Annotated in this window: 85 protein-coding genes and 1 tRNA gene (1 of these 86 running past the window's edge); 49 read left to right on the top strand and 37 right to left on the bottom strand. The window is 41.2% G+C overall.

Features of this window, described 5'->3' with window-relative positions:
* The 4 genes from P2W73_RS21130 to P2W73_RS21115 all read left to right on the top strand — a co-directional run.
* Positions 1 to 199 carry the final stretch of a head GIN domain-containing protein gene (locus P2W73_RS21130; protein ID WP_276504094.1) on the top strand. Its footprint begins 518 nt before the window's first position, so the window shows 199 of its 717 coding nt (coding positions 519–717); its start codon lies beyond the left edge, outside the window; it ends in the stop codon at positions 197 to 199.
* A 56-nt stretch (positions 200 to 255) separates the two neighbouring features.
* Positions 256 to 885, top strand: a complete 630-nt coding sequence (locus P2W73_RS21125) for a porin family protein (protein ID WP_276504093.1) — start codon at positions 256 to 258, stop codon at positions 883 to 885.
* A gap of 101 nt (positions 886 to 986) precedes the next feature.
* Positions 987 to 1,232: a hypothetical protein gene (locus P2W73_RS21120; RefSeq protein WP_276504092.1), complete on the top strand. Its 246-nt coding sequence runs from the start codon at positions 987 to 989 to the stop codon at positions 1,230 to 1,232.
* Positions 1,233 to 1,295: 63 nt separating this feature from the next.
* On the top strand, positions 1,296 to 1,487 hold the full coding sequence (locus P2W73_RS21115) for a hypothetical protein (protein ID WP_276504091.1): 192 nt from the start codon (positions 1,296 to 1,298) through the stop codon (positions 1,485 to 1,487).
* Between the two features lie 19 nt (positions 1,488 to 1,506).
* On the opposite strand, the gene P2W73_RS21110 is transcribed toward P2W73_RS21115, so the two are convergent.
* Positions 1,507 to 2,664: an acyl-CoA dehydrogenase family protein gene (locus tag P2W73_RS21110; RefSeq protein ID WP_276504090.1), complete on the bottom strand. Its 1,158-nt coding sequence runs from the start codon at positions 2,662 to 2,664 to the stop codon at positions 1,507 to 1,509.
* Positions 2,665 to 2,919: 255 nt separating this feature from the next.
* On the opposite strand from P2W73_RS21110, the gene P2W73_RS21105 reads away from it, so the two are divergent.
* The 11 genes from P2W73_RS21105 to P2W73_RS21055 all read left to right on the top strand — a co-directional run bounded on the left by P2W73_RS21105 (position 2,920) and on the right by P2W73_RS21055 (position 15,700).
* Positions 2,920 to 3,342: a cytochrome c maturation protein CcmE domain-containing protein gene (locus tag P2W73_RS21105; protein WP_276504089.1), complete on the top strand. Its 423-nt coding sequence runs from the start codon at positions 2,920 to 2,922 to the stop codon at positions 3,340 to 3,342.
* A 134-nt stretch (positions 3,343 to 3,476) separates the two neighbouring features.
* Positions 3,477 to 6,074 (top strand): cytochrome c biogenesis protein CcsA, encoded by a 2,598-nt coding sequence (ccsA, locus tag P2W73_RS21100; RefSeq protein WP_276504088.1) that lies wholly within the window; start codon positions 3,477 to 3,479, stop codon positions 6,072 to 6,074.
* Between the two features lie 88 nt (positions 6,075 to 6,162).
* Positions 6,163 to 6,867, top strand: a complete 705-nt coding sequence (locus tag P2W73_RS21095) for a DUF4294 domain-containing protein (protein ID WP_276504087.1) — start codon at positions 6,163 to 6,165, stop codon at positions 6,865 to 6,867.
* Between the two features lie 130 nt (positions 6,868 to 6,997).
* A complete protein-coding gene (bshB1, locus tag P2W73_RS21090) occupies positions 6,998 to 7,786 on the top strand; it encodes a bacillithiol biosynthesis deacetylase BshB1 (protein ID WP_276504086.1) in 789 nt (262 codons plus the stop codon).
* A gap of 147 nt (positions 7,787 to 7,933) precedes the next feature.
* Positions 7,934 to 9,028, top strand: a complete 1,095-nt coding sequence (locus tag P2W73_RS21085) for a fatty acid desaturase family protein (RefSeq protein ID WP_276504085.1) — start codon at positions 7,934 to 7,936, stop codon at positions 9,026 to 9,028.
* A gap of 145 nt (positions 9,029 to 9,173) precedes the next feature.
* Positions 9,174 to 10,055 carry a carbon-nitrogen hydrolase gene (locus P2W73_RS21080; RefSeq protein WP_276504084.1) on the top strand — a complete coding sequence of 294 codons (882 nt, stop codon included), beginning with the start codon at positions 9,174 to 9,176 and terminating at the stop codon, positions 10,053 to 10,055.
* 55 nt (positions 10,056 to 10,110) lie between these two features.
* Entirely contained in the window at positions 10,111 to 11,163 is a 1,053-nt protein-coding gene (locus tag P2W73_RS21075) for an agmatine deiminase family protein (protein WP_276504083.1), read from the top strand.
* A 97-nt stretch (positions 11,164 to 11,260) separates the two neighbouring features.
* Entirely contained in the window at positions 11,261 to 12,313 is a 1,053-nt protein-coding gene (locus P2W73_RS21070) for an agmatinase family protein (RefSeq protein ID WP_276504082.1), read from the top strand.
* Positions 12,314 to 12,328: 15 nt separating this feature from the next.
* Positions 12,329 to 12,892, top strand: a complete 564-nt coding sequence (locus tag P2W73_RS21065) for a hypothetical protein (protein WP_276504081.1) — start codon at positions 12,329 to 12,331, stop codon at positions 12,890 to 12,892.
* Positions 12,893 to 12,934: 42 nt separating this feature from the next.
* Positions 12,935 to 14,236, top strand: a complete 1,302-nt coding sequence (locus P2W73_RS21060) for a radical SAM family protein (RefSeq protein WP_276504080.1) — start codon at positions 12,935 to 12,937, stop codon at positions 14,234 to 14,236.
* 117 nt (positions 14,237 to 14,353) lie between these two features.
* Positions 14,354 to 15,700 (top strand): MATE family efflux transporter, encoded by a 1,347-nt coding sequence (locus tag P2W73_RS21055; protein ID WP_276504079.1) that lies wholly within the window; start codon positions 14,354 to 14,356, stop codon positions 15,698 to 15,700.
* Between the two features lie 241 nt (positions 15,701 to 15,941).
* Here the strand turns inward: P2W73_RS21055 and P2W73_RS21050 are convergent, their stop codons facing one another.
* The gene (locus P2W73_RS21050; protein WP_276504078.1) at positions 15,942 to 16,439 is read right to left on the bottom strand and encodes a CHRD domain-containing protein; all 498 of its coding nucleotides are present in this window, start codon (positions 16,437 to 16,439) and stop codon (positions 15,942 to 15,944) included.
* Positions 16,440 to 16,859: 420 nt separating this feature from the next.
* Here P2W73_RS21050 and P2W73_RS21045 point away from each other — a divergent pair, with 420 nt between their 5' ends.
* The 3 genes from P2W73_RS21045 to P2W73_RS21035 all read left to right on the top strand — a co-directional run bounded on the left by P2W73_RS21045 (position 16,860) and on the right by P2W73_RS21035 (position 19,873).
* The gene (locus P2W73_RS21045; RefSeq protein ID WP_276504077.1) at positions 16,860 to 17,753 is read left to right on the top strand and encodes a hypothetical protein; all 894 of its coding nucleotides are present in this window, start codon (positions 16,860 to 16,862) and stop codon (positions 17,751 to 17,753) included.
* Between the two features lie 90 nt (positions 17,754 to 17,843).
* The gene (locus tag P2W73_RS21040; protein WP_276504076.1) at positions 17,844 to 18,365 is read left to right on the top strand and encodes an O-acetyl-ADP-ribose deacetylase; all 522 of its coding nucleotides are present in this window, start codon (positions 17,844 to 17,846) and stop codon (positions 18,363 to 18,365) included.
* A gap of 218 nt (positions 18,366 to 18,583) precedes the next feature.
* A complete protein-coding gene (locus tag P2W73_RS21035) occupies positions 18,584 to 19,873 on the top strand; it encodes a bifunctional folylpolyglutamate synthase/dihydrofolate synthase (RefSeq protein WP_276504075.1) in 1,290 nt (429 codons plus the stop codon).
* A 15-nt stretch (positions 19,874 to 19,888) separates the two neighbouring features.
* Here P2W73_RS21035 and P2W73_RS21030 read toward each other — a convergent pair whose 3' ends face one another.
* The 9 genes from P2W73_RS21030 to fbp all read right to left on the bottom strand — a co-directional run bounded on the left by P2W73_RS21030 (position 19,889) and on the right by fbp (position 25,933).
* Positions 19,889 to 20,377, bottom strand: a complete 489-nt coding sequence (locus tag P2W73_RS21030; protein WP_276504074.1) for a GyrI-like domain-containing protein — start codon at positions 20,375 to 20,377, stop codon at positions 19,889 to 19,891.
* Between the two features lie 60 nt (positions 20,378 to 20,437).
* Positions 20,438 to 21,046, bottom strand: a complete 609-nt coding sequence (locus P2W73_RS21025) for an HAD family hydrolase (protein WP_276504073.1) — start codon at positions 21,044 to 21,046, stop codon at positions 20,438 to 20,440.
* 36 nt (positions 21,047 to 21,082) lie between these two features.
* Positions 21,083 to 21,631 carry an NUDIX hydrolase gene (locus P2W73_RS21020; RefSeq protein WP_276504072.1) on the bottom strand — a complete coding sequence of 183 codons (549 nt, stop codon included), beginning with the start codon at positions 21,629 to 21,631 and terminating at the stop codon, positions 21,083 to 21,085.
* Positions 21,632 to 21,730: 99 nt separating this feature from the next.
* Positions 21,731 to 22,267, bottom strand: a complete 537-nt coding sequence (locus P2W73_RS21015) for a YfiT family bacillithiol transferase (RefSeq protein ID WP_276504071.1) — start codon at positions 22,265 to 22,267, stop codon at positions 21,731 to 21,733.
* Between the two features lie 9 nt (positions 22,268 to 22,276).
* Positions 22,277 to 22,714 (bottom strand): BamJ family beta-barrel-assembly machinery protein, encoded by a 438-nt coding sequence (gene bamJ, locus P2W73_RS21010; protein ID WP_276504070.1) that lies wholly within the window; start codon positions 22,712 to 22,714, stop codon positions 22,277 to 22,279.
* 167 nt (positions 22,715 to 22,881) lie between these two features.
* Positions 22,882 to 23,646: an ABC transporter ATP-binding protein gene (locus tag P2W73_RS21005; RefSeq protein ID WP_276504069.1), complete on the bottom strand. Its 765-nt coding sequence runs from the start codon at positions 23,644 to 23,646 to the stop codon at positions 22,882 to 22,884.
* A 163-nt stretch (positions 23,647 to 23,809) separates the two neighbouring features.
* The gene (locus P2W73_RS21000; protein ID WP_276504068.1) at positions 23,810 to 24,265 is read right to left on the bottom strand and encodes a CAP domain-containing protein; all 456 of its coding nucleotides are present in this window, start codon (positions 24,263 to 24,265) and stop codon (positions 23,810 to 23,812) included.
* 90 nt (positions 24,266 to 24,355) lie between these two features.
* Positions 24,356 to 24,883: a GNAT family N-acetyltransferase gene (locus P2W73_RS20995; protein WP_276504067.1), complete on the bottom strand. Its 528-nt coding sequence runs from the start codon at positions 24,881 to 24,883 to the stop codon at positions 24,356 to 24,358.
* Positions 24,884 to 24,919: 36 nt separating this feature from the next.
* The gene (gene fbp / locus P2W73_RS20990; protein ID WP_276504066.1) at positions 24,920 to 25,933 is read right to left on the bottom strand and encodes a class 1 fructose-bisphosphatase; all 1,014 of its coding nucleotides are present in this window, start codon (positions 25,931 to 25,933) and stop codon (positions 24,920 to 24,922) included.
* Between the two features lie 137 nt (positions 25,934 to 26,070).
* Here fbp and P2W73_RS20985 point away from each other — a divergent pair, with 137 nt between their 5' ends.
* Positions 26,071 to 27,333: an aspartate kinase gene (locus P2W73_RS20985; RefSeq protein ID WP_276504065.1), complete on the top strand. Its 1,263-nt coding sequence runs from the start codon at positions 26,071 to 26,073 to the stop codon at positions 27,331 to 27,333.
* Positions 27,334 to 27,421: 88 nt separating this feature from the next.
* On the opposite strand, the gene P2W73_RS20980 is transcribed toward P2W73_RS20985, so the two are convergent.
* Positions 27,422 to 28,597 (bottom strand): L,D-transpeptidase family protein, encoded by a 1,176-nt coding sequence (locus P2W73_RS20980; protein ID WP_276504064.1) that lies wholly within the window; start codon positions 28,595 to 28,597, stop codon positions 27,422 to 27,424.
* 228 nt (positions 28,598 to 28,825) lie between these two features.
* A complete protein-coding gene (gene hppD / locus P2W73_RS20975) occupies positions 28,826 to 29,956 on the bottom strand; it encodes a 4-hydroxyphenylpyruvate dioxygenase (RefSeq protein ID WP_276504063.1) in 1,131 nt (376 codons plus the stop codon).
* Positions 29,957 to 30,201: 245 nt separating this feature from the next.
* Here hppD and P2W73_RS20970 point away from each other — a divergent pair, with 245 nt between their 5' ends.
* The 16 genes from P2W73_RS20970 (at position 30,202) to P2W73_RS20905 (ending at position 48,969) form a co-directional block, all read left to right on the top strand.
* On the top strand, positions 30,202 to 31,323 hold the full coding sequence (locus P2W73_RS20970) for a 5-(carboxyamino)imidazole ribonucleotide synthase (protein ID WP_276504062.1): 1,122 nt from the start codon (positions 30,202 to 30,204) through the stop codon (positions 31,321 to 31,323).
* 159 nt (positions 31,324 to 31,482) lie between these two features.
* Positions 31,483 to 32,559 (top strand): efflux RND transporter periplasmic adaptor subunit, encoded by a 1,077-nt coding sequence (locus P2W73_RS20965; RefSeq protein ID WP_276504061.1) that lies wholly within the window; start codon positions 31,483 to 31,485, stop codon positions 32,557 to 32,559.
* Between the two features lie 115 nt (positions 32,560 to 32,674).
* The gene (locus tag P2W73_RS20960) at positions 32,675 to 35,803 is read left to right on the top strand and encodes an efflux RND transporter permease subunit (RefSeq protein ID WP_276504060.1); all 3,129 of its coding nucleotides are present in this window, start codon (positions 32,675 to 32,677) and stop codon (positions 35,801 to 35,803) included.
* A gap of 68 nt (positions 35,804 to 35,871) precedes the next feature.
* Positions 35,872 to 37,188, top strand: a complete 1,317-nt coding sequence (locus tag P2W73_RS20955) for a TolC family protein (RefSeq protein WP_276504059.1) — start codon at positions 35,872 to 35,874, stop codon at positions 37,186 to 37,188.
* 104 nt (positions 37,189 to 37,292) lie between these two features.
* Positions 37,293 to 37,805, top strand: a complete 513-nt coding sequence (gene purE / locus P2W73_RS20950; RefSeq protein WP_276504058.1) for a 5-(carboxyamino)imidazole ribonucleotide mutase — start codon at positions 37,293 to 37,295, stop codon at positions 37,803 to 37,805.
* 209 nt (positions 37,806 to 38,014) lie between these two features.
* Positions 38,015 to 38,087: transfer RNA gene (locus tag P2W73_RS20945), tRNA-Lys, on the top strand.
* 437 nt (positions 38,088 to 38,524) lie between these two features.
* Positions 38,525 to 39,028, top strand: a complete 504-nt coding sequence (locus tag P2W73_RS26550; protein WP_369127533.1) for a phage integrase SAM-like domain-containing protein — start codon at positions 38,525 to 38,527, stop codon at positions 39,026 to 39,028.
* Positions 39,009 to 39,545 (top strand): site-specific integrase, encoded by a 537-nt coding sequence (locus P2W73_RS20940; RefSeq protein ID WP_338116888.1) that lies wholly within the window; start codon positions 39,009 to 39,011, stop codon positions 39,543 to 39,545. Before P2W73_RS26550 ends, P2W73_RS20940 begins: the two co-directional genes overlap by 20 nt.
* Before the next feature lie 819 nt (positions 39,546 to 40,364).
* Complete coding sequence (locus tag P2W73_RS26545) at positions 40,365 to 40,559, top strand: winged helix-turn-helix transcriptional regulator (protein ID WP_369127534.1); 195 nt, start codon at positions 40,365 to 40,367, stop codon at positions 40,557 to 40,559.
* Between the two features lie 185 nt (positions 40,560 to 40,744).
* The gene (locus P2W73_RS20935) at positions 40,745 to 41,362 is read left to right on the top strand and encodes a TetR/AcrR family transcriptional regulator (protein ID WP_276504057.1); all 618 of its coding nucleotides are present in this window, start codon (positions 40,745 to 40,747) and stop codon (positions 41,360 to 41,362) included.
* Positions 41,363 to 41,424: 62 nt separating this feature from the next.
* Positions 41,425 to 42,762, top strand: coding sequence for a TolC family protein (locus P2W73_RS20930; protein WP_276504056.1), 1,338 nt, complete (start codon positions 41,425 to 41,427; stop codon positions 42,760 to 42,762).
* Between the two features lie 18 nt (positions 42,763 to 42,780).
* Positions 42,781 to 43,830 (top strand): efflux RND transporter periplasmic adaptor subunit, encoded by a 1,050-nt coding sequence (locus tag P2W73_RS20925; protein ID WP_276504055.1) that lies wholly within the window; start codon positions 42,781 to 42,783, stop codon positions 43,828 to 43,830.
* 11 nt (positions 43,831 to 43,841) lie between these two features.
* A complete protein-coding gene (locus tag P2W73_RS20920; protein WP_276504054.1) occupies positions 43,842 to 46,892 on the top strand; it encodes an efflux RND transporter permease subunit in 3,051 nt (1,016 codons plus the stop codon).
* Positions 46,893 to 46,985: 93 nt separating this feature from the next.
* Positions 46,986 to 47,765, top strand: coding sequence for an SDR family NAD(P)-dependent oxidoreductase (locus P2W73_RS20915; RefSeq protein WP_276504053.1), 780 nt, complete (start codon positions 46,986 to 46,988; stop codon positions 47,763 to 47,765).
* 27 nt (positions 47,766 to 47,792) lie between these two features.
* Positions 47,793 to 48,398, top strand: coding sequence for an SRPBCC domain-containing protein (locus tag P2W73_RS20910; protein ID WP_276504052.1), 606 nt, complete (start codon positions 47,793 to 47,795; stop codon positions 48,396 to 48,398).
* 130 nt (positions 48,399 to 48,528) lie between these two features.
* On the top strand, positions 48,529 to 48,969 hold the full coding sequence (locus tag P2W73_RS20905) for a PaaI family thioesterase (RefSeq protein ID WP_276504051.1): 441 nt from the start codon (positions 48,529 to 48,531) through the stop codon (positions 48,967 to 48,969).
* 609 nt (positions 48,970 to 49,578) lie between these two features.
* Here the strand turns inward: P2W73_RS20905 and P2W73_RS20900 are convergent.
* The 7 genes from P2W73_RS20900 to P2W73_RS20870 form a co-directional block, all read right to left on the bottom strand.
* A complete protein-coding gene (locus P2W73_RS20900; protein WP_276504050.1) occupies positions 49,579 to 49,794 on the bottom strand; it encodes a glycoside hydrolase N-terminal domain-containing protein in 216 nt (71 codons plus the stop codon).
* A gap of 223 nt (positions 49,795 to 50,017) precedes the next feature.
* Positions 50,018 to 52,492, bottom strand: a complete 2,475-nt coding sequence (locus tag P2W73_RS20895; protein WP_276504049.1) for a hypothetical protein — start codon at positions 52,490 to 52,492, stop codon at positions 50,018 to 50,020.
* A gap of 199 nt (positions 52,493 to 52,691) precedes the next feature.
* Positions 52,692 to 54,530: a right-handed parallel beta-helix repeat-containing protein gene (locus tag P2W73_RS20890; protein WP_276504048.1), complete on the bottom strand. Its 1,839-nt coding sequence runs from the start codon at positions 54,528 to 54,530 to the stop codon at positions 52,692 to 52,694.
* A 63-nt stretch (positions 54,531 to 54,593) separates the two neighbouring features.
* Positions 54,594 to 55,406 carry a ThuA domain-containing protein gene (locus P2W73_RS20885; RefSeq protein ID WP_276504047.1) on the bottom strand — a complete coding sequence of 271 codons (813 nt, stop codon included), beginning with the start codon at positions 55,404 to 55,406 and terminating at the stop codon, positions 54,594 to 54,596.
* 38 nt (positions 55,407 to 55,444) lie between these two features.
* Complete coding sequence (locus P2W73_RS20880; RefSeq protein WP_276504046.1) at positions 55,445 to 57,799, bottom strand: hypothetical protein; 2,355 nt, start codon at positions 57,797 to 57,799, stop codon at positions 55,445 to 55,447.
* A gap of 153 nt (positions 57,800 to 57,952) precedes the next feature.
* Positions 57,953 to 59,695, bottom strand: coding sequence for a RagB/SusD family nutrient uptake outer membrane protein (locus P2W73_RS20875; protein WP_276504045.1), 1,743 nt, complete (start codon positions 59,693 to 59,695; stop codon positions 57,953 to 57,955).
* A gap of 34 nt (positions 59,696 to 59,729) precedes the next feature.
* Positions 59,730 to 62,852, bottom strand: a complete 3,123-nt coding sequence (locus tag P2W73_RS20870) for a SusC/RagA family TonB-linked outer membrane protein (protein WP_276504044.1) — start codon at positions 62,850 to 62,852, stop codon at positions 59,730 to 59,732.
* Between the two features lie 346 nt (positions 62,853 to 63,198).
* Between P2W73_RS20870 and P2W73_RS20865 the strand changes: the two genes are divergently transcribed.
* Entirely contained in the window at positions 63,199 to 64,065 is an 867-nt protein-coding gene (locus P2W73_RS20865; RefSeq protein WP_276504043.1) for an AraC family transcriptional regulator, read from the top strand.
* A gap of 3 nt (positions 64,066 to 64,068) precedes the next feature.
* Here P2W73_RS20865 and P2W73_RS20860 read toward each other — a convergent pair whose 3' ends face one another.
* The 6 genes from P2W73_RS20860 to P2W73_RS20835 form a co-directional block, all read right to left on the bottom strand.
* A complete protein-coding gene (locus P2W73_RS20860) occupies positions 64,069 to 64,509 on the bottom strand; it encodes an L-rhamnose mutarotase (protein WP_276504042.1) in 441 nt (146 codons plus the stop codon).
* An 11-nt stretch (positions 64,510 to 64,520) separates the two neighbouring features.
* On the bottom strand, positions 64,521 to 66,083 hold the full coding sequence (locus tag P2W73_RS20855; protein WP_276504041.1) for a sodium:solute symporter family transporter: 1,563 nt from the start codon (positions 66,081 to 66,083) through the stop codon (positions 64,521 to 64,523).
* Positions 66,084 to 66,102: 19 nt separating this feature from the next.
* Positions 66,103 to 67,275, bottom strand: a complete 1,173-nt coding sequence (locus P2W73_RS20850) for an enolase C-terminal domain-like protein (RefSeq protein WP_276504040.1) — start codon at positions 67,273 to 67,275, stop codon at positions 66,103 to 66,105.
* A complete protein-coding gene (locus P2W73_RS20845) occupies positions 67,256 to 68,179 on the bottom strand; it encodes an aldo/keto reductase (protein WP_276504039.1) in 924 nt (307 codons plus the stop codon). The genes P2W73_RS20850 and P2W73_RS20845 overlap by 20 nt, the downstream gene beginning before the upstream one ends.
* A gap of 327 nt (positions 68,180 to 68,506) precedes the next feature.
* Complete coding sequence (locus P2W73_RS20840) at positions 68,507 to 70,354, bottom strand: RagB/SusD family nutrient uptake outer membrane protein (RefSeq protein WP_276504038.1); 1,848 nt, start codon at positions 70,352 to 70,354, stop codon at positions 68,507 to 68,509.
* 12 nt (positions 70,355 to 70,366) lie between these two features.
* Complete coding sequence (locus P2W73_RS20835; RefSeq protein ID WP_276504037.1) at positions 70,367 to 73,492, bottom strand: SusC/RagA family TonB-linked outer membrane protein; 3,126 nt, start codon at positions 73,490 to 73,492, stop codon at positions 70,367 to 70,369.
* Positions 73,493 to 73,843: 351 nt separating this feature from the next.
* On the opposite strand from P2W73_RS20835, the gene P2W73_RS20830 reads away from it, so the two are divergent.
* Together P2W73_RS20830 and P2W73_RS20825 are read left to right on the top strand one after the other, a co-directional pair.
* Entirely contained in the window at positions 73,844 to 77,425 is a 3,582-nt protein-coding gene (locus P2W73_RS20830; RefSeq protein ID WP_276504036.1) for a CRTAC1 family protein, read from the top strand.
* A gap of 63 nt (positions 77,426 to 77,488) precedes the next feature.
* Entirely contained in the window at positions 77,489 to 78,814 is a 1,326-nt protein-coding gene (locus P2W73_RS20825) for a vanadium-dependent haloperoxidase (RefSeq protein WP_276504035.1), read from the top strand.
* A gap of 51 nt (positions 78,815 to 78,865) precedes the next feature.
* Here the strand turns inward: P2W73_RS20825 and P2W73_RS20820 are convergent, their stop codons facing one another.
* The 5 genes from P2W73_RS20820 to P2W73_RS20800 all read right to left on the bottom strand — a co-directional run bounded on the left by P2W73_RS20820 (position 78,866) and on the right by P2W73_RS20800 (position 89,371).
* Positions 78,866 to 82,036, bottom strand: coding sequence for a GH92 family glycosyl hydrolase (locus P2W73_RS20820; RefSeq protein WP_276504034.1), 3,171 nt, complete (start codon positions 82,034 to 82,036; stop codon positions 78,866 to 78,868).
* Between the two features lie 91 nt (positions 82,037 to 82,127).
* Positions 82,128 to 83,423, bottom strand: coding sequence for a glucosidase family protein (locus P2W73_RS20815; protein ID WP_276504033.1), 1,296 nt, complete (start codon positions 83,421 to 83,423; stop codon positions 82,128 to 82,130).
* A 59-nt stretch (positions 83,424 to 83,482) separates the two neighbouring features.
* The gene (locus P2W73_RS20810) at positions 83,483 to 86,263 is read right to left on the bottom strand and encodes a GH92 family glycosyl hydrolase (RefSeq protein ID WP_276504032.1); all 2,781 of its coding nucleotides are present in this window, start codon (positions 86,261 to 86,263) and stop codon (positions 83,483 to 83,485) included.
* 38 nt (positions 86,264 to 86,301) lie between these two features.
* A complete protein-coding gene (locus tag P2W73_RS20805) occupies positions 86,302 to 88,980 on the bottom strand; it encodes a glycoside hydrolase family 38 N-terminal domain-containing protein (protein ID WP_276504031.1) in 2,679 nt (892 codons plus the stop codon).
* A gap of 124 nt (positions 88,981 to 89,104) precedes the next feature.
* The gene (locus tag P2W73_RS20800; protein ID WP_276504030.1) at positions 89,105 to 89,371 is read right to left on the bottom strand and encodes a glycoside hydrolase domain-containing protein; all 267 of its coding nucleotides are present in this window, start codon (positions 89,369 to 89,371) and stop codon (positions 89,105 to 89,107) included.
* Positions 89,372 to 89,492: 121 nt separating this feature from the next.
* Here P2W73_RS20800 and P2W73_RS20795 point away from each other — a divergent pair, with 121 nt between their 5' ends.
* The 4 genes from P2W73_RS20795 to P2W73_RS20780 all read left to right on the top strand — a co-directional run bounded on the left by P2W73_RS20795 (position 89,493) and on the right by P2W73_RS20780 (position 97,155).
* The gene (locus P2W73_RS20795; protein WP_276504029.1) at positions 89,493 to 90,224 is read left to right on the top strand and encodes a GntR family transcriptional regulator; all 732 of its coding nucleotides are present in this window, start codon (positions 89,493 to 89,495) and stop codon (positions 90,222 to 90,224) included.
* Positions 90,225 to 90,656: 432 nt separating this feature from the next.
* Positions 90,657 to 93,326 (top strand): ROK family protein, encoded by a 2,670-nt coding sequence (locus P2W73_RS20790; protein ID WP_276504028.1) that lies wholly within the window; start codon positions 90,657 to 90,659, stop codon positions 93,324 to 93,326.
* 53 nt (positions 93,327 to 93,379) lie between these two features.
* Entirely contained in the window at positions 93,380 to 94,816 is a 1,437-nt protein-coding gene (locus P2W73_RS20785) for a sugar porter family MFS transporter (protein WP_276504027.1), read from the top strand.
* Positions 94,817 to 95,007: 191 nt separating this feature from the next.
* Complete coding sequence (locus tag P2W73_RS20780) at positions 95,008 to 97,155, top strand: hypothetical protein (protein ID WP_276504026.1); 2,148 nt, start codon at positions 95,008 to 95,010, stop codon at positions 97,153 to 97,155.
* A 24-nt stretch (positions 97,156 to 97,179) separates the two neighbouring features.
* Here the strand turns inward: P2W73_RS20780 and P2W73_RS20775 are convergent, their stop codons facing one another.
* From P2W73_RS20775 to P2W73_RS20765, 3 genes are all read right to left on the bottom strand, one after another.
* The gene (locus P2W73_RS20775) at positions 97,180 to 99,462 is read right to left on the bottom strand and encodes a hypothetical protein (RefSeq protein ID WP_276504025.1); all 2,283 of its coding nucleotides are present in this window, start codon (positions 99,460 to 99,462) and stop codon (positions 97,180 to 97,182) included.
* Positions 99,463 to 100,005: 543 nt separating this feature from the next.
* Positions 100,006 to 100,419, bottom strand: coding sequence for a c-type cytochrome (locus P2W73_RS20770; protein WP_276504024.1), 414 nt, complete (start codon positions 100,417 to 100,419; stop codon positions 100,006 to 100,008).
* Positions 100,420 to 100,436: 17 nt separating this feature from the next.
* Positions 100,437 to 101,720 carry a PQQ-dependent sugar dehydrogenase gene (locus P2W73_RS20765; protein ID WP_276504023.1) on the bottom strand — a complete coding sequence of 428 codons (1,284 nt, stop codon included), beginning with the start codon at positions 101,718 to 101,720 and terminating at the stop codon, positions 100,437 to 100,439.
* A 357-nt stretch (positions 101,721 to 102,077) separates the two neighbouring features.
* On the opposite strand from P2W73_RS20765, the gene P2W73_RS20760 reads away from it, so the two are divergent.
* The 4 genes from P2W73_RS20760 to P2W73_RS20745 all read left to right on the top strand — a co-directional run bounded on the left by P2W73_RS20760 (position 102,078) and on the right by P2W73_RS20745 (position 108,507).
* Entirely contained in the window at positions 102,078 to 103,085 is a 1,008-nt protein-coding gene (locus tag P2W73_RS20760) for a LacI family DNA-binding transcriptional regulator (RefSeq protein ID WP_276504022.1), read from the top strand.
* 499 nt (positions 103,086 to 103,584) lie between these two features.
* Positions 103,585 to 104,466 (top strand): AraC family transcriptional regulator, encoded by an 882-nt coding sequence (locus P2W73_RS20755; RefSeq protein ID WP_276504021.1) that lies wholly within the window; start codon positions 103,585 to 103,587, stop codon positions 104,464 to 104,466.
* 179 nt (positions 104,467 to 104,645) lie between these two features.
* Positions 104,646 to 105,461, top strand: coding sequence for an NHL repeat-containing protein (locus P2W73_RS20750; protein ID WP_276504020.1), 816 nt, complete (start codon positions 104,646 to 104,648; stop codon positions 105,459 to 105,461).
* Positions 105,462 to 105,561: 100 nt separating this feature from the next.
* Entirely contained in the window at positions 105,562 to 108,507 is a 2,946-nt protein-coding gene (locus P2W73_RS20745) for an endopygalactorunase (protein WP_276504019.1), read from the top strand.
* A 93-nt stretch (positions 108,508 to 108,600) separates the two neighbouring features.
* On the opposite strand, the gene P2W73_RS20740 is transcribed toward P2W73_RS20745, so the two are convergent.
* Entirely contained in the window at positions 108,601 to 111,066 is a 2,466-nt protein-coding gene (locus P2W73_RS20740; protein WP_276504018.1) for a TonB-dependent receptor, read from the bottom strand.
* Positions 111,067 to 111,123: 57 nt separating this feature from the next.
* On the opposite strand from P2W73_RS20740, the gene P2W73_RS20735 reads away from it, so the two are divergent.
* The 3 genes from P2W73_RS20735 to P2W73_RS20725 all read left to right on the top strand — a co-directional run bounded on the left by P2W73_RS20735 (position 111,124) and on the right by P2W73_RS20725 (position 113,313).
* Positions 111,124 to 111,279, top strand: a complete 156-nt coding sequence (locus tag P2W73_RS20735; RefSeq protein ID WP_276504017.1) for a hypothetical protein — start codon at positions 111,124 to 111,126, stop codon at positions 111,277 to 111,279.
* A gap of 118 nt (positions 111,280 to 111,397) precedes the next feature.
* Positions 111,398 to 112,555, top strand: coding sequence for a sensor histidine kinase (locus tag P2W73_RS20730; protein ID WP_276504016.1), 1,158 nt, complete (start codon positions 111,398 to 111,400; stop codon positions 112,553 to 112,555).
* Positions 112,556 to 112,581: 26 nt separating this feature from the next.
* Complete coding sequence (locus P2W73_RS20725) at positions 112,582 to 113,313, top strand: LytR/AlgR family response regulator transcription factor (protein WP_276504015.1); 732 nt, start codon at positions 112,582 to 112,584, stop codon at positions 113,311 to 113,313.
* A 6-nt stretch (positions 113,314 to 113,319) separates the two neighbouring features.
* Here the strand turns inward: P2W73_RS20725 and P2W73_RS20720 are convergent, their stop codons facing one another.
* Together P2W73_RS20720 and P2W73_RS20715 are read right to left on the bottom strand one after the other, a co-directional pair.
* Positions 113,320 to 114,291, bottom strand: coding sequence for an NAD(P)H-quinone oxidoreductase (locus P2W73_RS20720; RefSeq protein WP_276504014.1), 972 nt, complete (start codon positions 114,289 to 114,291; stop codon positions 113,320 to 113,322).
* Between the two features lie 362 nt (positions 114,292 to 114,653).
* On the bottom strand, positions 114,654 to 115,040 hold the full coding sequence (locus tag P2W73_RS20715) for a hypothetical protein (RefSeq protein ID WP_276504013.1): 387 nt from the start codon (positions 115,038 to 115,040) through the stop codon (positions 114,654 to 114,656).
* Between the last annotated feature and the right edge of the window lie 303 nt (positions 115,041 to 115,343).

The following is a 115,343-nucleotide window of genomic DNA, read 5'->3' as shown; positions in this document are numbered from 1 at the left end:
AGATGGCAGCGCTAAAATTGATCTTTCCGCTATCAGCTCAAAAAATGTTACCGCCCGCATTATCGGGTCAGGTGATATCAAAGTAAAAGTATCAGACAGGCTGGATGTTACTATCGACGGAAGTGGCTCTGTTTTCTTCAATGGCTCACCGCTTATTTCAACACATATCAACGGCACAGGAAGACTTATACGGTTTTAATTCTTTATAAATTTTTTATCAATCAAATACAATCATTAATCATTAAACAGTTTTTTATGAAAAAGTTTTTTTTATCAGTAGTTACGATTCTCTCGATTTCTTTAGTATCAAATGCGCAATTTAAAGTAGGTATCAAAGCGGGCATTAACGATAATGACCAACGGATAAAAGTTACAGAAGGTAGCATTTATGGCGGCGATAAGTTCAAAGGATACCATGCAGGGCTTGTTGGTGATCTGAACCTCGGCAAAAACTTTTACCTGCAACCTCAACTTTTGTTTACACGTAAAGGAGCGATACATCTAAGTTCAACAGGTGCGGAGGATATGAAAATAAAGATGAACTACGTGGAGATGCCCCTGAATGTTTTATATAAGATCGATCTGCCCTTTGGAAAGGTGTTCGGTGGTACGGGTGTGACGCTAAGCTATGCCGTGGGCGGTAAACAGGAGCAGGATGGTGTAACGAAAAAACTGTACTCCAATACGGGTAATAACTGGAGACGGGAGGATATCAGCCTGAACTTTACTGCAGGACTTGAATTTAACAACGGTTTGTTTGTCAGCGCAAATTCGCAGAAGGGGTTGCGAAATGTATACAAAGCGGGAGCCGATATTAAAAACAGGTCGATGTCTGTTTCAGTTGGCTACCTGATTGACTGGAATAAATTTAAACGAAAAGCGTAGTTGGTTTTGATCATGGTTTAATGTGGCGGTGCCCACACGGGCCCGCCGCATTTTAATCACTCTCTCAATGAAATCACGTTTTATCATTAAAAAAATTAGTTATGAAATTATTATACGCCATTCAGCTACTGATCATTCATTTCCTGGTATCGCTGACGATTGGAATAATGACCGATAATTTGAATTACCGCTTCTGGACCTGGGTGGCTATAAGTGTCCCGGTCAATCTTATAATCAGTGGATTTTTTTTATCAGGAAACAAAACAAAAGAAATATACCCGGTCGAAAATGAAGAAATATTTGACCATCTTTTTATCAAAAAAAAAATAAAAGGTCCTGGTAAATAAAACAAAAAACAAGTTTACAGGACTGTATAGAAACAAAATCAATAAAAGTTAAAAACACAATTTATGAAAGGAAAATACATCACATTAAATATCATGATGGCTTGTACAAAAAAACGTACCAGCGTAAAGAAAAACATCCACGAGCAACTGGATGAGACAATCTCCGAGCGAAAAAGGATCATGGAGCATTTGGATAGGCATATTCAAACCGCCCGCATGGTGGAAATGATCTTAACCAATAAAAAAGCTGCTTAACGCAGCTTTTTTATTGTTGTTATTTCTTTAAAATGCTCCTGCTGATCACAATCCGTTGCACCTCACTTGTCCCTTCATAAATCTGCGTAATCTTCGCATCTCTCATCAGCCTTTCTACGTGGTATTCTTTTACAAAGCCATAGCCACCGTGTATTTGTACGGCTTCTACAGCAGTCCACATGGCTGTTTCTGATGAATAAACTTTGGCCATTGAACTGCTAACTGTATAGTCTTTGTCATTATCTTTTTCCCAGGCTGCTTTCAGGCAAAGCAGTCGTGCAGCTTCGATCTTTGTAGCCATATCTGCCAATTTGAAGGCAATGGCCTGGTGGTTCATGATCTCCGTGCCAAAAGCTTTTCTTGTTTTGGAATATTCTTTGGCCAGTTCAAAAGCACCGCTTGCTATGCCCAAGGCTTGTGAAGCAATGCCAATTCTTCCGCCGGCTAATGTTTTCATGGCAAAAGTAAACCCAAAACCGTCGGCACCGATACGGTTCTCTTTCGGCACTTTTACGTCTGTAAACATTACCGTATGTGTATCGCTGCCGCGGATACCCAACTTATTTTCTTTGGCAGCAACGGTTACACCCGGCCAATTTTTTTCTACGATCAACGTATTTATCCCTTTTGACCCCTTTGCCGGATCGGTTTGCGCCATCACCAGGTAAACACTGGCTGTACCTCCATTGGTGATCCAGTTTTTGGTTCCATTTAGCAAATAATAGTCGCCCTTATCCTCCGCTGTTGTCCGTTGTGAAGTAGCGTCGCTTCCTGCCTCGGGTTCACTAAGCATAAAAGCACCAATATACAGATCATCATCCTTTTTCCCCTGGGCCAGCGGCGTCAAATATTTTTGTTTTTGTTCTTCGGTGCCAAACTGCTGCAGGCCATAACATACAAGGCTATTGTTTACACTCATCACCACGCTTACGCTGGCATCTATTTTACTGATTTCTTCCATGGCGAGCACATAGCTGACCGTATCCATGCCGGCTCCGCCGTATTTTGGATCGACCATCATTCCTAAAAAACCGAGATCAGCCAGCTTCAGTACCTGTTCACGGGGAAACTGTTGTTTTTCGTCCCGTTCAATAACTCCCGGAAGGCAATCGTTTTTTGCAAAATCCCTGGCAGCTTTTTGAATCATTAATTGTTCTTCTGAAAATTCAAATATCATATAGCATTAAAAATTTATACCCGGCAAAGATAAGGTCTTAGCCTGTTGACAATGAACAATTGTTAGTTGATCTGTAACAACATTCCCGGTTGTATTTGTCGGACCAGGTTTTACATCTTGTTGCTTGTTTTTAAGATTTTTTTTTGATTTTAATGAACAAAGCATCTCTGCCTTCGTTAATACAACGGCTGCAAGCAGCATTTTTTAACGTAATTTCGCAGCGCATTTAAAACCCGGATTGCCGGACACTAAGCCATGAAAAAAATCCACATTGTTTTGCTTGTCCTGGTGGCTGCCGCCATCGCTGTGTTAATTAGTTTTTTACAAACTGCCACTACTTATGATACCGTGGATACCGCCGTATCCAAACCCGGCAAGTTTGTTCACCTGATGGCCCGCCTCGATAAAACACAGCCGGTGGAATACGATCCCCTGAAAGATCCCAATCATCTTGTTTTTACTGCTGTTGATACTTTAGGTAAATCTGTAAAAGTTGTCTACAATAATCCCAAACCGGAGAACTTTGAGATCAGCGAACGCCTTGTATTAAAGGGAAAATACCGCGAAGGTGACGGATACTTCGATTGCAAAAGCATACAAACCAAATGTCCGTCCAAGTATAAAGATGACATGAAAGCAGCACAAAAAAGTGTAGAAGCCACCGAGGCAAAATATTAATGTGCCTGTCTGCCAGTTAAGACATCTGCATTCAACAGTGGACTTCCTTCATTGAAACCTGAGAATTGAATATTGGTAGTGAATATATACGGGGTAGTGTAAAGTACCCACTAATAATAAATTAAACCCACGCAATGGATTACTTTGGCGAACATCTTTTACCAGGTCAATTAGGACATTTTTTCATTGTGCTCTCATTGGTAGCTTCGCTGGTAGCGACATTTGCCTATTTCAAAACATTTAATTCCAAACTTCCTGCTGATTCTCAATACTGGAAAAAACTGGCCCGCTATGCTTTTATCACAGAAGCCATTTCTGTAGTATCTGTTGTAGCCATACTTTTTTACATTAACTCCAGTCACCTGTTTGAATACAAATACGCCTGGCAGCATAGTAGCCGTTCATTGGAACCCAAATACCTGTTGGCGTCTATGTGGGAAGGACAAGAGGGTAGTTTTTTATTGTGGAGTTTTTGGCACTGCATGCTGGGGCTTGTATTAATTAAAACCAGTAAACAATGGGAAGCCCCGGTGATGACGGTGGTGAGTTTTGCGCAGTTTTGTTTGGCCACCATGGTTGCCGGCCTTTATTTATTTGGTGAGAAACTGGGTTCCAATCCATTTATTTTATTGAGAGATTCTGGCGTGCTGGATAATGCTCCTGCGCTTCACATGAATTTTGACATTAATCAACCTTTGCGGCAGGATTATATGTCAACCATAAAGGATGGCAATGATCTGAATCCATTATTGCAGAACTATTGGATGGTCATCCATCCGCCGGTTCTGTTTTTAGGCTTTGCTTCTACCCTTATTCCCTTTGCCTTTATAATAGCGGGTTTATGGACAAAAAAATTTGGCGATGTGTTAAGACCGGCCCTTCCCTGGTCACTTTTCTCATTGGCGGCCCTGGGAATTGGTATTATGATGGGTGCGAAATGGGCTTATGAATCATTAACCTTTGGGGGGTATTGGGCCTGGGACCCTGTTGAAAATGCATCCCTGGTTCCATGGTTGATTTTGGTAGCAGGCATCCACACCTTAATGATCTATAAACATAGTGGGCACTCATTACCCTCCACTTATTTGTTCCTGTTTTTGACATTCATCTTTATTCTATACTCTACTTTTCTTACCCGCAGCGGTATATTAGGTGAGGCATCGGTGCATGCCTTTACCGACCTGGGCATGAATGGTCAGCTCTATTTGTTATTGTTTGCGTTCACCTGGTTGCCGGCATTTTTTATTGCTACTACTGCCAATCAAAAAACCATTACCGCAGCCAGTGGAATAGTGTTACTTACAGCTTCTTATTTTATTGATGCACCTGCCATCGCATTCTTAACCATCCTGATCGGGGTTGGATTTTTTATTTACCAGATTCAAAAACAAATACCGGGCGTAGTAAAAGAGGAAAGCGGCAACTCGAGGGAGTTCTGGATGTTTATCGGCGCACTGGTATTTTTTCTTTCGGCAATCGTCATCATCAGTAAAACCTCTTTGCCGGTAATTAATAAAGTATTCAACCTGCAACTGGCTGCTCCGGAAGACGAAGAAATGGCCTATAACCAGATTCAGATTTTTGTGGCAATCATACTTGGGATACTGACTGCAATTACTCAATACCTCAGGTATAAGAATACCAACGGCAAACTCTTTTGGAAAAAGATTGCCGTTCCAACAATTATTTCCGTCGTACTGGCATCGTTGATCCTTGCTTTTGGCAATATTAATTATGATAAGCATGGCCCCGGTTATCTCGGCGCTATATGGCTGGCCATTACAGGTAGTGTGTATGCAATTGTTGCTAATGCAGCTTATATCTGGCTAGGGATGAAGGGCAGCTTGAAACTATCCGGCGGTTCTATTTCACACTTTGGCTTCGGGCTCGTATTGTTAGGTATTTTAATTTCTTCTTCTAAAAAAGAAATTCTTTCCCACAATACCAGCGGCATCGCCATAGATTTCGGTAAAGAAAGTAAAGAAAAAACCGGTGAGAACCTGACGTTGATCAAAGGCCTCCCGATGAAAATGGGAAAATATGATGTCGCTTATTTAGGCGACTCAGCGCATCCCAAAAAACAACAGTGGTATTATAAAATACATTTCAAAAGTCGCACAGACGATGAAGAGTTTACACTTAGTCCCAATGCTTTTGTTAATTATAAAGGCAACGAAGGCCTGATGGCTAACCCTGACGCTCGTCACTACTGGGATCATGATGTGTTCACCTATATCTCTGCTCTACCCAATCCGGAAAAGAACAAAGACACAGCCAGTTTTACCAATAAAGAAGTAAAAATCGGTGATAGCATTTTTTATTCGAAAGGCTATCTGATACTGGAAAAGCTTACTACCAAAGACAATATGCCTTTCGAAGGATTCCAGGCTGGTGACAAGGCAACCGTGGCTAGCCTGAAAGTTCATTCGTTTAACAAAACCAGTTACACCAGCGAGCCACTACTCATCAATCAAAAAGGCCAGTCGTTTGCCATGCCCGATACCGTCATGTCGGAAAGCCTGATTGTTCGGATCAATAGTGTAAAAGAAGACGGCAGTGGCGCTGACATTGGTATCAAAGAGTCAAATGCCATTTTGGAATATGTCACCCTGAAAGCTTACAAATTTCCCTTTATCAATGTACTTTGGTTAGGTATAATTGTTACGGCCATCGGCATCATTATCAGCATGGTTCGCCGTATCGAGGTAAACCGACTGAAGGCAGAACGTTAAATTTTTGTAGCCGTTTGCAGATGGGCAGCTCAGAAACTGGTTTTGCTGTCTTGTATGAGATTGGTAGATTTAATAAATTTACGAGCGGATGACTGGTGTTTTCTCATATAAAATAATTTTTAGAGCTGCCCTGTGGATATGTTTTATTTTCACCGGACTGCAATTATCTGCTCAAATAGGCCCACCATCAGGTACGGAAGATACCATCCCTCCCATGCCTTCCTATGAAGAACGGTCAAAAAAATGGGGACCCAATGATACCATTATTGTTGATGCCATTTGGTACAACCGGGAAATGCAATCTTACAAGGAAGAACCGATGGTATGGATTTCTAAACTACCGCCTAAAAAATTAGAAAAATACATAGCCGAATGGAACCGGCTGCGCAACGCTGTCTATGTTACCTACCCCTATGCAAGAGTAGCCGGTCATACTATTAATGATATTAATGCGAAGCTGGCCAATGTCAGTTCAAAAAAAGCAAGAAAAGAATATATCAAGTCGAGAGAAAAAGAATTGCGCAAGAGTTTTGCCGACCCGCTCTCCAATCTTTCAGTTTACCAGGGAAAAGTGTTGATGAAACTCATCAACCGGCAAACAGGTAATAACTGTTATGAGATCATCAAAGAATACAAAGGCGGTATGAATGCAAGACTGTATCAAACGGTCGCCTTTTTCTTCGGCAGCAGCCTGAAACAACAATGGGATCTCGCTGATAAAACAGACAGGCAGATCGAAAATTTCGCCAATGAAATTGATGGTGCCTGGTATGGTAATCCGTATCGGAAATAAAGATACTCATCTCGCCCCCATCCCCTAAAGGGGTGTATGGAAGCCTTACTTCCGTTTAAGAAATGTTTTGGTCCTGATACATTTCAAAATAATAAGTTTGTAAAATTTTTTATTTAATCTTTTTTGATTTATGACAGATATTTCCTTGCAGCGTTTTGAAAACACCCCTTTAGGGGCTGGAGGCAAACTAGATATTCTCGCTATTGGCGTTCACCCCGACGATGTAGAGTTGGGTTGTTCGGGTACATTAATCAATGAAATAAAGCTTGGAAAGAAAGTGGGTATTGTGGACCTCACGCAAGGTGAACTTGGTACCCGTGGCACTGTCGAATCCCGGTACCAGGAAGCGGCAGATGCCGCAATGCATATAGGTGCCACCGTTCGTGAAAATCTGAAAATGCGGGATGGCTTTTTTAAAAATGATGAAGAGCATCAGCTAAAGTTGATTCAGGTTATTCGTAAATATCAACCTGAGATCGTTATTGGAAATATCTTAAATGATCGCCATCCTGATCATGGGCGGGCAGGACATTTAATCAGCGATGCCTGTTTTCTATCCGGACTTGCCAAAATAGAAACCACCAACGAGAAAGGTGAAGCACAAGAAAAATGGCGTCCAAGATATTTTTTACAGTATATGCAGGACTGGTATCATGAGCCTGATTTACTCATCGACATCAGTGATGTGTTTGAGCAAAGAATGAAATCCATACAGGCTTATACAACACAATTTCATACAAGCAATACAACTGCTGAGGGACCACAGACCTACATTTCTACTCCCGATTTTCTCGATAGTGTGATTGCACGGGCAAGAATGCTTGGAAAAAGAATTGGCGTGAAATATGCGGAAGGGTTTATCACCGAAAAAAAGATCGGTATCAAAAACCTTGATTCACTAATCCAAAATGAAACATAAATTATACGCAATAAGTAATAAATAGAACTTAGGATTGATTGTAAGCTAGTTGTCATTATTATCCCCACATGTGCACTACTTCAATCTTTGTGAACGTTTTATGAACATCTTGAACTACTTTTGCAATCTTATTTCAAATTTCTCAACATGTCTAACCCAAAATTTCCAAAAATACCGGTCTCCTTTCATGGCGAGCTGAAAAAGCGGATCGCTGATTACTTTAAACAAGCCGGAAAACCAACTACTGGAAATTTCAAGCTATACTTTAAGGCGATACTCTTAGTGGTGAGCTTTATTTCAGTATATATACATCTTATTTTTTTTACACCTATCACCATATTGGCTATTACTGAATGCATCTTGTTAGGCTGCCTGACTGCAGCCATTGGCTTTAACGTGATGCATGACGGAGCTCATGGCAGTTTCAGTCCCTATAAATGGCTAAACAGTATGGCCTCTAATGCCGCCAACTTCCTGGGAGCGAGCCAGCATATGTGGAAAACAAAACATAATGTTATTCACCACACCTACACCAATATCCATGGTGTAGATGATGATATTGAAGCCCGTCCTTTATTACGCCTTTGTGATGAACAGGAACATTATAAGATTCACAAGTTTCAACATTTTTATTTCTGGGCCGCTTATTCGCTGCTTTATATCTATTGGGTTTTCGTTACGGACTATATAAAATATTTTAGCGGAAAAATCGGCTCAACTCCAATTAAAAAATTAACCCCGTCAGAACATTTTTACTTCTGGTTTTATAAAGCGGCACATGCATTCATCTTTGTCGCATTACCTATTTATGTATTAGGTTTCCTTCCATGGTTAATTGGATTTTTAACCATGGGCCTGGTGGCAGGTTTTATTTTAAGTATCGTTTTCCAGTTGGCACATACCGTTGAGCATACTCATTTCCCATTGCCCAACGAAGCTACTGGCAAAATGGAAGACGAATGGGCGCTGCATCAATTGAAAACAACCGCCAATTTTGCTACTAAAAATAAATTGGTAAGCTGGTTGGTTGGCGGTTTGAACTTCCAGGTAGAGCATCACCTGTTTCCAAAAATTTCACACGTTCACTACCCAGCCATCAGCAAGATCATCAAAAAGGCTTGCCAGGAACATGGCATCCAATACATCGAGTACAAGAGAGTTCGCACCGCAGTGGCATCTCACATCGCTTTCTTAAAAGCGATGGGTCAGCGTCCACAGCATGCACATGCACACATTCATTAAAATACATTTTCTATAGCGCCGCAGGATATTGTTTTTGTAAGCAATATCCTGTTTTCTTTTTATAAAGCTGGTTGCGATAAAGCTTAGCAATTTCTTAGTTACTGCTAACTCACTAAAACTTATTTTTGCACCTCAAATAATCACCATGTCAAAAGTAAAAGTTGGAATAGTTCAGATGAGCTGTAAGGCAGATAAGCAGGCCAACCTGGATAAAGCGATTGAAAAAGTGAAGGAAGCTGCTGCTAAAGGCGCACAGATCGTTTGCTTGCAGGAGTTGTTTACGTCACTTTATTTCTGTGACGTGGAGGATTATGAAAATTTCAAACTAGCCGAACCTATTCCCGGCCCTTCGACTGAGGCTTTAGCTAAAGTGGCCAAAGAAGCCGGCGTGGTGATCATCGCTTCTTTATTTGAAAAAAGAACACAGGGGCTTTACCACAACACCACGGCTGTACTGGATGCTGACGGTACCTATTTGGGTAAATATCGCAAAATGCACATCCCGGATGATCCGGCTTATTACGAAAAATTTTACTTTACTCCCGGCGACCTCGGGTATAAAGTTTTCAATACCAAATTTGCAAAAATCGGTGTGCTGATTTGCTGGGATCAATGGTACCCTGAAGCGTCACGCATAACCGCCCTGATGGGCGCCGAAATATTGTTTTATCCAACTGCTATTGGCTGGGCCACTTTACAGGACGAGGATACCAATACCGAACAATACAATGCCTGGCAAACCATTCAACGGAGCCATTCAGTCGCTAACGGTGTACATGTAGTAAGCGTAAACCGTGTAGGTTTTGAGCAGGACGGCGCCATGAAATTTTGGGGTGGCTCGTTTATATCGAACCCATTTGGTAGCATTATTTACAAAGCCTCCCACGAGGCAGAGGAGGTGCATGTTGAAGAATTGGATTTATCTAAAACCGACCGGTACAGAACGCATTGGCCTTTTTTAAGGGACCGCCGGATCGACAGCTACCAACAAATAACCAAACGATACATCGACGAAGAAACTATTTAATTTTTTTATAAAATTCGTTTATAGCTATTTATAAAGAATACTGAATCTTTTGCTTATGGTAGAGAATGGCATTGTACCTAAAGACCTGGGTTATTATTTTCCTGCTGAGTTTGCACCGCATATTGCTACCTGGTTGAGCTGGCCCCATAAAGAAGCCTCCTGGCCGGGAAAGATTGACAGCATCTACCCCTACTATGCACAGTTTATAAAAGAGCTTACAAAAGGAGAAATCGTTCGGATCAACGTGGCCGACGAGGCTATGAAAAAGTTCGCCTTGGGTTTCCTGGAAACAGCTGCCGTTGATTTAGCCAGGGTGGAGTTTTATTTTCATCCTACCAACGATGCATGGTGCCGTGATCATGGCCCCGCCTTTTTGATCAATCCTAAGGCCGCACAAAAGAAAGTGGTCGTTGACTGGGGTTATAATGCCTGGGGGGATAAATACCCTCCTTATGATCTCGACGACGTTATTCCTACCTTAATTGCAAAACATTTCAACTTACCCGTTTACCATCCCGGCATTGTCATGGAAGGCGGATCAGTGGAGTTTAACGGAGCCGGTACCATCCTGACTTCAACAGCCTGCTTGCTAAACCCTAACCGCAACCCACAACTTAACCAGGAAAAAATTGAAGAATTTCTCCGGAATTACTACGGTATTGAACAGGTTCTTTGGGTAGACGAAGGTATTGTTGGCGATGACACCGATGGTCATATTGACGATACAGTCCGGTTTGTAAATGAAGATACAGTGCTGACTGTCATTGAAAATAGAAAGGATGACGAGAATTATGATTTACTTAAAACAAACCTTCAGCAACTAAAAAAAATGCGTTTGCTGAATGGTAAGCAACTGAACATAGTTGAGCTGCCGATGCCTGATGCTGTCATTTGGGAAGATCAACGATTGCCTGCCTCTTACGCTAATTTTTATATCGCCAATAAGTCGGTTATTGTCCCCACTTTTCGCTGCGATGCGGATGATAAAGCCCTCCAAATTATCCAGCAATGTTTTCCCACCCGCAATGTGGTAGGTATTGACTCCACTGAAATCATTTGGGGGTTAGGCAGCTTTCACTGTCTGAGCCAGCAGGAGCCTGCAATTTAATCGGTCGCAATAAGGCTGGCCATGCGATTATTAACGCATAATTGCTATAACGTTTACCATGGAATTACTAACTTGCACCGCTTTTTAATGCTCTAAAATGGTAGATGTTTCTAATTTCGATCCGAACAGTGTCAGCAATCCCAACAACAATATTTTTGGACTACCTACTTCGGAAGACAATGCAAGGCTGATCATTGTTCCGGTACCGTGGGAAGTGACCGTAAGTTATGGAAGTGGCACGGCCCGTGCACCGGAATCTATTTGCAAAGCAAGCCTGCACGTAGACTTGTTTGATCCCGAAGTGCCGGAAGGCTGGAAGGAAGGATTTTATATCCGTCCCATTGACCGAAAACTTTTAATGAAAAGCGACTACCTCCGCAAGGAAGCCGAACTCTACATTGATTATATTTCCCGGGGCGATGATGTAAATGCCAACCAGTTTATGTGCAAGACTATGCGGGACGTAAATGAAGGTGGTAAGTTTTTGAACAATTGGGTGTATGAGCAAACCAAAGTATTGCTGGAGAAAAACAAGCTGGTAGGTGTTTTGGGTGGTGATCATAGCACTCCGCTGGGATATTTTAAAGCGATCGCTGAAAAATATCCAGACTACGGCATATTACAGATCGATGCACACTGCGACCTGCGGGAGGCTTATGAAGGTTTCAATTATTCGCATGCGAGCATCATGTACAACGCTTTGACAGAAATACCAGAGATCAGCAAGCTGGTTCAGGTTGGAGTAAGGGATTATGGTGGCGACGAATTGGATTATATCAGGAACAGCAACTCCAGGGTTATTCCCTATTTCGATAAAGAAATAAAAAACCGTCAGTTTGAGGGTGACACCTGGAAACATATTTCTGAAGAAATAGTGAGCAAGCTCCCCCAGCATGTTTATATCAGTTTTGATATCGATGGCCTCGACAGGAAACTCTGCCCGCATACCGGTACACCTGTGCCCGGTGGATTTGAAACAGAGGAGGTATTCTATTTATTCAGAAAAGTGATCGAAAGCGGCCGTAAAATTATTGGCTTCGACCTGGTCGAAGTTGGTGTCAGTGATAACGACTGGAATGCCAATGTGGGCGCCAGGGTATTGTTTAAGTTGTGCAACTTGTTGGTGGCTTGCAATGCACCAGCCGCTTAATGACCATCAAATCCAATGCAGCAATTTGAATTGTTTATACAAAATGAGAAAGCCGATACTTATAAAAAGCTAGCTTCATTTATCATCCTGCTTAATGTGGCGGTTTTTGCCATTCTTATTTATTATACTAATCAGTCTGGGACAGGGACAGGATCTATTACAGCCATTATCATCATCGCAGTATATTTTATTTTGAATAAAGTCTTACCTGCAAGTAAGAAACCCAGGTTTGAGTTTGAATCTTCGGCGCTTTTCATCATTAGCTTTACCTGGCTATTAATGATGTATTGGTGGCAGGCAGCTATCTTTTTTGTTCTGCTGTTTTTATACAAAATTTCTCAAAGGCCGCTGATAGTATCCGTTTCATCTACCGCGGTGATTTATCCATCTTTCCCCAAAAAAGAAATTACCTGGAATGAGTTAAATAATGTCGTTTTAAAAGACGATCTGTTGACCATCGATTTTAAAAACAATAAGATAATCCAGCAGCTCATTCAAAAAAAAGAACCTGCAGTAGATGAGCAGGAATTTAACGACTTTTGCAAAATGCAATTGAAGTCAGGAATGGCAGATATTTAGCTTCATTCCTGTTTTTGACTTTTCACTTTTCACTTTTAAGCTATGACTCTATCTCAATCCCCATATATTCTTTATTCTGACGGCAAGGGAAATATATTTGAAGACACTTCTTTATATGTTACCGGCCGTAGTGGTTGGGACGCATTACCCATTCCTGAAGATGAATGGATAGAATTGCCGGACGGGGGTTCTCTATATGAATTACCAGGCCGTAAAGGGATTGGTATTGATGTGGAAACCGGTGAAATGAGACTTTGTGATAAAGGATGGGCCGTTGCCGCTTTCATCCCTCCGGCTCACACGGGTTTTTATTTGGCTGCTTACGAAGCCGAGCCGGATGCGCCAACACTTCCCTTGTTTTGTTATACTGCTGCCGGCTGGCTCAATGATAAATTCTATGTTCCTGCTACCCGCATTGAACAGGATATGCGGCAGGATTGTGCAGGCTATGATCAGACAAAAGTAGAACAGGGAGTAAAAAAATTATTAAAGGCCTACCCGCATAACCGGCTGGTAGATCATTTGGCCAATAATTGTGCGTTGACCTACCACTGTCCTGCTGCAAGAAATTATTTTTTGGGCCGTTGGGAATGCCCGATTCCGGCATCGCCGGCGTGTAATGCCAATTGTGTTGGCTGCATATCACTGCAACCCGATGAAGAACCGATTGTTTCCACCCAGGACAGGCTTCGCTTCAAACCGACGCCGGAAGAAATTGTAGAATACACGGTTCCTCATCTTGAATCAGCCCCCTATCCTATCGTCAGTTTTGGCCAGGGTTGCGAAGGCGAACCGCTGTTGATGTGGGAAACCATACGTGATGCGATAATTGAAATAAGAAAACATACGTCAAAAGGAAGCATCAACATCAATACAAATGGTTCAAGGCCCGATGCTGTAAAAATTTTATGTGAAGCAGGTTTAGATTCAATCCGCGTCAGCACCAACTCAGCAAGGCGTGAAATCTATATGCCTTATTATCGTCCGAACAATTATGATTTTGAAGATATCGTTGAAAGCCTCAAAATTGTCAACTCCTATGGAGGCTGGACATCCATTAATTATTTTGTATTTCCCGGCATGACGGACAGTGTAGAGGAATACGAAGCACTCCGCAAACTGATCAAAAGCACAGGCCTTAAAATGATCCAATGGCGCAATTTTAATATTGACCCCGATTGGTATTTAGGCAAAATAGGCGTGTCAGACACCGGCGAATTCATGGGTGTAAAACAATTACAGGAATTGATCCGTGAAGAATTTCCTGATTTGAAATATGGTTATTTCAATCCGCCGATCGAAAGAATAAAGGGGCGGTTTGAAATGGACTTTGCACATCATTAGTCTGCTGTACTATATTATTTCCTTTGAACAAATCTGTCGTACTACCCCATTTGATAGTATAGCAGGCTCTCATCTTTCTTAACTTCGCATCTTTTTATTCTACCCATTATTGGTTGTATGCGTACGGAAGCAACAAAGACTATACGGTTGGCCTTACCCATTATCATTGGCGAATTGGCCCAAATGGCTTTGCATATCATCGATACGGCCATGGTTGGTGCTATCAGCTACAAACAATTGGCCGCTGCAGCGTTGGTGGTAAACGCCATGAATATTCCTTTTGTATTGGGCATTGGAATGACGATCTCTGTTTCACAAATGGTATCAATGGCACATGGACGAAGGGATAGTCAGTTGGTGTCGCACTATTTGTTTAATGGATTTATTCTTTGCGCTGTCACAGCTATTCTCATTTCTTTATTACTGGTTTTTGGCAGGAATATTTTACTGCACCTTGGCCAAGATCCTGAAGTAGTGCAGCTGGCATTGCCCTTTATGCAATTGATGGGCCTGTCTATTATACCCATGTTGTTGTTTATGACGCTTAAACAATTTACGGATGGCCTGGAGTATACACGAACAGCTATGCTCATTTCCTTATTGGGGATGCCGGTAAATATTTTTCTGAACTGGTTACTCATTTATGGAAACCTCGGGTTTCCACGCCTGGAATTAAATGGTGCAGGATGGTCCACATTGATCACCCGTTCGATCATGTTTATTGTACTTGGCCTTATTATATTAAAACACTCAACATTCCGCAGGTATATAGCAGTAAGCAGCCGGCAATGGAAACTCCGCAGCAAAACTTTAAAAGAATTGTTGCATATAGGCGTGCCCAGCAGTTTGCAGATTGGAATGGAAGCTGGTGCATTTGCAGTATCGGGAATTATCATTGGTACCATTGGTGCGGTGGCCCAGGCATCACATCAAATTGCTTTAAGCTGTGCCTCCTTTACATTTATGGTATCCATGGGACTTGCGCAGGCGGGATCCATCAGGGTCAGCAATGCATTTGGTACAGCCAATTGGCCAAAGATTGCGACCATCGGTAAAAGCACATTGCTCGTTGCATTGCTTTATGGTATTTTTTGCGGTATTGCTTTTACCGTATTTCGGTTTCAGCTGCCCGGTTTGTTTAATAAAAATGAATCGGTGCTCCAATTGGCCGCACTATTGGTTTTATTTGCGGGTATTTTTCAAATATCAGATAGCACACAGGCAATAGGCGCCGGGCTGTTGCGGGGCATTAAAGATGTAAAATTTCCCACCCTATTAATTGGAATAGCTTATTGGGTAGTGGGTCTTCCACTGGGATATTTAATGGCATTTTATTTCAATATGGGCCCATCCGGTATTTGGGTGGGGCTAATCACTGGTCTTACCCTTGCTTCCATTTTTTTGATCAGCCGCTTCCTGAAAATGGCAAAGATGAATCGTGATAAAGTAGGTATCGAAAAATAATCATTTGTAAAACGATAAGACCTGGCATTAAAAAATACCAGGTCCTTTTTAATTCTAACATCCCGTAGGGATGACTCGTGGGTAAAACTCAATGTGAACAAGCACGATGCGTCCCTATCGGGACGCTGGGTGCAAACCTCTCACAATAGCTACCCACGATTTATCCCTAGCGGGACAATTATAGCATTTAATACCATTAAAAAACTCCGAAACTCACATTAACTACACCCTTTTTAAAAAACTACCTGTTTTGTTGCACTGCAATTTGTCCGCGAATTTCTCCATCGGGATGCGCAGCCGTATGAATATTATAATACACTTGTCCTGCTAATAATGCGGCATGCAAGGCAGACGTTGCTGTAATGGTATCTGTAGCTGTACCTGCCGTACCATTTGCTGTGATGGTCAATGTTTCAATAGGTGAAGCAATAGCTCCGGCCAGTGCCGGTCCATGAAAATGCGCCATGGTGGCCTCACCCGATAAACCTGTCCACGTAACAGTGTAGATTAAAGACTTTGAAGTCGTATCATACGAACCGGATAAGTTACCCGTTGCACTGGTTGTTACAGCCGGAACTTCTTGTGATCCTGCTGCCGCACCGGAAATAGAGTATTTAGCACTCTTGGGTGTGCTGTCACTTTCTTCTTTATCACATGAACTGAATGCTACTAAACTTAAAAACGCAAGGCCGGCAAGCGAACCAAATAACCTTTGTTTTCCATAGTGTTTGTTTTGCATAGTTTACCATTTTTAGTTAAATAAAAATTTATAGCGTTAGTTCAAAAACACTACCAGCAGGCACGGATGTGGAAAACAAGTAAAGCAACTGGGCTTTCAAACAGGTGAATTAAAAATGATTCCTGTCCTATTCACCTGAATTACAGCCAGGCAGTCAAAATGTTAACCAAATCCAAAAAAGATGGTATGCAAAAGACTTCATATTTTTTTTATAAGCTATATGGTGCCTGTGTGGCAAATACGCCAGCTTGATAGTATGATAAGCAACAAATTTTTGTTCTTCTCACGCCGTAACAATACTGTTTAAAAATTAACATTTCAAACCACACCGCTTATGCAAGTTGCATAACCTTTGCATCGTTAATACACAGGTGTGAAGAAGTATCGTTTCATCCTGCATTTATCAAAACGTAGATTTGTATGAATAACGCTTACGCTATGTCTGCATCCTTTGAAGCCAGGAAAAATACACAGGCGACAATGATCACTGCGGGTTTTGCCGCCTTATTGTTGCTGCTGATGTTTTTTTGGACCTGGACGATTCCTGTTATTATCCCCCCTCCGCCCGATGAAGGTGTAATGGTAGAACTTAACCTGCCGGAAGAACCGCCTGTTGAAATTCCCAAAGCTGGCGGCGGCGGTGGTGGCGGTAATCCGGTTCAGGCTATTGGAGAAAGAGGCACTGCTTCGGCTCCGCCGCAGCCCGGTACACAGGATGATGCGAAGGATATTGTTGAAGATGAAACAGAGAAAACAAGTCCCCCGATTTTAAGACCTGACAATCCCAAACCCACAGCAACAAAGATCAACGAAAATAAATCGGTAGCGAAAGTAGAGCCCAAGCCAGACCCATTGCCCCCAGCCCCACAAAAACCAAAAGCGGTCCTGGGTAAAACAACAGGTGGAAATGGAACCGGTGGTGGTGCTGCAGAAAATTACGACAGAGCCGGAGGAAGTGGTACAGGAAGCGGTGTCGGAAATGGAAGTGGTTCTGGTGGGGGAAGCGGTACAGGCTCTGGCGGTGGTCATGGTTCAGGAACCGGAACCGGCGTTGGCCCACGGGTAACAAGTGGTGATCGGCGAATTGTTGGAAGCTATGCTTTCCAGGGTGATTTGGATAAGGCCACAGTATATGCGTTTGTAAAAGTTTCGCCTGATGGCGTCGGTGAGTTTGTTGGGATTGCAAAAGGATCTACCGCGTCTAACTCAGCCTATAAAAATGCTATTGTTCAATACCTGCGCAATATGCGTTTCAATAAATCAGATCATGAATCCATGGTAACCGTGCAGTTCAACTTCAGGGTGAATGGGTAATATTTTTTAGTTCGACTTTTTCGATTCTGGTAATGCCGCATCGTTCAGATGGGGCATTATTGTTTTTGTCCTTTCACTAATTTTGTTTGTATGGAAAACATCCAGGTGCTGCAAACAGATATCACCCGCTTTGAAGTGGATGCTATTGTAAACGCAGCCAATTCATCATTGATGGGTGGCGGTGGCGTGGATGGCGCTATTCACCGTGCCGGAGGGCCGGCGATATTACAAGAATGCCGGAAGATCGTGGCAAAACAAGGTGGTTGTAAAACCGGTGAGGCCGTCATTACAACAGCGGGTAATATGCCGGCCAAATTTGTGATACACACTGTTGGCCCTGTCTGGCATAATGGAACGAACAACGAAGCAAAAAAACTTGCTGCTTGTTATCATAGCAGTTTAAAGCTTGCTGTTGAAAATAATATCAGGAGTATCGCTTTTCCCAATATTAGTACGGGCATCTATGGATATCCAAAAGAGGAAGCTGCAAGTATCGCTATCAGATCGGTAAAGGAATTTCTTGCAAAGAACAACTCACCAGAAAAAGTATATTTTGTTTGTTTTGACACGGAAAATTTTTTGATCTATCAATCGATTATCGAATCACTTTAACTTACGCTTTGAAAAATTCTTTGTACTTCCTAAAATGGCCTTTGATACTTCTGCTTGTTGGATTTCTCCTAAGAGTTATCGGCGCCATGACAAAAATATTACATTGGCAAGGTGCTGAGCGATTATTAATCATAGCCACGGTTATAATGGCTTCATCTATTTTATGGCTTATAATTAAATTAGCTTTGCTCAAAAGACAAAACATCTAATTTTCCGGGATGAATTACCAACAAACCGTTCACTTCCTTTTTTCCCGATTGCCGCTTTATAGTCGCATTGGAGCCGCTGCATACAAAGCCGATCTTGATAATACACTCAAACTCTGTGCATCATTAGATAATCCTCATACAAAATTTAAATCGGTACATGTAGCCGGCACAAATGGCAAAGGATCGGTGAGCCATATGCTGGCCGCTATCTTTCAAACGGCAGGTTATAAAACAGGGCTATACACTTCCCCACACCTGAAAGACTTCCGGGAAAGAATAAGGGTGAACGGTGAAATGATTAGCGAAGAATTTGTTGTTGACTTTACCAAAAAAATCACTCCATTAATCGATGAGTTAGAGCCGAGCTTTTTTGAGATCACAGTAGCTATGGCCTTCGACTATTTTGTACAGGAAAAATGTGATATAGCGATCGTTGAAACGGGACTTGGAGGAAGGCTGGACAGTACTAATATTGTCACACCCGAATTGTCGGTAATTACCAATATCGGCTGGGATCATATGAATATTTTGGGCGATAGCCTGGAAAAAATTGCCACAGAAAAAGCAGGCATCATCAAGCAGGAAATACCGGTAGTTATCGGCGAAGTGCTAAAAGAAACCAGGCCGGTGTTTGAAAAAATAACAGCTGAAAAAAATGCTCCTCTTTCTATCGCCTCACACAAAAGGCAAGCACTTGGATGGAAATGGGAAAAACATGAGCTGGTGGTAGAAATAGCCGAGGACCATAAAACAGATCATAAAGTTTATCGCCTGGATCTTCCGGGATTGTATCAAACAAAAAATATAGTAACCGTATTAGAAGCCTGTTACCAATTGCAACAAAAAGGATGGAAACTAAATGATACCATTATACACAAAGCATTACAGCAAACAAAGAAGCTAACGGGCTTGCATGGCCGCTGGGATATCATTCATGAACATCCGCTTGTTGTGCTTGACGTTGGGCATAACGAAGATGGCATTCAACAAATATTGAAACAGGTTGAACTTACCGATCACCACCGGCTTCATCTTATATTGGGAATGGTGAATGACAAAGAGATTGATAAAGTGTTGCAGTTACTTCCTGATACCGCTGCTTATTACTTCACAAAAGCAAATATTCCCCGTGCGTTAAATGCAGACAGTCTAAAGCAAAGAGCAGCAGATAAAGGACTAAAAGGCGAAACCTATCCTAATGTGAATGTGGCATTGAAAGCAGCAAAAGACAAGGCGGCTAAAAATGATTTGATTATCGTTTGCGGTAGTGTGTTCTTGGTAGCAGAAGTGGAACGTTAATAATAATCCGACGGATTATTCATGATCGTTTTTTAGTTTTACGGGTATCCAAATTTTTTCTTCTGAATCCGGGTGCTGGTTTTTATATTTTTCACCCAAAATTTCAAAATGTGGTCTGTCATCCAGTAGGTATCCCGAAGCGGGAAACCATGTTTGAAAAATGTATTGAAAGATGCTGTTGTCATCACTTGAACCTTTATAGTCGAAGACCGCATAAAGCCCGTTGGCCAATGTAAAAGTTTCGAAATGGTCAGGGATGTTATCAAAGCCCGGCACTTCTACCACTGCCCATTTTTCAAATTCTGTAGCAGGATCAAAGTGATCAAAATAACCCGGCTTGTAGATTTGCATGGAAATAACTTCTGTTGTCAGGTTATTCGTTATCTTCCTTCTTTCCGGCATGAAACTTTTCCAAAGTTCACCTGTTCTGTTGTTGATAAAGCTCATTGTTAACCGCCTGCCGGCTAACTTCCTTTCGCCACAGGTTTCTATTCTTGGGATCATCTTGAAAATTTATCTATCGTTCTGCTTATTATCAACTACACATTTTGTAGAATGTTAATTTTATAGCCCCAAATCCAAAATAGTTTTACCATTTGCCAGGTGAAGGCCTTTTAGCCCAGCTCTTTCTGCGCCTTCTACATTTGCAGCGGAGTCATCAATAAATAATGTCTCATCCGCGATCAAAGCATTTTCATCAATGATCAATTTGTAAGCGGCTGTTTCCGGTTTATGTATCCGGATAATATGCGAGTAATAGGCTTTGTCAAACAGATCATCCAGCGATCCACCGAACTCCTGGTTAAACATTTCATGGAACCGCACATGGTGCAATGCACTCGTATTGCTCAGCAGGAACAACCGGTATTTGTTTTTTAACCCTTTGAGAAAATTGATCCGCTCAGGCGGAAAATCCAGAAGTAATGCATTCCAGGCGTCAACAACTATTTCAGGGGCCACTTGTATGCCTGCCATCTTTTGAATAGAGTCAATAAACTGGGTATCGCTGATCGCTCCAACTTCATAAGACTTAAAAAAAGAGTCTATGTGACCCATTCTGAAAACTTCTTGAATGTTCTTTACACCTAAAGAAGTAAAAGCATCCTGTGTTTTGCGAAGGTCAATATTCAGGATAACGCCGCCCAGGTCGAAGATGATATTCTTGATTGCCATAAAATAAAAATCAATACTTGTTTTAATAACAAAAAATCAAAACTTTAATTCGCCCATTCTCTCCAGTGCATATAAAATACAGGTAGCATGCATGGCCTGCACAATTTTATTTTCCTTCATCAGTTGCTTTAACTCGGCGATTGTTACCAGGTCAATTTCGATCTCTTCATTATGATCCAGTTCCTGTGAAGCTACCAGCTTGCCGCCCCTGGCCAGGAACATATGCATCAGGTTATTATTGGTAGAAGGATTTGCAGAAATTTTACCCAGGTACTCATAGGAAGAAAAGGAATAACCTGTTTCTTCCAGCAATTCCCGTTTAATGGCGTCTTCCAGCGATGCATCAGTATCATCGACACAGCCGCCGGGTATTTCGATACAAGTCTCACCAAGTGCATGCCGGTATTGACGCTCTAAAACGACTTTGCCTTCTTCTGTTATAGCCAAAGCGGTAACCCAGGTAGGAAACTCATACACGTAATAGGGATCAACAATCTTACCCTGTGGAGTCAAACATTTGTCTTTTCTTACTTTGAACCAAAGATCATTAAAGAGATATTGAGAAGAGAGAATTTTCCAATTCATGAAATCAACTTTAATTTGCTCCCGATATCAGGATGGCAATTTACAATTAGTTAACCCTCGACTGCACACTTCGACAAGCTCGGTGCTAACTATCAACCTCTACCAATTCATATGTTCCCTTAGCGACGTAATATGCGCCACGTGATGCTTACCATGCCAGGCATACATTCCCAGCAGGTACCATAAGCGTAATGTTTTTTTATGCTCCGGGTGAAATACAGTGCGGTTGTTCCATTCATCATCCTTTACATACTTTAACGACTCATACCAACGTGTATGCAAAGCATGTAACAGTGTGATAGAAATATTGATGGGCAGTTTCTGAACATCATTCATTTCTGCCCACATTTTTTCTTCGTAGGTCTTGATAGTTGGATTGTCTTCAGTCAGGGCGAGTTTAAACCGGCAATAGGCATTGATATGACTATCGGCAACATGATGCACCAACTGGTGAACCGTCCAGCCACCTTCACGATAAGGAGTTTGCAACTGATCTTCATCAAGATTAAGAATAGCGTTCTCCAACGCAAGCGGCAGAAATTTTATATCCGCCAGCCACTCCACTTTTTTTTCGATGGAAAAAGGCTGCGCCTCATACTTTCCAATTGGATAACGCGGATCTACAATTGTAGGCATAACCGTATCTTATTTTAAAATTTGTAACAATTCTACTTCAAAAAGCAGTGTTGCGCCACCAGGAATATCACCGCCTGCTCCCCTGTCACCATAGGCAAGATCAGATGGTATCCATAATCGCCAATGGCTTCCTTCTTTCATCAGCGGAATAGCAATCTGCCACCCACGAATTAATGAACGCAACGGCGCAGAAAAGGGTTGATTTCTTTTAAATGAACTGTCAAACTCTTTTCCATCGAGCAGGGCACCCCTGTAATGCGCTTTGATCTTATCATTGATCGTCGGCTGAGCGCCACTTCCCTCTTTCAACACTTCGTACTGGATGCCTTCGGGCAGGCTAACCACGCCGGGTTTTGTTTTATTGGCTTCCAAAAAATCTGCACCCGCTTTTTTCTGTGCTTCAATTTTATTACTCATAAATTCTTTTAGTTTATTTTGAATACTCATAAACCCCAACCCCTAAAGGGCTTTTAGACTCCGGATCTCGAAGTTTCCATTTTTTCATTTAAAGATTCTACGGCCGGAGATGTTAAAAAATTATCTTTCTTTTCTAAAGGACTATTTGTTTGAATAAACCTCTTCGACCTAAGTTCCCCCTTTAGGGGGACAGGGGGTTATTCCTCCCTCAAAGCATGTCCCGTCAAACTGATGAACACATCTTCCATGTTTGCCTTCTTCACTTCTTTCGGTCTTTCAAATCCGGAGGCAACGAGTTTATCGATCATGGCATCAGGTGAATCCAATGCAATGATCTGTCCAGCATCAATAATGGCAATGCGGTCACAAAGATATTCTGCCTCATCCATGTAATGGGTAGTAATAATTACGGTTGTACCGCGATCCCTTATGCTTTTGATCAGCTCCCATAAACTCCTTCTCGCCTGCGGATCAAGACCCGTTGTAGGTTCATCCAAAAAAATTATTCTTGGTTGATTGATCAATGTAGTGGCAACGGAAAAACGTTGCTTTTGCCCCCCACTCAATTCTTTAAATTTTGCTTTGGCTTTCTCCCTGAGGTTTACCATTTCCAGTAGTTCCATCGGTGCTACATCCTGGTTGTATAAACCACAAAAAAGTTCGATCAGCTGAAGCAGGTTGAGCCCAGGATAGTAACCGCTGCTTTGCAACTGCACGCCAATTATTTTTTTGATTTCCCCGGGGTCCTTGTCAAGATTATAACCATCCACCATTACTTCGCCGCTTGTTTTCTCCCGTAAGGTTTCGATGATTTCCAGTGTAGTGGACTTGCCAGCACCATTTGGCCCGAGCAGACCGAATATCTCTCCTTCCTTTACTTCAAAAGAAATCCCTTTTACCGCCTGGAAATTGCCGTAGTTTTTAACAAGGTTCCTGACGGCAATGATTGTTTTTTTCTCCATCGGGCAGCAATTTACGTGTTTCACGCAAAGCCGCAAAGGAGCAGCGTCGCCAAGGTGCATTATCCTGATCTGATCAAAGCAGGTGATGTTAAGCTCCTGCTTTAAAGCTGGAAGAATGTAACAAAAGATAAATCCGGATGAAGTAGTATTACAGATTAGGTTATCAGCCGCCAAATACCTGGGTGTAAAAGATTTGGCCCCGCCTGTTTTTGGCAACGCCGATGCCGATGTATTTATAGCGGCCCAGCATATTTTTACGATGGCCGGTTGAGCTTTTCCACATATTCACCACTTCTTTGCCTGTGTCCGCTCCATAGGCAACATTTTCGGCAAAACTGTGTATGGATTTAACTCTTCTTGTGGCTTCTGCATTTCTCTTTGAAAAACCGCCATGGCCAAATCCAACACGTCCTTTAGCCATGTTTTCACTATGTTTTTGGGCAATAGCATTCAGCTCTTCATTCATGATCAATTCCGGCAAACCTTTTGATCTTCTGAACTTATTGGTTTGTTTTAGCACATCGTCGACCAAACTGGCATTCGTGACAGGTGTAAAAGAGATGAGGCTGATAAATAAAGTAACTAGAGTAAGCGTACTTAATAAGAACGTTCGTTTCATCAGGTGGATATTTTTCAAATATAAAAACAAGTTTTATACCAATATCATAAACGAAAAAAAAGCCGCTGGAGTTTGTGTGTTAAAAAAGATTTATAAAACCAATTCCATCTTTATATCCGCAGTTTCAAATGGTGAATCTTCTACAGCAACATAGTAAAACCCGTATTTTTCATACAGTTTTAAAGCTGTTTTTAATTGGTGATTGGAAAATAAAATAAGTTTTTTGGCTTTTAGGTCTTTTGCTTTTGCCAGGCAGGTTTCTATTAGCATCTTACTGATACCCCTGCCACGGTAATCGCCGGCCACAGTCATTTTTGCCAATTCATATTCGCCTTCGTGTTCTTTCATTAATGCGGCAGAACCAACAATTTTATCACCGTCTTTTGCCAGCCAGATATATCCTCCTCTTTCCAATATGGTCGATCGGGGATCATCCAACACCATCAGGTCATGCGATTCGGTAAGATTGTATTTATCCAGCCATTCGACATTAAGGTCTTTAAAAGCCGGTTGGTAGTGATCGGCGTATTCAATGATTTCGATTGTTTGGTTATTTGTCTGATGAAGATTTAATTCCATTTTTATATTGGTGCGGGTATAGTGTGAATGTTGCTCCAAATTTATTTCAACAAATCCATACCGGAATCGGTAAAATCAGCTGCCGCTTAAACAGCCTTCCAACTCTTCCATCATAGTCCTGCTGCCAATAAACATAGGCGATCGCTGATGCAGTTCGGTGGGCTGTATATCCAATATTCTTTCCTTGCCGTTGGTAGCTTTACCTCCTGCTACCTCAACAATAAATGCAAAAGGGTTGCACTCATACATCAGCCGGAGTTTTCCTTTTGGTTTATCTGTAGTTCCCGGATACATAAAGATGCCACCCTTAATCAGGTTACGATGTACATCGGAGACCATGCTGCCTATATAACGTTGCGTATAAGGGCCGCCATTTGACTTATCTTTTTTCTGACAAATGTCAATGTAGCGCTGCACGCCCTTTTCATAGCGGAAAAAGTTGCCGTGATTGACCGAATAGATATTGCCTGCCGGCGGACATTTTATATCAGGATGACTTAGTGTAAATTCTCCAATGGAAGGGTCCAGCGTAAATCCATTAACTCCTCTCCTCGTTGCGTATACAAGCATTGTGGATGAGCCGTAAACGATATACCCTGCAGCCACCTGCTGCGTGCCCTTTTGTAAGAAATCTTCCCTAGAGGCGATCTCCCCCTGTTTTGTTACTCGTCTGTAAACACCAAAAATAGTTCCTATCGAAACATTCACATCAATATTACCACTACCATCCAGCGGATCAAAAAGACAAACATATTTTGAGTTCTTACTTACTGAATCATCAAAGGCTACATAATCATCCAGCTCTTCACTGGCAATGCCGGCGCAACTGATACCGTGTTGTAACACACCTGTGAATTGATCGTTGGCAAACACGTCCAGTTTTTTTACATCTTCGCCCTGCACATTCACACTGCCGGCATCGCCCAAAATATCTACCAGCCCTGCTTTGTTTACTTCTACATTCACCCGTTTAGCTGCCAGCCCAAGATCACGCAAAAGGCTACTCAATTCACCGGTAGCATTGGGGATGTGACGGAGTTGCTGGATCGTAAATTCATCTAATGTGAGGATCTTCCTGTTAAAATTCATAGCGGCTTTTTGTAATACTAACAAATGTAAGGGTAAACTTCAAACGATGAAACGGATGTGTTTGAAAGACATCAAAAAAAGGAAATAGTTTTTAACGACATTTGCAAACTTCTTTACTACAAATCTTAATACGATTCATGAAGATCTTCAAATTTGGCGGAGCATCAGTAAATAGTGTTGACCGGATCAAAAGCGTTGGTGAAATATTGAAACAATATTCCGACGAAAAACTCCTCGTGGTTATTTCTGCTATGGGCAAAACCACCAATGCGCTGGAAAAGGTGGTACAGGCTTTTTTTGAGGGCAACAAGGAAGAGGCATTGCAGTTATTTGAGCAGGTAAAGCAACAGCATACAACAACAGCTAATTATTTATTGGTTACTAATGCCCTCGCCTGCGAACAACAATTAAAAGATTTTTTTACGGAAGTTGAATGGATGCTGCATGACAAGCCCGTTCGTGAATACGATTATTACTATGACCAGGTTGTTTGTGTCGGAGAACTTTTATCCACTGCTATCGTAAGTCACTACCTGAATGAGACAGGTGTTCCTAACAAGTGGATGGATGTAAGAGATATTATCCGAACCGATGATAATTTCCGTGACGCCAATATCGATTGGGAATTTACCAGCAATAAAGTCCGTGAATTCATTTTACCTGAATTAAACAATCCTACCATTGTTCTGACACAAGGATTCATCGGCGCTACTGACGAAAATGAAAGTACTACACTTGGCCGCGAAGGAAGTGATTATACAGCCGCCGTTTTTGCGAGTATGCTGGATGCGGAAAGTCAAACCATCTGGAAAGATGTGGAGAGTGTCATGAATGCTGATCCTAAAAAATTTCCTGAGGCGCAACCTATCCACGAGCTAAATTATGATGAGGTGATAGAAATGGCTTATTACGGAGCACAGGTCATTCACCCCAAAACTATTAAGCCACTCGAAAATAAAGGCATCCCTCTCTATGTAAAATGTTTTCTGAATCCTTCGCTGGAGGGAACTATCATACACAAACAATCATTGAAACACCTGCCACCTATTATTGTCTTAAAGGAAAAGCAGGTAATGCTGCAATTGAATTCAAAAGATTTCTCTTTCGTGGGAGAGCATCACGTCGGACATCTGTATCATCTCTTCGAAAATTTAAAATTAAAACCAAACCTCACACAAAATGGTGCTATCAGCTTTGTATGTGTCCTAGACGACCAGCGAGAAAAAATAGAAAAGCTGGCATTGGGTGCCTCGGAAATTTTCGATGTGCAGGTAACAAAAGACTTGTCGCTGCTCACTATCCGTCATTATACCGGCGATTATTTTGAAAAATTAACGAATGGGAAAACAATTTTGCTGCGTCAGCAAACACCTGAAACAATACAGGCGTTGTTGCAATAATTTTAGTAAATGGGAATGGCGAGTGGGGAGTAGGATTTCACTTTTCACTATTCACTTCTCCCTTTTATCCTGAGCCTGATGAAGTGCACTATTCCGCTCCCACCGTAATCGTCTGGATCATTTTTTTGGGCACCGGCTTATCGTGTAAAATGGCGGGTTTCCATACAGGCATTTTTTCCATGCGCCTGATCAATTCATCGTTAAAGTCGTCGTCGCTCATTCCCTTCAACACTTTGAAGTTGGTAGGCGTTCCATCCTTATCAACAATGAATTCAACCTGGACATAAGCCTTGGTGATTCCCTCCGGCAAAACCGGCAGCATTTCAGCTCCAAGGTTTTCAAGGTATTTCATGAACGCATCACCACCACCGGGAAATTGAGGCCATTCGTGTACCGCTTCCACCAATCCTGTGATATTTCTTGTGCGATGAGTTACAGGAGTTCTTTTAGCTTTAGGCTCGTTTACTTTTTTGACCGGCGCTCCGTTGATTGTGTATTCACCCTTCTCATTTATCAACACAACAGGAAGCTGTTTGTATTTTTCAAAATAGTTAAATGCCTCTTCCAGCCTTGCAGCAAATCTTTTCAGGTAGTTATCATCCTTTGTCAAATTTTCCAGGTAGCGAACACTCCTGGCAACATTATAGCGAATCGGGAAAATATGTACCGGTATATAATCCTGCCCCTGGTTCTTGGCATGTGCCGCAAGGATATACAATTCATCAATCTGCTGATCAGTAACAGGAATACAGCCCACTGTTACACAACTGCCATGGATATAAATAGCACTGCCGGGGCGTAGGGAGTCACTTAAAATTTTATCGGAAACATTTGGATAATTAATACCCAACGAAAGATAATATTGGCTGCGGGGATTGAATTCGTTGATATAATAAAATCCTTCCGGCACCTGGTAGTCTCCTTCCAATCTTTTTGGCCCGAGTGTTCCTGCCAGTGCACAAACTTTATAGGTTTTAAAAAGTTTAAATGGATCTTTCAGTTCGTCTTTCACCCATACTTCTAATTGGCTGTCATATTTGAAAGAGCGGATATAAACGTATTTGGCGGGCCATACCAATTTTTTTGCTTCAAACTGCTTTTGCAGCGTATCTTCTTTACGCCTGAATGATTCGTCAGGACGGGGAAATGTTTTTTGATAGTCGATGAAGTTGGTATAAGAAGTACCACTGCGATAGGAAGGTTGTGCCGTGGCTACGGCTACAAAAAAAATCAAACAAAAAAATGTATGCACAAGGTTTTTCATATTCTTCCTTATACTTTAACGATCTTAAAACTTGTTTATTTCCCGCAGCAGATAGTGTTGTAAAGATAAGGGGCAAAAAAAGAAGTCAGAAACCGGAGTTGTTAAGACATCTGGATAAATGTTAACAACTACTGTCCGGCTTCTGACCCGATTTATACTTCGTAATTTCTGAACCAGTCTGGCGGTTTAAATTTCCGGCTTCCGGCCTCCTAACTCAGAACTCTTGTCTCACAAATTTCCTCTCGCTTCCTGCTCTCTTTCAATGGCTTCGAACAGTGCTTTAAAATTTCCCTTGCCAAAACTTTTGGCGCCTTTTCGCTGGATTATCTCGAAGAAAAGCGTGGGCCTGTCCTCCACCGGTTTGGAAAATAATTGCAACAGATACCCCTCATTGTCCCGGTCCACTAAAATTCCCAGTTCCTTCAAAGGCTCCAGGTCCTCATCAATTTTTCCTACCCTGCTCAATAAATCGTCATAATACGTAGTGGGTACCCGCAAAAATTCCACGCCACGGCTCATGAGGTCCCTTACTGTTTTCACAATGTCGTTAGTAGCCAGGGCTACGTGCTGCACTCCTTCTCCGCGATAAAATTCAAGATATTCCTCCACCTGCGATTTTTTCTTGCCCTCCGCCGGTTCGTTGATAGGAAATTTCACAAATCCGTTCCCACTGCTCATCACTTTGCTCATTAGTGCTGAATATTCCGTGGAGATATCTTCATCATCAAAAGTGAGAATGTTTTTGAAGCCCATCACATCCTCATAAAATTTTACCCAGGGGTTCATTCCATTCCAATCAACATTACCCACACAATGATCGACGTATAATAAGCCGGTATCTTCTGTTTTATAGTGCGGAATACTCCAGGCTTTATAACCCGGCATAAATGGTCCACTATAATTTTTCCGTTCAATAAATAGATGAACCGTGTCGCCGTATGTATGAATGCCGCTCATGACAATTTCACCAAACTCATCTTTCAACGTTTGCGGTTCCATATAACTTTTACCGCCGCGTTTGGTAGTTTCCTCCCAGGCATTGGCAGCATCGTTTACCCGTAGGGACAATGCTTTTACGCCGTCTCCGTGTTTATAAATATGATCTGCTATAGCATTACCGGGACGCAAAGCTGTGGTTAAAACAAATGTGAGTTTGTGCTGGCGAATTGCATAGCTGGCCTTTTCCTTATCACCGGTTTCGGGGCCGGAGTAAGCCAACGGCTGAAAACCAAACGCTGAAATATAATAGTGCGCCGCCTGTTTGGCATTGCCAACATAAAATTCTACATAGTCTGTTCCTTCAAGGGGAAGGAAATCGGTTTGTGACGTTGCGGTTTTATTTGCAAGTGTTGTGGACATGATTAAAGCTTTCGTTGTGATAATAAATTTGGACATCTAAAAAATTGACACATTACGGGAAGCTTCCTAAGCTCTCCGCCTGCGGCGGATTGGGGAATCCATGGCCAATGTTTCCATCAGCAGGTTGAAGTTGGTGCGATGATCCGGAAAGAGTTTATATGGGAAATCGGGTCGCATTTAAAAGCAAATTTAGAACAGGCTGACCAGAAATAAGAAACTAAAACCCAGAAACCTATCTTTGCGCCATGTTAAAAATAGGTATCCTGGGTGGTGGTCAATTGGGCAGAATGTTATTACAGGCAGCAGCCAATTATCCCGTTGAAACATTTGTGTTAGAAAACGATGCTGAATGCCCGGCCGCTCATCTTTGTCATCATTTTACCAAAGGCGATATCAAAAATTTTGACGACGTCTATGCTTTTGGGAAAAAGCTTGATGCTATTACCATCGAAATAGAAAATGTAAATATAGAAGCACTTGAAAAGCTGGAAGCTGAGGGCCTCAAAGTGTATCCAAAACCTTCCGTTCTAAAAACAATCAAGAATAAAATTCTTCAAAAGGAATACTATAAATCTCATGAGATTCCATCACCGGAGTTCATCATCACTCAAAACCTGAAGGATCTGCAAGAGCAATCCGGCTTTTTGCCAGCGGTACATAAAATTGGTGAAGGTGGTTATGATGGCAAAGGCGTGCAGGTGTTAAAAACCCCCGATGATCTCGCTAAAGGATTTGATGCACCTGCTGTGTTGGAAAAAATGGTGCTTATTCATAAAGAGGTGGCGCAAATGGTGGCCATCAACGAAAAGGGAGAAACGGCACTTTACCCTCCGGTTGAAATGGTATTTGATAAAGACCTCAACTTGCTCGACTACCAGCTCTGCCCTGCCGAAATCGATGAAAAAACCTTGTGGAAGGTGGAGGCAATCGCTTTATCAGTAGTAAGAAATTTTAAGTCCCCCGGCATTTTTGCTATCGAACTCTTCATCGATAAGAAAGGAGAAGTATACGTGAATGAAACCGCTCCGAGAGTACACAATAGCGGTCACCATACCATCGAAGCGCATTACAGCTCGCAGTTTGATATGCTCTGGCGGCTGATGCTCAATTATCCCCTTGGAAATACGGACGCCATTCTCCCTTCCATTATGGTAAATATCATCGGGGCAGAGGGATTCAGCGGGGAGGTAAAATATGAAGGACTGGAAGAAACGCTAAAAATTGACAATGCCTTTGTGCATTTATATGGAAAAAAGCAGACCAAACCGGGACGTAAGATGGGACATGTCACCATTTTAAGTAAAGAAAAACAGGATCTGCTGCACCAATCCAATAAAGTGAAACGGAACCTGCTGGCAAAATCCTGACAACCTTCTATCCTTTTTAAAAACCGCTCATACATGGAGACACTATCACCGCATGTATTGCAAACCATTGGCGTCCAATAGCAGCCTGGTTTCATTTATTTTCATTTTTCACTGTTTTCATTGACAGGAAACTAAAACCACATATAAATTAATCGACAAGTGAGAAAAACTGTATTGGTACGGAATTATTTCATAGCATTTGCCCTTCTTCTTTTAGCTGGTTGCAGTGCAAAAAGTAAAAAAGATGAGCCCAGGCCGGGTGCTGCTACCCGTCAACAGATGGTGATGGCCGTAGATGCTTATATTGTAAAAACAGAACCCTTTGCCGAAAACATTGAAGTGCCCGGTTCCGTAATTGCCAACGAAACAACAGAAATACATCCGGAAGTATCGGGTCGGATTGTCCGACTCAATGTGGCCGAGGGAAGACAGGTAGCGAAGGGGGCTTTGATTGCTAAACTGTATGATGCCGATCTGCAGGCACAGTTAAAAAAATTGCAGGTACAGCTGCAGATTGCAAAAACCAACGAGGAACGTTCGGCCCAGCTACTAAAAATACAAGGCATTAGCAAAGCAGATTATGATGCCAGCTTATTGAATGTAAATAATATCAATGCTGACATCGAAATTATTCGAACAGATATTTCAAAAACAGAAATCAGGGCACCCTTCAATGGTAAACTAGGCTTGAAGAATATCAGCCCGGGTGCTTATGTTACGCCGGCCAGTATCATTGCTGTGATTAATCAAACCGGGCAATTGAAACTTGACTTTACAGTTCCTGAAAAATATACAGGACAAATCAAGATCGGCCAGATTGTAAATTTCACTTATGAGGGGTCATCAAAAACTTACAACGCCAAAGTGGTGGCAACGGAATCAGCCGTGGCCGAAAATACCCGTAGTTTGAAAGTAAGATCAATCGTTCAGACTAAAGATGATAAACTTTTACCGGGTGCATTTGCCAAGGTGAAATTATCATTTGACCCCAACCCTAACACAATCTTAGTTCCTACGCAGGCAGTACTACCGCAGGCAAGGGGCAAAAAAGTAATTCTTTATAATAACGGAGTAGCAACTTTTAAGGACGTTATAACCGGTATCCGGGATTCTGCCAGGGTACAAATAACGGAGGGATTAAAAGCAGGCGATACCGTGGTGGTCACCGGATTATTAAGTTTAAGACCGGAAGGAAAAATCAGGATCAACAAGATAGTAAACCCCCAAACCCCCTAAAGGGGGCTTTGAAGAGTCTGACCTCATAAACAGTTGCTTCTGTTCAGCGGGTCGGGTGTTTATTGGAACGTAACCATTTTATTAATTTTTAAACTCCCCTTTAGGGGCCAGGGGCATGAATATATCCGAGTTAAGTTTGAGACGACCTGTGCTCGCTATCGTGATGAACATCATCATCGTGGTGTTTGGAGTTATAGGGTTCAAGTTTTTGGGAATACGGGATTATCCGGCCATCGATCCGCCCAATATCAGTGTTCGTACTTCCTATGCGGGTGCCAATGCGGATATTATTGAAACGCAGATCACCGAACCCCTCGAAAAAGCCATCAACGGCATAGCCGGCATCAAAAATATTACCTCTTCAAGCAGTAACGGAACCAGTAATATCAATGTTGAATTTGACTTAGGTATTGACCTGGAAGCTGCTGCCAATGACGTAAGGGATAAAGTGTCACAGGCGCAGCGATCCCTGCCTCCAGACCTGGAAGCGCCACCCGTAGTTTCAAAGGCGGATGCAAGCTCCGATGCCATTCTATCCATGACGGTGCAGAGCAACACCCGTAATCAATTGCAGATAACTGAATATGCCAATAATGTCCTGGTAGAAAGATTGCAAACCATTCCCGGTGTAAGTGGCATCCAGATATGGGGTGAAAAAAGATATGCCATGCGGATTTGGATCGACCCCGCAAAATTGACAGGATTTGGTTTGACTCCCGGCGATGTGCAAACTGCATTGCTTCGTGAAAATGTCGAGCTGCCTTCGGGAAAAATATCCGGCAACGCAACAGAATTAACTGTCCGCACTTTTGGCCGCTTAAACACAGAAGAAGATTTTAATGATGTAATCATCCGCAACATCAATGGTGCCGATATAAAAATAAAAGACATTGGAGATGTTGTGTTGGGCCCGGAAAATGAAGAAACGGCATTAAAAGAAAGTACTGTGCCGATGATTGCCCTGGCTATCGTTCCTCAACCAGGTTCTAACTATGTAGAAATATCGGATGAGTTTTATAAACGCCTGGAACAAATAAAAAAAGATGTTCCGGAAGATATTAAGATCAATATTGCGCTTGATCAGACAAAGTTTATCAAGAAATCCATATCGGAAGTAGAAGAAACCTTGATCATTGCAATAGTTCTGGTTGTATTGATCATCTATCTTTTCTTCCGCGACTGGCTCATTGCGTTGCGTCCATTAATTGACATTCCCGTTTCCTTGATCGGCGCCTTTTTTATTATGTATTTGATGGGCTATACCATCAATGTACTTTCCCTGCTGGCCATTGTGTTGGCTACGGGTCTCGTGGTAGATGACGGTATTGTGGTGACGGAGAATATTTATAAAAAGATGGAAAAAGGCATGGGTAAATGGCAGGCTGCAAAAGAAGGTTCCAAGGAAATTTATTTTGCGGTTATTGCTACTTCTATCACGTTAGCGGTAGTGTTTCTGCCTATTATCTTCCTGCAGGGTTTCGTTGGAAGTTTATTCCGTGAGTTTGGAATAGTAGTCGCGGGTGCAGTATTGATTTCCGCTTTTGTGTCACTTACACTTACACCCGTATTGAACGTAAAGCTTACCAAAAAGAATATTCATAAACATTCCTGGTTTTATACGAAAACAGAACCGTTCTTCAGGGGAATGGAAAACGGGTATCAAAAGGCTCTTACCAAATTCATGAAGGTTCGCTGGGTTTCGTTTATCATTGTTGCCGCTTGTGTGGCCATAATATTTTTAATTGGCGCCAATCTTCAATCTGAATTGGCACCCATGGAAGACCGAAGCCAATTTCGTTTGCAACTGACAGCACCTGAAGGCACCTCGTTTGATGCCATGGATAAATACGTTGACCGGTTATCGAACTTTATGCTTGACTCCGTACCTGAAAAAATTACCGTATTAAGCGTAACCTCACCGGGCTTTTCCGGATCAGGTAATGCCAATACAGGCTTTGTACGTGTGACGTTAGTTGATCCCAAAGAAAGAACCCGTTCGCAGGAAGAAATTGTAAACATGGTCAACCGCAATCTTCCCAAATACAACGAAGGAAGAGCTTTTGCCATCCAGGATCAGACAATACAAGTAAACCGTCGTGGTGGTCAACCGGTTTCATTTGTACTGCAAAACAACAATTTTGAGAAGCTCACCCAGATACTTCCAAAGTTTTTAGAAGAAGCCAACAAAAGTGCTGTATTGCAACAGGTAGATGTGGATCTTAAATTCAATAAACCTGAACTACGTGTAGCAATCGACCGGCTGAAAGCAAGTGAACTGGGTGTAAGTGTCAGTGATATTTCAGAAACATTACAGCTGGCTTATAGCAACAGGCGGTTGGGGTATTTTACCAAAGACGGCAAGCAATACCAGGTAATGGGCCAGGTGGCCCGCAAAGACAGGGATGATCCTGATGATCTCAAAACACTATTTGTCCGTAACAATCGCGGAGAAATGATCAGTATGGATAACCTTGTGACGGTCCAGGAATCCAACACACCTCCTACCATTTATCACTTCAACAGGTATAAATCAGCCACCGTTTCCGCCGGGCTGGCTCCCGGTAAAACCATTGGCGATGGTATTAAAGAAATGGAAGCTATTGCGAACAAACTATTGGATGAAAGCTTTGCCACTTCTTTATCGGGATCATCCCGTGACTTTGCCGAAAGCAGCAGCAACACCAGCTTTGCATTCTTATTGGCGCTCGGTTTGATCTTTTTAATTCTTGCTGCGCAATTTGAAAGCTTTATCGATCCGCTTATCATTATGATCACCGTTCCCTTGGCTATCGCCGGCGCCGTGTTGACCTTGTGGCTATTTGGACATACGCTGAACATATTTTCACAAATCGGCATGATTATGCTTATAGGCCTGGTGACAAAAAACGGCATCCTTATCGTCGAATTTGCCAACCAAAATCGAATGAAGGGCATGAGAAAAATGGAAGCAGCCATCTATTCAGCCACGCAACGCCTTCGCCCGATTCTCATGACAAGCCTTGCCATGTCATTGGGTGCACTTCCCCTCGCTTTGTCATTAGGAGCAGCAGCTACCAGCCGTATACCCCTTGGCGTTGTGATTGTAGGAGGTATTTTATTCTCATTAATATTAACCTTGTTTATTTTGCCGGCCATGTACACTTACATGTCCACCAAAAAACAAAAGAGTGAGATGGAAAAATTGTATCCCATTAAAGAGGAGGAGGCAATCGTTGCACAACAGCCGGCACCTGAAACAGTTTAAAAAAGTTGAGTGCAAGTGCAAAAAAATCAGGTTAGTTTCCAATCGAGCTAAAAATTAAAGATGCAGGAATGAAAAAAGGATTTATTGTTTTTTTATCGGTCTTGTTTTTTTATACAAATTCATTTGCACAGCAACTACTCACGTTGGAAGAAGCGATTGCTACGGCTTTGCAGAATAACTACGACATACAACTGTCAAAAAATGACTCCCTGGTGGCAGCCCTGGATTATTCGTATCGCAATGCAGCTTTTCTTCCCACATTGAACGGCACATTGGGAACTACCTGGAACAACAATAACCAGCGCCAGACATTGGCAGACGGTTCGAAGCGGGAACAAAAAAATATCCGGTCACATAACACTGCTGCCTCTGTAGCACTTAATTGGACATTGTTTGACGGGTTGAAAATGTTTGCCATAAAAGATAAGGCCGCCGAATATGTGCAACTTGGTTCGTTGGAAATAAAAAACCAGGTTGTCAATAGTATTGCAACCGTTATTACTACCTATTACAATATTGTGCGGCAAAAACAACAGTTAAAAGCAGTAGAAGAACAAATTACATTGAATGAAGAAAGAGTACGATTATCTCAATACAAATTAGATATTGGAACCGGCATCAAACCCGATTTGCTGCAAAGCAAGGTAGACCTTAATGCTCAGAAGGCATTAAAACTTGAACAACAAACATTGATCGAACAGCTAAAAGAGCAATTGAACCAGGCGATGAATGTAAACAAAGGGATAAATTTTGAAGTGAGTGATTCCATTCCTATCAATACAACTATCGGTTTGGGTGATATACAATTGGACATTGAAAAAAATAATCCCGGACTCCTTATCGCTCAAAAAAATGTTGACATCGCCAGGCTCACGCTAAACGAAAGAAAAGCGGATCGATTGCCAATTGTATCATTTAATTCAGCTTATAATTACAGTCGAACAGATAATAAAAAAGTTATCAACCCCTTCTCTCCTCTTTTTAACCAGTCCAACGGGCTAAATTATGGCTTTACCGCTAATATTCCCATCTTCAATCGCTTTAATACAAAACGACTGATACGGCAAGCTGAGTTGGATATCCGCTATCAACAATTAGTTTTTGAAAACCAGCGATCCCTCGTCAATTTGGATATCATAACAGCTTTTAAAAATTATGAATTACAGAAAAAAGCCCTGGCATTAGAAGAAGAAAATATTTTACTGGCAAGGGAAAATGTTGATATCGTTTTTCAAACGTACAAATTAGGGGCGGCGACATTAGTTCAGCTCCGCGAAGCACAAAACAGTTTGGAAGCAGCCAACAACCGCTTGATTGCAGCAAGATATGCAACCAAGTTAGCGGAGACAGAGTTGCTGAGATTGAAAGGAAATTTGGTGAAATAAAATTTCACGCAAAGACGCCAGGGAGCAAAGCTTCAAAGTAGCCCTTAGCGCCTTATTTTTCTTTGCATCTTTGCGTGAAATAGATTTTAGCTTTTCTTTGCTGCATGAATCCACAAGTCGGTATCATCATGGGCAGCGATAGCGATCTCAGCATCATGCAGGCTGCATCTGAAATCTTAAAACAGTTTGGCATTGCGCACGAAGTGACAGTTGTATCGGCTCATCGTACACCATTACGCATGGTAGAATATGCGCAAAAAGCAAAAGGCCGGGGATTAAAGGTAATTATAGCCGGTGCGGGTGGCGCAGCACACTTGCCGGGTATGGTTGCTTCTATAACTTCTTTACCCGTTATTGGCGTTCCTATCAAGTCATCCAACTCTATTGACGGATGGGATTCTGTTCTTTCTATTTTACAAATGCCGAATGGAGTACCCGTTGCCACCGTTGCATTAAATGCAGCAAAGAATGCCGGCATATTAGCGGCACAAATTCTCGGCACAACGGATGACAAAATATCCCGCACAGTAGTTGATTATAAAAACTCTTTGAATGCAGAAGTACTTGACAAAATAAAGAAGTTAAAAACCGAAGGTTGGGAAAACAATTTTGATTAATTGCCCGGTCTAATTCAATTTCCCATCATTGAAATAATCAGCACTAAGACTCAATACCGGAGTTGAGAATGATCATTCTTAAAAAAGCTCTTCACTATCACCAACATCTGGTTAAAATATTACCAGAATAATTTGAAAAATTTTTGGTGCGAAAGGTGTGAGACTGTATTTTTGCACCCCGTTCAGATAAACGGTCTGAACATCAGGTTGATCTCGTAGCTCAGTTGGTAGAGCACATCACTTTTAATGATGGGGCCCTGGGTTCGAGTCCCAGCGGGATCACAGATTAGGCTACCCAAATTGCTTCAAATCGATCAAAAGCCCTGCAAATATTGAATTTGCGGGGCTTTTTGTTTTTCCTGGATTGTCAAAAATCTCCGAGTTCTGGTGCGTAATTCGAGCGGGCAAAACCATTTTCAAATTTGCCCGCTCAAATTTTTCTGAAACCCGTTTCCAGCAGGTATTCAGAATTTGAACATGCCTTTTCAACGTCACTATGAATGGTAATTTTATAACCGTTTAAAGTCATTTCTTATGAGCCAAAGTTTCAAAGTGCTTTTCTTTCTTAAAAAAGGGAAAAGATGCAATGTAAAATCCTTACCCATTTATGTTCGGGTTACTATTAATGGAAAAGAGCGGAATGGAGTGTTCAAAGAAGTTGCGAATCTGGGTCAAAATGGAATCAAGCTGTTGGACGAGCTACTGGAAACAAAGAGGAGTTGAAAAATCTTAATGCGTACCTGGATGCTATTCAGGGTAACATTTTTGCCTTTCAAAAGAAATATACCTTACGCAACGAACCGTTATCTGCGGAACAAGTCAAATCTAAAATTCTCAACAGAACGGAAGAAAAGCAGCACAGTTTAATTGAAGTTTATAAATATCACAATGACAAATTTGAAAAACTGGTGGGATTAGAATTCGCTCATGAAACATTCAAGAAATTCAAATCAGCCCTCAGTTCGTTGAAAAATTTTATAGAGTGCAAATTCAATAAAAAAGATGTTTATCTCACAGAAGTCAACCATAAGTTTATTACCGATTATGAGTTTTACTTAAAGGCAGTTCAACAACTGCAACACAATTCAGCAACGTGCAATATTAAAAAACTGAAAAAGGTCCTCCGGCAATGTGTAGCTAATGAATGGCTTCTTATAAAATCACAACTAAAGAAACGCATAGGAGTTTTCTGCTTAAAGATGAATTGGAATTGTTGGCGATAAGAATCTTCCGGTTCAACGGTTAGACCAGGTTCGTGATATATTTCTGTTCAGTTGTTACGACGGGCTTTCTTATAGTGATGTCATGGTGCTAACCCCAAAAGATATTTCAATAGGCATTGATGGAGAGCAATGGATTTTCACAAGAAGAACAAAGACTGATACTGCTTCCAGAATTCCCTTATTGCCCACAGCCAAATCGATTTTAGAAAAGTATTCTGATCAACCTCAAATTATTAGTTCTGGGATTCTTCTTCCAAAACTTAGTAATCAACGGTTGAATAGCTATCTGAAGGAGATCCGTGATATATGCGGATTCGATAAGGAACTCACCTTTCATTGTGCCCGGCACACTTTTGCAACTACCGTAACATTAACCAATGGTGTTCCTATTGAAACGGTTGGGAAAATGTTAGGGCATAAAAATCTTCGTACAACGCAGATTTATGCAAAGATCCTGGATAACAAGGTTAGTAATGATATGGAGCAATTGAAGCAAAAATTATTAAAAGCAATCTAATCCTTTATAAACTAACGATGAAAAAGCGCAAGTGAATAATAACTTGTTTGACTCGATAAGAACTTTAATTGAAGAAGCGAGAGCGATAATAGTTCGTAATGTGAACAGTGTTGTCGTCTATACTCACTTTTAAATAGGCAAAATGATTGTGCAGTATGAACAAAAAGGACAAGAAATAGCTGGCTATGCCGAAAAACCTTAATTCAATTAAGTGCTAATTTAACCGCCGAATACGGAAGTGGCTATTCCCGTTCCAATCTGGAATAGATGAGGAAGTTTTACTTGCCATATAAGGACAAGATTTCCCAACCGGCGATTGGGAAATCAGGCAGAAGTAAGAAATCCCAACCAGCGGTTGGGAAAATGGGAAGTTCATTACAATTGTCCTGGTCCTACTACGTTCAATTATTGAAGATTAATGATGAGCTGAGCGAAACTTTTACGAGATTGAAGCCATTCAAAACAACTGGAAAATGCAATCCTCAATAAGATCGAGCATTTCATGCTGGAACTTTTATGTAAACCTTTACATAACAATTCTTATGCATACAAATTCATTATGTAAAGGAATAAAAGGTAAGCCCAGCTACAGAACGAGTTGTAATAAAAGCAGTTCCTATTGTTTTACATAATGTTTTATTATTTGAGTTATGATAAACAATTCAAAAACATTTGTAGCTGTCACATCATCGATTTTGAAATCTTGAAAGAATATCTCCTCCCTCCGTACCGATGAGGCATTGGAAGGTTACTTATAGAGATGGAATCGTCTAAAGCGATTCATGGAAAAAAAATAATTTTCGGTGCCTTACTCCAGATATTTGCGATAATTTTCTACTTAGCGTATACGGCAAAAAAGATCAGGCTCAATTACCCGCATTTTCCTTCAACACAATTACCGCAAAAGTTTTGGCCAAAAAACTTAAAGAACTGGAACAACACAAACTGCTAAAGAGACTTATAATAGATGATTACCCAGTTAAGATATATCATATCAATTGGAAGCCTAAGTAGATACATTAACTCCCAATCATTTATTCCCTAAAGGATTAGGGATTGAACTACCGCAAAAAAATTATTAGAAGAAATAGTGATAACTGAATGGATATCATGGCCAAATGTGCTGGACTTCGGAGCGGGGGTAAAATTATTTTGAAAAATGAACATTGTTCATTTTCTTTGCACTCTAATTATTCATCATGAGTAGTGCAGAACGCAAGGCAAGGGAAAAGGAAGATCTGAAAGCTTTGATATTAAAAGCGTCAATGAAGTTGTTTGTGGAAAAAGGTATAGCGCAGACTACTATCCGCAATATCGCTGATTCCATTGATTACAGTATCGGAACCGTATATGTTTATTTTAAAGATAAGAATGCCATTCTTCATGCCTTGCACACACAATGCTTTGCTGAACTGGGTGGACAATTCAGAGTGCTGCATAATGTAAAAGACCCAATGGAGCGGTTAAAAGCCATGGGCAAGGTTTACATCCAGTTTGCAATGGACAATCCAGATAAATATGACCTGATGTTTAATTTAAAGGAACCAATGGAGTTTCTCGATGGCATAGAGGCAAAAGAATGGAATGAGGGCGCTGCAACGTTTGAAGTATTGCAAACCACAGTGAAGGAATGTATTGGTGCCGGGTATTTTAAAGGACATAAGCTGGAGCCGCTCTCATACCTGATATGGAGCTGTGTGCATGGCATGTGTAGTCTTGAAACACGGGCCCGTACAAAAGGAGTTCTTTTAAAGAAGCCAGATACTATCGTTTCGGATGCGTTTAACGAGTTTTTAAAATTTATAGAAAAAAAGTAAATTTTTTTTACATGTAATGAACATTGTTCAATAAAATATTATCGTTCAAAAAATATATTAAAATGAAAAAAGTCTTTATCACATTGCTGCTGTTTAATGGTATTGGGGTATACGCACAAACCAATTTAGATGCCTATATCAAAACTGCATTAGACAATAATGAAACAATCAAGCAACAGCAATTTTTGCTCACTAAAAGTTTGTATGCGTTAAAAGAGGCGAAATCATTATTCCTTCCCTCAGTTGGATTTAACGCTACCTACACTATTGCAGGTGGTGGGCGCACCGTGGATATTCCTGTGGGAGATTTAATGAATCCAGTTTACAAAACGCTCAATCAAATGACAGGCGCCAATAGTTTTCCGCAGGTGCAAAACCAAAGCATATTGCTTAACCCCAACAATTTTTATGATGCCAAAATAAGAACAACATACCCTATTCTGAATGCGGAAATTGAATACAACCGTAAAATAAAAAAACAGCAATACGGCTTGCAGCAAATTGAGATAAGCCTGTATAAAAGGGAATTGGTAAAAGAGGTAAAACAAGCCTATTACAAATATTTACAGGCTGGTGAAGCAGTTGATATTTATCAAACAGCTTTATCTCTTGTAAAAGAAAACCTACGGGTAAATACTTCACTATTTAATAATCAAAAAGTAAACCGGACTGCAGTTGTAAGAAGCGATAATGAAGTGAGCAAGTACAACGCACTGCTTGAATCTGCGAAGCAAACACAGAATAATGCGAGGGTGTATTTCAATTTCCTGTTGAATACTGATTTGAACACGGAGATAATCACAGACAGCATTACCGCCGTTCCTGTTGATTTGTTTTTAACTGATACCACGGTTGCCAAAAGGGAGGAACTTGGAAAATTGAAGCAGGCTCTTGCCATCAATCAAAACATTACGGCCCTCGCTAAATCGTACAATCGTCCAAAACTAAATTCATTTGTTGACCTCGGCACACAAGCATTTGATTTTAAAGTGAACAACAAATCATTCTACTACCTGGCGGGTATATCGCTTGAGTGGAATATTTTCTCCGGCAATAAAAACAAACACAAAATCAAGCAGACTGAAGCCGATGGGAAAGTGCTGCGATCGCAAACAAGTTATGTGGAACAGCAACTCAAATTAGAGCTAACCACCTCTGCTAATTTATTAAAGGCCGCCATTGCAGAATATAATGCGGCACAATCCCAGGTAGTTTCTTCCCAAAAATATTACAGTGATATGTTCCGCCTGTATAAAGAAGGTCAGGCGCTTTTTATAGAACTATTGGATGCACAAAATCAACTTGTAACTGCAAAACTGCAACTAAATATCTCCCTGTTTGATACATGGATTAAAGCAACTGAAATAGAAAGGGCAAATGCCAGTTTCATTATTCAATAAATAAAAAAACGAACTATTATGAAAAAAATACAATTGTTCAGCGTTATTGCGGTAATATCAGTTTTGTATTCCTGTAAGGAAGAAGACAAAGCAAAAAACTCATTGGGAGAATCAGATGTTATCCCTGTAAAGATTTCTGCTGTATCTGCATTGGGATTACCCAAAAAAATAAGTGCGACGGGCCTTGTAAGCACAGAAAGCGAAGCCAAATATTCTTTCAAAATAGGTGGCGTCATTAACCGTGTTTTTGTAGAGGAAGGTCAGTTCTTTCGAAAAGGTCAGTTGCTCGCTACACTCAATTCAACTGAAATTTCCGCTGGCTTAGCACAATCCGGTTTAAATGTAGACAAAGCGCAGCGTGATTATGAACGAGCCGCTAATCTTTACAAAGACAGCGTTTTTACATTGGAGCAGTTGCAAAACACAAAGACCGCCCTGGATATTGCCCACAAAGCAAAAGAGGCTGTTGCCTTTAATGCTCATTATTCAAAAATATATGCGGCCTCTGATGGTTTTGTAAGTCAGAAAATCGCCAGTGAAGGGGAAGTAATCGGACCGGGAATGCCCGTCCTTGCTATTAACGAAACTCAGCAAAATAATAACTACTTACTTAAAGTCGGCGTAACAGACCGTGAATGGGCTATTGTTAATCCAGGGCAAACGGCAACAGTGACGCTGGATGGGTATGCTGATAAAAAAATTGATGCTTTCGTGTTTCGTAAGTCGCAGACAGCCGATCGTACACTTGGCTCCTTTCAGATAGAATTGAAATTGAAATTAGGCGATATAACACCGGCGGTAGGTATGTTTGGCAAAGCGGAAATATCTACAAACCAGGATGAAAATGTCAAGGTTATCCCCTATGGATCTTTGGTAGAGGCGGATGGCAATAAGGCATTCGTATTTGCACCTGACGGAGCCAATAAGGTCAGGAAAATTCCGGTAACTATTTCAAGGTTCGACAATCAACAGGTTTATCTAAAAGAAGGACTTGACGGAGTGAAAGAAATTGTGATATCAAATAGTGCCTATCTCAACGAAAAATCTACAATAAAAATCATCAGGTAATAATAGCAGATATGAAAATTACAAACTTTGCCGTTAAAAACTATCAGTTCACGCTTGTTATATTCCTGCTGTTTGCAGTAGTTGGTGTGCTTACCTTGTTTACAATGCCCCGTTCGGAAGACCCAACTATACATCCACCGCAATATCTCATAACTGTCATATATCCAGGCACAAGTCCTAAAGACATGGAAGAGCAAGTGGTAAAACCCATTGAAAACAAAATTTATGGTCTGGAAAACATTGACAAAATACTTACCACAGTTGAGGATGGTGTTGCGGCGATCCAGGTGAAATTCAAATATGGTGTTGATATAGACAATAAATACCAGGAGATATCTACAGAATTAAATGCTTTAAAAAACAGTGAACTTCCTAAAGACATCTATCTGATCAAAACAGAAAAGATTTCTTCTTCCGATGTTAAAATTTTACAGGTTGCATTGGTTTCGGATAATGCCTCCGGTAAATTGTTGAGAGATCAAGCTGATATACTTAAAACCCAACTGGAGAAAATAACAAATCTTAAAGAAGTCAAATATTCCGGAATGCCGGAACAGGAGATCCGTATCGATGTACAATTGGATAAATTGGCTCAACTGAAAATCCCGCTCAACATAGTTACAGGCAGTTTACAAAGTGAAGCGGCAGACATTCCGGGAGGAAGCATCAACCTTGAGAGTAAGATTTTTAATGTAAAGACCAGTGGTAAGTTTAAAAATATTGAAGACGTTGCCAATACCGTCATCTATAATGCCAGTGGGAAAATTATCTACCTGAAGGATGTGGCTGAAGTAAGTTATAAAGACGAAATGGTCAACCATATTACCCGTATAAATGGACATCGCTGTGTACTGGTTACGGCAGCAATGAAAGAAAATGTCAACATAGCGAATGTGCAGGAGGAGTTTCTTCCGGTATTGGAGGAATTTTCCAAAGGACTGCCTTCTACTATCCGGCTTGTCAAAACTTTTGACCAGGCTACTATGGTTTCACAACGTTTGGGACATCTGGGTTTTGATTTTGCCTTAGCTATTCTTTTAGTAGTCATTACCTTATTGCCTTTAGGATTCAGGGCATCACTCATCGTAATGATTTCTATTCCGCTTTCTTTAGCATTAGGGCTTATAGCATTGAATTTATTAGGGTATTCATTGAACCAACTAAGTATTGTCGGACTCGTTGTGGCTTTGGGATTGTTGGTGGATGACAGTATTGTAGTTGTAGAAAATATAGAACGATGGCTTAGGGAAGGACATTCACGAATGGATGCTATTCTAAAAGGCACAAAACAAATCGGTATAGCAGTAATAGGATGTACAGCCACTTTAGTAATTGCGTTCTTACCACTCGCCTTCCTGCCGGATACAGCTGGTGAATTTATACGCAGCTTACCTATGGCTGTTATAACCAGTGTATTGGCATCAATGATCGTGGCTTTGACGCTTGTTCCATTTATAGGAAGCCGGATATTGAAAACGCACACACATGGGGAAGGCAATTTTTTTCTTAAATACCTGCAAAAGTTCCTGACTTACTCTTATCGGGGTATTATGCGACGAGCTTTAAAATGGCCTAAAACAACCATTGGGATATCATTACTACTTAGCGTTCTGGCTTTTTTCTTATTTACAAAAGCGGGATTTAAACTTTTTCCCACCTCCGAAAAGCCAATGTTCCTGGTCAATATAAAAATGCCTTTGCAGGCTGATATTCCTGAAAGTGATCGTGTGACTAAACTCGTAGAAAATGAATTAAAGCAACACAAAGAGATTGTATATTATACAAGCAATGTAGGTAAAGGAAACCCACAGATATATTATAACGTACATCAACAGGATGTTAAACCCGACTTTGCCCAGATTTTTGTACAGATGGATCATGAGGCTAGTCCTGACTCAAAAATAGATTTAATTAAGCGGCTAAGGCAAAGGTTTAAAGATTTTCCATATGCCAAAATCGAAGTAAAAGATTTTGAACAAGGTACGCCTATAGAGGCCAACATAGTAGTCAGAGTGTTTGGTGAAGACCCAAATAAGTTGCGTGAACTTTCCTTTAAAGTGGAAGATCTGTTACGCAAACATCCAGGAACTGTTTACATCAATAACGAATTGAACACCTACAAGTCGGATGTTAAAATAGAAATAAATAAAGAAAAAGCCCGCACATTGGGTGTGCTTACAAGTGATATTGATAAAGTAATTCGAATGGCGGTAGCGGGATTAACCGTTGGTGATTATATAGATGACAGAGGCGATTCACGCAATGTTGTCATAACACTTGCCAGAGATAAATTTTCAAATTTAGATGCATTCAAAAACCTGTATGTAAATAATATACAAGGTGTTCCTGTATTGGTTAGTCAAATTGCAACCATTTCTTTTGAAACATCACCTACAACCATAAATCATTTTAATAAATCCCGTTTCGCAAAGGTTACCTCCTTAACCAAAGAAAATGTATATGCGAACGATATACTAAAGGACATTGTTCCGCAACTGAACAAACTTAAAATGCCGCCAGGCTACTATTATAAGCTATCCGGGGAAGCAGAATCGGAAGGTGATACACTGGGTGGAAACTTTCTTTCAGTTATTCTGTTAAGTGCATTCCTTTTTGTTGGAGTGTTATTATTGCAATTTAAAACCTTTAAGGGAATCATTATTGTGCTGTCCATTATTCCATTAGGAATTCTGGGTGGTGTGGTAATGCTATTGATTGCTGGCCATCCGATGTCTTTGGTTTCTATTATTGGTTTCATCGGTTTGTCCGGTATACAAGTCAAGAATTCGCTATTACTCGTTGATTTTACCAACCAGTTGCGGACCGAAGGTCATAGCATTGATGACGCAATTAATATAGCAGGTGAAACCCGCTTTTTGCCGGTTGTGCTTACGTCCATAACCGCCATTTGCGGATTAATTCCTCTTGCCTGGAACCCCAATCCACTTATTGCGCCATTAGCAATTGTGTTAATTGGAGGACTAATAAGCTCTACAATACTTGCCAGAATTGTGACACCGGTAATGTACAAATTGATTCCGCCAAGTATTAACAATGAATAATATAACACCAGGCACAGCCAAATAAATAAAAATGAAAGGAACAGTCGACTTAAGCAAATAAAAAATCTATTACTCACATAAAATTTACTTTATATGAAAGAATATGTATTACTCACCGGTGCATCATCCGGAATCGGTTACGAAATGGCGAATCAATTAGCAGCCCAAAGATTGAACCTGATATTGGTTGCCCGTACCGAAACTAAATTGCAGCAAATGCAAGCAGAACTAACAGACAAGTATGGCATCCTGGTTCAGTATTTCGTTGCAGATCTCTCTGACGTATATGCGGCGATAGACCTTTATAAAGCGGTGCAACAGGAAAATTATTTGGTAACCGCTTTGATAAATAATGCCGGGGTAGGTAACTATGGCAATTTTATTGAAACATCATTGGAAGAAGAACTTAGAATGATTGAAATAAATATTTCCAGTGTGGTAGCACTTACTAAGCTCTTTGCAAAAGACATGGTCAGCCGCAAGTCTGGCAGAATTATGAATGTATCATCATTGCTTGCATTTTTACCTTTTCCATATTATACCGTTTATTCTGCTACTAAAGCTTTTGTATTGGCATTTAGTGAAACGCTTGCTGCCGAATTGGATGGCACTGGAGTTATAGTTACATCTCTTTACCCGGGCACGGTAGATACTGCCTTTACTACAGATAAAATGCAGTCTACAAATAATTATAAAAATAATAAACCAATGCATCCCAAAGTAGTGGCAGCGCAAGCTGTGAAACATCTTTTACATGGAAAAGGAAAAAAAGTAGTCGGCTTTCAAAACTGGTTTAATTCTAAACTGTCAAGTTTTGTCCCTGATAGTATTATGATGAAGATCAAAAAGAATCTCGCAAGCGTCAAATCATGATTAAGTTATAAATGAAATATCAAAAAAATGAAAACAATAAATACGATGAAAACAACAAAATTATTTATACTAGTTAGCTTAACTAGTATGTCATTGCTACTTTCTTCTTGTTATTCACACAAAAAAGTAGTTCAATCAAGTTTACCTTATTCCGATAAGATCAGCTGGCCAAAAGGCTATAAACCATCTGAAGCTGATTTTTTTGTACACAACGAAATAGACATTAAAGCTTCACCCCAGGTGGTTTGGGATATTTTCATCCATGCTGCTAAATGGCCGGAATGGCACAAAAAAGCTAAAGGTATTGAGCTGCTAAATTCACCTAACGGCAAGCTTAATTCATCCAGTGTTTTTATTTGGTATCCGGCAGGTAAATTCACTTCAACTATAAAGGAATTCAATCCTCCTTATAATATAGCTTGGTATGGCGAAAGCGATAATAAAAAAATGACCGTTTACAATGCATGGATGATTATCCCAACCGAAGAAGGCTGCAAAGTTGTTTCAAACGAATCCCAAAATGGACCTAAAACAAAAATGGAGAAAATTTTTGCGCCTAATAAGGTTCGTAAAGATATTAAGGATTGGTTAATAAGGCTGAAAGAACAGGCAGAAAAACAATCAAACAATTAAAAAACAGGAACTATCTCTCTTTTGGGTCGTTGCTAAAAACATAAATATATCCAGATTAACTTTTCTCAGGGTTTCGGTAAAATCTTGAAAATACAATTCTGAAAAATGTGAACAAAACAAAAATATAAGCATGGAAAACCAAAGATTGAAATTTGTTCAGGATTTCATAGGGAAGCAATTTACAGGTAGTCCGTCGCCATATGGACATTGGCTGTATGGAAAGGTTGTTTCTGCAGATGAAAAATCGGTTGAGTTAGAGTTTACTGTTAGAAAAGAAATGACAAATCCTGTCGGAATGCTTCATGGTGGGGTAATTTGTGGTATGATTGATGAATGTATGGGTATTAATTTTTTTTGTTTAGGGTTAGAATGCTTTTATCCAAGTATTAATTTAAATGTTGATTTTTTTACTGCCGCTAAAGAAGGTGAAATAGTTGTTGTCCGCACTCAAGTAATTAAGAAAGGGAAATCCATTATCAACATTAAAGCAGATGTTTTTAATGACAAACAGAAATTGGTTGCTCAGGCCAGTTCCAATTTGGCAGTAAGTGATATTAAAATTCCATTTTAAGGGATAGGCACTCAATTGTCGTTCTTATTTTTGCTTTTTTTCTATGTTGCAAAAAGTAGTGGAGGTTGCGATGGAAGATGCTGTTCTAAGTGAGCGAATTGATAAGACTTTGTGGATTATAGCATGGATTTGCTAAATTGTTTTAATCGGTGCGATAGGATCAAAGGCAAGAATTTACAACTTAATTGAGCATCCGGCTTGCATTGGGTGATTGATCTGTTACCAATGCGAATACCCACTTCGCAAAGTGGTTGTGCCCGACGCATAGTTTTTGCATCAGCTTCGGAAAGATCGAAGCACTTAACCCTCCCTTTGATTTCGGGCTTTCTTTATTTTACGACCTTGTCAAATTGCTCCTTTCGCTCCCAAAAACTGTGATTACTTCATGAGTCATACATTAACAAAAAATGACTCCCTGGAGCTGGGTTTGTGATAAACAATTCAAAAACATTTGAAGATGTCACATCCCCGATGTTGAGAGGATTGAAAGATCTTAAGCGTGACGATGGGACATTGGAAAGTTATTCATGGAGATGGAATCGTTTAAATCGATTCATGGAAAAAAACAATTTGCGATATCCCAGTCCAGATATTGCGATAATTTTCTACTTAGCGTATATGGCACGAAAGATTTGAGGTCGCTGGGTGATCACCGGTATCGTAACTACCATCCCAGTTATTATCGCCCGACCAAAGACTTATTTCATTAAACTGGACGCTGTCGGTTTTGACGCCACTCATCATCATGGCTCCCATCCTGCCATTGCCAATGGGCAAGCCTTCTTCATCCCATTTGCTGGCAGGCTGTGTATACCACAAGGTCATTCTTTTTCCGTTACCTGCATAAGACTGGTTGCTTCACATAGTAGTAGCAACAGTAATGCAAACTTTAGTTTTTTCATCAGTTTATTTGCTTGTTCTTAACGCTTCCAGTTTCGTTCTGATACTTTCGATGATTTATTCTATAGCAAACATTTCACCGGCCTGATTTGTTACCAACTTTTTCGCAACACGGTAAAATGCAAAACTGAACTGTTGAAATAATGCCTTATTGTTTTTTCTGAATCAGTTCCGGCTCGCCAGTGGCACGGATCTCCAGTTTCACATCAGCCCCGTTTTCGCCTGAATATTTCCCATCAAAAATAATTTCGTTCATGCCATTGCTTAAACCGGGTAAAGGCTTGTTTATCGAAACAGTTTGCAGCAACTCCCACTGTTTATTGTATAGCTGTACTGATTTCCCATCACATTTTAAAATCTGGTTCCTTTTCAAACTCACGGGCAATACCAACTCGTCCTGCTGGTTGATGGCTATGGATATATGATCGAAACTGACATCCGGATCGAATTCTTTGCCTGCCGCCAGCGTAATAATGAAAGCAGCAGGCTGGGCGGCCGCAGGATTATTAAAAGTAAAGGTCGAAAACACAGGTTCGCCGGGCTGCTTCAACTGCTGCGCATGTTTGAAGTAGGCATTGTATACCGGTGTTAGCTTATAAACATCATCGCGGGTCATCTCCAGGTGAAACTCATTCTTCAGGCTCCGCATGCGTTCTTTTTGCGCTTCACTGAATATATTCTTCATACGGGCTTCTTCCCATATTTTTATCAGCGCCAGCATCTCGTCCTTCTTTCCATGTTTACGCAATGTTTCCAGGCTTGTTGACAAACCAAAGCCTGCATTATAACCGGCTCCCAAAGCCAACATCCATTCGATATCTTCCGGCGTGGTTTCGGGACGAAGGCTAAACCAGCCCAGCATGGAAGGCATCAGGTTGCGGCGGAAGAACTGTTGGTTTTTTAGGCGCAATTGCAACTGGCTTTCCCTAAAGCCGGCATACCAGGGTTCGCCCCAGTTCATCCGTGTATAAATATGCCAGAAGTAATGACCCGGGTTGCTGGCATCATTAATCACCTTTCCTTTCAATTCAGGTTTAAGGTTATCGTACCATGTTTTCGTAAATAACTGCCGGGCATATTGCCCCATACCGGAAGACCAGCAACCTTCGAGTCCGTCGAAAGAAATCTGCATCAGTCCCGTTTCATTGAAGAGCCGCGCAATAGTTTTTGCCATTTCTTCCTGCAACGCATAATTGGTTAGAAATACTTTGTAAGGATGATCCATCAGTTTGCCGATCGTATCATTTTTCAAATGTGCAGCAGCGTTCGTGCCGAAGGCCCCACGCTGGCAATCGAGCAGTTTCCAGGGGGCCGATGCAGATACGGCGCCATACCGGATGATTTCATTTCCAATGATAACAGCCTTGAGTGTATTGTTTTGAAACTGATTGAAAAAAACAGGCTCTTCAATCCCGATTTCTTTTGTGTTTGCATCAATGGGTGCACTAAGTCTTGTATAACCCACTTTCGCCAGGCGGGCATCTGGTATTGGTGTCACATAGGGATCGTTGGTAGTGATAAAGTTGGATAAAGTGTGAACACCCAATCTCAATCCTTTCTCCCTGGCCATTTCCACACACTGTTTCATACTGGTCCAGTTTTGCGGAAACGCCTTGCTGCGCAGTTTAAAATTACCCCAGGTTTCAAAGGGATCGCCATGATAGAGATAACGAAGCCCTGCCTGATGTGTTACCATCATCGCCTCCTGCAGATTATCAACTCCAAAATCCATGATCAGATAGGATTCGGAGGCCCTGATAGCTTGCTTTCCCCATTCGCCATCAAGCAGAGGATGTGGCAATCCTTCATTCAATTCTATCTGGGAAATTGCCGGCAGCACATCGGCATTGACCACTCCGAAAAGAGCAATCTTACTACCCAATACGCCTCCATCACTGAACGCAGGTACCAGGTAAGATGTATATCCCCAGTTTTCAATGACGCGGGCTTTGTTGCGGTTACGGCAATATGCCTGGAGTGCAGAACCATATTCGGTGGGACGAGCCACATCGCCGCGGAACAATTGTTTGTGCATATCATCCTGCTTCACGTCTACTTTATTGCCCCCTTCAAACACATCATACGATGGCTCAATATCGTTTTCCGCATTGGGATAGCCACCCAGAGTTTTTAAATTCAAGGACTGGATGCAGATCGCAAAATCTTTGTTGCGCACAACGCCTACCACTTCTCCCACCGTATCAGCTATCGTGGTGGGATATGGCCCCCACAGTATTAAATCAATCGTTTCAGCCTGTGTCAGCTGAGTTAATTCAAAGCTGATGTAGTTTTCCCGTTGTTGCACTTTCACTTTCGCTTCTACCCCAACCTGCGGAAAAGTCAGAACCAGCTCTGAAGTTTTAGCCTTCCACACACAGCCCTGGGATGCGAGTATTTTTCCATCCTTTTTAATGCTCATCAATGCTGTAGCTTTATCCGCCACCAGGAATTCCTTCTGCAGCTTGGTACTCTTCATACTGGTCAGCTTACCAGAAGCATCTAATTGAAGGCTCCATTGCCTGGTTTTAAAATTAACCTGTGCATAGGTTGGCAATTGTGCCAGGCCCGACAAGATCAAAAAGAAAGACAGCAATACGTTCTTAGTCAAACTTATTTTAGTCATTTTCAATAATTCCATTTTTATGCGCCAATCTGCCCGTAGATTTTTTAGCGATTAAAGTTCCTTAGTGCCGCTGCCTGCCACAACTCTTAAATTGACGACTATTGATGTTTTTTTGCCGGGACCCTCTGATTAATTTTTAAGCTTTGGCAAAATTGGCCGGGTTTAAATTTTAAACGTCCCGCATAGCAGACCCCTTGTGTCACTGATATCTCCTGTTCCAGTTTGTTTTTAAATCTGTCCTTTTCATTTGAATGGCATGAATAAAAGGAGGCTCTGGCCGATCAAAACTATTGTTGTCAACCTGCACTTTTTTACAAGCCGTTAAATTTATAGTAGCAGGTTTATTTCCCCGGCTCACTCCCGCTTGCAGGTGGAGGATTTGATTGCTGCTGAATACGAGATTTTCGACACTGCGTGCAAAAAGTACCGGCTCATCTTTTAATATCTTAAATGTATTGTTTACAATTCGAATATTACGATGTACCGCATTCCCTTTTATCAATTCATGATTTTCCGGAGCAATATTGATAGCTCCGCTTTCGGAATTATATCCGCATCCTTCAAATACATTATTGCGAATGGTAACATCCTGAACAGCCCCTGACTCATACCAACTTGAAGCGTCGTTGGCAATCAAAATCGGGAACATCCCTGTATGATAAAAAATGTTACTCTCAACCACTACCTTCCTGCGTGTAGTAATAAGCAACCCTCTTGTATTGGTTCGCTCAAAACGGCTATTCCGAATTTGCACTTCGGGTGTCCAGGAAAGATTTTCGATGCAAAGACCAACATTCACACTATCCATCAGTTTACCTTCCACTTCTAATTCCATTTCACGCCTGTTGATCAGCTTTGCGGATTTTAATTTGGCCACGGCCAAAGGCATTAATGTCTTTGGATTGATGAATGCGATACTATCACCAGCAAGAAAAGCATCGAAGCCATAGGTTTGATGATGCATAAACCGAACGAGCATTTTTTTTGTTGCGTCAACTGACGTGATTTGCAAATGAGTACCGTGCACATTGATTGGGTCATCGTGAGAGCCAGACGTAAAACAACTGTCAATACGTATAAGTCCTTTGCAACCCGAAAAATGAAAACAATCAGCAAAAGCAGCAATGATGCGGCCCGAATTTTTTCGTGGAGCAACTGCCACCTTCAACAATGAAATATTTTCAGAGAACTGTGAAACAATGCCCAGCCCGTGCATAAAATGCATCTGCAGATTTTCAAGACTGACATCTTTACTACGATGAATAAATCCGCCGCAATTATCTCTGTATGGATCACGAATTGTAAGCACATTGCCCGCCTGAAACTGATTAGGTGAAAAATGACCTTCGAACCTTACATGCAACGGACCGGTTTGCACAGCCTCGCCTTCCAACAAGGGCTTCATTGTACTATAACGCATCCTGTTGTTTACAGAATCAAACAAGATACAGTGGTATGAATTTGTTTTCCATCCTTCACCATAAAAATTGATTTTGCCGTTATCAATTATATATTTTGAATCGGGATGAATTTCTGCTTCAATCGCATTGTTTGTCACCGATCGAATAGTAAGCTCCGATACAGTGGGCCGCTCGTAATCAAACTGTATATTTTTTAGCTTGATATTTTGGCTATTGATAAAAGCAAAGGCAACCATTTTGCCATGCAATACTACCAGGGTTTGACTACCGTCAACAGTGAGATTGTTACAACCCTCAAATAGAAAGGCAATGTTCTTTACTTTGGGCAATGTGTCATCCTCCGTGCTATTGGAAATATAAAGCTCCCGTTTTGCAGCTCCTTCGGGCCAAATATCAATACGGCCTCCCGGCAACAACAATGTTGCGTTTTTTTTAGTTTTGCAAATGTCGATCGCTTTTTGAATAGCACCAGCCGCATTTTCAAAACTGTTTGCTTTTACCCCGTAATGAGAGGCTATCACCGTCTCCTGCGCTCTGCAACTAACTCCTACAAACAGGAATAAAAGAATAAGAAATACATGTAAAAAACGACGATTCCTTTTCGGGGAAATATTCATTGACTTAATAATGAGTTATTGTTGAAAATCTTCCTCAATGTGTCAGATGATGACAGCCTGCAACTATTTTCTTCCCATTGCGTATCGAATCCCTCCTGCCAGGTGTTGAATAAACAACGGTTCGGCATAAGACTCATTTGTATGCCCCAGTGCTGTGTAAAACACTCTGCCCCCATCGTAAGCATGCCACCATGCCATCGGGTGATGCGGGCCGTTTTTACCTCCCGTATAAGAAGTCTCATCAATTTCCAACAGCACATGCATGTCCGGGTTGAGATTTTTAAAATTGTACCATTCATCTGCCCGCTCCCACACATCCGGTAAAGCACTGGTAGCGGGATGTTGGCTGTCGACCACTTTCAATTTCGCCGGCTGAGGTTTAGGGTGCGATTCAAAATTGCCCCCGATGAGCTTTACATACCATGGCCACCCGTATTCACAATCCGATGCGGCGTGGACGCCTACAAAGCCTCCGCCATGCTGAATATATTGCTGTAGTGCTTTTTCCTGTTCCGCACCAAGAACATCACCGGTTGTATTTAAAAAAATAATGGCCGCATATTGCTTTAACCGTCCGTATGTAAAAACAGTTGAATCTTCTGTGGCGTCAACCGTGAACTGTTGCTCCTCACCTATTTTCCTGATGCCAGCAATCCCCGCCGCGATGCTTTCATGGCGAAAGCCATTTGTTTTGGAAAATAACAATACCTTTTCCACTTTCTTTTCACCATCTGGCTTTGAAGGAGACTGAAAGGAAACAGAAATCAGCGCAAAAAAAAGGAAGATCACCAGTTTGGTGCGTACCTGGACCCGGGTTGTAATTCCGCTCTTCAACAAACGAAGAGCGACTGTAGTAAGTGTTGTTTTGTATTTCATCGTAGCAAATTAGCTATAAAAAAATAATTGCTGCTGTCTTAGCCTAACGGGGTCACCTTACCATTTTTACTCACCAACAACTTAACGTTCCCGCCTGCCCTCACTGTTACTATCGGCCAGTTAAGAAAATTGTTATAACCCAATGGCTTTGCAGCGTGTGCACTTGTTTCAGCAAACACTGATACGCTGGCATCATGGATGGTTTCATTCTTCACCTGTATTACAATTCCTTTTGCATCTTGTCCGATGATGCTGGCGGTAACATGATCAAATACATACAACTTCTTTTTATCTGTCTGAAGATATATGCCTGGTAGTTCCAGCCCCATCAGCATACCATTGGTTTCTGTCCATGAGTTGCGGGTGTTGATATAGTTACCGATGCTTCCTTTACCTTCTGCATCGCTGGGCTGAATACGCTCCATGCTTGAGCCCACCAAATAATTTGTTGTAATGTGATGAGGTGGTACGTTCACTGCTTCTGCATGTGCATGTTGAATATCCCTGATCAAATCAGCATACAATGAATTACCGGTTGCACGGAACAACTTAAACAGGTAATCGCCAGAGGCAGTGCAAATACCCGGTGCCGCATGTTTGTTTTGAATACTTGCCCAAACAGCTCCGGCCATCTTGCTTTCCAATTTTCCAATTTGACTTTGTGATGGGAAAACTGGATCATAAGAGATTGTCCAGGTAGCACAAAGCGCCGCCTGCACTTCTGCTTTTTTCAACCAGCTTTTATCGCCCGTATAATAATAAAGTGCCGTGAGCGATTCCAAAAATCCAAACGCTGATTCGGAATTTGCATCCATCGAAATATCGCCACAATCACCACCGGTAAGTCCCTGTTTTACTACATCACGATTGTAATAAAAACTGGCGGAAGCTTTTGCTACGTTCATCCATTCTGGCTCGTTGAAATAAGCGGAGGCCATTGCCAATCCTCCAGGCGCAATGGCACCAGCTGTGGAATTATACACGGCTATTTCACCAGTTTCGGGTGCAATAAACTGTCCAAACTCGCCATCTCTTTTCCATGTTCTTGTAAAGGCCGCTGCAAGTTTACGGGCGGCGTCTTCCCATTCCGGTTTAATCATCTTTCCATAACCCTGCGCTTTAAATAACAACAGGTGTTTCATCAGCCACAGTAAAGCATCGCTGTTTTTACGCACCATAGCCTGTATGATCGGATAATCGGGGTGCATTTCTTCGGGACGCAGCTCACCATTGGCAGTAATGCCTCCATAGAAATAACCGCTTTTGCCCTGCAACTTGCTTACTACAAAATCCAGTTCAGCAGCAACACGGTTACGTTCTTTTTCATTATTGAGTGCAAGCATCGGGTATGTATTCATCATACCACTTACCCAGCCCAGCTGAAAGTCTTTATTATTCTCAGGCGTATAATAACTGCCTGCAGGAACCGTTACAAAATTGTTGCTGCAAATGGCAGTGGCCATCTCCAGTTGCTTGCTCATGGGAAGTTGATTGCGGGGATGATTAGGACCGGTAAACGATTTCCGCTCCTGCATGAATTTAGAAAGCAGATCAGGAATACTGTTGGCGGCAAAAACATATACTCTGAAACGAAGTGTAAGTTCATCACCGGCTTTCCAATCGGGTGCTTTATCACCGCTTGGATGAAAATCACCGAAGCCTGTTGCCAGTTTGCGCATGGATGGCGCCGTAATACTGAAACGGCAACTATCCTGTGCTACATTCTCAGCAATCGTTAATCCATGATTCCCCCATTTCGATTGCTGATCGGTGAGAACGATAAATCCGTTCTTTGCCGCTGGTGAATAAAAGCACATGGCTGGTGTTGCCGCGTTTGTTGTTTGCAATTCTATCAGCGATGCTTTTCCCTTTTCAATAGAAAGACGCGGATTGTTGGAAATGGTAAGCGGTACTTTCGGGTTATAATACATTTCTTTTGGATAAGGCGGATTGTATGATGTACCAATTGCATGATAACGGTTGCCATTATACACAATAGCAGGCACCAGCACATAATTATCCCGGCTCCAGTTGCTGAAATCAAAGGAAACAGCTACAGCCGTAGCAGGCGCTGACCCTTTTTCCAAAGTAAAACTCGCCGTAACATCTACTGCTTCGGGATGACCAGCTACTTTAGCCGTATGCAATTGCAACTGCCAGTCTTCACTGTTGCTTTGAAGTTTGTTTTGCTGAAATAATTGTTCGCCCACCCGGTTGGTACCAGAATACTGCTGTATACTCAGCGACATGCTCCCGCTTACTGATTTCAGCATTCGCTGTACCGCCATTTCATTACCAGGCTGGGCATGAAGATTGAGTTGCACAAGAAAACCGGCAGCCAAAAGCAGATAACATTTTCGAATAGATCCTTTCATTTGATTATTATGATTCACAAAAAAATTATTGTTGTTAAACACTAATAGCTTGCTTAACTAATTCCGGTGAGGAGCAATCATCGCATTGCCGTTGTCTGCTCACTTCACAACAGGTGAAGGGGCTGGAAAGCCCCCTCTTTCTAATTCAAACTAACTGCTGCTTATGAGAAACTATTTCAAAGGATCAAAATCGCCACCCCAATTATTGTTTTGTTTTAACAATGGATTTCGGTCTAAAATTGCTTTAGGAATTCCATAAATATAATACTGGTCTTTCACTGCTATATTAACGGGATCGGTCTCAATAACTGTAGAGGTAAATTTGTTCCACACCGTGTTTATATCATCCAGCGGAGCCACATTTGATTCACCCGGTTTCAGCAATACTGCTATACCGTGGCGCTGCGGTAAGCCGCGCATGTAATCAAACATTTTCCAGCGGCGCAAATCATTCCAGCGCTTATTTTCAAAACAAAACTCGACAAAGCGTTCTTTTTGATATACCGTCCTTAACTCTGCTGTAGAAGCTGCTGTAATTCCATAATCACCGCCTACACCAGGTAAAACGCCTGCCCGGGCCCGTATCTGCTTCAGCACATCTACTGCTTCTGCTGTTTTGCCCAGTTCGTTGGCGCATTCCCCATAATTCATTAATACTTCTGCATAACGGATTTCAATCCAATCCACAGCTCCATTATAAACTGTACCCTTATCTAAATTTTTATCAATAGCTTTTATCCTGTAAAAGCTTGAATTGGACCACAACGGATCGCTGGTTACCTGGTTATGTGCACCTTCAAGACCTGTAGCGCCATTGTAATTGCTTATAGATGTAAAATAGGTCCACAAATAGGTTTTATCATCCCGCATGCCCTTTAAATATTGGTTGGGAGCACCGTTATAATAAATATTTGCATAAAATCTGTCATCCCTGTTCCGGAATAAAGTATCATAACTTCTTGTTGCCGATTCCCAGGAAGAGCCGTCCTTCATCGGGAAAGCATTCACCAGTTCCAAAGAAGGGCGGTCGTAACCTACATCATCCTTTGACCAGTTTAAAGGCATTAAACCACCCTGGAAATAAGTAGCCTGGGGATAGTTAAACCGGCGAGCCATTACGACTTCCTTGTTTAACTCGTCGTCCCAAATTTTGTTGTAAGGTCCATACAAACCTTTGCCACGTGCAGCTAAAAATTCTTTTGCTTCTCTATTAGCATCGTAAGCTTTTTGCCAGGTAGCCACACCGTCCAGGCCGTTAAACAAAGGGCTTGCAAAAAACAATAATACCCTTCCTTTGAAAGCCATGGCTGCTCCCTTGTCAATTCTGCCCAGGTCACTATCTGTAAATGCATCAGGCAGCAAGGCAATCGCATCATCCAGGTCTTTTAAAATTTGCGTTACACATTCCGACGTTTTATTACGGGGCTTTTGTAATTGTGTTAAATCGGAAGTTGGTTCCTGTGCTTCTAATATCAGGGGCACACCGCCATAATCGCTCACCATACTGTGATAAGCCCAGGCTCTCCAAAATAATGCCTGTCCTTTTATTTTATCTTTATCGGCCTGGCTAAAAGTAGCGTTGTCAATATTGCCCAGCAAAATATTGATGGTGCGGATATTGTTATATTGCCCAAAATTATTCCTTGAATCAAAAGTCGCTGTACCCCTTAACCAAACATTCATTTGTTTTTGATAGGCCACCCCTTCATCGGTTCCATTTGCAGAACCACTTGGGTTCCCCGGCATCATACTGGCATAAATATTATTTAAATAAGCCCCGGCAATAGCTGCATTCGACCAGACTGCATCAGGAGTTACTGCTGCAAGATTCGTTTTATCAAGCACTTTGCTGCAACTCATTATCCCTAAAGGAGCGAAAAATATGAGTATCGCTATTTTAAAATTGTGTTTCATTTTCGTACTATTTAGTTTAAACTCCACTTATTTGTTAGAATCTTATATCAATCCCAATTGTATAGGTTTTCATGGTTGGATAACTCATAAATTGAGACAACTCGGGATCATAAAGCTTGAACTTCGACCGATAGAATAAATTCGTTCCGGCCACAAAAATTCTAGCGTCTTTCATTGATACTTTGCTTACTACTGATTCGGGTAACTTATAATTCAGATTCAGATATTTCATCCTCAAGAAACCTCCGTTATACACATTAAAAGTGGATGTCCAGGTATAACCATAAGAATGTGCATTCCCCCATGGATATATTTTGGGTGTAGAGCCATTGGGGTTATCAGTGCTCCACGAGTCAGCATGGTATTTGGGGACTTTACCGCCACCACCAAAGTTTCTGCCCCATGGGTCATTGTAGCTTACTTTATATCCTGCGAGGCCTGAAAGCAATGTTTCTAAACTAAACCCTTTATAGGATAATGAAATATTCAATCCGTAAGAAATCGGTGCATTGTCGGCTCCAAAATAGTTACCAAGCACAATTTGATCATAGCCGTTTACTAAATTATCAGGCTTGTTATCTGGTCCACTGATATCCGCAAATAACATATCGCCTAAAGCCGGTGCAACACCATTGATCAAAAAACCAGGCGGCAGCTTATTCAAATCATCCTGTGTACGTAATATACCCAAAGCCTTGTAGCCGGACCCATAGGCCAGTGTTTTTCCAATAGGATTGGCATAATCCTGGGCATTAGCAGCCACATCTCTTTTAACAGCTTTATTGGATGCGTAGCTAAATATTCCCTTTACCTCATAACTAAAACTTCTGCCAACTTTATTACTATAACCTAATTCTATCTCAATACCCCGTGAATTAACCTCACCATAATTTTCTGCGGGTAAGGCCCCTCCAAACTCAACAGGGATGGCCAAAATACGAGTACCTAATATATCATAGGTATGACGTTTCCAGTAATCAAAGGTGAACCTGATATTTTTAAAAGCAGTCAGATCCATTCCTATATCTAAAGAATTCGATTTTTCCCAGGTCAAATTACTGTTGGGAATACCGCCATAGGCCAACCGTGGCGCTGTAGTTCCTGAACTACCAAGATAATAGGTACTACCTTGGATATTATACTGCTCAAACCATCTCCATTTATCAAAAGGATCATCTCTATTGAGCACATCATTACCGGTTGTGGCATAGGATCCCCTCAGTTTCAGAAAATTAATTGAACCGCTTAGTTTGGATGCCTGGAAAAAATCTTCATTAGAGATCACCCACCCCGCCGAGACAGATGGGAACCATCCCCACCGTTGATTGGGTGCAAATCTTACAGACCCATCTCTGCGCACTGATGCTGAGAAAAGATATTTGGCATCATAATCATAATTGACTCTTCCAATATATGACAACCGCCCGTCCTCGTTTTCATTACCACCTGTTGACCAATCTGCATTATTGCCACTTGCAGCAAAAAACTGATCATTTGGAAATAATGGGAAGTTATACCTGTACATGGAAAAGAAATTATAGTCCATTTCATACTGCTCGTAAGCTGCCAGAACTCCAATTGTGTGTTTTCCAAATGTGCGGTCGTAATTAACCTGGGTATTTAATTGATATGCATTCCATTTTCTGTACTCATTTCCTATATACTCGGAACCGGGATCCCCGCTTTTCACCGGGCCAATAAGTTCATCTGTATAAATCAGGTTATTAGGTCCTGTTTTCTTAAAGTCGTACAGCAGTTGTTTTTTAGCAAAGGTTTTTATATAATTATTATCAAAGTTCTTACTATAGGATCCTTTCACACTTAAGCCTGGCACAAAGGGAATTTTATACTCGGCTGTGAGTAAAGCATCAACCTGCTGATTGTTATTGCGCCAATAACCACCATTTTTCATCATCTCTACGGGATTCCCCAACCAACCAGGGTTGTTTGGTTTACCATTTATATAGGGACTTGCAAAAACATCCCAATATAATAGTTTACCCCAAAGATTATTCAGGTCATCTGAACCATAATCATAGGTAAAATTGAAGCGGTTGCGTGTACCATAACTATTACTCAGGTTTAGTCCGAGCGTAAGGTTTTTCACCAAATTGGCCTCAACATTAGCCCGCAGGTTGTATTTTTTATACCATACCTGGGGTAAAAACCCATTCTCCTTAAAGTAGGAGCCACCAAGATAAATTTTAATTTTATCGGAGCCGCCAGAGGCACTTATGGCATGGCGCTGGCTTGTTGGATCAGTATAAGCAGCATCGTAATAGTTTTCTCCTTTTGGATTATTTTGCATCACCCAGTTAATCTCCTCATCGCTTAGCCCGCCGTTAACGGCTTTTGACAGGTTCAATCCATCTCTGACAGGCATATATTCAGGCAGCTTACCTGTATTCTGAGTATTGAATGTGCTATTATATTGTATAACAGGTCTTCCGCTTTTCCCTTTTTTTGTACTTACCAGGACAACCCCATTGGAGGAACGCGAACCATAAATAGCAGCGGAAGCCGCATCTTTTAATATCGAAATATCTTCAACTTCATTAGGATCTAAGGCATCAAAACTGGTTTTGTCCCGCACCACTCCGTCAATTACAAATATCGGGTCGGTACCGGCGTTACTAAATGAAGAGCGGGAACGAATTTTGATTTTTGAACCAATGCCAGGTGTACCTGTTTGTGAAGTGATAAATGTACCCGACAAACGGCCAGCCAATACATTTGACAAATTGGAAGTAGGAATAAGCTGTATGTCTTTTGCATTAATTGATGAAACAGCAGAGGTCATTTTAGTCCGCTTCTGCGCACCATAACCCACTACAATCACTTCATCCAGTTCCTTTTCATCGTCGTCTAACTGGATGCTCAATTGCTGGGTATTGGCTACCAACTCCATTTCTTTGTAGCCTACCATGGTAATTTTTAACCGGGCATTTAGCACGGTTGCGAGTTCAAAGTTTCCGCTTGCATCCGATGTGGTGGATTTGCCGTTTTTCTTTGCTTCGGTAATGGTTGCACCAGCAAGCGGCATGTTGTTTTTGTCTTTAAGAGACCCTCTCACAGTGACGGGCCCCTGGGCGTAACTGGCTGTTATGAGCATACAGTGTATGCCAATAAGCCATAGCAGTTGTTTGGCAAGTTTCATTCTATAACATTTTAGGAAATAAATCTCCGACTTGTTAAAGCCCTTAACAACCTATAATTTGACTGCTTGTGATGTTTTATTTGCAGGCAGCTACATCGCTCCAAAATTGTCTATATGTATATACGTACAAATGGGATACAGTTTTTACCCGCAAAGGAATGTCGTGAATGCTGATACTCAAATTTGTTTAAGTTTCAGCAGTTAAAAAATATATGCATCGTGTAAAAAAAATCAGAACCGCTGGTTAACAGATTGCGACAGGTGGATTACATCTCAGGTTTTGCGCATCCTGCATATACAAAGCTTTTTTGTAATTTTATTTGCTCCAAACAAACGCTGCCATACTATGCAATATATTTATGAAAACTTTACTTTCCCACCCGATCAATCCTTTACGGTCAGATCGGAATTCCTGGAATTAAAAAAATTTACGACGTTAAAATCGCATATCAATTATGAAATCGCATTGATTGAAAACTGCAGCGGGAAACGTTTTATTGGTGACCATATCCAGGACTTTGAAGGAACAGAACTTGTATTGCTTGGAAGCTACCTTCCTCATTGCTGGCAATATTATAAAACGATTGACCCGTTGATACAGCCACAAGCATTTGTTATTCATTTTTTCCCGGATTTTCTTGGCAAGGAATTGTTGGAAAAACCAGAAGCCATACAGTTAAACGAACTTCTTGCGGATGCGGCAAAGGGTATTCTGTTTACCGGTGCAACAATGAGGATGGCCAAAATGATAATGCAACAGATGCTGCATGAAACAGGATTGGGAAGAGCCGCCTTTATGTTACAACTATTGCATGTTCTTGCGCAGTCCGATACCAAACAAATACTCTCTTCTCCTTACTACAATGCGGTGGATAGTTCAAATGAAGCAAAAAAAATCAACAAGGTATTCGATCATATTTTTCAAAACTTCAAAAGGGATATTACGTTGCAGGAAGTATCGGGCATCATCCCAATGTCTCCCGCAGCATTCTGTCGTTTCTTTAAATCAAAAACCAACCGCACTCTTATTGAATTTGTAAAAGAGGTGCGCATTGGTCACGCAGCAAAATTATTATTGGAAGGCAATCATAATGTAACGGAAGCCTGTTACCATAGCGGGTATAACAACATCTCCAACTTTAACAAGCATTTCAAAGAAGTAAAAAAGTTATCACCCAGGGAGTTTTTAAAACAATACCAGGCGGAGGCCTGACATTTACTGGTTGCTAAAAGAATAAATTGGTTGGGCTTCTACCCATTTTACTCCTGGCTGGGTGCCTTCTACGCCAACCTGGTAATTATTCATGAGCCTGTTCCATTCTGCGCAACGCGGATCATACGATTCGGCCACCTTGCCCATCTCCTCCATATCTGCCCCTTCAGGAACCTGGATTGTCATCACGATCAGGCGATGAAACTGATACAACACAATCTTCCTGTAACCTGCTTTTTTGAAACCCTGTTCTACCTGGGGCCAAACCTGTTTGTGGTAAGTAAGATATTGTTGCAGGCTATCGGCATTTGGTACAATCTTCACAACAAAAACCTTTTCTACTATTTTCTCTTGTGTACTGGTTTGTTGCTGGTTCTTGCAACTTAAAAAAATGATTAGCACAGTGAACAAAAACAAGAGGGAAGCTGCCCTGAAATTTTTCATACCAAATTTTTTTAACTGAACAATATATACAGCAGGAACATGATTGCAGCAAGAATAGCCCAACCCAACCACACTGCACCCGCATTTTTAGCTCCCTGCTTTTGTGATTCAAAAGGAGATGGCAGCTCATATCCTGCCTGCTTCTTTGTAAATAAGGTTACTAATATGATAACGGCGGTTAAAAAAACAAAAAGGTAAACAGACAGCAGGAGAAAATGCGGCCAGAAACCTGTCGAGGGGTAATTCAGTATATGGCAAACCCCTACAACAAGACAAATTATTCCACCGCCATACAATACCGATTCGGCTGCAGTGCTGTTCACTCTTTTCCACATGATACCTGCAAGGAATACTACTGATAATGGTGGCGCCAGAATAGAAACTAAACCCTGGCTCAATTCAAAAAAACCTTTGCCTGAATTTGCATACAAATACGCTATTCCAACAGAAAGAACTGCGGCCACCAGAGTAAGCCATCTTCCCATCTTCCTGCTCGAATTTGCATCCATCGGACGGAATTTTGCCACTACATCCAATGTAAGAATAGTGCTGAAAGAATTGAGTCCCGATGAAACAGTATCAATCAATGCTGCAATTAAGGCAGCAATACATAACCCCTGCAAACCGGCCGGCATCAATTGCTGTACAAGCGTTATATACGCATTGTCTGGTTGAGCAATGTCTTTGAAAAGCACGTAACAAAATATACCTGGAAAAATAAAAATGAATGGCATCAGGATCTTCAGGAATGCAATAAACATTGCACCGCGCTGACCTTCCCGTAAATTTTTAGCGGCAAGCACTTTTTGTACGATCGTCTGATCGGTACACCAATAATAGATTGCAACAACAGGATAGCCGGTGAGAATGGCCACCCAGGAATATTCAGGATCTTCAGAGCTTCTGAACAACTTCCAGTAGTGTGCCGGTGTTGAACTAATAAGATTTGAAAGTCCTCCTATTTTCTTAAAAGCAAAATACGTGAGCAGTATTGATGACAGAATAATTATGACAGATTGAAAAACACCGGTTCGTACAACCGCCTTTAAACCGCCGATTGCTGTAAAACTACAGGCGATAAACGCCACAAGCACCACCGATGTTAAAAGGGGCCACCTGAATATCTGCGAAATAATTAATCCTCCGGCATACAATGCGCTGCCAAGCCAAACAAACAAAATGGAGAACAGACTGTAAATAACCAGGAAGTTAAACGATCGTTGCCCGAAACGGATTTGTAAGAACTGGGGCATTGTACTGATCTTAGTAGAAAGATAATGCGGCAAAAAAAACATGGCCAGCAGCAGCAGAAACACCCATGCTAACCATTCAAAATTACTGCCCACAACACCTTGAGAAAACCCAAGACTTGCAAAGCCAACGAGCATCATGGGCCCCGCATTGGCACTAAACAGGGAAAACCCAATCTGCCACCACTTCAATGATCTACCTCCCAGGAACATATCCTTGTTCTCTTTGGATTTGTTCTTACTCAAATAAAAACCGGTAACAAATAAAGTTACGAGGTAAGAAACCAATACCAGGTAATCGATAGTTCTAAGGGAAAAATTCACAGCAATCGTTATTGTTTTTTTACATGCTTACATTAGGAAGATATGCTTTCACATTTTCACGGTGCCAGGTTTGCGATCTTACCACTTTGTTCTGCCGGGTCCAATATTCCCAGTCAATACGTATCGGCAAACCATCAATTTCCGGCAGCAAAAATCTTCCCCTATCCAGTTTCGGACAGACTTCAAAATAGGTTTCCAATCCAACCATAATGGAATAGAGATATTCAACCTGGAAATGCTCAGGTGCAGATGCCATCAAAGAAGCAGTATAGAGCGAATAACCTCCCGATGAAAAATCAAGAGCAGCGTTATTGGCCATATCCCTCACATCCACCCACTCTTTCACACTACTCAAATGTGTGGGTACCGGCTGCAGGTGTTTCACGCCAATATTCAGCAGTGTTGGAAACATTTTAGCGGTACGCTCAGATTCGCCATACGATATTTTAACAGGCGACAGTTCACATAACTGTTCTATTTGTTCGTAATCTGCGGAATGCAGCGGTTCTTCAAACCATGCTATATTCTCACCGGCAACAAGGTCTAAAAATTTTAAGGCCTCATTTGTCTTCCATATCTGGTTGGCATCTACCGCCAGTCTTACCTCTTTTCCCAAAAGACTTCTTACAAACCTCACCCGCTCAACATCCTCGGTCATCTTTTTCCCAAAGTCTTTCCCTACTTTCATTTTATAGCAATCGATCCCCGCCTCCAGGAACACTTGGATTTCTTCCTCAAGATTTTTTAGTGTATAGTTGGTACCGCCTCCGCTCCCATATACCCTTACATCGTTACGTGTTGCTTTCAAATACTTATGCAAAGGCAATTTTGATCGCCTGGCGGCCAGGTCATGCAGTGCCAGATCAACCTGTCCCAATAAAGCCGATGCAGGCCCGCGAAACCCTTCATTCCTGATGGACCAATACAACTGCTGGTACAGCAAATGATAAGGAACAGTTTTATTATACAATAAAATTGGCAGCAGGCAGGTTTCCAGAATATTGGTATACGTACTATAAACCGGAGACTCTCCAATGTTGCCATCCTCATCCTCTAATGTAAGCACTGACAGTCCGAATGATTCAAATGGCCCCATCGTGGCATCCTGAAATGGTGTAACAACTTTTACTGGTTCAAGCACCCGTAAACTTACCCGTGAAATATTAAAGATTTCAGTATCGATGCAACTCATCAACTTTTGATTTACTTAATGTACAATTCCTGATTTCCTGAACCAAACTCCCAGGCAATGGACCTGCGTCCAGATCGCGCAATGTAGCTTCCAATTCCTTCCTGTTCGATGCTCCTATCACAATATTTAACGGCAAATCAAATGAAAACAGGAACCGGTGTGCCAAACTGGAAAGTGCAATGCTGTTTGTATCAGCAATACGTTTTACCTGCCTCGCAGCTTCAACATATTTCGTTGCCAGCCATTCCGGTTTTTCAGCAGTGAACTTTTCGTAATTGACACCAAGCAATCCCATATTCAAAGGACTGGCCACATAATAATCTATCTGATGCCTGTTACAATAAGGCAAATAGTCTTGCATAGCTTCTGTACAACAAGCGTTCAGCCTGTTAAATTCCATAAGGGCGTCGAAAGGAAATGGATCTAAAAGAGGAGCCATCCAATCGGGTAGGTTACCACCCAATCCTATTTTTTTTGTGTAACCGTTTTCTTTCAAATACAATAAACTTGCTAAGACCGAATGAAACTTTTCTTTCGGCAGGTGCAACGGATCATGCAGAAAAAGAGTATCCAGTTGTTCAATGCCCATTGTTAAAAGTGAGTTCTCTACACTCTTAATCATAGCCTGCCTATCGTAATTAAATACAGCCTGATCAGCCGCAAAACTCTTCATACGCCCCACTTTCGAATTAATTGCAGGCCTGGGGCCCTTCCACTCTTTTAAAGCCCGGCCAATATATATTTCAGCATTACCATATGCCGGCGCCGTATCAATCCTTGTTATACCGGATTCAAGTGCATGCAAAATAGTGAGTACGGATTCCTGGGGATCAACAGCTCCCCAAACACCGCCAATGGCGCTTGTACCTAATACAATTTTATTTAAGTTTATTGAAAACTCCACCGACACAAGGTCGTTAAAAAGTAGATCGCCCAACTATTCATAAGCAAGAATACCTTTTGCTTTTTTGACTAATTCTGATTCAATTTTGATTTACCGGGAAGTTATTTTTTGACTATTGATTAAAATACTCTTTTGCTTTTCGGTGTATCTCTTAATGATGTGCATTAGCCTGTATTAATTTCAATTTAAAATAAAAAGTCAGGTGGTAAAAACCACCTGACTGGCACTTGCAAAGTACCTTACTGCTTAATAAAAACTGCTGCAATGCTTATATGAGAAACGTTTATTTTATTCTTTGCCTTTTTCTTCGATTTTCACAACATTCGATTACTGATACCCGGGATTTTGTTTTATAGCGTCATGACTTCTTTTAATTTCATCCCGTGGAATGGGCAATAAGTAATAGTAATCGCCCTTCCATGGTTTTCTTACTTCTGCCTCGGCAATAACACCGTAGGTATAAGACAATTTACCTAACAGATCGCCCGCCTGGGCACCGGTCCAGTCCATTTTTACACTCGTTAATCCGCGGATAGGAATATCAATATTTCCGGGAGCGGCCTTCCAACGCATCAGGTCAAAGAATCGTTGGTCTTCCAGGTGCAATTCAATTGCTCTTTCGTTTCTATAGTCTCTTACCAGGTCGGCTCCTGTACTGGTAATATCCGGCATATTAACGGATGGTCTTCTTCTGACTTTATTGATATACTCACGGGCAAGCGGTTCATTGCCCAGGGCGATTTGAATTTCCGCATAGTTCAGATAAAATTCCGCTAATCTTAAAAAGGAAATAGCCTGGTTATAATCATAATCAAAACTTGCACGGGGTCCGCTAAAATCCAATAGCCTTCTGAATGTATAGCCCGTCTGAACTCTCCAATGAAAAGGCGTTAACCCCTTCACCCAATAAGTCTTTGAATCACGCCCAAAATCAAAAAGAGTCTGCCCGTTTTTGGGATCTGTCTTATTGGGGTTGATATAAGGCGCGGCATTATCCGGATTGGGGTTAGCATCTTCCCAATATTCATAGGTCCTTTCCGTACTTTTTGCACCATCACTGATAGTTAAAGGACCTGCGCCCGGATAAATAATACTACTGTAATACCTTGGATCCCTGTTTTTATTGGGCTGTTGCGGGTCATATCCTGATGCCGCATTCACGGTTACTCCATCCGCCTCATATGGATATTGTCCGTTCGTCAATTGAAACATGTTTATAAATGTCTGTGTGGGCATGAGGCGTTGCCTGGCATCAAAACCGCTTGGCCAATAATCGTAGTTAAAACCCCAGTCGGGTATCCGGGTACCGGCTGTATGGCTTTTACCGAGGATGATTTCATCAGTTTTCACAGGCCGCGTAAAGAGATCGTTATGCATAGGATGCAGCGTAAATCCTAAGTCAAAAACAGCTTTGGTGGCAACTTCTGCCGCCTGCCATTTGGCCTGGTCATTGGTGGGGTTATTCAGCGGGCTTGCCATATACAATAGTACCCTCGCTTTTAATGCGATGGCGGCTGCCTTGGTTATTTTGCCGGCGGCTGGAGTAACACTCTGCAATAGGCCAGTCGCTAATTCAAGTTCATCCAAAATAAATTTGGCGCATTCCGCATAAGTATTCCTGGGTACGTCAAAATTGCCATCATCCAATTTATAGCTGCTGGTGATAATGGGCACGCCGCCATAGGTTTTTATTAGTTCAAAATACATCCATGCCCGTAAAAAGTGCATTTCTCCTTTCATCGGGTCAAGCTTAGCAGCTTCGATAGGAGAATTGGCTATTTTTTCAAAGAATACGTTGGTTTTCCGGATGTACCCGTATTCATCATTCCAGATATTGGTAAGATCAGTAATGTTATCAGGAGAGATAGTTCCCTCAATATACTGGCGGATACCGGCAGATCTGTCATGGGTTTCGGGTTGAGACACGGCAACATCTGTTAATGCTTCGAACCCACCGGTGCCGGGACGCCATATCGGTTTCATGCCATTATATACATTGTAGACATAGTTTTGAAGAAAGGTAGCGTCGGAAAAAACGGCGTCATCGGTCAGGGAGTCCAATGGCTTTTTATCCAGCAAATCCCTGTTGCAGGAAATGCCAATGGCTGCCACGCCTGCTAACAGCAGGATATAAGTTTTCACGGCCTGTTTATTTAAAAATTTCAATGATTGCATAATTGTTAGTTTTTAGAAAGTAAGATTAGCACCGAAACTGAATGTTCGCATGTTTGGATAAGCACCACCATTACCGAGCAGGAATTCAGGATCACCAGCTCCGTACTTTTTAAGATTGTTAAAAAGCATAAACACGTTATCTCCGGATAAATAAACCCTCAGGGCAGATATTTTAGCCTTTGACAATATGTTTTTTGGAAGCGTATATCCCAGCTCAACCGACTTCAAGCGGGCCCATGATACATTGTGGTAATAAAAGTCAGCATCAGATGCGGCTATCCCGGTTGGTGCAATCATCGGGAGAATAGCATTGGTGTTCTTTAATGAATAGGAGTTTAACGCAACATACTCAAGACCGTTTCCACCCGCACCTGAATTAAAGCCGGTGCTTAACCGCCATTTAGCGCCTGTCTGTCCCTGCACGAGCATAGTCAGGTCAAAGTCCTCATAATCCAATCCGATGGTGAGGCCAAACTGCGTTTTTGGAAAACCGGTGGCATCATACCGGTACCTGTCATTCGCATTAATTTTTCCATCATTGTTCAGGTCGGCAAATACCAATCCGCCAGTGCGTGCCCCCGCATAGCTGGTATATTTGGTCAGGTCCTCTGTTGTTCTGTAAATACCGATAGCCTTGTACACCAATATGGAGTTAAGCGGATTGCCTTCCAGTTTCTGATACGGTTCAGACTGAGGTGTTTCATCAAAATAGATGATTTTATTTTTGGCGTATGAAATGTTTCCGCTTGTCCTCAGCCCCAGGCGGCCAATATTTTGCCTGTAACCGGCCTGGATTTCAAATCCTTTGCTATTCATTTTACCAATGTTCTCATCAGGCAGTACCAAGCCGGTATATCCTGGAATGGAGGCTTGTCTTTTACCAAGAATTTGGGAAGTTTTTGTATTGAAAACATCAAACTCGAAGGTTAGCCTGTTGTTTAAAAAACCTGCTTCCAGGCCCAGGTCTGTTTTTTCACTTACCTCCCAGGTAATATTGGGGTTGGGTGTTGAAGTAGGCGCAATACCCTGGGCATCCGCACCATTAACAACCCAGCCGGCAGCATAGCCATAAGCACCGATATACTGGAAAGGATTTACCCTGTCATTACCCAACTGACCCCAGGATGCCCTTAACTTTAAATTGCTGAATATATTTTGGGGTATAAAAGATTCTTTGCTCAGCACCCATCCGGCAGATACCTGGGGAAAGAAACCAAAGCGGGTCTCCTTTGGAAAAATAGGTGAGCCATCGTACCTGGCGCTGAAGGCAAACAGGTATTTACCAGCGTAATCATAATTCACCCGGCCAAAATAATTCCGCCGGGCCGACTCGGAGGCTCCACCATTGTTGTTCCAATTCGAACGGTTGGAGCTGCCGGCTGAAAGCTGGTCAATCAACGGCGAAGCATAACCAAGACGGCTGGTCCAGAAAAAGTTGTCTTTATAATCCATTTGTTCATAAGCAATGAAGGCGGCTATCTTATGATCGTTTATGGTGGTGTTATAGGAAAGCTTTAAATTTTCAGTAAATCTCAGGCTTTGTCCAAAATCCTCCCTAAGCCCGATGTCTTCTATTGTTCTTGATTGCCTTTTTATTATTTCTCCCGGGTTAGTCCCTCTTTCATAATAAAACCATGTGTAGTTAAAAGTTTTATTATAGTTCATGGTTTTGACAATAGAGGCAAAACCATCCAAAGACAGCCCTTTTACAAACGGCATATTGTATTTGAACCTGATCGTTCCAATGCCTACATCGGTTTTGCGTCGGTCGTAGCCAGGGCTGAGAATCCTTGCGGCAGGATTGTGGTGAGACCACCCTTCGCCGGGATAGCGGTAATCACCACCAATATAGGCTTCCTGTAATGGACTGGTAACGGCGAAGTAAGCTATGTTTCCGGTACCTCCCTGGGGATTTTGGGTATTTTTCTCTCTGTAGGAAATATCTAATCCTACTTCAAAATCTTTGGTGACTGAAACATCAACATTGCTTCTTACATTATACTGCTTCAGCTTTGTTTTATCATCGCCACGTAGAATGCCTCCCTGCGATGCGATTCCGAGTGAAACAAAGTATCTGACTCTGTCCGTTCCTCCTCTCATGGTAAGCGATTGTCTGGATTGCCTGGCAGGAGGACCAATCAGTGCATCAAACCAGTTTTCCGGTCTCCTGGTACCATTTTTAAAAGATTCGATCAGCGCATCAGGGAAGTCAGGCGCTGTACCTTCCAGGGCCCTTCTATCGTTGAGTACATTCATATACTCAAACGCATCAGCCGATTTTACTTTCATTGTGGGAGTTTGATAAGAATGCGTGGTCGTAAAATCAAATGAGGGTTTCCCGGTTTTACCCCGCTTGGTGGTCACCAGGATAACGCCCCCTGCTGACTGTGCCCCATATACAGCAGCAGATGCATCTTTCAGTACAGAGATGGACTCAATATCATTGGGGTCCAGCCTGTTTAACCCGTCGGGATCGGCATTGGCCACCCCATCGATAACTATTAATGCCGAACTGTTCCGGTAAGTGTTGGCACCCCTTACCAAGATCTGGGCATCATCAAAACCCGGTATCGCACTTCTTTGGTTAACAAATAATCCGGCCAGTCTTCCGGATAAAGAGTTTGACAGGGAAGCTGCAGTGGATTTTTTAACTTCCGCTCCCGATACCTGTACCACGGCATTGGTCAGCTCCTTTTTTTTCTGGGTGCCGTAACCCACTACTACTACATCATCAAGATTCTTTGAAAGCAGCTCCAACTTTATATTAGTGGAAACCAGCGAACCGGCTTTTGTTTCCAACACCAGGAAACTGACATGAGAAAATACAAGGGTGCTGTTCGCATCTTTTACACTGATGGAATAGTTTCCATCCTTATCAGAAACCACCACGTTGTTAGTGCCTTTCTCCGTAATGGTAACCCCGGCTATCGGCGCACTATTCTCGTCTGTTATCTGCCCCTTGACAACCCGGTCAGCCAAGCCGCTGTTTTTTTGTTTGTTGGAAATACTATGTACCGCACCGGAAGGGGGCTTTTTATCATTTGCCCACAAGGCCGTACACAAAAAACTTTGCACCATAATCAGGCAAAGTGTGCATTTGGTTTTATACCAAACACCAAGCAATCGTTTTGATTTCATAACCGTGGTTTATTGTTTTTTAAATTATCAAACCTTTCAACAGGTTAAGGTAAAGGCAACTATATATTGTGTTATCAGGCAATTGATACTGCATACTTTTTCCCGGAAAGGGATTTCAAAATATTGATAACCCTAAGGCATCAATGGCTTATCCATCCGAAAGTCACAGCCGACCGCGTTTTTTTTGGTTGCTATTTTCTATATTTGTATATATGTATATACATACCAAATGTAGCTGAAAACTAATTCCCGCCAAATTTTTTTTAAAAAATAAATTATTCGGGAAGAGAAATGAATTAAAAACATTACAAAATCAATACTGCTTTTAACATGCGCATAAACGATTCTCATATGAAATTCTCCCGGTTCATTACAAGCCTGGTGCTTACCTGGCTGCTCATTGCCTCGTGCAAACAAAACCATCAGCTATTTCAAACCGTATCTTCCAATCATTCCGGAATCACCTTCAATAATAAAATCGTTGAAAGTGATTCACTCAATCCCATTGATGTAACCAATATTTATAATGGTGGCGGTGTAGGAATAGGCGATTTTAACAACGACGGTTTGCAGGATGTTTACTTCACCGGTAATATGGTGTCCTCCAAATTGTATTTAAACAAGGGGAGATTACAGTTTGAAGATATAACCAATACTGCCGGAGTAAACGGAAGCGGAAGGTGGTGCAAAGGTGTTGCCGTGATTGATATCAATACTGATGGATTGATGGATATGTATGTATGCGCTTCGATGGATAAAGACCCCTTAAAGAGAAAAAACCTTTTATACATCAATAAAGGATTGAACAAGGAGAAACTCCCCGTGTTTAAAGAGGAAGCTGCTACTTATGGGCTTGACGACAGCACGCATTCTACTATGGCCAATTTTTTTGATTATGACAACGATGGCGACCTGGATGTTTATATTGTGGTAAACGAGATTCTTCCCGGTGTGAACCCCTCTGTTTTTAAGCAGAAAATTACAGATGGCAGTTTCCCCAGTACGGGACGGCTTTACCGCAACGATATGGATAGTTCGTTGAAACATCCTGTATTTACCAATGTAACCAACGAAGCAGGAGTTACCATTGAAGGTTATGGGCACGGAGCAACTATTGCCGATATTAATAAAGATGGATGGAAAGATATTTTTGTAACCAATGATTTTATTGCCAACGACCTGTTATACATCAATAATCACAACGGAACATTTACAGACAAAGCCAGCTCCTATTTTAAACATACATCTGCTAATGGAATGGGACAGGATGTAATAGATATCAATAACGATGGCCTGTCTGATATTGTTGAACTGGATATGAATCCGGAAGATAATTACAGGAAGAAAATGATGCTGGGTGCAAGCAGTTACCAAACATTTCAGCTCAATGATTTTTTCAACTACCAATACCAATATGTCAGAAACACCCTGCAGGTTAATGAAGGGCCTAGACTCAACTCCAACGATTCGATTGGTGATCCTGTTTTCAGCGATATCGGCTATTTTTCAGGAATAGCAGAAACAGACTGGAGCTGGTGCCCTTTAGTGGCCGATTTTGATAACGATGGATTGCGTGATATGGTTGTTACAAATGGGTTTCCAAAAGATGTAACGGACCGCGACTTTATTGCTTACCGCCAGGAAGCTGCTCCTATCACACCACAAGCAAATACACTGGCACAAATACCTGAAGTCAAACTCCACAACTACGCATTTCGCAATAATGGTAATTGCAGGTTCTCTGATGTTTCGCATGAATGGGGTTTAAGCACTCCCACATTTTCAAACGGGGCGGCTTATGCAGACCTGGATAATGATGGCGACCTCGACATGATCATAAATAATATCAATGATGAAGCTTCTGTCTATGAAAACAGCATGATGAATGCAAAGCCTAATAACAAACATTATTTGTCCGTGCAATTATCTGGCGATCCGCTCAACAGAAATGGCATTGGTGCATGGATAGAAATTTATTATGGAAATCAGCAACAGGTATATGAGCAAACTCCCTATCGTGGATACCTGTCCAGCGTACAACAAAATCCACACTTCGGGCTTGGTGAAATTTCAACCATTGATTCCCTGGTTATAAAATGGCCGGATGGAACTAAACAATCCGTAAAGAATATAACACCTGATCAAACAATAAAAATTAATAAAACGGATGCAAAAGATCGTTTTGATTGGTCCCTTCCGGTATTAGCGCAACACAACTTGTTCAGAGAAGTTAGTAACTCACTGGATGTTCATTACAAACATTCCCAAACAGATTATATTGATTTCAATATTCAAAAAATATTACCCCACAAGTTTTCGGAATACGGGCCTTCACTCGCAGCAGGAGATTTGAATGGCGACGGATTGGATGATATCATCGTTGGCGGCAATTCTTCGTCAGGTGCTGCTGTTTTACTGCAACAGGACAATGGTTCGTTTCGGCAAAAAACGATTGTGCGGCCCGTTGAAAATATCCATGTACAGTTCCAGGATATGGGAACAGTCTTGTTTGATGCTGACGGAGATGGAGACCTTGATCTTTACTTAGCGCATGGTGGTTATGAAAGTAAATCCAACACCATCGCTTACCAGGATCAATTTTTTATCAATGACGGTAAAGGAAATTTTAAAACCGATTCATTGGTGCTACCTCAGAATTATACCAGCAAATCATGCGCAAGAGCTATGGATTATGATAGGGATGGCGACCTTGATTTGTTTATTGCCGGACGGGTAAATCCCTGGCATTATCCTAAACCCGTCTCAAGTTTTATTTACCGCAATGATTCGAAGAACGGGCAAATAAAATTTGTGGATGTCACGGGTCAGGTAGCCAAAGAATTCAATAATATAGGCCTGGTATGTGATGCTCTCTGTACAGATTTTGACAATGACGGATGGCCCGACATTGTGCTGGCGGGAGAATGGATGCCACTAACGTTTTTAAAAAATGAAAAAGGCATATTCAAAAACGTAACAAACAAAACGGGACTGGCCGATCAAACTGGCTGGTGGAACAGCTTAACCGCTGGTGATTTTGATAACGATGGCGATATTGATTTCATAACAGGCAATCTTGGACACAATTCATTTTATAAAGCAACCGAACAATATCCGGCGGCTGTGTATGCAAAAGATTTCGATAACAACGGAAGCTACGATGCTATTCCTGCTTTATACCTTCAGGCAAGCCAAAGCGACACCACCAAAAAAGAATTTCCCGCCCCGGGACGAGACGATATGATAAAACAAATCATCGGGACACGATCAAAATTCCAAAACTATAAATCGTATGCCACCGCTACAATGGATCAATTGTTTACGCCGGAGCAATGGAATGGTGTACTCAAATTAAAAGCAAATACTTTCAGTTCCTCTTATTGCAGAAATGACGGGAACGGAAAATTCACCCTGGTACCGTTACCCTTTAAAGCTCAGCTGTCGGCACTGAATGGAATGGTAGCCGATGATTTTGACGGAGATGGTAACCTTGACGTAGTGATAACTACTAATGACTATGGCACCGACGTATCAGTAGGTCGTTACGATGCCTTAAATGGATTGATGCTGAAAGGAGATGGTAAAGGAAATTTTGTTCCTCAATCCATTCTTGAAAGCGGCATCTTTATTCCGGGCAATGGAAAGGCATTGATAAAATTGAAAAGTAAAAATGATAAATACCTGCTGGCTGCCACCCAAAACCGGGGGCCATTAACAATATTTGAATTGAAAAAAGAAGCCAGGCATGTACCCTTGCAACCAACTGACATAACTGCAGACATTGCATTTGCTGATGGTAAAAAACAAAGACAGGAGTTTTACTATGGTTCTTCCTTTCTCTCGCAATCAGCAAGATTCTTGCGTATTGGCAGTAATGTGAAATCGGTAGCAATTACCGACAGTAAGAGAAAAACCAGGACATTATCTTTTTAACCGATAAATGGAGAAGGAAAAATTTATACTACCAAACTCCATCCTGCTAAAACAAAAAAACAGATGAGAAAGAAAATTGCGGGCCTCTATTTGTTGACCGGCTTTATTATTTTATTCATTAGCTGTAGTCAGAAAAAAACAAGTACGAATATACCGGATGCAGAGATCTTACATCAAAACCAGGACCTGTTAACCGAGGTGATTATTTATGATGTATTTACACCGCCTGTGGCGGCCCGGCTTTATGTGTATACTTCGTTAGCTTCTTATGAAGCCATCCGGTTTAGTAAAGAAGGGACTGCTTCCATTGCGGAGCAATTGCATGGTTTTGCAAAAATGCCTGAGCCTGAAAAAGGAAAGTCTTATGATTACACATTGGCTGCTTCCAAGGCCTTTTTTACAGTAACCCGCAACATCAAAGTCTTTTCTGTTGATTCCCTGAAAACGCATGAAGATTTTGTGTACAATACGTTTAAAGAAAATTTAGATGATGCTACTTATCAGCGATCCATTGCATTTGGCGATACTATCGCCAAAGTAATACTGGCAAGAGCAAAGAATGACGGTTACCTGGCATCAAGGGGGAAACCAAAACACTTAGGGAGTAAAGATCCCGGGAAATGGAGGCCTACCCCACCCGATTATTTAGACGGCGTAGAGTGGTGCTGGAATACAATGAAAACAATGGTATTGGATTCTGCTTCACAATTTATGCCGCCAAGGCCTCCTTTGTTTAGTACAGATACTAATAGTTTTTTTTATAAAAATGCAAAAGAAGTATATACGATCAATAAAAACTTAACGGGAGAGCAAAAGGCTATTGCACGCTACTGGGACGACAATCCTTTTGTGATTGAACATTCGGGACACCTGATGTTTGCCACAAAAAAAATTACACCGGGCGGGCATTGGATGGGCATTGCAGCCATTGCGGCCAAACAAACAAATGCCGATCCGGTTCAAATTGCGAAAGGTTATGCAATGACAGCAATTGCTTTGTATGATGCATTTATTGCATGCTGGGATGAAAAATACAGGAGCAATGTAGTGCGTCCTGTAACGTATATCAATGAACACATAGATAACAGCTTTGTTCCCTTTTTGCAAACACCACCGTTTCCCGAATATACCAGCGGGCATAGTGCTATTACTGCGTCGGCCTCTACAGTGTTAGCACATATATATGGGAATAATTTTTCCTTCCAGGATACAAGTGACCTTAGGTATATTGGCATGCAACGGCATTTTAATTCTTTCCAGGAAGCAGCAACTGAAGCATCCATCAGCCGTGTATATGGTGGTATTCATTACCGCACCGGCGTTGAAGCCGGAGCTGCGCAAGGAAAAAAAGTTGGAGAACTTATTATTGAAAGGATCCTGAAAAAATAAACGGAAGCAACATTTATATTTTTTATCAGGCGACAATCAAATAAGAAGATGTTAATTCACTCCCCAATCATTATTTGGTTCGGGCCCCATTTCCAATTCTAATTCACCGCCCTTAAGCAATTCACTGGCTGGAAAAAAGAAAGAATTTAAAGGCTTACCATTCAGTGTAGCTTTTTGCACATATTTATTACGCCTGCTGGAGTTGTGCGCTATGATAACAAACTTCTCTCCTCTTCCATATTGTTTTCCCAAATCTATTTCGATCCTTTCGTACAGCGGACTTCCTATTTCATAGATGGGAGTTGACCTGGCTCCTCCATCTGTTTGAAACAGCCCTATTGCCGCCATTACAAACCAGGCACTCATCTGCCCCTGGTCTTCATCGCCAAGATAGGCGTTAGTAATTCCATTTCCATAATAACGTTCAAGAACAGAACGACTCCATTTTTGCGTCAACCAGGGTTTACCTGCCCAGTTAAAGAGAAAAGCAAAATGCATGGATTGCTGATTGCCCTGTACCACCGGATAGTCCCAATATTGATCATTCATTCCATTGTATCTCCATGGCTCACTTTGCGTGAACCCCCAATCCAATCTTTTTACAAATTCATCTTTACCAATTATGCTGATTAATGCCGGCACATCCTGTGGAACAAAGAATGTAAGTTGCCATGCATTTCCTTCAACATAATGTTCATTGGCGCCACTGCGGAAAGCATTGAAATCTTTGGTCCACTCTCCGTTGCTTAATCTCATATGGCAATATCCATTTGTATCAATAGCATTTTTCCACCAATAACCTCTATCGTTGTAGGTTCGATACAGCGATGAATCTCCCATAGATTTTGCTAACTGTCCCACGCACCAGTCGTCATAGGAATACTCCATCGTATTGGAGAAACGGCCTGAATCTGACGGAACATAATGATATTTCAGGTAGGCTTTAAGATCCCTGTTGCCCGCAAAGCCGGTAAATACTTTTTGTGCCGGCGTAGTTTGCATTTTAACAGCCGCGTTCAAAACTTTTTTCGGATCGAAATCTCGTATACCCATTTGATAAGCGCTAACCATCATGGGAATTTCATGCTCAGCCACCATAACAGGGATATAGTTCATCCCTGCCGGTCCTTTGGCTAACCATCCGTATGCATCATACATTGCCAATTGAGATTTTACCCATTTACTGCTCCATTCCGGTGTGACAAGATTCCAGAACTGGTTTAAATTCCAAAACGTATTCCAAAAAGCATCACATCCCAAAGCAACCTCATCTTTACTTTTGAGTCTTTGGATTGCGCCATCCGTTCCTTTCCATTCGCCGTTTACATCACTCCAGCTATTTCTACTGCAAATTGACCGGTACATCGCGTTGTAAAAACGAATTTTCTCAAGCCTGTTTGTCGTGGTGATTTTAACCCGGTTGAAGATATCGTTCCAAACATTTTTTTGATTATTTCTAACAGCATCAAAGTTCCAATTGAAAGGACGGGCTATTTCAGTTTCTAAATTTTCACTCGCATTGGCAATGCTTACTAAAGAAATTCCAGAACGTACCTGGACAACAGGATTTGCTTTCGTATCAAATTCTAAAAAAATTCCGGCATCTTTAACGTCTTTTACGTCAATTATCTCTTCATATTTAATTTCACCATTTATCCACCGCCCCATTTTTTTTATGGGTTGATCAAACTCGATGACAAAGTTGACGGTATAATCTTGTTCGGCATCATTGCTCCAAACCTGTGGAGAGAGTTGATGAGAGTAACCTTCTATCCTGTTGTCACCGGTTTTCCGGATAAAAACTTTTTTTAACTGGTAATCATACTCTGCTGGGATATGCAGGTCAACAAGGATCCGGGAACCATCGCTGTTTCCAGGGAAAGTAAACTTTTGAAAACCGCAACGGGTGGTCGACGTAATTTCAGCTTTGATATTGTAATCTTTAAGGAGAACCTTATAATAACCAATAGGCGCTTCTTCCGACTTTTTATCTATTGCTGACCGATAGCCCGGAACGCAATTCAATTCATCACCCATATTTATTTTCAACTTCCCATTTGTTGGAAAAATTCCTAACCCGCCCAGTGTCCATTCATGAATATGACTAAACGTTCCTATGCTTTCATAAGCTGGTTCATACCCCGCCTGCCAACCTGCATTTTGATTGTCCGGGCTCATCTTAACCATACTAAACGGCATCCATGGGCCGGGTGCAATCATCCATCGTGAATGTCCAGTACCCATCCGGGTATCAACATAATCAGCCGGCGTTTGCGGATTTTGCTTCGAACGGTTAACTATACCTTCTTCAACAACTTTACGGCCCACAAAAACTTTATACTTGCTTTGAGTTGGTGCAGAAACCGCAGGCATGGGAACTTCAAATATGTAATTCCCTTCTTCGACAGTTTGATTGAATACATTCTCACCATCCACTTCAACCCTCACTGCTGATTCTCCGGACAAATGCTCTACGTTCACTAACAGCGGCTGAATTTCTTTACCATCTTTGTCTAAGGTATAATTTGCAGGTTCAACATTGCAAACAAATAATTTCGCCGGTTTTTCTATTTTACATTTAGTACCAATCATCTGAACCTGGTCAAACATTATCCAGGAGCCTTGCAATACTGTTATGGTCACCTTGTTACCGCCTTTTTTAATCACGTAAGGACTAATGGGAATTTCAAGTGTTTTCGAAGTTGCAGCTGATAAGTTTCCGGTAATGGATGCCGTATCAATATAGGGTTCAGCCAGTCCTGGCGAGGGTTGTCTCTTTACATCATAACCAGGTGCTGTTAATTGAATCATTTCCTCCTGGTTATTAATGACTACTTTAATCAAAGGCAAGAATTTCTTTGCATAATCGGTGAGTTTAATAACTAATTTATACTCTCCGTTTGCCGGTACATTTTTAATTCCAAATAAAATATTAATTTGATTTGTCCTCCATCCTGAAGTGGGCCAGGTACCTCCCCATGTATCAACCGGTCCCGGAAGCACATAAGGAAAATTGTCTTTTTCTTTTGAATACCTGATTAAATAAAACTTGTCTTCATAACCAAAATCATGTTCCACAAAATCCTTGAATTTATCCGGCGCCAAAGCAAATTCGTTGGATGATTTATCAGCTTTTCCTATATTCCAAACTGTCTTTTGTGCAACACTCTTTATGAAAAACCCACACAAGAACAAAACCACGAAACACATAATTCTTTTCATAAATTAGAATTTATCAGTTCAAATAATTAGATTGTTTCTTTGATTTTGTACAGTAGACTTTTATTGTGCCGGGTAAACTAAATGTACTTTGCTACTTCAAATTCTCCATCATCCTAATAGCCGTATATAAAACACCAGCTTCACCTCTGAATGTACCCGAACCACGCGGTTTGTTATCAACCGAGTACCATTCATAAAAACCATTATTGTCCTGTACACGTTTTACCATGGGTTGTATTTGTTCGTAAGCGTCTTCTGTAAAACCGTATTTCACTAATTGCTGTATCATTCTCGCTCCAAACCATGTCCAGTCGCCGCCATTCTGGTAACTGTAAACGGGATTCATAATTTTATTAGCAAAATAACCTTCGGGGTAAGGAGGATAAAGAGTAAGCCCGATGGAAGCTGCACCAGCCTGTTGCACTCTTTTCTTCATCTCTTCCAGTGATGCTTTTATTTCCTGCTTGTTTAACAACCCGGCTTCAATAGCAACTGTTGTTCCGCCGAAATAATAGATTTTATTTTCATCAAAATCAGCAGGGAAAGGGGAACCTTTCAGATAGATATGCGGAATGAATTTTTGTTGTTGTTTATCCCACAGGTGCTTTCTGCAGTTCTTAGCGATATTGTCTTTCACTTTGTTCCATTTCTTCTTTGAGGAAGGATCTATTTCCATCAAATTGTTCAACGCAACAATCAACATGGCATTATCATAAATATCAATTGCAGGATGCGTATTGTTATCCAGGTCTACGCCCCAGCCATGCTCCGGTTGCACATCGCCCCAATCAGCAGTGGTAGCGCCAATGATCAATCCGTATTGCCCATTAAACCGGTGGTTCATCAAAAACTCCATTGCCCACACCAATCTTTCACTTACCGTTTTATCACCAACCTTTTCGTTTAAAATTGTTTTATCGCCTGTAAGTTGAATGTATTTGTAAACTGCTTGTACCAATGATGTTTCCTGGTCGGTTTCTACCGTATTTTTATGCCCGGCATAACGAGGCTCCAGTTTTGAATAAGAAAAATCGGTTTCGCCTTTTTTGATTTTTTCTGCCGGAGTAAACCCATCAATTATATTCCCGTCATCGCCCTGCATTCTAAAAAACACCAACAGGTTCTCTTTCAACACTTCTTTTGAATACACTTGCGCTGCCAACTTAATAAATGTATTGTAATCACGGATCCACACTTCCCGGTAACCATCACCCGCGTTAAAACCTGTTCTCATTACTTCCAACGCTTTGGCTTTTACAAACGCGAAATATTGATTGCTCTTTATTTTTTCAACAAGGATTGCGTCGCCTGTTTTCTTTACTTGTGCGATCGCAATAAAAGCAGGAAGCAGAAATAAGAACAGTAAGGAGCACTTCTTTATTTTCATATGCTTTGATTTTTGGCAATTAGCCTGTATCGGTTATTCAATAAGCATTTAAACCATTATTACTTACTCATTACAGGTGGTAATGTTTTGCCCCAGGATAAATTCGGTTGTTCACCTAACCATAATTCCAAAACACCTCCGTTCTGAAAATCGGCATGCGAAAAGAAAAATTGGTTGTGGTCCTTACCGTTTAATGTAGCTCTTTGTATATAACAATTTGCCCTGGAGTTGTTATGTGTTTTAATTACAAACTCTTTTCCGGGGTAGTAATCATTATTAAGCTTAATGACGACTTCATCAAAAACAGGGCTGGTAATATCATATACAGGATTGATGGAACAATTTCCGTTGAGGCTAAACAACCCGATAGATGTTAAAGCACTCACACCACCCATCTGTCCCTGGTCTTCATCGTGACCACCGTATCCTTTATCGGGTGTAACAGCACCATAAGCCTGCTCATTTACTCTCCGCACCCAGTATTGCGTTAAATCAGGACGCCCGGCATAATTAAACACATGCGCATTCGAACAGCCCGGTTGATTGGCATAGCTTACATAACCCGCTCCATAACCAAATACAAAATCCTGGTCTTTCGCTTTTTCAAAAGCAAAATTCAACATTTTGCAAAGCGTATCGGCACCTCCCATCATGTTGGCCAGCTGATGGATGCCATGCGAAACCGACCATGTTGCCTGCCAGGCATTGGCCTCTACCCAACCGTTACCATCCAAAGGATTTTTATGTACCCACGCTCCTTCTTTTGTTTTAGGAAAGATCAATTTTTGATCATTGTCAAAGAGTTTTGTCCAGCCTTGTGAGCGCCGGAAGAAATAATTATACTCTTTTTTCTTACCTAATTTTTGCGCCATTTGAGCCAATGCCCAATCCTGGAAAGCAATTTCAACCGTGATGCCTGCATTCGATGGGTAATAACCATTTTTGATATAAAATTCCATTTCTTCCTTTTCTCCCATCATCCCACCCGGTGCATGATTTTGTTTCATTACCTCATAGGCTGTTGCAACAGGTTTCTTTGTAAAAATTCCTTTTTGGTAAGCAGATGTGATGAGGTTGGTAGCCGGGCAGCCGGTCATGATATAAGAATATCCGCCACCACAGGGACCTCTTGGAAGCAATTTTCCATTTTCAGCATATTGAACCAACGATGCTGCGAAATCGTCGAGCACTTCGGGCCAGGCCAATCCCCACAGCACATTCAAATTCCATTGCGTTAACCAAAACGCATCCGAATTGTACATGTGAAATTTCACTTTACCGTTTCGATCTTTGGGCAATGTGCGGATTTTAAATTTTGTGTTCACGGTAAAACTTCCACGCCTTTCTCCTTCGGTGTTATCGGGATAATCGCCAGACACATCATCCAGTTTATGGCGGCCCAGCAATACATGCCACAAGTCGGTATAAAATTTTTTCTTTTGATCGTTGCTGCCACCTTTTACTGCAATACGACCCAGCATTTCGTTCCATTCTTTTTGCGATGTTGCACGCAGTTGATCGAAACTCCAGTGTTTGCATTCCGATTCCAGGTTGAGCCGTGCATTTTCAACACTGGTAAATGAAACAGCCACTTTCATCTGAACGGTTTCGCCGGCTTTTACATGGTATTGTGCCGATACACCGGTTGTGGGTGCATCGTAATAACTCATCCGGCCGGTGTGCCTTGCTGTTTTCTCCGGCGTTCCGGTTAAGGTTGTTACATCCGGCAATTCCTGTTTACCATCCCAGCCAATTAATTTTTCGAAGGGCTTTTCAAAATCAATGGCAAAATAAATACGCACATTCTCCGGGCCACCCCATAGCCGGCCCGTTGTATTCACCGAGCCCTCTATATGTGTGTTGCTTATTTTTTGCACTCTTGCATCATTCATCGTAGCCTCCCCTAAATAACCACCCAAATTAATCAGCACATTTGTAAACGCATCTTTGGCATAAGTAAAACGATAAAAACTTACCCGGTCGCCGGCTGTTTGTTCCACCCAGGTATCGTAATTATCAAGATACAGCCGATGGTAACCCGGTTGTACTATTTCTGCTTCGTGTGAAAATTTCGACTTCCATCCCTGCTCTCCATTATTGGGAACAACGGTACCTGTTGTTGGCATCAGCGTAATGCCTGAAAGCATCCAGCAATGCACTTGCGGAAAACCCAGCACTTCTGTTGAATTATAATTATACCCACCACCATATTGATTTTTGTTACGGGTTAATGGAGCAGCGCTGATCATCCCAAATGGCTGACTGCCGGTAGCAAAATAAAAATAACGGCCGCGTGCCGATTCAATGTAGGGATCAGCCCATTCAACAGGATCAGTAATTTGTGCAGGCGATGGATACACTTCTATTTCTGATAAACCAATAGCAGGTCCATCGGCATCGGTTGTTTCAAAACGAACCCAGGTAATGGTTTGTTCGGGGAAAGAAATTATTTTAGGAGCGCCGTTGTTAGGTATTTCAAAAACAGACAGCCTTGTACCATTGCTGAAGATCAGTGTGCCGCCGGCATTATGTGCAGCCCCGGTAGCACGGTCGTATAAAATAATTTTATTGATGGATTGTGGTTTTTCCCAATTTAATTGTATCCATGGATAATCGATATATCCCCAAAAAGTAACACCGCTTTTGGATATCCACTCGCCTTTACCATCGGTTCGTATAATGCCATCAATAACATTCGCAGCTTTTCCCTTTTCATTAATCTCAGATGAAGCTGTTATGCTTGCTTTATTGGCAATACTGCCCGGCCCTGCATAAACGAAGTAGCTGCAACACAGCAGCAGGAAAATGATAACGGTTTTCAGGAAATGTATTTTTTGCATGTTGTTGTAAAAAAATATTGTGGTCAATTTTATTCAGCTTAATAAACAAGCAGGAACGATGCAGGTGAATATTTGCCCAGGTAAAAATCAAAAGCTCCGTTCTTCACGATTATTTTTTTACCGGTTTTATTTCCACGCAAATCAATTGGCTGCACTGCTTTCAGTTTACTACCATTACCCAATTTCACTGTACAATGGCCAGAAACACCAGCTTGCTCCCACAAACGAAGGATGGTTCCATTGCCGCCAGGGTTTTCACCATATGCTGTTATTAATGCACCGCCCCTTGAAACAGATATTCCATTCTGCTTAACGGGCAATTTTCCAGGTGCACCGTCTGCCACACCAGTTAATAATGGCAAACGGGCCTCCCATGAGTGTTGAACCAGGTTTGAAACTGTTTGCGTGTGTTTATCAACAGGCCAGATACGCACTTTCTCGCTCCATGAACCATCCTGCCACAAAGCGAAATTGGTATTCCACATGTTATTGTAAAGATTCACAAATACAGATGGAGTAGTTGGTGTATAATCCATGGCATACTTCCATAAGCCGGGTTCTCCAAGGCTCACTAATGGTGCATCTTTTGATGCAAGTGCTGCACCCGATTGATCGGCCTGTGTAATAGATACGCCTGTCGTTACCGCCATGAGATGTCTGTTAGTGCCCGTTATAATATCTGTTGCAGGATTGATGGGACCTCCGAGTCTGCCAACAGTGAAAGTTGGTTTCTCTACTTTAAATGGGAAACAAAGCCACCCTCCTTCTGTTTGTTTATCGGGTGTTTTTGATTCTACTGTCCATTCTACATCAACATAAGCAGCATTGCGTGGAAACGTAAAGATCAACGTATAACCCTTTGCATAGCCGTTGGTCGCTAGTGCCGTCAGCGTAGCAATATCTGCAATAGCAGAATGCGTGACATTTATTTTCCAGGCATTGGGAGTAAAGGTTAAATAAGGCGCTTTTTCTGCATTGATCATACCGGGTTTACCAAGATCATTTAATCCCCATCCGTCTTTGATGCGGCTGTATGCATTAAACCATTTGTCAACTTCATTTGTACTGAACCGCTCATGCAAGAACTGGCCCATCACATACTTCGATGATTGATCAACCAATTCACGACCGGTTGAATTTTCAATTAAAGAGGCGATGCCTCCTTTTTCTAAATCAAAAACCACTTTGAAATAAGGAGTGCTGAAAACAGTTTGCTCATCGCTGGCAATAGCTCCTTCTTTTAATTCATCAAAAGAGAACGTACTGTAAGCAGAAGCTTCCACATCCTTTACATAAAAATATTTTCCTTTCTCCCAGGGGTTTTCAATCATTCCCGATCTTTTCCAGGGTAGCGGGTTATATACAACAACACGTTTCCCTTTCTTATTAACAGAAGCTGCAAGCAGGTCAAGATGTGTATTGAGTTCTTTACTTACAATATCATTGGTTGTAAGGATGTATTGTCGTTTATCATCATAAGAACGAAGCCATTTTCTTTTACTCCCGGTTGATGTAGTATGAGCATTGCTGTTTTTCAGCGCTGCATAGTTGCCGTTTTCCGGGATAGGTTCTGCCGCTGCCTCCTCCATCCATTTTTTCCATGCATCTCCGTAGCTGTAACGAGGGCCATATTCCGCATTCATTCCCCAGGTGTGCTCGCCATACAAAAGACTTTGTTCATAGGCTTTTGCCAGCTTTGTTGCAACAGATGCAACGGGTATACCCCAATATTTCATTTGTGTATTCAGCCCATCAAGTGTTGATTCCAGTGGACGGATATTTCTTGCAATTTTTGTTTCCTGCGGATTTGATTGCAGTCCCTGGATCCAGGTATCAGGACAATCGCCTTTAACCGTAGGCAGCTGAGGTTTCTCAGCTAAAACAGCTTTGGCAAAATCATCCAGTGTACCAAAATGAATTTTTACACCTGGCAATTCCTTTTCTGCATAAGCCAAAAGTTTGTCGATTTCCTGTGATGTGGGTGGGCCATGATTGTCGCCTGTCATTTGCATAGCCAGGTAATTCCTGCAAGGCCAGTTTGCGGTTGGCCGGATATCAGAACCATATAAGGCAGTGTAATTGCATAAGATCTTCGAACCATCTGCTCCTTCCCACCAGAACAATTCGGGGAAACGGGGGTACTGACTGGCCGGGTTACAACCCAATTGTAAAAATTGGATACCTGCATGTTTCAACAAGGTAGGCATGATCCAGGAATGACTGGGCACGTCTGTCATTTTTGCACTGATGGGTAAGGGAAGCCCGTATTTCCTTGCAACAGCAGAGGAATAACCCAATCCCCGCACCAGGTCTTCATATTCTAACGACTCGGTATGCGTTGTAAACGGAAGCCCGTGTACTACCAGCGTTCCTGCTTTTATTGCTTTTTCAATTCTGGCTTTTCGCTCAGGAGTTTGAAGCGGGCCGAGTATCTGCGCCTGTAAAGGCCATCCGGAAACGGTCCAGGCAAAACGTTTTTCCTTTGGAAGAGTAGCGCTGTTCTCAATCACCTTTAATGCATTATCCATCATTTCTTCACGGTACCGCTTAAATACATTTTCCGGCAGATCTGTAAATCCAAGATCGAAATGGGTTTTAAATACCACCCATATGTCTGTTACTTTTGAATTGGGCTGGTTGTTTTCTTTTCGTTCCTGCGCAATTGCTGCTGATGCTGATAATACAATAAGAAGCAATAAAATTTTCATTCCTGGCATTACAATCAAAATTTTAATCAAACAATCTATTTTGAGATAAAAGCTGATAAAGTTTGTCAATCCTCAATACAACCTATTCCAGCTATTGTAGTACCCGATCAGGGTTAACAACCTTTCAACCATTCTATTTATCGGTACTCATCGAAGGCGGAGGCGTATCAATACCGAAAGCAGTATTGGGTTGTGATCCCATATCAAATAGCAATACACCGCCTTCTGTAAGTTTTTTCCGGTCGATCCAACAGTTGTCTACTTTCTTTTTATTGAACGATACCGACTGTATATAGATATTCTGTTTTGCATTGCTCCTTGCTTCAATTACGGATATAATAACGCCTGCCGATCTTTTTGCCTCAAAAAAACCCGTATTTAAAAATTGACCAAAACTCATTTATCAAATGTATATACATATAAACATATAATTGATAAATCTCCTGCTTTTTTTTCACCTGCCCGATTTACTTTTACCAAACTGCCCCAAAAAAAAGTAATATTGTGCCTTTATAAATACTATGACCTTTACAATTGACCATAAGAGCCCAATCCCATTGCACATTCAGACAGAGGAACTGCTTAGAAAGATCATCAAACAGCCCCAGTATGTGAAAGGTAAACACCTGCCCAATGAAATTGAGCTTGCTAAAAAGCTTAATATCTCCAGGGGAACGTTGAGACAGGCGATCAATAAACTGGTATATGAAGGTCTGCTGGTAAGAAAAAAAGGGTTTGGCACCAAAGTCAACAACATAGTAAGCTCAAAAGCGTTGAGCTGGCTGAGCTTCTCGCAGGAAATGACTATACGGGGAATACCCATAAAAAATTTTGAGCTTAACCTAAGCTGGGTCAAACCTGAAGAAACTGTAGCCAATTTTTTTGAAATACGGGGAAACAAGAAAGTATTAAAGTTAGAAAGATTAAGAGGACGGCCGGAAGGACCATTTGTTTACTTTGTGTCTTTTTTCCATCCGCGTATCGGGCTTACAGGAGAAGAGGATTTCAAAAGACCATTATATGAAATTCTGGAAAAGGATTACCAGGTTGTTGCAAATCTTTCCAAAGAAGAAATAAGTGCAAGAGCAGCCGATAAATTTTTAGCAGGTAAATTACAACTCGAGCCGGGAAGCCCCGTCTTATTCAGAAAAAGGTTTGTTTATGACCAGGCAGAACGTCCGATAGAATATAATTTAGGATTCTACAGAGCCGATAGTTTTATCTATTCAATTGAAAGCAGAAGAGAACAATAAATCTATTTCTATCAGAATTGCTGGAAGTCTTTTATTTCTTGTATAACAGGTTACAATAGATTGCTTCAAAATCAAACTTCTATTTTTTAGCAGCATAAACCAATAATCAAATTTTTCGTTCACTTCAATTTACTTACCCTACATTTTAGGGAAGGCTTTTGAATTTTTTCCATCAACATCACCTTGCCGGTAAACATTCCAGCTTAACAATTTCATTTCATCTTACACTCCTCCCATCACCACCCTTGAGAATATATTTTTGGCAAAAATCGAATTTAATAATATGTTTGTACATATGAACATATTATTAACCTGATATTGATAATGAATCGGAGACTACTTTCAAATAACCGCTCTGTGAATGCCCGATAATTTGAACACTATCGCAGTGATACCTTTACTGAAAAATAGACTAAAAAAGTACAGCTATAAATGTCGATCAATAGGAATAGAATAGGAATAGACGTAGGCGGCAGTCATATATCCGCCGCTGTTATCGGTAAAACCGAAGACAGTTGGGAGCCCTCTTTGAAAAAAAGGTTAACGCTTGACTCCCATGACAGCGCCAGTAACATTGTTATTACCTTAAGTAATTGTATTAAAGAACTCAGGGCCACGGTGCAGGAAATCGACGCCGTAGGCATTGCTTTCCCCGGTCCTTTCGATTATGAAAATGGCATCAGCGCCATTACCAATGTAGGAGGAAAATTTGAGAAAACATTTGGCCTGCATATTAGGCAGGCGTTAGAAGATGTTACAGGGCTTCACAATACCGTGTTCAAATTTTACAATGATGCGTACTGTTTTGCCACCGGCGCTTATAGCCTGCATCGTCTCACTAGCAAACGAACCCTATTCATTACCCTGGGCACCGGTTTCGGATCTGCCTTTATGCTGGATAGCGAATTGTTGCATTCATATCCTGACATTCCCCCCTCCGGCGCATTTTATGACCAGGATTTTTTGGATGCAAAAGCTGACGATTATTTTTCAACCCGCTGGATACTGAACGCCTATACGCAAATCACCGGAGCCACTATTTCTAACGTAAAGGATTTGGTTAAGTCCGGTTCTGGTGAAGCACAAGCTGTAATGAATCAATTAGGAGAAAATCTTGGGCGCTTTCTACTCCCCTGGCTACAAAAATTTCAATGCGATGAACTGGTCATTGGCGGAAATATCGCCAAAGCATTTTCCCTGTTTGGGTCTTCACTAAAAAAAGAAATAAGTGTCATGGCCAATCAAATAAATATTGTACTGTGTGAAAACACGGAAGATTGCATTATTACCGGCGCAGCCATTATAGCCGGCAATGAGAAACTTTCAACCAGCAAAAAGATCATGAGAAAAACTTCGCAGGAACTTTTACCGACCACTGTAACACCAAATGATACCGGCATTTATGATATCTATCCCTCATTTTCATCCGGGGAAAAAGTTTACAAAGGCTTTGATACCCTTGCAGCAGAAATAAGTAATGAAAAAGTAATTGTCATTGATGGATATGGCGGTGTGCTATGGGAAACATTCAGGGAAAAACTGCATACTGAATTAAGCCGCAACAACAAAAAAATATTCTGGTATAATATCAATACCTGTTTTAAACCGGCTGATGAAATTCATGCCATGATTACCGACAGTTTAAATGGTGATGATCCGGTATTCGGAACAAAATACACAGGCAGCCTGCCAGATTTTTTTAATGAACAGAAATTAAAACTCATCACTCCTGATCCAGCTGCAGACATAAATATTATTTACGGAACAGGAGCCGCACTAACCGGCATCAAAGGAAAGCTGCTATATGTTGATGTCCCCAAAAACGAAATTCAATTCCGGATGAGAGCGGACAGCATTACCAACCTTGGTGCCGAAGAGGCAGCTGAAAGCACACAGATGTATAAGCGTTTCTATTTCGTTGATTGGCCGGTGCTGAACAAACATAAGGCGAAATTGCTTTCACATATCGATTGCATTATTGATGAGCAGCGAATAGATGAAATTACCTGGATGAATGGTGATGCATTCAGGGCCACACTAAACCAAATGCTGCAACAGCCTTTTCGGGCAAGGCCCTGGTTTGAGCCCGGTGTGTGGGGCGGTGACTGGATGAAAAAACACATCCCGCAACTGAACCAGGATGAAGTAAACTATGCATGGTCTTTTGAACTGATCACTCCCGAAAACGGAATTGTAATAGAAGGAGAAAAAAATTTACTGGAAGTTTCCTTTGATTTTCTGCTTTACTCGGATAATAAAAAATTACTTGGTAAAGCAGCCACCAGGTTTGGAACAGAATTCCCTATCCGTTTTGATTTTCTTGACACGTTTGACGGCGGCAATCTCTCCGTTCAATGCCATCCGAGGCCCGCTTATATTAAAGAACATTTCGGCGAAAATTTTACACAGGATGAGACCTATTATATTCTCGACTGCGAGCCAGATGCATCTGTTTACCTGGGTTTCCAGGATTCCATCAACCCGGAAGAATTTAAAACTGCATTGATCGATGCGCAGGAAAAGGGCATTGAGATGGAGATAGAAAAATACGTACAAAAACTACCGGCACATAAACATGATTTATTTCTTATTCCCAATGGTACAATACATGCTTCCGGGAAAAACAACCTTGTACTCGAAATCAGTAGCACCCCTTATATCTTCACCTTTAAGATGTACGACTGGTTACGCTTAGATCTCAACAGTCAGCCCCGGCCTATCAATATTGAACATGGCATGCAAAACCTTTACTTCGACAGGAAAGCTGAATATGTGCCTGAGAAATTAGTATCGCATCCCATATTGGAAGAAGAATGTCAGGGTGGTAAAAAAATAAAACTTCCCACGCATGAAGAACATTTTTACAGTGTGCACCGGTTTGAATTTACAGGAAGCATTCAAATCAATACCAATAATCAATGTCATGTATGCATGCTGGTAGAAGGAACAGGCATAGCCGTAACTGCCAACGGGAACTCTTCAACTTTTCACTATGCGGAAACATTTGTAGTGCCTGCGGCCACAGGAAATTATGAAATAATAAACAAAGGCGATGACAAAGCTTTTGTGGTAGTAGCGCAGGTAAAAGATGAATATTGCTGAGCTGATTGACAACAAAAACTAAAATATAATTCATCATCCAACAACGAAAGCTTATGTCACAGCCAAAAACAAACCGGTTTATTGCTCTCATAACGCCTATTGCAGCGCTGGGAGGTTTTCTCTTTGGTTTTGATATGGCCGTTGTTAGCGGTATAATCGAACCTGTCAAATTGCAATACGGATTATCTTCTTCGCAGGAAGGCTTGTTTGTTTCCTGTGCGCTGCTGGGTTGTATTGTTGGCGTAGCATTTTCCGGTTACCTCAGTGATAAAATAGGAAGAAGAAAGGTTTTGTTTGTTGCTGCCTTCCTTTTTCTCATCAGTGCAGCAGGTTTCGCATTTTCAAAAGAGTACGCTGTGCTGATTTTCTTTCGCATCCTGGCTGGCATGGCAGTAGGTGTGGCATCCAACGTATCACCGCTCTATATTTCAGAAATCGCCCCGGCGCATAAACGGGGAGGGTTGGTCACATTCTATCAGCTTGCCATCACGATCGGCATATTATGTGCATACCTGAGCAATCTTTTTTTACAAAGAAATGCGGCAGCCTATACAGGTGATGATGGCGGAATAGTCCATTGGCTGTTTATAGAAAATGTATGGCGGGGTATGTTTTTAGTGGGTGTGATTCCAGCACTGGCATTTGCATTATTACTGTTGATAGTACCTGAAAGCCCACGCTGGCTGGTACAGTACGGAAAAACAGATGCTGCACTGGCGATACTTACAAAAACTTCCGGCAAAGAAAATGCGATAACTGAATTAAAAGCCATCCAGGAAATGGCATCGCAGAAAAAAGGAGGCTTTGCCGAACTGATGCGTTTGCCTTTAAGTAAATTGCTGGCGCTGGCGATGATACTCACGGCGCTATCGCAACTCAGCGGCATTAATGGTGTTATTTTTTATGGCCCTACCATTATGAAATCGGCTGGCATCGTTACCAGCGACGCCCTGTTTTACCAGGTAATATTAGGTGTCGCCAATGTACTTTTTACATTGATCGCTATTATAAAAGTAGATAGCTGGGGCCGTCGCCCTTTATACCTCTTTGGTTCCATCTGCGCAGCCATAGCGCTGGCATTAACCGGTATTTGCTTTTCGCTAAACATCACCGGCTGGTTGATGCTCAGCTGTATTATTTTGTTCCTTTTGTTTTTTTCTCTTTCATTGGGGCCGTTAAAGTTTGTCATCTCCACCGAAATATTTCCAACGCATATACGGGGCACGGCATTGTCGGTTTGTATTATGACCATGTGGGTATCCGATTGGTTGGTCAACCTTTTGTTTCCTATCATGCGGGATGGATTGGGGATAGCTGTAACGTTTTTTATTTTCTCCTTTTTCTGCCTTCTGTCTTTTTTCTACGCTAAAAGTAAACTGATAGAAACAAAAGGAAAAAGTTTGGAAGAGATTGAAAAAATGCTGGCCCGGGAGAAAGAGATGTTACATCATAATCTACCCGCTACCAGTATGAGCCAAAGTAAAAGCTAAACTGGCCCGCGAAAACATTCATTTCTATTTTGAAAAGACATATGAAAAACATGCACTTTACTACGATAAAAAAAGTCGCGTTTCTAATCTTAACTATCACCTGTTTATCTATAGGAAAGGCTCATAGCCAAATAGAATTATCTACTGCGTATTTAAAAATCAGGATTGACAAGAAGGGATATATTACCAGTTTGAAAAACATAACCAAAGGTTCTAACCGGGAGTTTAGTCCTGCAGACAAACCATCGCCCTTACTAAGTTTGTACAGTAGCAATAAGCAAACGTATTACAAACCACAAAAAGCAGTTTATACAAAGAGTAAACAAACATTCACTTTATCCTATGCAAATGGTTCGGTAGCAACCGTTAAACTGGAAACAAAAGCGAAGTATTTTAAACTAACCTTGCAATCGCTTATCAACCGCAAGGACATTGATGTCATTCAATGGGGTCCCCTGCATACCAATATCAATAATCTGTTAGGAGAAATAATTGGTGTGGCAAGAGATACCAGTGCTGCCGTAAACTATGCCATCGGTATGCTTGCCTTAAATGATAATACCCTGGGAGGAATCGCTGAAACAATTGCAGACGCAGCGCCCTTTCAATACATCATTCATACGCCTGACGTTAAACGTTTTCCTTTGCCTGACAGCTTGCACGAAGGACAGGTGTTTACACTGGGAGGAAATGGTATCAGTGATGTTGCTTTTTATGCTCACAAAGAACCATGGTACAGAATAATGTATGGCAATGCTGCATTGGTGGACAAAAAAGGAAGAATATCACTTTCTTATCAATCAAGAGACCGCTCGTTTGAAAGAGAAGTTTATTATTCGCTTATCCCCAATATGGCTGCCAACAAGCCAAACCATTTGCAAGTACAGCCATTACCTGGTGTAGATTATATAGGATCTTCCATAGCCTTATGGGGCAGTGCAGACAGTACCGCTTTGCTGGATGTTATTCAGCATATCGTATTGTCAGAAAAACTTCCTTATCCAACTATCAATGGGAAATGGGTAAAAGACCCCGCCGCTTATGTTCCCGATGCTATTACCAGTGGCGGCTTGTATGACAGCATTATCTCTTACACTTCAAGGTTAGGTTTTAAAACAATCAGTTTATATGACCAGGGTTTCTTAAGACCTGATCGGGGTAATAATGGCTTTATTGATGGAAAGAATTTTGAGAAGAAGCCCTTGAAGTTAACAAGAGGAAATGTTTCGCATAGGGAATTTTCGGATATGGCCGCTAAATATGGCATTACAATTGGACGGACACCGATTACCAACGCTTTGGCTCCCGGAACCATGGATGCTAGTCCGAACCCAAGTGATAGTTTGTGTTATCAGCAAAAACGTTTGTTGGTAAATAGCATCAATCCTGCAGATACGATCATTATTGTAGATGACCCCGCGCATCTTGAAGAGATTGCCAGTTGGGAAGGGCATTGTGAAAACCTTAATATGATAAAAATTGGCAAGGAGCTTATTCATTACATGGGCATATCTGACAAAAAACCTTACCGGCTTTTAAATGTAAAACGCGGATACTGGAAAACTATCCCATCAAATCACACTAATGGAGATACGATCTATAAACTCCAGGTTACAATTAATTATGGATATGACGGACTCATTCCAAATGTTCAGTTGCAGGATAAAATTGCTGAGTACTATGCTGATGTCTGTTTTATCAACGATCTGCAGTATTACGATTTCGATGGACAGGAATTTCTGTTCAATAATGGACATGGTTATTATTCAGCCAAGCGTTTCTTTCGTAAAATGTTTGAAAGAGCGGCAGCACTGGGTATTCCCTCCATCCGTTTTACCGGGGCTACTTTATCTGAGGGCTCCTGGCATTATCAAAGTATCTGGAATGTTGGCGGCGGAAAAAATCTGTACGATGTTGACACCCGTGAATGGGGGAGCACTACCAGCCAGGGGAAAGATCTCAGAGATGTAACTTATTCCAACTATTTCCCGGTGGGTATGGGAGGCAATTTTCCCATTACCGCCAATTCAAAAGTTGAAGACTATGAGCATGTGCAGGCTATTTCTGTGGGAGTTGGAACAACTTACAGCTTAACGTTGAATCAGAAGGACGTTGAAAGTTGCCCTCAGAAGGAGGCTATTTTTAAAGCGATCAGAACATGGGAGAATGCAAGAGCTGCCAATGCATTTCCACGAAGCATTAAAACACTGTTAGCCGATCCAGCGAAAGACTGGCATCTTGAACAGGCAGATGCTGACCATTGGAATCTTTATCCGATGCACAAGGGCGAAAAAGGTACTGCTATCCATTTAATGAGGGATATAGCAGGCGGTTATTGATCATTGATAACATTTATTTCACCCTTACTTGCGTTTGTCTGCTGTTAACAGAACCGGATTCACAAAACGGCCATCCCACACTTCGTACAACTTCCATGTGCGTTCGTCTAATTGCTCTAAATGAAATTCTTTATCTGTATTGGCCAGTTTTGCTTTAACAGCAGCAGTAAACGCATTTGCTGCTCTTGCATTTTCCCAAATACGGATCGCTTTGAAAATTGCATATTTCTGCGTGCACGCCTCCACTGTTTTTTCAGAGAGATTCATCATATATGTTACACCTACACCTACAGAAAGGGCCTGCAGGTTTTCCCATTCCTGTACCGTGGAATTGGGACGCAATGATTCCGTAATTCCAAAGGTGGAAGGAAAGTAATTGGCAAACGCAATATTTCGGATGTCTTTGCCTTCTATCGCCCATTTACGGTTTCTGATAAAATACATGTTGGTGCCACCTCCTACATTCCAAACACTTTGATAATGCCAGGCACCTTCGGTAACACCTGCACCCATTACACGCATGTAAGGAATGTTTCGTTTTTTACATTCTTCAAAGAAGCGGTTAAAGAAACGCTTATATGCATAATTACCATGGCCCTGGTATAAAAATCCTTCTTCCCCATCCAGGTCAATATAATGCATGGTATTTACCTGCGATAGTTGCGCATAATAAACAGCCAGCTGATCCTGCAAAAACATATCGGGCGCAAGGCCGCCATAACAGTTGGTCATCAGTTTTTCAATCACTGCTCCTTGCTGGTGATTGGTCGCTTTCGTATTCCAGTAACCACGTTTGACACCAGTTAAATAATAAGGAGCTGCGGCACTTACACCTTTATAATGAATCAGTTCCTTCCCTATTTTCAAAACATTCTCTGTATGTCCTTCCCATCCGCCATATTCATTCATATAAGTTGGATCATCCACATACAGCAATGTATCTGTTGCAGTAACAGGCTTTGCTAATTTTCGTGTAAACACTTTGCAAAGACTATCGTTTGGTACAGGACTCACATCACTGCTGATTCGGTTTTGTAAAAAATTATTCAACGTATGCAATCCAAATAAAACACCATACTTCAGGGCTTCATCCGTAAAGGGTTTAATCTCCTGTTTGCCGCTTTTATAGGGAAGCTTCCAATTGATATGACCGTTGTTGGACCTGTTGGGATAAAACTCACCCAGACCTTCACCTTGTACAGCTTTAAAACCTAACTGTCTTGTGTAAGAAAGACAACTGTCATAATTTCCTGCCCAACTTACATCCGGTATAAAAGCCGAAGGATCTTTGATCCATTTTCCGTTTACAGTAGGATGTGGAAGTTTTTCGTTGAGTACAATGTTTTCTAAAACAGCAAGCGCTTCTGTATCCGGAGCTCCCCAAAGTGCTATAGAAGAGCCGATATAATCAATGCCCGGTAATGCCTGTGTAAGTTGGTGAATGGGATAGTTGGTTTTTATAAACTCCGATTGCTGTGCATCTTCTTTTTTCAGTGTTATCGGCGCCGGGTAGAGAATCATTTTTTCGCTACGGCGATCCTGCGCATGATAGGCAATTGAAACATTTCCTTTCTTATCAATGAATGCGGAATTACCTGAAACGATGCGGAAAAATTCTTCGGGGCGTGAATAAAACGCAACATCATTACGTCCATCACCACCCATTGTAAACAGATCACCTTCGTGCAAAGAATCAGGCAATGGAAATCTCTTTGCATCAGGTGTGTGAATGGTATAGTAACCTCCGCCTGAGTCGCCTACAGAATTGGCAGGCCCACCGGTGGTAATATCATTTAACGCCAGTAAACCAATCGAAAAGTTAACGGCACGTGAAGTATCTCTTGCCACGCCAATAATTTCACCAAACAGGTTATTGATTGTGGTATGAATCGTTCCCCATTCAACTGCATCGATACCATTCCGGTTCCTTACATCCTTCAGCGTAAGCTTGATGTATTTTTGTTGTGGTTCAATTTTAATAAGAGCAACGGAGCCATTGCTATACTTCAGAGTTAATTGTTTTTCTTTTGCCTGGTAACTGCAGGTTTGCGGATAAAAATATTCTTTGGTTCTGCTGTTGTAAAGACATAACAGCGGTGATTTTTTTTCTGTATTACTAAAGTTGCGGTTAGTTTTGCTACTAAGGTTTAATATCTGCGTGATGTAACCCGACCTGTCAACATTTATTTTAAAATAGCTGGTTGTAAAACTTGTTGCTCCCTGTGACCATAGTTGCTGCTGAAAAGAGAGAAACAACAAAGTTGAAAAGATAAGTTGACGCTGTAGGAAACCGATCTGCCTGAACATACTGGTGGTATTATTGCCGTTTATAAATGATGCGAAAAAATAGCTGTTTCGCTACCGTCAAAAATATCCGTTTATTGTTAGCTCCCGGCGCTTTTTATTGAAAGGTTTTTTACATATACCGATGGTATTTTGATCTTGCAGCAGCTTACTTCGCGAAGATCATACAGCAAAAAAAAATTACAACTAAAACAAAAGTTCATGAAACAATTTCTACATATAGCAATGTTTCTCATCTTGATACTTTCTTCATTACCATAATATTTATACAAGTTTCCGGGAGGTGTCGCTGGCAAAAAATTTAAAAATATCTTTTATCCATGATACAGAAGATGTACCCCTCTATTTCGAGCGGGCATCAAATTTGAGAAAGCCTGGTTAATTAATTTTCAATTCAAGATATCAGATTTGTGTTCTTCCAGCGGGATCACTTCTTTCCGGAAAGGTCGCTGAAAATCAGCGACCTTTTCTTTTTAATCTATCATTTAGTCTTTCTACTCGCAAGGTCAAAAGAAAATTTCTAAACCTATTTCGTGAATAGATAAATCATTTCGTCCTGGCCCGAACGTATTTCACATCACCTGGTGTAACAGATGTAGCTTTGTTGCCAAAACTATTGCGGATATAAGTGAGTACATCAGCGATTTGCTGATTAGTAAGATAATTGAAGGGCGCCATGGTATTGCTGTATATTTCCCCGTCTATTTCCTCATGACTATCCATCCCTTTTAGCACAACCCGGATCAATTTTGTCTTACTGCCTAATACATAAGATGTTTTTTCCAACGGTGGATTAAGCTGTGGTACTCCACCCCCATCTGCCTGGTGACAGGTAATGCAATAACTGTTATACACTTTTTTGCCTCTCTCCATGGTTGCTTTATCTGGTAACTGCGACGCAGCAAAAACAATTAATGTAATCAGTAATACCGGTAGCAAGAAAATAATTCTCTTTTCCATAATTCCACGAATGTTTTTTAATTGCATTTGTAAACAATTTTATAAATAGTGCCTTTTGAATCGTCACTCACATACAAAGAGCCATCCGGCCCCTGCGCTAATCCACACGGCCTGTGCTTTGCTTCACGGGTGGACATCACCGTTTCAACACCAGCAAAGCCATCCGCAAAAACTTCCCAGTCGCCACTGGGTTTTCCGTTTTTGAAAGGTACAAATGCCACATAAAAACCTTCCTGCTTCTCCGGCGAACGATTCCATGATCCATGAAACGCAACAAAGGCCCCGTTCCTATATTTTTCAGGAAACATACTAGCCGTATAAAACAATAATGCATTCGGTGCCATATGTGCAGGAAAAGCTACAATCGGTTTTTCCATTCCTTCACACCGGCCTGTTGTTTTACCATTGCCGCCATATTCAGGAGCCAGCATTTTTTTATTCTGCTGTACGTCAAAATAACAATAGGGCCATCCACAATTAGCACCCTTCTTAATCATAAACATTTCTTCCGCGGGTATCACTGCATTTTGTTGCGCCGTAAAATATTCCGGAAACATATCTAACTGATCACGCCCATGCTGTACTACAAACAATTCATTAATTTGATAATTCCAATCTAAACCCATTACGTTGCGCAAACCTGTAGCGTAGCGAACGCCGTCATTATATGATTGATCAGCTTTATCTGCCTTGAATTGCCAGATGCCTGCAGCGGTATCTAAAAGCGGACAGGGATCCTTTCCTTTTGACCCCTTTCCCCTATCCTGTTCCTGGCATGAATTGGATGGAGCGCCAATGTTAACGTAAATATTCCCTTTATCATCAAGCACAATCGATTTGGTATTGTGTTGCCTGCCGTTGACTAAGCCTTTAATAATTCGTTCCGGGTCATCAGGGTTTATTACTTCGCCATTTTTATCCAACTTATACCGGTATACTTCGTCATTGGAAGAAGCATACAAATAATCTCCTTTAATGGTGATGCCGGTGCCTCTATATGTGCCGAAACTTTTTGTATCATCAAACCTGCCGTCGCCATTTGTGTCTTTCAACCTGACAATCCCTTTGCCGCCTAACAGTCTATCCAATTTAACATAGATGGCTCCCTGCGTCGTTGTCACGATGTGACGGGCTTTACCAAGACTGTCGGCAACAACCGCCGCCCCAAATCCAGCGGGTAATTTCAAACCTGCATTATCATCATGCCATACATTTTTTTTTATTACTCTGGTTGAATCGTTAGCGTAGGAAACAGTTGCTGTCAAAGAAATCAATAACACACTCAAAAACGTTTTTATCATAGTAGCTCATTTGTGATAGTTATAACAAACGGGTAATCATCATTTCTAATTCACGTAACCGGTTATGTCCCCTGGTTTTTTGATATTGGCACAACACGCAAGACCATACGTATACCCGATCATCTTCGCAAACCATCCGCCTTTGTGCCGGTCATATACCTGGCGATATGTCATTTTTGGAAGGTCGCTTTAACCCATTGCAAATAAAGATATATTGCTGACCTGACCGCTTTCAAAAATTGCCCTATTATTCAGCAATATTAGCATGCCGTTTAGCCACTATATTTGAAATACCTACTTCTGGAAATTGTGACCTAAATTTGGTAGCTGCTTAAAATAAAATCTGTACGCCACCGGATGGATAACATAAATTTAAAACGACTGGCTGAAGAGCTGAACTTGTCGGTGTCGACGGTATCACGGGCACTGAGAGATAGTCATGAAATAAGCCCGGAGACAACAGCACGGGTAAAGGCCTTAGCAATAAAGCTAGGCTTTCAGCCCAATCCCCACGCCAGCAGCCTCAGGAAGAGCAAAAGCAAAACCATCGCCGTGGTTGTACCTGAAATAGAAAATAACTTTTTTTCACAAGTGATGAATGGCGTAGAAGCGGTTGCGCAAAAGAAAGGTTATCATGTGTTGATCTACCTGACCCATGAAGACCATGCCAGGGAAAAAGATATCCTTCAACTATTAAGAAACGGAAGAGTAGATGGATTAATGATATCTGTTTCGAATACAACTACCAGTTTTGAGCACCTGCAGGCATACCAGGAGGGTAACACACCCTTGGTTCTTTTTGACAGGGTATGCGAAAGTCTGAACGTACCCCGTATAACAACAGATGATACCGATGCAGCTTTCAAAGCCACCGAACACCTTTTGAAGACAGGCTGCAGGAAAGTCGCCTTTTTATCCATGGCCGGAACACTTTCCATCAGCGCCAGGCGAAAATTGGGGTATAAAAGAGCGTTGGAAATGTATGGCCTCGAAAATGACGTGACACTAGAGTGTACTTTTAATGATGATGAAAACCGGCAGGCCATCCGTGACTTTCTTGAAAAAGAAAAAAATGTGGATGGTATATTTGCTGCGGTTGAAAAATTAGCTGTTAATACTTATCAGGTCTGCCAGGAATTAGGTATCAATATACCGCGGGAAATTAAGGTGATAAGCTTTTCTAATTTAGCCGCAGCTGCATTGTTTGATCCACCCCTTTCTACCATTGTTCAACCTGCGTACGATATCGGTAAAGAAGCTGCCAACATACTTTTTAAAATCATTGAGAAAAAGATGATTTTACCCACTGAAAGGAAAATGATAATTCCTTCTCAAATAGTTGAAAGAAGATCTACGGCTAAATAGCCGGTAAAAAATCCGCATAATTAATAGCGTTATACTGCTTTCAGAACACGCCTGTCTATTCAACAATCTTAACATTCCACGTCAACGACTTTACCTGCAGAACTTTTTAAAAACGAAAACCAGGATGACTGGTTAGAGTGGAATGTTTTTTAAAAAGAATATTTGCACCGATTTTGCCGGGAACGATTGCGTAATTTTTTTATTACAGTTCCCGGAGATCGATTAATTTGACATCCGGAAACCTGTTTTTTGCTTTCCAGGTAAGCGTTTTTTATACTCCGGAAAAGCATACGGAAAGAGGCTAAAAACTCTAAGACTCTTCATCTATTTTTCGATTTTAAATCATTGATTACATATTGATTACACCGCACGCCCAGTCACGAAAACGTTTGCGTAAGATTATGATAAAAGCTCACTTTCTATAAGCTAAATTGGCGGTACAAATACGTTTTTACAAAACTTCCACGTAAAGACTGCTTATTAACGAAAACGCTTGCATATGAGACCCCAATTATTAAAAGTCTGCAATGAACCGCAGTACTCCTTCAGTGTTCGCCAGGATCTTGTTCCGTATGTTAACAATCGCTGGCATTATCACGCCGAAGTTGAGTTGATCCATTTTAAAAAGGGTGAAGGCACCCAGTTTATCGGTGACAGTATCAAACAATTTAAGGCGGGCGATGTAGTGCTGGTTGGCTCCAACCTTCCGCATTACTGGCGATTTGATGATTCGTATTTTGAAGAAGAAGCAAAAGAAAAAGCTGATGTGAGAGTAGCGCATTTCTGCGAAAACTTCTGGGGCTCCCACTTTCTACAGCTGCCCGAAAACGTTCACATCAAGGGGCTCCTGGATAGAGCTAAAAGAGGGCTGCAAATAACCGGCAAGACCCGATACAAAGTGGCTGAACTCCTGGAAGCCCTATTACAAACGGATAATAATTATCGTATCCTTTTATTGATGGAGGCACTCACCCTCATAGCTGATTGCAAACAACTGCAACCTTTATCTTCTATCGGCTTTAAATATGACCTGGTAGAAAATGAGAAAGACCGTATCAAGGCTATTTATGAATACAGCATCAAAAACTTCAAACGCCCTATTCAACTGGAAGAGATTGCAAGCGTTGCTAATATCAGCCCTAATTCTTTCTGCCGTTATTTTAAATCAAAAACAAGAAAGACCTATTCACAGTTTTTAATTGAAATCAGGGTAGGTCATGCCTGCAAATTGCTGATTGAAAATAATCTTAGTGTAAAACAGCTTTGTTACGAAAGCGGTTTTAATAATTTTACCAGTTTTCATAAGTATTTCAAACTTATCACCAACAAAAGCCCTCTTACCTATCAAAAAGAATTTATGGGAGAAATGGCTAAGGCTTAGATAGCATCCGATTGTACATGTTAAGATAATTGAATAAACAGGCAACCTTCGGGATGCCTGTTTTGCTATATTCTCTTTTTTTTGCATCATCGCATATTCCTAGGTTTTTCACTGTATGAAAAATGCATAACCTCAACTACGATAAATAATTTACAAAAGATATTTAAAACAACTCCTGCATGAAACTACTTTTTTTAGTCGCCGCCATTGGCTCTGTTCAAATCATTAGTGCGCAGTCCCATTACCTGGAAAAACTTTGGGAAACCGACTCTGCTGTAGCCGTACCCGAATCGGTGTTACCTGTTGGCAACACACTTTATGTTTCTTTAATTGATGGGGGTGGATGGGACGCAGATGGTAAAGGGGGTGTCGCAAGACTTGGTTTGGATGGGAAAAATTATATGGCCGATTGGATCACCGGATTAAACGCACCAAAAGGACTGGGTATTGCGGGTAACCGTTTGTATGTAGCCGATATTTCAAATATCGTAGTAATAGATGTTGCCAGGGGAACAATTGAAAAGAAAATACCAATCGACAGCGCAAAGGGATTAAACGATATCACTATCACCGATAAAGGTGTTGTATATGTTTCTGACTCACGTACAGCCAGGATCTGGCGCATAGAAAATAATATTGCGTCTCTTTACCTGGAAAATATGAAAGGCGTTAATGGCTTAAGAGCTATTGGCAACGACCTGATCATTGCGTCGGGGAAATTGCTTGTAAAAGCAGATGCACAAAAACAACTGACCACTATTGCTGAACTGCCACAGGGTGGTGATGGCATCGAGCCTGTTGGAAATGGTGACTATATCGTCTCGGCCTGGAGCGGCTCTATCTGGTACGTGCATGCGGATGGTCGCATTGAAACACTTCTTGAAACGTACCAGCAAAAAAAGAATACAGCAGATATTGGTTATGACCCGGTAAACCAAATCCTATATGTACCTACTTTTAATGGCAGAACGGTGGCAGCTTATCGGTTGTTATAGTCACCACACTATGCTAATTAAGGTTAGTTGATCGTAACTCTTCTTTATTTGTCTGCCGGGCTTTGAAATAACTTTATCCTTTATTCAAACGTTACTTCGCATGATGAAGATGCACTTATTTTTTTCAACATTTATAGTTCTAACTATAGCTGCGTCAGCTCAACAAAACAAGATCTCCCGGACAGGTGTTGAAATTGTCCCATACCGTTCTACGCATATCAGCCATATCACTCCTGATAGTATTATCGTCATCTACGGTTCCACTTATTCGTTCACCGTAGACACCCCGGAAGACCAGGGATTGGTATCCATAAAAACCAGCATACTAAATCTTCTTTCCCAGGTTCGCTACAAAGATGGAACGAAACAACAATACCATGTCATTGATCAAAGTGGAATGATCAAAAACAGTGGAAACATTGACACCGGCGACCGTCTTGTCGTGTCGGCCGCGAACGGTAAAAAAAGAAAGGTCTATTACCTGGGCAACAGGCCAGGTGCAATAGGCGGTCAACTTAGAATAGAACATGATTCTATCACCGTCAATGGCTCGACCAATATTACTCTCCATTTTACCGCAGGTCAGCGAAGTCCTGATGCTACCGTCACTATAAATATCCCCCCGGGTATCCCCGTGAATATGGATAATACCACCGTAAATGTTATTGGCCGTGGAGAAGTCAAATTAAAAGACCTCGCTAAGCAATCTATTGGTCGCACCGGTTCCAACTATTCGTATTCGGTTGTTGGCGAAGTTCTCTTACGAAAATCTGCAGACGGCGGCACTTCACTTGTATTCACCCATCTTGATTTGCGACCTTCCAATGGCGCAGATCTTACAATCATTACCAGGGATATTAAAATCCCGAGGATTGGTCACTATCTTTTTCAAACAAATTATACTACCTCAAAACCAGCAGTATTGACCAGCCCTGGTATGGGAGCGGAAACGGCCTTATTGACAGTAACGAAAAATATTTCTGATTTAGAGCGATTAACTGACAAATCACTTCATTATAGGGAAACAACTGACACCTATACAAAACTTGTTCTTAAATGGAGTAATGTGATCACCACAGGTATCCAGGTGATGCAATCAATTGATAACGGCAAAACATGGACCCGATCCAATGCTGTCATTGATGCAAAAAAAGCGGTGGCCTCCATCAGCAACCTGACTCCTGATCAACTCTATACTTTCAGGCTCTTTGTTAAAGAAGGTGCCTGCAAGGGATATTCCAATAAAGTACGGTTCTATTCTGGTAAAATAGATATTAAAAAATTCGGTGTTAAAGGAGATGGTGGTGGTGATGATACTGAAAAAATAAACCAGGCAATCAACCGGCTTCATGAAATGGGTGGCGGCACTCTTCTATTCAGCGATGGAATCTACAATGTGCAAACAATCCATTTAAAAAGTAATGTGTACCTGTTTATCAATAAAGGCGCAACGATCAAAGCGATCAAGGGTGCGGATACACCTGAATCTACCTGGTTCAGTGATAAAAAATATCGTTCAGGGCTTTCACCCACTGACGTTGGCCCTTATGTTGATTCGGAAAATTACCTGACCAAACAAGATGTAGGTCATCATTACTTCCGTAATACTCTATTTTTTGGAGAACGGCTGGATAATATCAAGATCATTGGCAATGGCTATATCACCGGCAACGGCAACCTGGTTACCAGCGACAAAGTGATGATTAATGCCCCGGATAATCGGGCTGATAAAATGTTTACGTTAAAACTCTGTACAAACCTGGAAATTGGTGGTATTTACCGGGAGAATGATTTATGGTATGATTCAACACGGGATGAACCATACTATATCAGGAAAGATGGATCGCGGGATTTTGATACGGATAATATGCTAAAGATAGATCGCGGCGGACATTTTGTTTTATTGGCCACGGGGACTGACCATATTAATGTGCACGATACCTATTTTGGCAGAGACAACTCCTCCAACGCCCGCGACATTTATGATTTCATGGGTTGCAATGATGTAACCGTTACCAATATCTATTCGAAAGTAAGTTCAGATGATATTGTAAAACCAGGTTCAGATTGTTCACTCGGTTTCACCCGGCCGGCAAAAAATTACAAAGTGCGAAACATCATAGGTGATACCAATTGCAACCTTTTTCAAATCGGTTCTGAAACGGCCGATGATATCATGGATATTCATGTAGATAATATCTATGTGCTGGGCGCTAACAAAGCAGGTTTCTCTATTTCTACGAATGATGGGGCCCACATCAAAGATATTCATCTCAATTGCGGGCATACCGGTATCCTTCATTCGAGATCAAAAATGCTTCGCACGTTCACTCCTTTTTTTATTTCAATTTCAAACCGTGGACGAATATTAGGCGCCAGCGTAGGCCGGTTTAAATTTGATGAAAACGGGACAAAACATGATGAATTGCTCGTTACTAACGTCAATATCGGCGTGGTAGAAAATATTATTTTAAATGGTATTGACATTAGCGAAGTATATGGCGGAAGTTCTTATGGCGCTAACAAACCGGGGTGGAAAGACTATGACGGTTCGCAGCGAAGAGCCACTCCCATCATTGCAGGTTATAGTTTACCCGATACCAAATCAGTTGAAGGCGGTTTAAATTTTAAGCTGCCCAATGGTAAACATACCGGTTACATTAAAAATATTGTATTCAATGATGTGCATGTACTGGTGAAAGGAGGAAACCCCTTGTCAGATACAGCAGCCAGTCCACCTGAATTGGGTGTGGGGCAATACAATGCTTCCAACCTGAAAGTTCAACCATCTTATGGTCTTTGGGCAAGACATGTAATGGGCCTCACTGTAAAGAACTGCAGTTTTAATTTTGAGAAACCCGACAATCGCTATGCGCTTTTTCTTGATGATGTGATAGGTGCTACAATCACTGGTATAAAAATGGTAAAGTCAACGGAAATTAATAACGCGATAAAGCTAAAAAACTCATCAAATGTTTTGGTTGAGAATGCAGTTTATTACCAGGATGAGTGGGGCGAGTCACCAACTATATTGGCGGGAAAATAATTTTTAATTTTTCGCTTACTAATTCAACATCGCTTGCATCAATTCCCGGGAAACGAACTGAGCGTCCTTTTAAAAATTGCTGATACTCTTACATCAATCTTTTCTGATCCGATCTCTTTCATCCGTAGATCCTATGCCTCTTTGTGTTTGAGCTTTTGATTTATTATTGCCAAAAGACCTGGAGTAAGTTAGCTTAATAATAGGAACTTTCGCCGATTCCGGATAAAAAGCAACATGGCTTCTTATTGAAAAAGCTTCTTCTGTAAGCGTTCCATAATTGATAATATAGCGCTCCTTACTTAAAATATCAGCAACAGATAATTGAAAACATCCGCCATTTTTTTTCAATTCCTTTTTAATGCCGGCATTCAACACGCCAAACCCTTCTACTTTTCTTGAACCGTCATAAGATAAAGAATGGTACAACCCTGAAAATTCTGCTGAAAAACTATTTGGCAGCTTAAATGCCTGGCTGAAGTTGAGGGAATATCCAAAAAATGATTTTTCAAACGGCTTTTTGGTATATTCTGTTTTGTATCTTCTGAGCCCACCCACAAATCCATAGTTCATGGTCCACCAGTTGTTTACTTTCCATGGAAGACTGGTTTGAAAAGTTATAGTATTTAATCTTTTAAGATTTTGAGGAGAAATAAACAACATATCCCGTGCAGGGCTTTCCGTTAACTGATATCGTATAATCGCATTGTCATCCCTGCTGAATAATAAAGAAAAAGAATAGCTTTTATAATTATAGCCCAGCTTTATATTATTAGTAATAGTTGGCTTTAAAAAAGGGTTCCCGGTATAAACAGCTGTTGGATCACTATATCCTACATAGGATGCCAGATCATTATAAGAAGGCCTGGTGATCCGTTTGGTATAAGATAACTGCAGTTCAGATTGATCATTTAGTTTTTTTGAAAAAAACAGGCTGGGAAACAAAGCCCCCAGTTTCCGTTTAGCTATATTGTTTCCCGATTTTGAATTATCCATATTGGTATACGAATATTCATACCTGGCACCAAGCACCAAATTCATTGATTGATTTATTTGCGAATTAACAGAAGCATAGATTGCTCCGATGCCTTCTTTCATAACAATATTGTTAGATATTTGATCGCCGCTTGTCCATACTCCATTCAACAGGCTTTGAATTCCCGATATACTTGAACTTTGAGTGTAAGCTCCTTTAACCCCTGTTTCTAATTTTACTTTTTTACTTACTTGCTTTGTATAATCCATTTTGGCTACGCCAACCCGTATCGTTGTATTGGCCAATCCTTTCTGCCGGGGAGAAAACAATAGCTCGTCAGTACCTGCCTGCGTCCCGTGTTTATTAATAAAAGTACTTTGCACTTCGGAACGGGCCTTGTTATTAAAGTAGAGATAATCAACATCAACATTGATCTTTTCTCCGGGCTTCAATAATCTTTCTACGTAAAAAGAACTTATCATATTATTCCAGCGATTGGTGGCCCTGTTATCACCGTTAAACTGCAATAGCGAATCCGGTAAAACATTGTAACCGGCATCGGTAAAGTTGGCGGTGGAGTTACCGCTGTTATTATAAGTAAGACTACTCCCGATAGTAGTTTTTGAATTTAGTTTTAAATCGAGCCCAACTGTTGCATCATGATTATTTCTCACAGCCTTTGTAGTAAACCAGCCCAAAACAAATACATCACCGCCCATGAAAGGCATATTCTGAGCACTTCTCACAAACATGTTGCTGTAAGTTCTGTTATGCGAAAAAGTATATGAGCCGTATAAATTCATATTCCTTTTATTATGCGAAAGATTGACACTGCCAGTTCCTTTTTCTCCATAACCATAACCGGCGGTCAGGGAAAAAGAACCGTTCGTTCCCTGCCTCTTATTTTTCTTTAGTATGATATTGATCAGCCCGGCACTTCCTTCGGCATCATAACTTGAAGGCGGAGTGGTCAGCAGTTCTATTGTCGCAATATCATCCCCGTTCATTCCATTTAATAAATTAACGACCTGCTCTACTGACAGCCGCATTGGCTTACCGTTCAGCATTACCGTTACTCCGCTTTTTCCGTTTAATTCAATACTATTGTCCCGATGATTAATTACCACGCCGGGTGATCGTTCTAAAACCTGCAAGGCGGAACTTCCTTTCGTCATCAAACTGCTTTCTACGTTTACGATGATGCCTTCAGGTTTCTGCTGGATCAATGGTTTCTCAGATCGTATTACCACCTCTCCCAATTGTTTTGTATCTTCTTTCATTACCTGTGTTCCAAAATTTTTACTTTGCTGTGAGTCCGTTAGCTCAAATACAGGAGAATCCCAGGTTTGGTAACCGGCGCTGCTAAACCGCAGGATATAAGTTCCTGGCCTGGTATCTTCAAATTGATAACCCCCTTTTTCATCCGTTAAACTGGCTTTTACAAAAGAGGTGTCGGTACTTTTCAAAAGAAGTACATTGGCAAATGGAACGGGTTGGCCGCCGTCAGTTGTAAGTTTCCCGGATACCTGGCCAAAAGTATTCTGCAAAACGAAAAATAATAATAAGTTTACAAGTAAGGTTTGCATATTATCATCCTGTTTTTAGAAATTAGTAGTTGCCTGGAGCAGCGCTTTATTAAACCAATGAAGCAACAAAGAAAACAGGAAGAAGAATTCTTTAAAAGTTTATATGCTAAGCTGCCCGTTAAAATTGATGAGCTACTCTTTATGCTTCAAAATGAAGTACGGGAAGAAAAAATTAACAATAAATACCTTTCATCAATGCTGGAAACCCTCTGATCAATATTTTAATGCAGGTTATATTCTGATGAAGTCCTTCCCGGGATTTTACCTAATTTTAAAAATAATGTAAGAATCTTTTTTGCTGATTTCCAAACGTCCAGAAATTGTAATCATTTTGCCCATTAACAAATCAAAATACAACTGGTTTTATAAGTACAAGATTTATCACCTGCCTTTTTGGTTTGCTTATCACTACATATTGTGGACATTGTACCTTGGCAGCGCCTGGGAAGTAGCCAATAATATTCTCTATACTCCCTATTCCATAAAATTTGGGTTTTATGTCATCTTCCAGGCTATAGGAGTATACTTCAATCTCTATTTTCTCATTCCTAAATTTTTAGAAAAGGGTCGTTATGTGCTTTATGTGTGCCTGCTTATAGCAACCACCGTTTGCATCGCAGCATTGATTGTTCCCGGTTATTATGCAAGTGCCTGGTTGTCGGGAAAGACGTTCCAGGAATTATATGGAATTGATCCCGGCAATTATTCATATTTTTTCCAGGTCACCTCTCTTCCTTCCACTGCCGCCAGTATGACGCTGGCCATGAGTGTAAAGCTGACCAAGAACTGGATACAAACCAAACAAAGGGAAAAATTGCTGGAGAAAGAAAAATTAGAAACGGAATTAAAATTTCTTAAATCACAGTTCAATCCTCATTTTTTGTTTAACAGTATCAATTCGATATTCGTACTGATTCATAAAAACCCGGATATGGCATCTGATTCGCTGGCCAAGTTTTCAGAATTACTCAGATACCAGTTATATGAATGCAATGAAAATCAAATTCCGCTTGATAAGGAGCTGACATATTTGGAAAATTATATTGAATTAGAAAAATTGAGACAGGAGCATAATATCGAACTGTCCATGCAAATTGAAGAACGGCATTCCGGCAACCTGGTTATTGCGCCTTTTATTTTAATGCCTTTTATCGAGAATGCTTTCAAACATGTGTCAAAGCAAAAAGATACACCGAATTGGATAAAGATGAACCTACGGTTTAACCAGCACCAGGTGACCCTCAATATTTCAAACAGCATTTCAGCCGTGCATAATTCTTCCGCAGACTTCATCAATTACGGTGGTATAGGATTGAAGAATTTACAGCGAAGATTGGATTTGATTTACCCCCGGGACCATGATTTGGTTATAGAAAAAGATGATGAACAGTTCCGGGTAATGCTCCGCTTAAATTTGCATTCACAAAAAATTGAAGAATTACCAACAATGCGGATAGTGGAAGATGGGTTAATTTTAAAACAGGCATAAGCAACGCTTTTGGAAAATATTTTAGTATGACATTAAAATGTGTAGCCATTGATGATGAACCATTAGCCAGGGAATGTATTGCAAATTATGTGCGGGAGATAGATTTTTTACAGCTGACAGGCACGGGTAATAACCCTGTAGATCTTACCCGGATGCTGGATGAACAGGAAGTAGACCTTATTTTTTTGGATATTCAAATGCCGGTTATAAATGGCATCGAGTTTCTCAAGATGACACAGAACCCGCCAATGGTGATCATTACCACTGCCTATCCGAGTTATGCACTGGATGGCTTTCAATTAGATGTATTGGATTATCTCGTAAAGCCAATAACATTTAACCGCTTTTTCAAAGCGGTCAGCAAAGCCAAAGACTATCATCATCTACTGGCCAGATCGGCTTCTAATGATTTAGCGAAAACTAATTCAACTGAAAATTATTTTTTTATCAAATGTGATTACAAGTACGAAAGAATTTACTTCGATGATATCCTGTACATAGAAGCGATGCAGAATTATGTTACCATTTTTACGCAGAAAGGAAAATATATTACGCTGCTGTACCTGAAAAACGTTGAGCAAAACCTGGATAAACAGTCCTTCATCCGGGTACATAAATCGTATATTGTTTCTATTCCAAAAATAGAGGCGATTGAAAACAATGAAATAATTATTCAATCTTTTCGGATTCCCATAAGCCGTAACTACCGCGACCAGGTGATCGAAAGGGTGGTTAATGACAAACTTTGGAAAAAATGAAAAAACCTATTCGTTCACCAGGATTATTTTCCCGATATGATCGCTGCTTTCCATCAGTTCATGCGCCTTATACGCATCCGCCAATGGAAATGTAGCGAATACAACAGGTTTGAATCTACCTTCTTCCATCATCGGCCATACATTTTTATAAATATCTATCGCCAGTGAAGTTTTAAATGCGGCATCCCTGCTTCTGAGTGTGCTGCCTGTTATGGTAATTCTTTTCTGCATCATCTTCGTAATATTCAGCTCCACCCTATTCCCCTTCATCGAATTAATATAAACCAACCGGCCCTCCGGATGCAGAATGTTTAAGTTCTTTTCAAAATACTCTCCACCTACCATATCCAGTATTATATCAACGCCTTCATCAGCCAGCTCTTTTTCAAAGTCCTGTGTTTTATAATTAATAAACCTATCAGCTCCCATATTTATACAGGCCTGCCCCTTCTCATCGGTTCCCACTGTTACAATGACTTTAGCATTTTTATTTTTGGCCAGTTGAATAGCAGTAATGCCAATACCACTACTACCACCATGTATCAGCAGCGTTTCTCCCGGTTGTAAACGGCCTCTTTGAAACACATTGCTCCATACGGTGAAAACAGTTTCAGGTAAACCTGCAGCTTCTGCAAAACTGAAATGATCCGGGATTGGCAAACACTGTCCGGCGATCACATTCACATATTCTGCGTAGCCACCTCCTGCAACTAGTGCACAAACCCTGTCACCGGCTTTCCATTGTGTAACGTTATTTCCGATTGCTGTAATAATACCTGCCACTTCCAGTCCCGGTATATCCTGCGGGGCTCCCGGTGGAGCAGGATAGTGTCCTTTTCGCTGAGAAACATCAGGACGATTTACTCCTGCGGCTTTCACTTGTATCAGGACTTCATCAGCAGCCATTTCTGGTTGAGACCTTTCCTGTAGTTGTAGTACTGACGGCTCTCCATGGGATGTTATAACTACTGCTTTCATTATTGTTTTTAATTTGTGTGAAGATGAAAAGCTTGTGTTGCTTTTCACCTACCATATCGGTTAAGTTTGATAACAAGTCACACTTTCGGTGTACTAGGGTAACAAAATAAATCCCATTATGTTTAGTTATAAAGTTGGGGAAGACCCCGCATAAACAAGAAAATCTCTTGCTCCCCTATATGAATTCGTCAGTCAATGGGGAATAAGTTATTGGAAGAAAAACGGGATCGACTACCTGAAGGATCAGCATCTGTATAAATGATCAGTTGACGGATCACTAAACTAAACTACTGAAGATGATAATGGAAGTCGATGCGGATATAATCGGAAACCAGCCATAACCGGATGTTGGTTAGTATGCTTTACCTCAGTTTATTTTGATTTGCAAGTGCAGCCAGAAGCGTAGGATCATTTCGTTTATCATCAATTGTTACACTCTGGAGTTGTCCGGGGTAACCCAGCCGCATCCTGATTTTATTATCAGGCGACCAGCTTTGGCTCATAGTAATTGAATGATCGCAGGAAGAACTTAAATAATCTGGCATATATATGCCATAGTAAATAACCTGTTTGTCAACAGTTACAGCAAATGCATTCCGGGTTCTTAAAGTTTGTAATTTTTGTATCGCCTCGTCTGTCAGTTTAAATTCGTAATTCGCCTTAACATATTCGACAATATTGTGGTTTGTAACAAGAGGGGTGTCTTCAATCATTGACTTGGATGCATCCACCTGGCATTTATTCGTCACAAATTGAACTGTTTTTAATGAGTAAATTTCAACGCTGCTACCATCGGCTATATTTTTTTTGTTACAGAAATTGGTTATTATGAAAAACGCTAAAAGTGAAAGTACAAATCGCATGCCGCCAAATGCTCCGCTGGCGAAACGGCCACGCCCCTTTTTCCATTGTATGTTTTTCTTTCTAATTAACTCAAGTTGCTAGTTAATATGTCAAAAAAACTATTTGGTCAACGCAATAGGCTGTTTGGTGTATAAAAAAAGAAGTGAGCATTAATAAAAGATAATTTTGAGTTACCACACGCAAAACTC

This window comes from Terrimonas pollutisoli, assembly GCF_029360765.1.
Classification (GTDB): domain Bacteria; phylum Bacteroidota; class Bacteroidia; order Chitinophagales; family Chitinophagaceae; genus Terrimonas_B; species Terrimonas_B pollutisoli.
Note: the sequence above shows the minus strand (reverse complement) of the source record. Positions and strands in the feature narration are given on the sequence as shown.

Coding starts and splice junctions, on each gene's coding strand:
- P2W73_RS20735 (WP_276504017.1), top strand. CDS start 111,124: ATGAAGCAACAAAGAAAACAGGAAGAAGAATTCTTTAAAAGTTTATAT.
- P2W73_RS20775 (WP_276504025.1), bottom strand. CDS start 99,462: ATGTTCAGGCAGATCGGTTTCCTACAGCGTCAACTTATCTTTTCAACT.
- P2W73_RS21075 (WP_276504083.1), top strand. CDS start 10,111: ATGGTAGAGAATGGCATTGTACCTAAAGACCTGGGTTATTATTTTCCT.
- P2W73_RS20905 (WP_276504051.1), top strand. CDS start 48,529: ATGGAAAACCAAAGATTGAAATTTGTTCAGGATTTCATAGGGAAGCAA.
- P2W73_RS21080 (WP_276504084.1), top strand. CDS start 9,174: ATGTCAAAAGTAAAAGTTGGAATAGTTCAGATGAGCTGTAAGGCAGAT.
- P2W73_RS21045 (WP_276504077.1), top strand. CDS start 16,860: ATGAATAACGCTTACGCTATGTCTGCATCCTTTGAAGCCAGGAAAAAT.
- fbp (WP_276504066.1), bottom strand. CDS start 25,933: ATGAATTTTAACAGGAAGATCCTCACATTAGATGAATTTACGATCCAG.
- P2W73_RS20865 (WP_276504043.1), top strand. CDS start 63,199: ATGCAATATATTTATGAAAACTTTACTTTCCCACCCGATCAATCCTTT.
- P2W73_RS21070 (WP_276504082.1), top strand. CDS start 11,261: ATGGTAGATGTTTCTAATTTCGATCCGAACAGTGTCAGCAATCCCAAC.
- P2W73_RS21105 (WP_276504089.1), top strand. CDS start 2,920: ATGAAAAAAATCCACATTGTTTTGCTTGTCCTGGTGGCTGCCGCCATC.
- P2W73_RS20790 (WP_276504028.1), top strand. CDS start 90,657: ATGTCGATCAATAGGAATAGAATAGGAATAGACGTAGGCGGCAGTCAT.
- bamJ (WP_276504070.1), bottom strand. CDS start 22,714: ATGAGTATTCAAAATAAACTAAAAGAATTTATGAGTAATAAAATTGAA.
- P2W73_RS21085 (WP_276504085.1), top strand. CDS start 7,934: ATGTCTAACCCAAAATTTCCAAAAATACCGGTCTCCTTTCATGGCGAG.
- P2W73_RS20930 (WP_276504056.1), top strand. CDS start 41,425: ATGAAAAAAGTCTTTATCACATTGCTGCTGTTTAATGGTATTGGGGTA.
- P2W73_RS21060 (WP_276504080.1), top strand. CDS start 12,935: ATGACTCTATCTCAATCCCCATATATTCTTTATTCTGACGGCAAGGGA.
- P2W73_RS21025 (WP_276504073.1), bottom strand. CDS start 21,046: ATGGCAATCAAGAATATCATCTTCGACCTGGGCGGCGTTATCCTGAAT.
- P2W73_RS21120 (WP_276504092.1), top strand. CDS start 987: ATGAAATTATTATACGCCATTCAGCTACTGATCATTCATTTCCTGGTA.
- P2W73_RS20835 (WP_276504037.1), bottom strand. CDS start 73,492: ATGAAATCAAAACGATTGCTTGGTGTTTGGTATAAAACCAAATGCACA.
- P2W73_RS20875 (WP_276504045.1), bottom strand. CDS start 59,695: ATGAAACACAATTTTAAAATAGCGATACTCATATTTTTCGCTCCTTTA.
- P2W73_RS20785 (WP_276504027.1), top strand. CDS start 93,380: ATGTCACAGCCAAAAACAAACCGGTTTATTGCTCTCATAACGCCTATT.
- P2W73_RS21110 (WP_276504090.1), bottom strand. CDS start 2,664: ATGATATTTGAATTTTCAGAAGAACAATTAATGATTCAAAAAGCTGCC.
- P2W73_RS20810 (WP_276504032.1), bottom strand. CDS start 86,263: ATGCAAAAAATACATTTCCTGAAAACCGTTATCATTTTCCTGCTGCTG.
- P2W73_RS20885 (WP_276504047.1), bottom strand. CDS start 55,406: ATGAAATACAAAACAACACTTACTACAGTCGCTCTTCGTTTGTTGAAG.
- P2W73_RS21015 (WP_276504071.1), bottom strand. CDS start 22,267: ATGCCTACAATTGTAGATCCGCGTTATCCAATTGGAAAGTATGAGGCG.
- P2W73_RS20970 (WP_276504062.1), top strand. CDS start 30,202: ATGTTAAAAATAGGTATCCTGGGTGGTGGTCAATTGGGCAGAATGTTA.
- P2W73_RS20830 (WP_276504036.1), top strand. CDS start 73,844: ATGAAATTCTCCCGGTTCATTACAAGCCTGGTGCTTACCTGGCTGCTC.
- P2W73_RS20745 (WP_276504019.1), top strand. CDS start 105,562: ATGATGAAGATGCACTTATTTTTTTCAACATTTATAGTTCTAACTATA.
- P2W73_RS20805 (WP_276504031.1), bottom strand. CDS start 88,980: ATGCCAGGAATGAAAATTTTATTGCTTCTTATTGTATTATCAGCATCA.
- P2W73_RS21020 (WP_276504072.1), bottom strand. CDS start 21,631: ATGAATTGGAAAATTCTCTCTTCTCAATATCTCTTTAATGATCTTTGG.
- P2W73_RS20800 (WP_276504030.1), bottom strand. CDS start 89,371: ATGAGTTTTGGTCAATTTTTAAATACGGGTTTTTTTGAGGCAAAAAGA.
- P2W73_RS20825 (WP_276504035.1), top strand. CDS start 77,489: ATGAGAAAGAAAATTGCGGGCCTCTATTTGTTGACCGGCTTTATTATT.
- P2W73_RS20795 (WP_276504029.1), top strand. CDS start 89,493: ATGACCTTTACAATTGACCATAAGAGCCCAATCCCATTGCACATTCAG.
- P2W73_RS21050 (WP_276504078.1), bottom strand. CDS start 16,439: ATGCAAAACAAACACTATGGAAAACAAAGGTTATTTGGTTCGCTTGCC.
- P2W73_RS21065 (WP_276504081.1), top strand. CDS start 12,329: ATGCAGCAATTTGAATTGTTTATACAAAATGAGAAAGCCGATACTTAT.
- P2W73_RS20765 (WP_276504023.1), bottom strand. CDS start 101,720: ATGATAAAAACGTTTTTGAGTGTGTTATTGATTTCTTTGACAGCAACT.
- purE (WP_276504058.1), top strand. CDS start 37,293: ATGAATCCACAAGTCGGTATCATCATGGGCAGCGATAGCGATCTCAGC.
- P2W73_RS21055 (WP_276504079.1), top strand. CDS start 14,354: ATGCGTACGGAAGCAACAAAGACTATACGGTTGGCCTTACCCATTATC.
- P2W73_RS20895 (WP_276504049.1), bottom strand. CDS start 52,492: ATGACTAAAATAAGTTTGACTAAGAACGTATTGCTGTCTTTCTTTTTG.
- ccsA (WP_276504088.1), top strand. CDS start 3,477: ATGGATTACTTTGGCGAACATCTTTTACCAGGTCAATTAGGACATTTT.
- bshB1 (WP_276504086.1), top strand. CDS start 6,998: ATGACAGATATTTCCTTGCAGCGTTTTGAAAACACCCCTTTAGGGGCT.
- P2W73_RS20770 (WP_276504024.1), bottom strand. CDS start 100,419: ATGGAAAAGAGAATTATTTTCTTGCTACCGGTATTACTGATTACATTA.
- P2W73_RS21030 (WP_276504074.1), bottom strand. CDS start 20,377: ATGATCCCAAGAATAGAAACCTGTGGCGAAAGGAAGTTAGCCGGCAGG.
- P2W73_RS20925 (WP_276504055.1), top strand. CDS start 42,781: ATGAAAAAAATACAATTGTTCAGCGTTATTGCGGTAATATCAGTTTTG.
- P2W73_RS20955 (WP_276504059.1), top strand. CDS start 35,872: ATGAAAAAAGGATTTATTGTTTTTTTATCGGTCTTGTTTTTTTATACA.
- P2W73_RS20860 (WP_276504042.1), bottom strand. CDS start 64,509: ATGAAAAATTTCAGGGCAGCTTCCCTCTTGTTTTTGTTCACTGTGCTA.
- P2W73_RS20920 (WP_276504054.1), top strand. CDS start 43,842: ATGAAAATTACAAACTTTGCCGTTAAAAACTATCAGTTCACGCTTGTT.
- P2W73_RS20815 (WP_276504033.1), bottom strand. CDS start 83,423: ATGAAAATAAAGAAGTGCTCCTTACTGTTCTTATTTCTGCTTCCTGCT.
- P2W73_RS21035 (WP_276504075.1), top strand. CDS start 18,584: ATGAATTACCAACAAACCGTTCACTTCCTTTTTTCCCGATTGCCGCTT.
- P2W73_RS20910 (WP_276504052.1), top strand. CDS start 47,793: ATGAAAACAATAAATACGATGAAAACAACAAAATTATTTATACTAGTT.
- P2W73_RS21005 (WP_276504069.1), bottom strand. CDS start 23,646: ATGGAGAAAAAAACAATCATTGCCGTCAGGAACCTTGTTAAAAACTAC.
- P2W73_RS20870 (WP_276504044.1), bottom strand. CDS start 62,852: ATGAAACTTGCCAAACAACTGCTATGGCTTATTGGCATACACTGTATG.
- P2W73_RS20725 (WP_276504015.1), top strand. CDS start 112,582: ATGACATTAAAATGTGTAGCCATTGATGATGAACCATTAGCCAGGGAA.
- P2W73_RS20900 (WP_276504050.1), bottom strand. CDS start 49,794: ATGACCTTGTGGTATACACAGCCTGCCAGCAAATGGGATGAAGAAGGC.
- P2W73_RS20960 (WP_276504060.1), top strand. CDS start 32,675: ATGAATATATCCGAGTTAAGTTTGAGACGACCTGTGCTCGCTATCGTG.
- P2W73_RS21040 (WP_276504076.1), top strand. CDS start 17,844: ATGGAAAACATCCAGGTGCTGCAAACAGATATCACCCGCTTTGAAGTG.
- P2W73_RS20890 (WP_276504048.1), bottom strand. CDS start 54,530: ATGAATATTTCCCCGAAAAGGAATCGTCGTTTTTTACATGTATTTCTT.
- P2W73_RS20850 (WP_276504040.1), bottom strand. CDS start 67,275: ATGAGTTGCATCGATACTGAAATCTTTAATATTTCACGGGTAAGTTTA.
- P2W73_RS20755 (WP_276504021.1), top strand. CDS start 103,585: ATGAGACCCCAATTATTAAAAGTCTGCAATGAACCGCAGTACTCCTTC.
- P2W73_RS21000 (WP_276504068.1), bottom strand. CDS start 24,265: ATGAAACGAACGTTCTTATTAAGTACGCTTACTCTAGTTACTTTATTT.
- P2W73_RS20980 (WP_276504064.1), bottom strand. CDS start 28,597: ATGAAAAACCTTGTGCATACATTTTTTTGTTTGATTTTTTTTGTAGCC.
- P2W73_RS20750 (WP_276504020.1), top strand. CDS start 104,646: ATGAAACTACTTTTTTTAGTCGCCGCCATTGGCTCTGTTCAAATCATT.
- P2W73_RS20840 (WP_276504038.1), bottom strand. CDS start 70,354: ATGCAATCATTGAAATTTTTAAATAAACAGGCCGTGAAAACTTATATC.
- P2W73_RS20935 (WP_276504057.1), top strand. CDS start 40,745: ATGAGTAGTGCAGAACGCAAGGCAAGGGAAAAGGAAGATCTGAAAGCT.
- hppD (WP_276504063.1), bottom strand. CDS start 29,956: ATGTCCACAACACTTGCAAATAAAACCGCAACGTCACAAACCGATTTC.
- P2W73_RS20760 (WP_276504022.1), top strand. CDS start 102,078: ATGGATAACATAAATTTAAAACGACTGGCTGAAGAGCTGAACTTGTCG.
- P2W73_RS20720 (WP_276504014.1), bottom strand. CDS start 114,291: ATGAAAGCAGTAGTTATAACATCCCATGGAGAGCCGTCAGTACTACAA.
- P2W73_RS21115 (WP_276504091.1), top strand. CDS start 1,296: ATGAAAGGAAAATACATCACATTAAATATCATGATGGCTTGTACAAAA.
- P2W73_RS21125 (WP_276504093.1), top strand. CDS start 256: ATGAAAAAGTTTTTTTTATCAGTAGTTACGATTCTCTCGATTTCTTTA.
- P2W73_RS20915 (WP_276504053.1), top strand. CDS start 46,986: ATGAAAGAATATGTATTACTCACCGGTGCATCATCCGGAATCGGTTAC.
- P2W73_RS20820 (WP_276504034.1), bottom strand. CDS start 82,036: ATGAAAAGAATTATGTGTTTCGTGGTTTTGTTCTTGTGTGGGTTTTTC.
- P2W73_RS21095 (WP_276504087.1), top strand. CDS start 6,163: ATGACTGGTGTTTTCTCATATAAAATAATTTTTAGAGCTGCCCTGTGG.
- P2W73_RS20985 (WP_276504065.1), top strand. CDS start 26,071: ATGAAGATCTTCAAATTTGGCGGAGCATCAGTAAATAGTGTTGACCGG.
- P2W73_RS20740 (WP_276504018.1), bottom strand. CDS start 111,066: ATGCAAACCTTACTTGTAAACTTATTATTATTTTTCGTTTTGCAGAAT.